At 44.6% G+C, this 96,332-nt stretch carries 82 protein-coding genes, 1 other RNA gene, 1 pseudogene and 2 other annotated features; of the genes and pseudogenes, 69 read left to right on the forward strand and 15 right to left on the reverse strand.

Annotated features, from left to right (window positions below; all coding sequences use genetic code 11):
- Positions 1–74: 74 nt before the first annotated feature.
- Positions 75–1,196, forward strand: a complete 1,122-nt coding sequence (locus tag BM003_RS02300) for an IS4 family transposase (RefSeq protein ID WP_093669713.1) — start codon at positions 75–77, stop codon at positions 1,194–1,196.
- Between the two features lie 196 nt (positions 1,197–1,392).
- Here the strand turns inward: BM003_RS02300 and BM003_RS18050 are convergent, their stop codons facing one another.
- A complete protein-coding gene (locus BM003_RS18050) occupies positions 1,393–1,524 on the reverse strand; it encodes a hypothetical protein (protein ID WP_281242857.1) in 132 nt (43 codons plus the stop codon).
- A gap of 654 nt (positions 1,525–2,178) precedes the next feature.
- Entirely contained in the window at positions 2,179–2,754 is a 576-nt protein-coding gene (locus BM003_RS02310) for an acetylglutamate kinase (protein WP_218143199.1), read from the reverse strand.
- A 257-nt stretch (positions 2,755–3,011) separates the two neighbouring features.
- Between BM003_RS02310 and BM003_RS17485 the strand changes: the two genes are divergently transcribed.
- From BM003_RS17485 to scfB, 3 genes are all read left to right on the forward strand, one after another.
- Positions 3,012–3,164, forward strand: a complete 153-nt coding sequence (locus tag BM003_RS17485; protein WP_177184589.1) for a hypothetical protein — start codon at positions 3,012–3,014, stop codon at positions 3,162–3,164.
- 222 nt (positions 3,165–3,386) lie between these two features.
- Entirely contained in the window at positions 3,387–3,536 is a 150-nt protein-coding gene (gene scfA, locus BM003_RS02315; protein WP_093670163.1) for a six-cysteine ranthipeptide SCIFF, read from the forward strand.
- A gap of 73 nt (positions 3,537–3,609) precedes the next feature.
- Complete coding sequence (gene scfB / locus BM003_RS02320; RefSeq protein WP_093669717.1) at positions 3,610–5,016, forward strand: thioether cross-link-forming SCIFF peptide maturase; 1,407 nt, start codon at positions 3,610–3,612, stop codon at positions 5,014–5,016.
- A 99-nt stretch (positions 5,017–5,115) separates the two neighbouring features.
- On the opposite strand, the gene BM003_RS02325 is transcribed toward scfB, so the two are convergent.
- Entirely contained in the window at positions 5,116–6,114 is a 999-nt protein-coding gene (locus BM003_RS02325) for a zinc-dependent alcohol dehydrogenase family protein (RefSeq protein ID WP_093669719.1), read from the reverse strand.
- Between the two features lie 72 nt (positions 6,115–6,186).
- The gene (locus tag BM003_RS02330; protein ID WP_093669721.1) at positions 6,187–7,104 is read right to left on the reverse strand and encodes a YczE/YyaS/YitT family protein; all 918 of its coding nucleotides are present in this window, start codon (positions 7,102–7,104) and stop codon (positions 6,187–6,189) included.
- Between the two features lie 365 nt (positions 7,105–7,469).
- On the opposite strand from BM003_RS02330, the gene BM003_RS02335 reads away from it, so the two are divergent.
- The 3 genes from BM003_RS02335 to BM003_RS02345 all read left to right on the forward strand — a co-directional run bounded on the left by BM003_RS02335 (position 7,470) and on the right by BM003_RS02345 (position 11,778).
- Positions 7,470–8,411, forward strand: a complete 942-nt coding sequence (locus BM003_RS02335) for a 2-dehydropantoate 2-reductase (protein WP_093669723.1) — start codon at positions 7,470–7,472, stop codon at positions 8,409–8,411.
- Positions 8,412–8,456: 45 nt separating this feature from the next.
- Complete coding sequence (locus BM003_RS02340; RefSeq protein ID WP_093669725.1) at positions 8,457–9,527, forward strand: PTS sugar transporter subunit IIC; 1,071 nt, start codon at positions 8,457–8,459, stop codon at positions 9,525–9,527.
- A gap of 319 nt (positions 9,528–9,846) precedes the next feature.
- On the forward strand, positions 9,847–11,778 hold the full coding sequence (locus BM003_RS02345) for a fructose-1,6-bisphosphatase (protein WP_093669727.1): 1,932 nt from the start codon (positions 9,847–9,849) through the stop codon (positions 11,776–11,778).
- Between the two features lie 45 nt (positions 11,779–11,823).
- Here BM003_RS02345 and BM003_RS02350 read toward each other — a convergent pair whose 3' ends face one another.
- Positions 11,824–12,465 (reverse strand): TIGR01906 family membrane protein, encoded by a 642-nt coding sequence (locus BM003_RS02350; RefSeq protein ID WP_093669729.1) that lies wholly within the window; start codon positions 12,463–12,465, stop codon positions 11,824–11,826.
- Positions 12,466–12,671: 206 nt separating this feature from the next.
- Here BM003_RS02350 and BM003_RS02355 point away from each other — a divergent pair, with 206 nt between their 5' ends.
- The gene (locus tag BM003_RS02355; RefSeq protein ID WP_093669731.1) at positions 12,672–13,835 is read left to right on the forward strand and encodes an iron-containing alcohol dehydrogenase; all 1,164 of its coding nucleotides are present in this window, start codon (positions 12,672–12,674) and stop codon (positions 13,833–13,835) included.
- Positions 13,836–13,975: 140 nt separating this feature from the next.
- On the opposite strand, the gene BM003_RS02360 is transcribed toward BM003_RS02355, so the two are convergent.
- A complete protein-coding gene (locus tag BM003_RS02360; RefSeq protein ID WP_143128421.1) occupies positions 13,976–14,077 on the reverse strand; it encodes a YjcZ family sporulation protein in 102 nt (33 codons plus the stop codon).
- Positions 14,078–14,167: 90 nt separating this feature from the next.
- Entirely contained in the window at positions 14,168–14,839 is a 672-nt protein-coding gene (locus tag BM003_RS02365; RefSeq protein WP_093669735.1) for an SOS response-associated peptidase, read from the reverse strand.
- 131 nt (positions 14,840–14,970) lie between these two features.
- Between BM003_RS02365 and BM003_RS02370 the strand changes: the two genes are divergently transcribed.
- The 13 genes from BM003_RS02370 (at position 14,971) to BM003_RS02430 (ending at position 32,571) form a co-directional block, all read left to right on the forward strand.
- Complete coding sequence (locus BM003_RS02370; protein ID WP_093669737.1) at positions 14,971–15,465, forward strand: hypothetical protein; 495 nt, start codon at positions 14,971–14,973, stop codon at positions 15,463–15,465.
- A gap of 359 nt (positions 15,466–15,824) precedes the next feature.
- The gene (locus BM003_RS02375; protein ID WP_093669739.1) at positions 15,825–17,069 is read left to right on the forward strand and encodes an aminopeptidase; all 1,245 of its coding nucleotides are present in this window, start codon (positions 15,825–15,827) and stop codon (positions 17,067–17,069) included.
- 91 nt (positions 17,070–17,160) lie between these two features.
- A complete protein-coding gene (locus BM003_RS02380; RefSeq protein ID WP_093669741.1) occupies positions 17,161–18,219 on the forward strand; it encodes a tetratricopeptide repeat protein in 1,059 nt (352 codons plus the stop codon).
- A 219-nt stretch (positions 18,220–18,438) separates the two neighbouring features.
- Complete coding sequence (tig, locus tag BM003_RS02385) at positions 18,439–19,743, forward strand: trigger factor (protein WP_093669743.1); 1,305 nt, start codon at positions 18,439–18,441, stop codon at positions 19,741–19,743.
- Between the two features lie 467 nt (positions 19,744–20,210).
- Positions 20,211–21,479, forward strand: coding sequence for an ATP-dependent protease ATP-binding subunit ClpX (clpX, locus tag BM003_RS02390; RefSeq protein ID WP_093669745.1), 1,269 nt, complete (start codon positions 20,211–20,213; stop codon positions 21,477–21,479).
- 1,200 nt (positions 21,480–22,679) lie between these two features.
- Positions 22,680–24,395, forward strand: a complete 1,716-nt coding sequence (gene lonB, locus BM003_RS02395; RefSeq protein WP_093669747.1) for an ATP-dependent protease LonB — start codon at positions 22,680–22,682, stop codon at positions 24,393–24,395.
- Between the two features lie 180 nt (positions 24,396–24,575).
- Positions 24,576–25,160, forward strand: coding sequence for a ribosome biogenesis GTP-binding protein YihA/YsxC (gene yihA, locus BM003_RS02400; RefSeq protein ID WP_093669749.1), 585 nt, complete (start codon positions 24,576–24,578; stop codon positions 25,158–25,160).
- A 140-nt stretch (positions 25,161–25,300) separates the two neighbouring features.
- The gene (hemA, locus tag BM003_RS02405; RefSeq protein ID WP_093669751.1) at positions 25,301–26,635 is read left to right on the forward strand and encodes a glutamyl-tRNA reductase; all 1,335 of its coding nucleotides are present in this window, start codon (positions 25,301–25,303) and stop codon (positions 26,633–26,635) included.
- 78 nt (positions 26,636–26,713) lie between these two features.
- On the forward strand, positions 26,714–28,009 hold the full coding sequence (gene hemL, locus BM003_RS02410) for a glutamate-1-semialdehyde 2,1-aminomutase (RefSeq protein ID WP_093669753.1): 1,296 nt from the start codon (positions 26,714–26,716) through the stop codon (positions 28,007–28,009).
- Between the two features lie 295 nt (positions 28,010–28,304).
- Positions 28,305–28,982, forward strand: coding sequence for a YetF domain-containing protein (locus BM003_RS02415; RefSeq protein WP_093669755.1), 678 nt, complete (start codon positions 28,305–28,307; stop codon positions 28,980–28,982).
- 239 nt (positions 28,983–29,221) lie between these two features.
- Entirely contained in the window at positions 29,222–30,589 is a 1,368-nt protein-coding gene (locus tag BM003_RS02420; RefSeq protein WP_093669757.1) for a LysM peptidoglycan-binding domain-containing protein, read from the forward strand.
- Positions 30,579–31,571, forward strand: a complete 993-nt coding sequence (locus BM003_RS02425) for a hypothetical protein (RefSeq protein WP_093669759.1) — start codon at positions 30,579–30,581, stop codon at positions 31,569–31,571. The genes BM003_RS02420 and BM003_RS02425 overlap by 11 nt, the downstream gene beginning before the upstream one ends.
- A complete protein-coding gene (locus tag BM003_RS02430; protein ID WP_093669761.1) occupies positions 31,522–32,571 on the forward strand; it encodes a protein kinase family protein in 1,050 nt (349 codons plus the stop codon). Before BM003_RS02425 ends, BM003_RS02430 begins: the two co-directional genes overlap by 50 nt.
- An 11-nt stretch (positions 32,572–32,582) precedes the next feature.
- Here the strand turns inward: BM003_RS02430 and BM003_RS02435 are convergent, their stop codons facing one another.
- Positions 32,583–32,765, reverse strand: a complete 183-nt coding sequence (locus BM003_RS02435; RefSeq protein ID WP_093669763.1) for a hypothetical protein — start codon at positions 32,763–32,765, stop codon at positions 32,583–32,585.
- A gap of 160 nt (positions 32,766–32,925) precedes the next feature.
- Positions 32,926–33,185: a binding site (T-box leader), on the forward strand.
- Between the two features lie 72 nt (positions 33,186–33,257).
- Between BM003_RS02435 and BM003_RS02440 the strand changes: the two genes are divergently transcribed.
- The 18 genes from BM003_RS02440 (at position 33,258) to obgE (ending at position 53,082) form a co-directional block, all read left to right on the forward strand.
- Positions 33,258–35,894, forward strand: a complete 2,637-nt coding sequence (locus tag BM003_RS02440) for a valine--tRNA ligase (RefSeq protein ID WP_093669765.1) — start codon at positions 33,258–33,260, stop codon at positions 35,892–35,894.
- A gap of 1,138 nt (positions 35,895–37,032) precedes the next feature.
- Positions 37,033–38,346 (forward strand): bifunctional folylpolyglutamate synthase/dihydrofolate synthase, encoded by a 1,314-nt coding sequence (locus BM003_RS02445; protein ID WP_093669767.1) that lies wholly within the window; start codon positions 37,033–37,035, stop codon positions 38,344–38,346.
- A 169-nt stretch (positions 38,347–38,515) separates the two neighbouring features.
- Positions 38,516–40,219 carry a sensor domain-containing diguanylate cyclase gene (locus BM003_RS02450; protein WP_245734007.1) on the forward strand — a complete coding sequence of 568 codons (1,704 nt, stop codon included), beginning with the start codon at positions 38,516–38,518 and terminating at the stop codon, positions 40,217–40,219.
- A 158-nt stretch (positions 40,220–40,377) separates the two neighbouring features.
- The gene (locus BM003_RS02455) at positions 40,378–41,379 is read left to right on the forward strand and encodes an SPOR domain-containing protein (protein WP_093669771.1); all 1,002 of its coding nucleotides are present in this window, start codon (positions 40,378–40,380) and stop codon (positions 41,377–41,379) included.
- A gap of 188 nt (positions 41,380–41,567) precedes the next feature.
- Positions 41,568–42,254, forward strand: a complete 687-nt coding sequence (gene radC, locus BM003_RS02460) for a RadC family protein (protein ID WP_093669773.1) — start codon at positions 41,568–41,570, stop codon at positions 42,252–42,254.
- A gap of 136 nt (positions 42,255–42,390) precedes the next feature.
- On the forward strand, positions 42,391–43,434 hold the full coding sequence (locus BM003_RS02465; protein WP_093669775.1) for a rod shape-determining protein: 1,044 nt from the start codon (positions 42,391–42,393) through the stop codon (positions 43,432–43,434).
- 327 nt (positions 43,435–43,761) lie between these two features.
- Complete coding sequence (mreC, locus tag BM003_RS02470; protein WP_093669777.1) at positions 43,762–44,640, forward strand: rod shape-determining protein MreC; 879 nt, start codon at positions 43,762–43,764, stop codon at positions 44,638–44,640.
- Positions 44,637–45,152, forward strand: coding sequence for a rod shape-determining protein MreD (gene mreD / locus BM003_RS02475; protein ID WP_093669778.1), 516 nt, complete (start codon positions 44,637–44,639; stop codon positions 45,150–45,152). The genes mreC and mreD overlap by 4 nt, the downstream gene beginning before the upstream one ends.
- 136 nt (positions 45,153–45,288) lie before the next feature.
- Positions 45,289–45,981: a septum site-determining protein MinC gene (locus BM003_RS02480; RefSeq protein WP_093669780.1), complete on the forward strand. Its 693-nt coding sequence runs from the start codon at positions 45,289–45,291 to the stop codon at positions 45,979–45,981.
- A gap of 24 nt (positions 45,982–46,005) precedes the next feature.
- Positions 46,006–46,803 (forward strand): septum site-determining protein MinD, encoded by a 798-nt coding sequence (gene minD / locus BM003_RS02485; RefSeq protein ID WP_093669782.1) that lies wholly within the window; start codon positions 46,006–46,008, stop codon positions 46,801–46,803.
- A gap of 207 nt (positions 46,804–47,010) precedes the next feature.
- Positions 47,011–47,802 (forward strand): M23 family metallopeptidase, encoded by a 792-nt coding sequence (locus BM003_RS02490; RefSeq protein ID WP_093669784.1) that lies wholly within the window; start codon positions 47,011–47,013, stop codon positions 47,800–47,802.
- Positions 47,795–48,634 carry a site-2 protease family protein gene (locus BM003_RS02495; protein ID WP_093669786.1) on the forward strand — a complete coding sequence of 280 codons (840 nt, stop codon included), beginning with the start codon at positions 47,795–47,797 and terminating at the stop codon, positions 48,632–48,634. The genes BM003_RS02490 and BM003_RS02495 overlap by 8 nt, the downstream gene beginning before the upstream one ends.
- Entirely contained in the window at positions 48,582–49,868 is a 1,287-nt protein-coding gene (locus BM003_RS02500; RefSeq protein ID WP_177184591.1) for a ribonuclease E/G, read from the forward strand. The genes BM003_RS02495 and BM003_RS02500 overlap by 53 nt, the downstream gene beginning before the upstream one ends.
- A 61-nt stretch (positions 49,869–49,929) precedes the next feature.
- Positions 49,930–50,005, forward strand: a sequence feature (ribosomal protein L21 leader region).
- A 59-nt stretch (positions 50,006–50,064) separates the two neighbouring features.
- Complete coding sequence (gene rplU, locus BM003_RS02505; protein WP_093669790.1) at positions 50,065–50,373, forward strand: 50S ribosomal protein L21; 309 nt, start codon at positions 50,065–50,067, stop codon at positions 50,371–50,373.
- Between the two features lie 12 nt (positions 50,374–50,385).
- Complete coding sequence (locus tag BM003_RS02510; protein WP_093669792.1) at positions 50,386–50,715, forward strand: ribosomal-processing cysteine protease Prp; 330 nt, start codon at positions 50,386–50,388, stop codon at positions 50,713–50,715.
- A gap of 13 nt (positions 50,716–50,728) precedes the next feature.
- Positions 50,729–51,025 (forward strand): 50S ribosomal protein L27, encoded by a 297-nt coding sequence (gene rpmA / locus BM003_RS02515; RefSeq protein WP_093669794.1) that lies wholly within the window; start codon positions 50,729–50,731, stop codon positions 51,023–51,025.
- 240 nt (positions 51,026–51,265) lie between these two features.
- A complete protein-coding gene (locus tag BM003_RS02520; protein WP_177184592.1) occupies positions 51,266–51,817 on the forward strand; it encodes a Spo0B C-terminal domain-containing protein in 552 nt (183 codons plus the stop codon).
- Positions 51,799–53,082: a GTPase ObgE gene (obgE, locus tag BM003_RS02525; RefSeq protein ID WP_093669798.1), complete on the forward strand. Its 1,284-nt coding sequence runs from the start codon at positions 51,799–51,801 to the stop codon at positions 53,080–53,082. The genes BM003_RS02520 and obgE overlap by 19 nt, the downstream gene beginning before the upstream one ends.
- 10 nt (positions 53,083–53,092) lie before the next feature.
- Here the strand turns inward: obgE and BM003_RS02530 are convergent, their stop codons facing one another.
- Complete coding sequence (locus BM003_RS02530) at positions 53,093–53,629, reverse strand: transcription repressor NadR (protein WP_093669800.1); 537 nt, start codon at positions 53,627–53,629, stop codon at positions 53,093–53,095.
- A 221-nt stretch (positions 53,630–53,850) separates the two neighbouring features.
- Between BM003_RS02530 and BM003_RS02535 the strand changes: the two genes are divergently transcribed.
- The 9 genes from BM003_RS02535 (at position 53,851) to yajC (ending at position 61,919) form a co-directional block, all read left to right on the forward strand.
- Positions 53,851–55,437 (forward strand): LysM peptidoglycan-binding domain-containing protein, encoded by a 1,587-nt coding sequence (locus BM003_RS02535; protein WP_093669802.1) that lies wholly within the window; start codon positions 53,851–53,853, stop codon positions 55,435–55,437.
- Between the two features lie 137 nt (positions 55,438–55,574).
- Positions 55,575–56,153, forward strand: a complete 579-nt coding sequence (locus tag BM003_RS02540; RefSeq protein ID WP_177184593.1) for a YhcN/YlaJ family sporulation lipoprotein — start codon at positions 55,575–55,577, stop codon at positions 56,151–56,153.
- A gap of 256 nt (positions 56,154–56,409) precedes the next feature.
- Positions 56,410–57,138: a YebC/PmpR family DNA-binding transcriptional regulator gene (locus BM003_RS02545; RefSeq protein WP_093669806.1), complete on the forward strand. Its 729-nt coding sequence runs from the start codon at positions 56,410–56,412 to the stop codon at positions 57,136–57,138.
- Positions 57,139–57,472: 334 nt separating this feature from the next.
- Positions 57,473–58,072, forward strand: coding sequence for a Holliday junction branch migration protein RuvA (ruvA, locus tag BM003_RS02550; protein ID WP_093669808.1), 600 nt, complete (start codon positions 57,473–57,475; stop codon positions 58,070–58,072).
- 15 nt (positions 58,073–58,087) lie between these two features.
- Positions 58,088–59,095, forward strand: coding sequence for a Holliday junction branch migration DNA helicase RuvB (gene ruvB / locus BM003_RS02555; protein ID WP_093669810.1), 1,008 nt, complete (start codon positions 58,088–58,090; stop codon positions 59,093–59,095).
- Positions 59,095–59,304: a DUF2905 domain-containing protein gene (locus BM003_RS02560; RefSeq protein WP_093669812.1), complete on the forward strand. Its 210-nt coding sequence runs from the start codon at positions 59,095–59,097 to the stop codon at positions 59,302–59,304. The genes ruvB and BM003_RS02560 overlap by 1 nt, the downstream gene beginning before the upstream one ends.
- 102 nt (positions 59,305–59,406) lie before the next feature.
- Positions 59,407–60,450, forward strand: coding sequence for a tRNA preQ1(34) S-adenosylmethionine ribosyltransferase-isomerase QueA (gene queA, locus BM003_RS02565; protein WP_093669814.1), 1,044 nt, complete (start codon positions 59,407–59,409; stop codon positions 60,448–60,450).
- Positions 60,450–61,595 (forward strand): tRNA guanosine(34) transglycosylase Tgt, encoded by a 1,146-nt coding sequence (gene tgt / locus BM003_RS02570; protein ID WP_093669816.1) that lies wholly within the window; start codon positions 60,450–60,452, stop codon positions 61,593–61,595. The genes queA and tgt overlap by 1 nt, the downstream gene beginning before the upstream one ends.
- Before the next feature lie 30 nt (positions 61,596–61,625).
- On the forward strand, positions 61,626–61,919 hold the full coding sequence (yajC, locus tag BM003_RS02575; protein ID WP_093670165.1) for a preprotein translocase subunit YajC: 294 nt from the start codon (positions 61,626–61,628) through the stop codon (positions 61,917–61,919).
- 53 nt (positions 61,920–61,972) lie between these two features.
- Here yajC and BM003_RS02580 read toward each other — a convergent pair whose 3' ends face one another.
- On the reverse strand, positions 61,973–62,350 hold the full coding sequence (locus tag BM003_RS02580) for a TIGR04086 family membrane protein (RefSeq protein WP_093669817.1): 378 nt from the start codon (positions 62,348–62,350) through the stop codon (positions 61,973–61,975).
- Positions 62,351–62,577: 227 nt separating this feature from the next.
- On the opposite strand from BM003_RS02580, the gene BM003_RS02585 reads away from it, so the two are divergent.
- A complete protein-coding gene (locus tag BM003_RS02585; protein ID WP_093669819.1) occupies positions 62,578–63,096 on the forward strand; it encodes a YetF domain-containing protein in 519 nt (172 codons plus the stop codon).
- Here BM003_RS02585 and spoVB read toward each other — a convergent pair.
- On the reverse strand, positions 63,093–64,646 hold the full coding sequence (gene spoVB, locus BM003_RS02590) for a stage V sporulation protein B (protein WP_093669821.1): 1,554 nt from the start codon (positions 64,644–64,646) through the stop codon (positions 63,093–63,095). The genes BM003_RS02585 and spoVB overlap by 4 nt on opposite strands.
- Before the next feature lie 410 nt (positions 64,647–65,056).
- Between spoVB and BM003_RS02595 the strand changes: the two genes are divergently transcribed.
- From BM003_RS02595 to BM003_RS02670, 15 genes and pseudogenes are all read left to right on the forward strand, one after another.
- On the forward strand, positions 65,057–65,344 hold the full coding sequence (locus BM003_RS02595) for a post-transcriptional regulator (RefSeq protein WP_093669823.1): 288 nt from the start codon (positions 65,057–65,059) through the stop codon (positions 65,342–65,344).
- 74 nt (positions 65,345–65,418) lie between these two features.
- Positions 65,419–67,666, forward strand: a pseudogene (gene secD, locus BM003_RS02600) (protein translocase subunit SecD).
- Between the two features lie 26 nt (positions 67,667–67,692).
- Positions 67,693–68,040 (forward strand): LapA family protein, encoded by a 348-nt coding sequence (locus BM003_RS02605; RefSeq protein ID WP_093669825.1) that lies wholly within the window; start codon positions 67,693–67,695, stop codon positions 68,038–68,040.
- 47 nt (positions 68,041–68,087) lie between these two features.
- Positions 68,088–70,421: a single-stranded-DNA-specific exonuclease RecJ gene (recJ, locus tag BM003_RS02610; protein WP_093669827.1), complete on the forward strand. Its 2,334-nt coding sequence runs from the start codon at positions 68,088–68,090 to the stop codon at positions 70,419–70,421.
- A gap of 66 nt (positions 70,422–70,487) precedes the next feature.
- Positions 70,488–71,000, forward strand: coding sequence for an adenine phosphoribosyltransferase (locus tag BM003_RS02615; RefSeq protein WP_093669829.1), 513 nt, complete (start codon positions 70,488–70,490; stop codon positions 70,998–71,000).
- A gap of 296 nt (positions 71,001–71,296) precedes the next feature.
- On the forward strand, positions 71,297–73,468 hold the full coding sequence (locus tag BM003_RS02620; RefSeq protein ID WP_093669831.1) for a RelA/SpoT family protein: 2,172 nt from the start codon (positions 71,297–71,299) through the stop codon (positions 73,466–73,468).
- 17 nt (positions 73,469–73,485) lie between these two features.
- On the forward strand, positions 73,486–73,932 hold the full coding sequence (dtd, locus tag BM003_RS02625) for a D-aminoacyl-tRNA deacylase (protein ID WP_093669833.1): 447 nt from the start codon (positions 73,486–73,488) through the stop codon (positions 73,930–73,932).
- A 492-nt stretch (positions 73,933–74,424) separates the two neighbouring features.
- The gene (gene hisS, locus BM003_RS02635; protein ID WP_177184594.1) at positions 74,425–75,687 is read left to right on the forward strand and encodes a histidine--tRNA ligase; all 1,263 of its coding nucleotides are present in this window, start codon (positions 74,425–74,427) and stop codon (positions 75,685–75,687) included.
- 23 nt (positions 75,688–75,710) lie between these two features.
- Complete coding sequence (gene aspS / locus BM003_RS02640) at positions 75,711–77,483, forward strand: aspartate--tRNA ligase (protein WP_093669837.1); 1,773 nt, start codon at positions 75,711–75,713, stop codon at positions 77,481–77,483.
- Between the two features lie 77 nt (positions 77,484–77,560).
- Positions 77,561–77,746, forward strand: a non-coding RNA gene (gene ssrS / locus BM003_RS02645) — 6S RNA.
- Between the two features lie 302 nt (positions 77,747–78,048).
- Complete coding sequence (locus BM003_RS02650; protein ID WP_093669839.1) at positions 78,049–80,484, forward strand: glycosyltransferase; 2,436 nt, start codon at positions 78,049–78,051, stop codon at positions 80,482–80,484.
- Positions 80,481–81,590 (forward strand): hypothetical protein, encoded by a 1,110-nt coding sequence (locus BM003_RS02655; protein ID WP_093669841.1) that lies wholly within the window; start codon positions 80,481–80,483, stop codon positions 81,588–81,590. Before BM003_RS02650 ends, BM003_RS02655 begins: the two co-directional genes overlap by 4 nt.
- 65 nt (positions 81,591–81,655) lie before the next feature.
- Complete coding sequence (locus BM003_RS02660; RefSeq protein WP_093669843.1) at positions 81,656–83,077, forward strand: MBOAT family O-acyltransferase; 1,422 nt, start codon at positions 81,656–81,658, stop codon at positions 83,075–83,077.
- An 11-nt stretch (positions 83,078–83,088) separates the two neighbouring features.
- Positions 83,089–84,294: an alginate O-acetyltransferase AlgX-related protein gene (locus BM003_RS02665; protein ID WP_093669845.1), complete on the forward strand. Its 1,206-nt coding sequence runs from the start codon at positions 83,089–83,091 to the stop codon at positions 84,292–84,294.
- Positions 84,295–84,452: 158 nt separating this feature from the next.
- Entirely contained in the window at positions 84,453–85,373 is a 921-nt protein-coding gene (locus tag BM003_RS02670; protein ID WP_177184595.1) for a glycoside hydrolase family 5 protein, read from the forward strand.
- An 11-nt stretch (positions 85,374–85,384) separates the two neighbouring features.
- On the opposite strand, the gene BM003_RS02675 is transcribed toward BM003_RS02670, so the two are convergent.
- The 3 genes from BM003_RS02675 to BM003_RS02685 form a co-directional block, all read right to left on the reverse strand.
- The gene (locus BM003_RS02675) at positions 85,385–86,140 is read right to left on the reverse strand and encodes a prepilin peptidase (protein ID WP_093669849.1); all 756 of its coding nucleotides are present in this window, start codon (positions 86,138–86,140) and stop codon (positions 85,385–85,387) included.
- Positions 86,141–86,483: 343 nt separating this feature from the next.
- Positions 86,484–87,182, reverse strand: coding sequence for an RsfA family transcriptional regulator (locus tag BM003_RS02680; RefSeq protein WP_093669851.1), 699 nt, complete (start codon positions 87,180–87,182; stop codon positions 86,484–86,486).
- 123 nt (positions 87,183–87,305) lie between these two features.
- Entirely contained in the window at positions 87,306–88,643 is a 1,338-nt protein-coding gene (locus tag BM003_RS02685; RefSeq protein ID WP_093669853.1) for a replication-associated recombination protein A, read from the reverse strand.
- A gap of 257 nt (positions 88,644–88,900) precedes the next feature.
- On the opposite strand from BM003_RS02685, the gene cymR reads away from it, so the two are divergent.
- The 5 genes from cymR to recD2 all read left to right on the forward strand — a co-directional run bounded on the left by cymR (position 88,901) and on the right by recD2 (position 94,792).
- A complete protein-coding gene (cymR, locus tag BM003_RS02690; RefSeq protein WP_093669855.1) occupies positions 88,901–89,323 on the forward strand; it encodes a cysteine metabolism transcriptional regulator CymR in 423 nt (140 codons plus the stop codon).
- Between the two features lie 63 nt (positions 89,324–89,386).
- Entirely contained in the window at positions 89,387–90,553 is a 1,167-nt protein-coding gene (locus BM003_RS02695; protein ID WP_093669857.1) for a cysteine desulfurase family protein, read from the forward strand.
- Positions 90,550–91,686, forward strand: coding sequence for a tRNA 2-thiouridine(34) synthase MnmA (gene mnmA, locus BM003_RS02700; RefSeq protein ID WP_143128423.1), 1,137 nt, complete (start codon positions 90,550–90,552; stop codon positions 91,684–91,686). The genes BM003_RS02695 and mnmA overlap by 4 nt, the downstream gene beginning before the upstream one ends.
- Before the next feature lie 35 nt (positions 91,687–91,721).
- Positions 91,722–92,390: a tetratricopeptide repeat protein gene (locus BM003_RS02705; protein WP_177184596.1), complete on the forward strand. Its 669-nt coding sequence runs from the start codon at positions 91,722–91,724 to the stop codon at positions 92,388–92,390.
- Positions 92,391–92,431: 41 nt separating this feature from the next.
- A complete protein-coding gene (gene recD2, locus BM003_RS02710; protein ID WP_093669861.1) occupies positions 92,432–94,792 on the forward strand; it encodes an SF1B family DNA helicase RecD2 in 2,361 nt (786 codons plus the stop codon).
- 360 nt (positions 94,793–95,152) lie between these two features.
- Here recD2 and BM003_RS02715 read toward each other — a convergent pair.
- Positions 95,153–96,332, reverse strand: a 1,180-nt coding sequence (locus tag BM003_RS02715) for a hypothetical protein (protein WP_177184597.1), incomplete at its 5' end; no start/stop codon positions are given.

The following is a 96,332-nucleotide window of genomic DNA, read 5'->3' on the forward strand; positions in this document are numbered from 1 at the left end:
TTTCCAAACAAAATAATCCTTTATAATGGAAGAATAGGTGATTCCTATCCAAATCCAAAAATAAAGGACTACGCATGGATAAGGATACACAATTCTCTTCATTTAAACAATGGTTACATCCAATTAATTTTCAACAACTTGACCAAACGGTCAAGGAAAAACAAAGCGATAAATACGTAAAAAAGCTGACAACTAAAGCCTATATCTTGCTTTTCTTATACGCACATCTTCACCAAGAAGACAGTCTGCATTCACTCTCAACTCGTGTTTTGGATGATAAGCTACAAGAAGCAATCGGCTTTTCGTCCATCAGTGCGGCTCAGTTATCCAGGAAAAATAATGCGGTCGATTCACAGCTTCTAGCGAACATCTTTCTTGAACTTGTTGCTAAAATCAAGAAAAAAAAGAAACCAGATCTCACGAATTCTCTTAAAATAGTGGATTCTACTACAGTCACGCTGAATTCAAATCAATTTCCATGGGCTCATTTTCGAAAAACGAAAAGCGGTGTCAAACTTCATCTTCGGTTGGCATTTATGGGTAAGGGACAAATATTCCCTGAAAAAGCCGTCATTACAACCGCTCAAGTTCATGATCGAACACAGTTAGACGTCCTTGTAGATGAAAAGAATGCCATGTATGTTTTCGACCGCGGCTACATTGATTATCAGGCATTTGATCGTTTCTCAGAAGAGGGAATGTTTTTCGTCTCTCGTTTGAAAAAGAATGCAGTGACTCAAGTGCTTCATTCTTATGATGTTCCAGAAGATAGCGGCATCATCACGGATCAAATGATCCGATTAGGTGACGTATTACACAGGGCAGACAACGCTTTTCGTTTAATTACCGTGCTAGATGATCAAGGAAAAACGATACGTATTGTGACGAATCGTTTTGATCTTGCTTCAACAGAGATTAGCGAAATCTATAAAGCCCGATGGGCTATTGAACTGTTCTTTAAATGGATCAAACAACATGTGCGTATCAAAAAGTTTTATGGAAAAAGCAAAGAAGCGATTCAAAACCAAATCTATCTTGCGCTGATTTATCACTGTTTGATGGTACTCATTCAACAGGAAACAGAGACAAAGCACTCACTGCTTCAACTTAACCGATGGTTAAAGGCATTGCTTTGGCAATCCGGCAAAAAACTGATTCAGCGTATTAAATTTCAAAAGAAACCAAAGGTTACCTAGAAAAAAGGTTCAGTCGCTGTTGTCTCTGAATTAATTGGATAATATTGTAAATATGGATAGGATCACCTCTTGAGTGGTTATTGAGTTTTTTGATTCAGGAAGATCCAATCTAATTCTGAATATTCGTATATTTAAGGAACTAATTTTTATGCAACGCTAGTAATAAGGAGATAAAAAAAGACTGGTCTCCCTGTCATTAATCTTTCTTATCTAATTTGGCAGAAATGTCTTTAAGTATCTCGTTTCGTTCCTGTTCGATAGTTAGGAATCTAGGCAGATACCAAACGAAGAAGACAAGCATAGCAATACAGACCAAAAGAATTATCATGAAAATGCCTCCTTTCTTTCGAATAATTGTACCATATCAGTTCATTCTTTTGCTTTTGACCTAAGCATTCTTAGCTACAACGAAAAAAGGCACCTGTTTTGAGGTGCCTTCATGTGGATGTATAATCACTCAGAAAGAAATTTAGCAGTGTTTAAGCTTTAAATAGCGGGGGGTTCTTACTTGTTTGGTATTTGAAGGATTAGAGATTTTAATGGATTTATCTCTCGAAGGAGATGCTTTACTCTCAGACAATTATAATCCTCGATTACAACGTATTTTTGATTATCAACGCGAATAACGTCACCCTTTTTATAGCTTGGATTAGTTGTTTCGATTTGCATCGTTTGATTTAAGTGCCATGCTGTTGAGTGATCTACATACTTAATAACGTACATGTTGCGAATCACTATTAAATCCCCCTAATGTGATGTGTAGGAAACATCATTTCGGAAATGAATTATAGCAATAAATTACTTAAATAGGTTAGAAGGTAAACTATATGATACATAAAAAAATACCCATGCCCCGGACAGGGGATGGAACGGGTGATTAGGTTTAGCCCACTCTTATTAAATTCCAGCATAGATCATTATAGAAAAAAATCTGTTAACGGTATTTATTTCAACAACGGTGTGGCGTCGTGAAGTCGTTTTGTCATTGATCCTGGCTTAATGCGGTAAAATGTACAAGGAATTGTCTTGCAATGCCGAACGCCATGATATCTGCCATTATCAGTGCCTGTTGTTCGATTTGATCGAAGGTTGTTACACTTTTGGCATAGTTACCGGTTAAAAACGCAACAGCTTCGTTTTTGGTCATGGACAGGTGATCATATAATAGCTTCTGCCAGTCTTTAGCAGACCAATAAGGGTTGATGCTTCCGAGAAATGCAGCAATTTGATCTGCATTGGCATACCACTTTTTCTCGGCTTCTGCTGCTTCTTGTTGGTTACCGGCTTTGGCCGCTTTCACGAGCTGCGCGGCAATAACAAGATGGTCGGTAAATAGCTTTTCAAATGTCAAGGATGCTTGCGGACCATACAAAGGTGCTAATAGTTGTTGGAAGTCTTTCGGATTTCTGAGAAGCCGATTGGTGGTGACATCCGTATCCGGAAGATTAAAGACAATCCCGCTAATGGTTAATCGTGTCCAAAAGACATGCTGCTCCCAAAGTGTCCTTAATTTATTTCTCAATTCGGCCTCGGCCATGCTGATCGTTTGATAAGGCATAGTGATCACAACCTAATAAATGTTTTTCTAATCACTATGAATGTCCACGTGTAATTATACCTTGGGAAAAACGGCTATTCACGATTTGTAATCGAAAAAGAACAAGTCTCTAAGTAGGATGTATGACCTAATAAGGTGAATATAGTGTACATAATAAATTATTTAGTCGGGTGAATGGTACGATCTGATCATGAGATAACAACTTCCTAGTACAGACTGCGGACGGAAAAACTACGTAGTTAAGGAGTGGTTGAATGATGAGCAAGGAGTATCATTCATTTGTTGAATTGCTGAAGGATGCACATGATCGACTGGATCGAGTGGAACGGGACTTAGTTATTATTAATGAAGTCTGTAACCAGCTTGAACATCGACAACATTACAGGGTTCGTCAAATAAGATGCATGTAATAAGAAAAAGTTTCTCTATTTTTCCATATCAATGCCAAACATCACAGTAAAGATTCTTTTCTTTTTGTATACTGAGCAAAGTAGGTTTTCATCATTGTTCTCTTGGTGGAAATCAACGATGTGAAAACCGTGCCATTGTGAATAAGATCGGGTAATGATGCAACCTAAAGACTCATGGATCCGGATTATTTTTTAAAAGACAACGAAAAGGGGTCATGAATGATGAAAAGAATCGTAACATTGAACACGATGAACTTGAGAGAATCAGCGAATCATGGCGGACATGGCGAATGCCAAACTTCTTGCCAATCTGCATGTAAAACTTCTTGTGGTGTTGCAAACCAACAATGTGCTGATCCGGCGAATCGATAAGAAACAGGACTGTACCGCCCAGCTGTCCCGTGCAGCTGGGCGGCAATTTTTTTGGCTAAAGGAGTCTGATTGCATGATTCATCAATATAAATTGAACGGGTACAATATTGTGCTCGATACGTATAGCGGAGCGGTGCATGTTGTCGACGATCTCGCGTACGATGTGATTGCGCTTTATGAGGAGCATGCTCCGGAAAACATTGTCGCTCAGATGCTGAATAAATATAACGCGCATGAGGATGTAACTGAGGAGAGCATTCGTGAAACGATTAAAGACGTCGCCGAGCTGAAGCAGAGTGGACAGCTCTTCTCTGAAGATGAATTTAAGGATCTGTCCTTTAATTTAAAAAAGAGGAAAACGTATGTGAAAGCATTGTGTCTGAATGTCGCACATACATGCAACTTGACCTGTGAGTATTGTTTCGCGAGCCAAGGCAAATATCACGGCGCACGGGCGATTATGAGCTATGAAGTCGGTAAACGGGCGATTGATTTCTTGCTTGAAAATTGCGGCTTTCACCGCAATCTGGACGTGGACTTCTTCGGCGGCGAACCGCTCATGAATTGGAAAGTCGTGAAGCAGATTGTCGCATACGCGCGCAGTAAAGAAGAGGAATACAAGAAGCATTTCCGTTTCACGCTGACGACAAACGGTTTGCTGCTTAAGGATGAGGTCATCGATTTTCTAAATAAGGAAATGCATAACGTTGTGCTCAGCCTTGATGGACGCAAGGAAGTACATGACCGTTTGCGTAAGACGATTACCGGTAAAGGAAGCTATGATTATATCGTTCCGAAATTCCAGAACTTCGTCAAGAAGCGCGGGGACAAGGAATACTATGTGCGCGGCACCTTTACACACAACAATATCGATTTCACCAATGATCTGTTCCATATGGCGGATCTCGGTTTTGATCGCCTTTCGATGGAGCCGGTGATCTGTGATCCGAAGGAACCCTACGCGCTGAAGGAAGAGGATCTTCCGATTATCTATGATCAATATGAGCTGCTCGCAAAAGAAATGCTCAAGCGCGAAGATGAAGGAAGAGGATTCATTTTCTATCATTATATGCTTGATTTGTCTGAGGGACCTTGTATCCATAAACGGATTTCCGGCTGCGGATCAGGTACTGAGTATATGGCTGTGACGCCGTCAGGTGAATTATTTCCTTGCCATCAATTCGTAGGTGATGAATCCTATAGCATGGGGAACATCTGGGATGGGGTAAAAACTCCGGAGATACAAGATGAGTTCAAGGAAACGAATTGCTATTCCAAACCGGAATGCCAGGACTGTTGGGCGAAGCTCTACTGCAGCGGCGGTTGCCCGGCCAACTCATTGCATGCGACCGGCTCACTCACCGGCAACTTCGAGTTCAGCTGCGATATTTTCCGCAAGCGGATTGAATGCGCCATGATGATTAAGGTTGCGCAATCGATGAAAGCAATGGATCAGGACAAAGAAGCCGTAAATAACTAAATAGAGATCAATCAAAAGAAGCCGTGCATCAGTTCAAACTGAAACATGACTTCTTTTTTTGACTTTCAGTTGTCATAGGCAATGATCACTGTCAGCTATTTATCCTATAGTAACGACGGCTTTGGTAATTTTCTCTTTGAAACGTCCTGACAATACATCGGGTACATCTTCAAGCCGCAATTCATGTGTGATTAGCGCTTCAATATCAATCCTGCGATCAGCCATGAGCTGGATGGCGTCTTGCATAGCAAACGGATTGATAAACGCGCCTTTAATCGTCAGCTCTTTAAAGAAGATATCGTAGGAATTGATCTTAATCTGATCCTCCGGTTCTGAAACGCCAAACATAAGCACCTGGCCGCCGCGCCGCGCACTGGAGATGGCACGTTCCTGTGTGATCGGAAGGCCGACACATTCAATGACGAGATCATAGTTCTCATCGTGCTTTTCGATTTCCGGATTGAAGACTTCAGTCGCTCCGATTTTTTTCAATATCGGGATCTTCTTTTCATTCCGCCCACTGACATCCACCTTTTTAACACGGGTTGCCAGAAGAGCGGTGAATAGTTGTCCGATAAAGCCATCACCGACGACAAGTGCGGTATAGTGCGATTTAATGGTCAACTCGTTCAGTCCATGAACCACGCAGCTTACCGGTTCAACCATTGCCGCAGCTTGAAAACTTAAGCTGTCCGGAATAAGGTAGACATTCCCTTCCGGCACATTCACGAATTGTGCCATACCGCCATGGCGAGTCACGCCGATTGCCTCGTTATGTTCACAGAGCTGAGGTCGTCCCTCTTTGCAGTAGCGGCAATAGCCGCATGGAATATTCGGATCAATGGCAACGCGATCGCCCACATGGAGTGCAGAATGAACATCGGGACCAAGTTCGGCAATAAGGCCGGAAATTTCATGACCGAGGACAACCGGCATGTTCGCTTCACCCGAGCCGGGCTGGCCTTGATACAAGTGCTTGTCTGTTCCGCAAATGCCGACACATTTAACGTTCACTCTAATTTCATGACTTTTCAATGGAGCTTCTTGAAGTATTTTGTGGCTTAGACTGTTTTTTTTCGTAAGAACTAGGGCATTCATAAAAAAACTCCTTTCAATAATTCGCCGTCACAATATATGAATCTTCAGCATAGAACCGAAAAGGCGGTTTTCTCAGTCTTCTTTACTCTCTTCGCGTTTCCGACGTCGTTCCTCTTTTTTCACCATCCCGTATTGAATCACCGAATTTTTGAGAACAGCTCTTGCATCCTTTAGATTCCGACGAATCTGTTTTTCGGTTTGTTGCAACTGGGAATCTGAGTAGTGGGAAAGTTTTTCTTGCGTTTCAAGGGTCTGGTTGTAACTGTGTTTCACAAGGTTAACCGTGGATTTTCCAGCTACATCGAAACCGTGACCAATTTTTTTCCCTGATGGCTCTTTACTGAAATCCACTAATGTATCGACGAGCTTCTCGCTTACGTGGTGGTCCCAAAATGAGATGAGCGGACCCGCAAAAAATGAGATAATGATCGTGGCGAGCCCAATCGGACCTCCGGCAATAATGGCTGCAATCATGAACCCGACATCCTGAACAATCCGGCAAAACTTATACTTGATATGTAATCGGTTTGATGCGATCGGTGCAAGTGCGTCATAGGGTGCGACGCCAAGATTCGCGGTCATGTAAATGGATGTGCCCAAGGTGAAGAAAAGCAGACCCAAAAGTCCGTTTACGATGCCGGTAAGAAGTGTTGGCTGATAGTGAAAGAGCGAGGTGTAAGCGGATGAGAACCAGTCGATCATGAATCCTGCGAAGACCATGTTGATCACTGTTCCGATGCCGATTTTTTTCCGATCAAGCAGAATAACGAACACAATGATCACAACGTTAGTAAGTAATTGATAAGTGCCTAAACTCAAATTTAATTTATCGGATACACCGATATTAAGTGCAGTGAACGGGTCAAGGCCAACATTTCCTACTTTGCACAATGTCGCACCAACAGCCAGAATCGCGACACCAACCAATGAAATCATTGATTTAATAAATAGTTCCAGAAATCGATGTGGATTTTTTCCCTCTTCTGTCACAATATGATACCCCCTATTTTCTTCCTTCACGTGATGCCATCGATGTCAATTCATCTAAAAGACAGTTCTGAATCATCGTTTATAAACGATCACATGAATGTGTAAAAACATAGTTGAAAAATTAAATTTCGACGAATAACCCTCTATTTATTGTTTCAATAACTATTTTGTTTGTCAAGGAGTCTTAATTTTCTCACTAACTTATGAAATGAATTTTCGTAGCATTAAACGTGCCTACATCGTTATGATGCTCCTTCTTTGTTTGTGCAATTCAAATGCATTAATTGAGAAATCATTCACAATGTATCCGTTTAATCAATATTATGTAAGCGGATACAAAAAAAAGATTTTTGGGAGGCATGGTCATGAAAATAGTGATAGCCGGCGCGGGGGCGATGGGGAGTCGATTTGGTCTTATGCTTCACCAAGCGGGAAATGATGTTGTGTTGATCGACACTTGGCGCGAACATGTAGAAGCCATTAAAAAGAATGGATTGAGGGCAAATTACAACGGTAAAGAAATTGCTGAACCAATCCCTATTTTTTATCCGAAAGAATTATCGGATAGTCATAAACAAGTGGACTTAATCGTGATGTTCACGAAAGCGATGCAGCTTAAACCAATGCTTCAATCGATAAAACCGCTTATCGGCCCGCGTACAATGGTTCTTTGTCTTCTAAACGGACTAGGGCATGACGATACGCTGCAGAACTATGTGCCCAAGAAAAATATTTTGCTTGGCATTACCATGTGGACGGCAGGGCTTGAAGGACCAGGGAAGGCGAAGCTGTTCGGTGATGGCGAAGTCGAATTGCAAAACATTGATCCGAGTGGCGAAGAAAATGCGCGGCGGATTGTTGATGTTCTAAAAAAAGCAGGGCTCAATGGCACGTATAGCGGCAACGTGATGTATTCGGTTTGGCGCAAGGCTTGTGTTAACGGCACATTGAATGGCACATGCACACTTTTAGATGCGAACATCAGTGAATTTGGAGCCACTACTGTTGCTGTTCCAATTCTTAAATCGATTATCAGTGAATTTGCGGCAGTCGCAGAAAAGGAATCCGTGATCCTTGATCAAGAAGAGATTTTGCAGCATGTTATTGAGACGTTTGATCCGAACGGCATCGGCAAGCATTATCCATCAATGCATCAGGATTTGATCAAGAATAACCGCTTGACAGAAATTGACTACATCAATGGAGCAGTTGCTCGAAAAGGAAAAAAATACGATGTGCCCACACCTTATTGTGCTTTTTTAACAGAATTGGTGCATGCCAAGGAACAGATTCTTAAGGCGCGGTAGGCTTACGACGATAAAATACAATTTTAAAGCAAGGGGGAAATGACAATGTCTGAAACAGAAGAACGACTTACATCTAAAGCGTTTATCAATAAAGTATTGTCAGGAACCGCTTTGGGAATCATTGTCGGCTTGATTCCAAATGCTGTTCTCTGCGCGGTACTTAAATTATTTGGTGATAACAGTATTGCGCTATTTATATCTCATGCGGTCGTTGTCTTTCAAGTAGCGACCCCGCTACTGATCGGTGCCCTGATCGCGCTGCAATTTGGTTTTAAACCGATGGATATGGCAGTAGTCGCCGGCGCAGCGTATGTCGGTTCAGGCGTCACGCAATTTACTCCGACAGTTACAAATGCTGCGACGCATGCTGTAGGCGGTTATTTAAGTGCCGGTACCGGAGATCTTATCAATACGATGATCACTGCTTCCATTGCAGTATTAATGGTTCTCTGGATCGGCAATAAATTTGGATCGATCAGCATCGTCCTCTCCCCAATTGTCATCGGTGGAGGTGCCGGAATCATTGGCCTGCTTCTGCTTCCTTATGTTTCCTATATTACGACATCGCTTGGGAATCTAATCAATGCTTTTACTACCCTGCAGCCTGTCATTATGAGCATACTTATTGCTTGTTCATTCGCCATTCTGATCATCTCACCGATTTCAACGGTTGCAATCGGCATGGCAATCCAGCTAAGCGGTGTGTCCGCAGGCGCGGCGGCAATGGGTGTTGCCGTAACCACAGTCGTGCTCGTCATTCATTCGTGGAAGGTGAACAAATCCGGTGTGACAATTGCTATTGCTTTAGGCGCAATGAAAATGATGATGCCAAACCTGTTCCGTCATCCCATTATCCTTGTTCCGATTTTAACCACAACTATTCTTTCTGCAATTCCTGTAGCTCTGTTCAGTGTTTCCGGAGTACCGACATCCGCTGGGTTCGGACTTGTCGGGTTGGTCGGGCCGCTCGCTTCGATTGACGCGGGGCTTGCGCCATTACTGGCCCTAGTCATCTGGATCATCATTCCCGTAGTGATTGGACTGATTGTTAAGTTCTTTTTTGAGAAAATCGTAAAGCTGTACAAAAATAAAGATGTGTTCACCTACCTTGGCTAAAAAAGTGCTGATATCGCTTGGTTTGTGGAGGATTGTAAATAGTGTATGAGTTAGCCGAAAAGATGATCATTCATTTTTTCGGCTTTTTTGGATTTAATCGGTATTATTGGTTTTCAAGGAGTATAAGTGAAATAAGTATGGCATATATAATTAAAAATGAGTTAAACATGATGCATGAACATTATATGTGATATACTTAAAACGTTGATTTATTATTTCTGCAACTGTGATGAGAGCTTCCTTATAGAATAGAGTATTTAATAGTGCAATCGATTACAAGAACCGTAATGATGAACGATTCGTGGGTTAGGGGATGCCGATGGACACTAAGTATCTGGATTTGCTGGCTGAGAAGTATGACTGTGAGGAGAAAGTTGCGACCGAAATTATCAACTTGGAAGCAATCGTGAATTTGCCTAAGGGCACGGAACACTTTGTCAGCGATTTGCACGGGGAATACTACGCGTTTCAGCATGTCTTGCGAAACGGATCAGGAAATGTTAAAGAGAAAATAAAGGATCTATTTAAAGGCGAGCTTTCTCCACGGGATGTGAATGAATTTGCTACTTTAGTTTATTATCCTGAGGAAAAGCTTCAATTAGTGAAAAAATCGCTCGATCAGAAAGAATTAAGCGGCTGGTATGTGTCAACGATTGGTCGCTTGATTAAGCTGACCGCATTTTCTTCATCGAAATATACGCGCTCAAAGGTCCGTAAGGCACTTCCCGAACAGTTTGTTTACATTATTGAAGAGCTTTTATATAAAACCGATGAGTTTACAAACAAAAAAGAATACTACTCCAAAATTATCAATCGTATTATCGCGCTTGGTCAGGCGAGTAAGCTTATTACAGGTCTCGCCTACACGATTCAACGATTGGTTGTGGATCATCTTCATGTTGTTGGCGATATTTATGATCGCGGGCCGCATCCGGAGCGAATTATGGATACATTGATGAGCTATCATTCTGTCGATATTCAATGGGGCAATCACGATGTGCTTTGGATCGGCGCCTATGCCGGATCCAAGGTATGTCTCGCGAATATTATCCGTATTTGCGCACGCTACAACAACCTCGACATTATTGAAGATGTTTATGGTATCAACTTGATCCCGCTTCTCAATCTTGCAGATAAATATTATGACGATAACCCCGCGTTCCGTCCGAAGATAAGTGCCGAAGAGCATAGTTCCGAAAATGAACGCCTGCAAATTACAAAGATTCATCAGGCGATTTCCATGATTCAATTCAAACTGGAAGTGCCGATTATTAAACGTTGCCCAGATTTTCATATGGAACATAGGCTGCTCCTTGATCAAATTAATTATGAACGTCTCACCCTTTCTGTAGACGGCAAAACCTATAGATTAAGAAATACATGTTTTGCGACAATTAACCCTGATCGTCCGGAAGAGCTATTAGCAGAAGAAGCGCAAGTGATGGAAAAACTGATGTTTTCCATCCAGCACTCTGAAAAGTTAGCCAGACATATGAATTATCTGATTGGAAAAGGGAGCCTTTATCTGAAGTATAATGGGAACTTGTTAATTCACGGGTGTATTCCGCTTAATGAGGACGGAAGCATGAAGCACATGATGATCAAAGGAATTGATTATTCAGGAAAACGTTTGTTGGACGTCTTTGAAAAATATTTGCGCTCATGCTGCGCGCATCCGCAGCAAACAGATGATTTTGCTACCGATATGGTCTGGTATTTATGGACCGGAGAAAATTCATCGCTGTTTGGAAAGAAGGATATGACGACCTTTGAACGCTATTTTATTGCGGAAAAAGAAACGCATGTGGAACGGAAAAATCCTTATTATAAACTGCGTGAACAAGAGTCGACATGCTGTCGACTATTCAAAGAATTTGATCTTGATCCTGCAGATGGCCATATCATTAATGGTCACACACCTGTTGAAGAAGTGAACGGTGAAAATCCGATTAAAGCGAACGGCAAGATGATTGTGATCGATGGCGGATTTTCAAAGGCGTATCAGTCGAAAACCGGTATCGCCGGCTACACATTATTATACAATTCGTATGGGATGCAGCTCGTTGCGCATCAACGGTTTACCTCCAAGGAAGATGTTCTTCTAAATGGTACCGACGTGCTTTCGGTAAGACGGCTGGTTGATCGTAAATTGAGACGAAAAAAAGTACGTGAGACGAATATCGGCGAGAATATATTGGAACAGATTGCGGTGTTGCATGAATTGCTACAGTACAGATATAAGAATAGTTGAACCTATAAATAGCTTCACCTGATCTGCGGAACGGATCAAGTGAAGCTATTTTTTGCAGCATTTTTTTCGATAAACAGCAGTCATTACAATGATCCCTGTGATGATGATTCCGAGAATGAACAAGGCTGCATGCAGGAAGAATGCTTCAGGGAGTATCGTGATGATCGGGTCCGTATGCGGATCGAAAATCCAGTAATTGTTCCGGAAGAACAGTTCATGGAACAAGATGAACGTGCCGTTGAAATCAATGGCAAACATGGTGAGAGGGATGACAGTAAACAACGTGAGGGCAATGGCAGCTGTTCTCAAAAAGTGAAAGTCGCCGAGCTTCACATGTTTCCAGATTCCAACTATGCTGATGACCCCAGTCACAACAAACATGAAGTCAACGGCAATGAAGAGTCTCTTAACATCCTGAAAATGAATGCGTCCGGCAGTTGAATACGCGAGTGAGGGAAGATCAAACGTTTTCGGAAGCGGGTTTAATAAATAGCGAATTGTATAATTGTAATTGTCAACGATGCGTGAGAGGCTAATGCCTGATTGTTCGGCAATAGCCAAGTGCTGTACGTCAAAATAGTAGAGCGGCGTAAAGCTTAACGTGGCGAGTATTGCAAAACAGATCGTGAAAATGGCGACACACAGCGCAAGCCCTAATTGGAAAAGTCGATATGTAGAGAATGGCAATCAAAGACACATCCTTAATCTTATGTTTTGACTAACTCCGTAAATATAAAGTTATTATCCACTATTATGAGATGAAATTCAAAAATCAGAGACGTATCTGTGAAATGTACGAATAGCGAGGATGGTCTGCGTGCGATTTTGTCCTGGATAAGTTTATAATAAGAATTAATCTGTATGCTTATCTAGAGAAGTGAGGCGATTGATTCATGGATAACTTTATTTTTCACAATCCGACGAAACTGATTTTTGGGAAAAAACAGCTTGAAAAACTAAAGACCGAAGTGCCGAAATACGGCAAACGTATTTTGCTCGTCTATGGCGGCGGAAGTATCAAACGCTCAGGCCTATATGATCAAGTGAAGCGCATCTTGAATGAATGTGACACAGAGGTGTACGAGCTGCAAGGTGTGGAACCGAATCCACGACTGTCAACCGTAAAACGAGGCATTGCACTTTGCAAAGATAACGCGATTGATTTCCTGCTTGCTGTTGGCGGCGGAAGTGTTATTGACTGTACCAAAGCGATTGCTGTCGGTGCAAAATTTGATGGAGATCCATGGTTGTTCATTACGCGAAAGAGTCCTGTCTCGGACGCACTTCCGTTCGGTACGGTACTGACGCTTGCGGCTACCGGCTCAGAAATGAACCCGAATTCCGTAATTACTAACTGGGAGACGCATGAAAAATATGGATGGAGCTGCCCTTATTCATACCCCGCCTTTTCCATTCTAGATCCATCCTTCACATTCTCCGTACCTAAAAATCAGACCATTTACGGAATGGTGGACATGATGGCACATGTTTTCGAGCATTATTTTCATCCGACAGAACACACGCCTTTGCAGGATCGTCTCTGCGAGTCAATTTTGCAAACCGTCATCGACGCCGCTCCGAAACTTGTCCGCAATCTTGATAATTATGATCTGCGCGAAACTATTCTGTATTGCGGAACAATGGCGCTTAATGGCATGGTCTCGATGGGATTCAATGGTGACTGGGCATCGCATAATTTGGAACATGCCGTTTCGGCGGTTTATGACATCCCACATGGTGGTGGACTGGCGATACTCTTCCCGAATTGGATGAAATATAATCTAGATGTGAATGTTGGTCGCTTCAAACAAATGGCAGAACGCGTTTTTCATATTGAATCAGAGGGAAAATCCGATCGTGACGTGGCGCTCGAGGGTATTGAGGCCTTGCGTCAATTTTGGACGAGTATTGGCGCTCCAAGCAGGCTTGCAGATTACGGAATTGACGACAGCAAGCTGAATCTGCTCGCTGATCGGGCAATGGCCCGCGGCGAGTTCGGCCAGTTCAGAAAATTGGATCGTGAGGATGCTTTTGCTATTTACCAAGCATCTCTGTGAAAAGCGCAACGATGAAAAATCCGCCTCCTCAAGGGAGTGGCGGATTTTTTTGCTTTGTGGGCGTTCACCGTTCTTAATAAAGATCCGATTGGAAGCCCTTAAAGGCGGCTAACATGTAAGGGTAAGCACGGTGAACACGGTCAATAGCAATATGCAGCACCGATGATGACAAGCAAGATGAACAGAACGATGAGTAGCGCAAAGCCGTTTCCGCTGCACCATCCGCTAGTTTCGCATCCCATGAGCAGACACCTCCTCATCACGAGATACTGTATTATATGAAGTGTTGGGTTGTCGTGTCTGAGCGGATGCCTATTTATAGAGAAAGCGACTTACAGTTTCTCAATCAGGTAAGGTGCGTTGTTGCGCGCGGAATTGACATCTTTGCTTACTTCGTACCTTTGCATCTGATTGGAATCATGAGGGCGAAGCATGAGCTTAAGCGTTTGTGTCTCGGATAAAGGATCTAACCATGCAGCTTCGTCTTCTTTAGCCAAGACCACCGGCATGCGATCATGAATCGGTTTCATCAACTCGTTCGCTTCAGTTGTAATGATGGTACAGCTGTAAATTACACGGTGGTCCTTCGATGTCCATGAGTCCCATAAACCCGCCATCGCAAACAGGTCTCCTGATTTCATCATGAATCGATACGGAACTTTTTCTTTCGGCACGTGGTGGCTCCATTCATAGAAGGAGTCAGCGACGATTACACAACGCCGCCTGCGGAAGGAATCACGAAAGCTGGGTTTCTCCGTGATGCTCTCAGCTCGGGCATTAATCAGTTTATAGCCGATTTTTGCATCCTTCGCCCAAGATGGGATCAAACCCCATCGAAGATACCCCATACGATTTCCATTGGTTCCTCTAATCACGGTGAGAATATTTTGACCGGGCGCAACATTGTAACTTGTCTCATAGTGTTCTTCTCCAGAAGTGTGTTGAACTCGGAACCGGTAAGCAATATAGTCATAAGGCGCAATGACGGTAAATCGACCGCACATAGAATCCCCCCAGTTTTTGCTTCTTAGTATATCAAATCAGTTTTATTGAATCGAAATGACCAACAGAGGAAATAGTAAGGTAGCACTGAAACATGCAAAAAAAATTGAACCAATCTTAAGGAGAAAATACAATGAATTCGATTGTGAAAAATCTAGATTTAACTTCTAAAGGCGTTTGGTTCCCAATCACGCTATCGATTTTACTCCTTTTGTTTACACTTTTTATGAAAAAAAAGCAATTAACGTGGAGAGAAATCTATTTGACTTACGGTGTGTTCGGATTCATCGCGTGGATGTCTGACACCATAACCGGAAACGTGTTCGATTTCTATGATGTCGGCAATCCAAATATCACAGGCCTTGGCGATTTCATGGCTTTTTCGTTTATTCCCTCTTCTTTAGCGGCTATTTATTTGAATTTCAGAACGGAGAGAAACAAATGGTTTATGGTTGCTTTATTCACAGTAATTTCTTTACTCATCCATTGGGGTATCCAATGGACTGGATATTTTAAGAATAAAGGATGGAACAGTATCGTTTCACTCGTTATTTTTATTATTGCTTATTGGCTGATAGCTCCGTTGCATCTGCGAATCATGCGTCACATTGATCGTAACAATCGATGAGCGTGTTCGGAACCCGGTTGGAGAAAACGCCGGGTTCTTTTATTTGCTGAACCGTACCTATCAATGGATACATCAGTCCGCAACGAATCCTGAATCATTCGCCCTATCTCGTAACACTTTTGCTCATCTAAATGTGTTTTGCAGATTTTCATATTTTCACATGCAAAATTCCGAAGTACTTGTACATGCTCGGGAAAACATAGCCTCCCTTTTGATACGTTTTTTTTAATCTAATGAAATTATATACGAATGTACGTTCCTTGAAAATACTAATAACACAATTTGCACTTTTGAACCCCTAATGTTTTCCATGAACGGCAAGTCGGCTATAATAATACAATAGATGTGGAGGTCATGACATGGATCAATTTAAGGAGTCATTACAGAAATTTGCACGATTAGCGATAAAAACAGGAGTTAATTTGCAACCGGGACAGGGCCTTTTTCTCACGTGTCCGATTGAAGCTGCACCATTTGCCCATCTCGTGGCGGAAGAAGCCTACAAAGCAGGCGCAAAAGATGTGACCATGAGATGGGGGGACGATGAAACCGATCGCCTCCGCATGCTCTATGCGCCCGACGAAGCGCTGAAGCAGATTCCAGAGTGGAAATTCGTCGCTCAGAACGAAGCAGTAAAAGATAATTATGCAGTTCTGCATATTTACGGACCGAATCCGGATTTGCTCGATCAAATTGACGGGGCGCGCGTCGGTGCATTTATGAAAGCGACGAGTAACGGATTGAAACCATATATGGCTTGTATTATGAAGGATGAGACGCAATGGTCGATCATTGCTTACCCAACGCAGGCATGGGCGAGCAAGGTGTTTCCCGATCAGCCGGTAAACGAAGCTCGGGAGCTGCTCATGAAAGAAATTCTGCGTATCAGCAGAATTAAGGAAAACGAGGATCCGGTCGCTGCATGGGATGTTCATAATGAGACAATGCATAAAGCAAGCGACTTTATGAACCGCAAGAAATTCAAACAATTGATTTATCGCGCGCCTGGGACGAATCTGACCATTGATCTGCCGGTAGGGCATATTTGGAGCGGCGGATCAGGACCGTCGACAGCGGGGATTCCGTTTAACGCAAATATCCCAACTGAAGAAGTCTTTACCTTGCCCCATAAGCGTGGCGTAAATGGCACGGTTTCCAGTACAATGCCGCTGAACGCCGATGGCCGCATTGTTGATCACTTCTCGTTAACCTTTAAGGATGGAGAAGTCGTGGATTTTAAAGCCGAGAAAGGCGAAGAAACGCTGAAGCATCTTCTGGATTCAGATCCTGGATCCCGGCGCCTTGGTGAAGTGGCACTCGTGCCGCATCACTCTCCTGTAGCCGAATCGGGACTCATTTTTTATAATACTTTATTTGACGAAAATGCTTCTTGTCATCTCGCGCTTGGAAAGGCGTATCCGACTTGCATTGAAGGCGGCAATGATCTGGATGAAACAGGTCTGGACCAAGCAGGTGTCAATGACAGCTTAATTCATGAAGATTTCATGGTTGGTTCAGGTGAACTTGACATTGATGGAATTACAGAAAATGGAGAATGTATTCCCGTATTTCGTAAAGGAGCGTGGGCTTTTTCCTTTGATTAAAATTCTGTGACTGACTGACTGCCCGTTCGTTGCGCAACTGGGAGGAAACTGATATTCTAAAAGTAAAGGTAATGGAAGCGGGACGGGCAAGATGAAAAGTAAAAACAAACGAATCCGCGACAACAATAAGCTGGTCTTGATTCCTAATTTGGAAGGACGTTTGCTTAGTAAAGCGATGTCGCTCGTTGAAGAAAAAAATTATAGGAGTGCTCGTGAGCTATTCGGCAAATTGCTTGAGTTAGACTTGCGGGATATCCGTGCACTATACGGATGGGCGGTTTGTTCCGTTGAACTTGGCGAATATCGTGAGGCTGAAGAAGCGGTCGTCATGTTGCTTGAAGAGGATACTCCCTATTATTATGATGTGTTTCGTCTTTATTTGACCATCCTCATTGAGCGAAAGGATTATACTACCGCGATTCATCAGATCATGACGGTGAGCAAAAAGAAGGGACTCCCGTCCGAACTCAAGGATTTTCTTCGACAAATGAAGAAATTCTGCCAAATTCGTCTTCATGAGCCGTCATGGAGTGACGATGGTTTAGATGATCTGATGGAGGAACCTTTACAGCGGGAACATAAAGAGCAGGATGATCCCAAGATGGTTGATTGGCTCGCACTTGAAAAAGCGGATTCGAAAAACCAGATGATGCTCCTACATAATTTAGCCAATCAACTGAGAGCGTCCCATCTTCCTGAAATTAAACGGTTCCTGCTGGACGAACGTCAGCATTCGGAAATTAAGACCATGCTGCTTTGCGCAATCAAGGAAGGCAAGCTCACGAAGGAAATAGCCGTGCGGAAATTCGGACGAATTTATAACGCTCAGATAGAAAGCGACGAATTTCTGAATAAGAAATTCGCGGATCAGATAGAAGAAGAGATTCGGCTGGAACTTGAATCGGATAATCCGACCTTAGCGGATTTGGCCGTTGAGATGGAACGGATGTTTACGATGAATGTATATCCGAAGCCGATTGCCCCGCATTCCTCTAAAGTATGGGCCGCGCTATTCTGTATACGTGCGATGTCCGGCAGTTTGAAGCATGAAACAAGCAAGGTTCTTGAACGCTTTGGCGTGAACGATGAAGATTATCAGGTGGCCGACAAAATGCTTCGAGAAGTGGAAAAACACGATATATGGTTATAAAGGTATCGAAACGAGTACTAATGTCGATAATTTGATACAAATAAGTTTTTCACAGGAAACTCTTATGTTATAATGATTGGGTTGTCATTGCTTTGCTGTGGGGTGTCACATGTGACGCGCTCAAGTCGGCATAACAAATGGCGGATGTTTGTGCGCAATTCAGGCAGAAAGCCAATATGCTGAAAAAGCATGAAGATAGATGGTGGAGGTAAAGAATAAATGACTGTAGAAGCAAAATGGGAAAAAAAAGAAGGCAATGTCGGCACACTGACTTTTGAAATTGACGCCGCTAGCTTTGATCAGGCACTAGACAAGGCCTTCAAAAAGGTAGTTAAGAAAGTTAACGTTCCGGGATTCCGTAAGGGCAGAGTACCACGTGTTCTTTTTGAACAACGTTTCGGTGTGGAAGCTCTTTATGAAGATGCAATTGATTTTGTTCTTCCAAACGCATATTCCGAAGCGATCGATCAAACGGGTATCGAACCTGTGGACAAGCCTCAGGTTGATGTCGATGAAATCGGCAAGGGAAAGAAATTGGTGCTTAAGGCAGATGTCACTGTAAAGCCTGAAGTAACGCTCGGCGACTACAAAGGTCTTGAAGTTGAAGAAAAAAGCACTGAAGTAACCGATGAAGATGTTGATCATGAAATCAAGCATCTGCAGGAACGTTACGCGGAATTGGTTGTCAAAGAAGACGGTGAAGTGGAGAAAGGCGATACCGCAGTCATCGATTTTGACGGCTATGTTGACGGAAAGCAATTTGAAGGCGGAAAAGCAGAAAACTATTCGCTGGAAATCGGCTCCGCTTCATTTATTCCGGGATTTGAAGATCAGTTGGTTGGTGTTAAAGTAGGCGCAGAAAAAGACGTTGTTGTCACTTTCCCGGAAGATTATCATGCTGAAGAATTGAAAGGCAAGGAAGCGACTTTTAAAGTAACCATCCATGAAATCAAGCAAAAACAACTTCCTGAGCTCGATGATGAATTTGCGAAAGATGTTGACGAAGACGTTGAAACGCTTGCTGAATTGAAGGAAAAACTTAAGAACCATCAGAAAGAACACAAAGAAGCGGATGCGACAAGCAGTAAACGCGACAGTGTCGTACAGCAAGCGGCAGCCAATGCCGAAATTGATGTTCCGGACGTAATGATTTCTAATGAGCAGGACAATATTCTGAAGGAATTCGAACAACGTCTTAAAGCTCAGGGCATGACACTGGACATGTATACATCATTTTCTGGAACTGACAAAGACGCGCTTCGCGAACAGATGAAGGACGACGCTGAAAAACGCGTACGTGCGAATCTGACACTTGAAGCGATTGCCAAAGCGGAATCAATTGAAGCTTCTGACGAAGAGGTTGAAGAAGAACTGAAGAAGATGGCTGAACAGTATAAAGTCAGCGTTGATCAGATCAAATCTGCAATGGGTGACGGAGAACTGCTCAAGGGCGACATTCAATTGCGCAAAGCAGTTGATTTCCTTGTTGAAAACAGCAAGCCAAAAGCAGCAGAAGAAAAATAATTTGACACATAAAAGATAGTTGGCGGACAGACTGTCTGCCAATTATTCGTTTTATATTTTAGGCGAAGAAAATGGAATTTTTTTCTTTGCCATACATAGTTTATACGAAAAGGCATATGGCTTATCGGAAGTATTTTTTTGTGTTACAATGCCTACATAGACAGCTTAGCGCGGTTGAGGAAAGCCAGAGCTGATAGGCGCTTCCATCAACTTGAGAAAAGTTACCATAATCGTGATCATTTTTGCTGTATCAGTCGCTTATCCTTTAATAGATAAAGGATAGCGACCAAAATGGTAATTGTTTCAGCTTATTATGCTTTTCCGGTGCAGCGCGATTTATGAGAAAAAGGGAAAGATATTAAAATGCGGCTTTCGCATCACACGAAGATCGACCGATTCGTAAAAATTGGCCAAGGTTTCGCTCTTGTCTGAAACTCGATAAGGAAAGCATGAATAGGGGTGAAAGAATGTTTAAATTTAATGAAGAAAAAGGGCAATTAAAGTGCTCTTTCTGTGGTAAGACCCAGGATCAGGTGCGTAAGCTAGTTGCCGGACCGGGTGTCTACATTTGTGATGAATGTATCGAATTATGCACAGAAATTGTGGAAGAAGAACTGGGCACGGATGAAGAAGTTGAATTCAAGGATATTCCGAAGCCACAGGAAATTTGCTCCATCTTGGAAGATTATGTGATCGGCCAAAATGACGCGAAAAAGAGCTTGTCTGTGGCTGTATATAATCACTACAAACGTATTAACAGCAAGCAAAAGCCGGATGATGTCGAGCTTTCCAAAAGCAACATCATGATGATCGGACCTACGGGTAGCGGTAAGACGCTGCTCGCACAGACACTTGCGCGGATCTTGAATGTCCCTTTTGCAATTGCCGACGCGACATCTCTGACTGAAGCAGGCTATGTAGGTGAAGATGTTGAAAACATCCTGCTGAAATTAATTCAATCCGCTGACTATGATGTGGAAAAGGCTGAAAAAGGCATTATCTACATTGACGAAATTGATAAAATTGCTCGCAAATCCGAAAACCCGTCAATCACGCGTGATGTTTCCGGTGAAGGCGTACAGCAAGCTTTGTTGAAAATTCTTGAAGGAACAGTTGCCAGTGTGCCGCCTCAAGGTGGCCGCAAGCACCCGCATCAGGAATTTATTCAGATTGATACAACGAATATCTTGTTTATTTGCGGCGGTGCTTTCGATGGCATCGAACAAATTATTAAACGCCGCCTTGGCAAGAAAGTGATCGGCTTTGGTGCGGGATCCAAGGCTCAGGATATGCATCGTGACGATGCATTGAAAAATGTGTTGCCGGAAGATTTATTGAAATTCGGCTTGATTCCGGAATTCATTGGTCGTCTTCCGGTAATCAGTACCCTGAAGCAGCTTGACGAGAGTGCACTCATCGACATTTTGACTAAGCCAAAGAATGCACTTGTAAAGCAATATAAAAAATTGCTTGAACTCGATGACGTTGATTTAGAATTTACCGAGGATGCGCTTGAATCAATCGCCAAATTGGCAATTGAGCGCAAAACAGGTGCACGCGGTTTGCGTTCCATTATTGAAGGCATGATGCTCGATGTAATGTATGAATTGCCTTCTCGTGATGACATAGATAAATGTGTGATCACTAAAGAGACAGTTGACAGCAAAGCACAGCCAACCTTGATTTTAACAGATGGTACTGAGGTCAATGTTGAAACACCGAAAGAAAGCGCCTGATTTAACTAATTAAAATAAAAAGCGTTCCCTTTACTTTTGTTAAAGGGAACGCTTTTTCGTACTGGTAAGAAAGTATATGATTTTGTCCTGTATCAAACCAATAAACCAATGTCTTGGCTGGGAATCAAAGCGGAGGTGCGCGGGCGCCTGTGGGACCAGGTGGAGGCGAGATCCCGCAGATTCCTACTTGTCTGAGGAGGCTCGCGGTGCGCCCGCGGCAAGCGAGTAACCGCAGCGCTGATGCAACCTAATCCTTCGGAAGTAAAGGCTGGGTGCAACCCGGCCGTTTTGCCTTGCCGGTACGACGATATGGTCATAAGATTCGGATGGACGATTAGGTAAGCCGCCCAATCTAAGAAATAAACGGAAAAATTCCGCTTATTTTGAAAATGAACGAAAAAATAGCTTAAATAGACGGAAAAATTCCGCTTATCGCATCGAAAAACGTGAAAATGGCGGACTTTTCTGTGCATAAGCGTAAAAATTACCCTTATGTACCTGTGAAACAAGCGCCATGATGCATATAACCGGAAAATCTCCGCTTATTTTATTCCGGCCGCGTTACTTAATTAAGGATCAAAATGATTTATTAGAAGACTTAGTTGCGACGGCCATGGACGGCCTAGTGTCCGGTGAGTCGCAGGACGCGGCGTTTTTTCGGACCGCTTACATTCGTTTCCTTTAAATGTTTTCTTATACTTTCCTACCAGTGTGAACTAGAAATGTCTGTTCAAGACAAGGTTGATGATTCAAAACGGTATCTGGAGCAAAGGAGCTTTCGTATGCAAGGAACTTTCGTATGTAAGGAGCTTTCGCTAAGTGTAAGGAACTTTCGCTAATTACGCATACGTCCTGTATGCAACGCGAAAGTCATCACATCCTGTGAAAGTACGTCCTGCAAGCAACGCGAAAGTCACCGCATCCTGCGGAAGTAAGGACCGGGCGCTTTTTGCCCGGTTTTGATTATGAAACGAAAGACAGTGGCAGGCAATACTTCTGCGGAGATCTTCACCTAAATCGTAACAAAATCATCTTAAGTCGCAACCATTTTTTGCACCTAAAAGGAACGAATCGCTATATCTTCATTTTTTTCTCACCGCCTTCGGTTTAACTCCCTTCTGCCTTGGAAATAATGCCTTATAAGTATGATGATACGGCAAGCAGGCGTTAAAGCGCAGCTGAAGTGGGAGGCAGAATTTTATGAGTTGGATGGTATTGCTGATTTTTACGCAGATATTGTTTGGGGCGATTATTGGACTCTATTTTTGGAGTTTACTTCGCAACCAGCATGTGCAGAAAATATCTATAGACAAGGAATCTAAGAAAGAAATGGATGCGCTAAACCGGATGCGGCATCGATCGCTCTCTGAACCGCTCTCTGAACGGATTCGCCCTAAGACGCTTGAGGATGTGGTCGGTCAGCATGATGGGATCGTTGCCTTGCGTGCTGCGTTGTGCGGCAAGAATCCACAGCATGTCATCATTTATGGACCACCTGGGATCGGCAAGACGGCGGCCGCTCGACTTGTTCTTGAAGAAGCAAAGAAGAATACAGATTCACCTTTTAAACCATCGGCACCCTTTGTCGAGTTGGATGGAGCAACGGCGCGATTTGATGAGCGAGGAATCGCGGATCCTCTAATTGGTTCTGTTCATGATCCGATTTATCAAGGTGCGGGAGCTATGGGGCAGGCGGGAATTCCCCAACCAAAAGAGGGGGCTGTCACCCATGCGCATGGTGGCATTCTATTCATTGATGAAATCGGCGAACTGCATCCAATTCAGTTGAACAAACTGTTAAAGGTGTTGGAGGATCGCAAAGTATTTCTTGATAGTGCGTACTACAATGAAGAAAATCATCAAATTCCGGCTTATATACATGACATTTTCAAAAACGGATTACCGGCTGATTTTCGATTAATCGGTGCGACGACCCGGCGTCCGGAAGAAATACCGCCTGCTATTCGATCACGATGCCTGGAAATCTTTTTCTCAGAACTGAGCCGCTCGGATATCCGGAAGATCGCAAAGCGAGCGGCAATGAAATTGGATCTTGGCATATCGGAAGAGTGTTTGGAGAAAATTTCCGACTATGCAAAGAGTGGGCGTGAAGCTGTAAATATCATGCAGATTGCAGCAGGTGTGTCCTCCTCTAAAGAGGGCAAATCTGTTATCGGTCTGGATGAAATCGAGTGGGTTGTCCGTTCGAGTCGTTTGAGTCCGAAACCCAATCGAAAAGTACCCACCAGTCCTGAAATAGGTCTTGTCAATGGTCTAGCGGTCTACGGTCCCGGGCTTGGCATATTGCTTGAGGTGGAGGCTTCGGCAGTGAAGAGTCGGCATGAAGGGAGTCTGACCATCACCGGAATCGCGGAAGAAGAATCAATGGGTTCCTCATCGCGGACCATTACGCGTAAAAGTATGGCTCGTGCATCGGTGGAAAATGTGCTGACCGTTCTGAATCGGATGGGTTTCGGAGCATATAGATATCATATTCATGTCAATTTTCCAGGAGGATCGCTTGTCGATGGTCCATCCGCAGGCATTTCCATGGCGGTCGCAATCAGTTCGGCAATTTTACGCCGCAAAGTTCATCCAGACATCGCAATGACGGGCGAACTCGGACTGCATGGGCAGGTCAAACCAATTGGCGGTGTGATGGCGAAAATTGCTGCGGCAGTGGAAGCCGGCGCGAAGCGTGTGATTATTCCGGCGGAGAATATGCAGGAAACGTTGAAGCACTATGACAAAGCGAAAATTATTTCGGTTGAATCATTAAATGAGGTTCTTGAACTCTGTCTGTGCCCAGAAGAAGCGCAGAGTGGAAACGAACCACGCGTCTCCTTTGCTGATTTGCTGGCAAACCATGCGCTGTCTGCGCGCTCGGCTGATGCCGGTATTGAAAAACAAGGATGATTGATCAATCAACGAACTCTCGGTCAGTGACAGCCAAAGTCACTAACCGAGTTTTTTTGTTTTAACAGAAGAACCTATTGTCCCATGAATTGGACAGCAGTGATTAAATTAAGATAGAATGTGTATACACAAGCAGATCACCGCGGACTAATGCACCGCCGCGATCTGAGGAGAGATGATATGAAAATTACACAAGCAGATTACGTGATCAGTGCCGTGGGTCCGGCGCAGTACCCAACGGACGGCATGCCGGAAATAGCACTTGCAGGTCGTTCAAATGTTGGAAAATCATCATTTATTAATAAAATGCTGAACAGAAGAAATCTGGTCCGAACGTCTGAAAAACCCGGAAAGACCCAAAAACTGAACTATTTTATGATCAATGGAGCATTTTATTTTGTCGATGTGCCAGGTTACGGATACGCTAAAGTGTCTAAGAAGGATAAGGAAGCATGGGGAAGGATGCTCGAAGCCTATTTTGCTGAGCGAGATGCGCTTAGTGCCGTGGTCCACTTAGTGGATTTGCGCCATCCGCCGTCCAAGGAAGATATTCAAATGCATGAATTTCTCACTTACTATGGACACCCGGTCATCACTGTAGCGACGAAGGCAGACAAGATTTCGAAAAGCAAATACCAAAAGCATAAACAGATCATTATCCATGATCTTGGTTTGAAAGCGGATGACGCTCTGATTCTTTTCTCATCACTAAACGGAACGGGAAAAGAAGATGCATGGCGTGCACTCGATCCCTTTTTGCACTAAAATAGATGTGACAAAAGGCACAAGTGGAGACATGAACCTTCAACTCGCATGTTTGCTGCCAATGACTTTTGTCAATTTGAACGACATCTGGGTGCACCGCGTTTCCGGTGCGCGTGGTTTTGCAGTACCGGAGGGATTTAATGTATTTACGAGCAATAGGGGTGAACCATCGCAGCGCGCCGGTCGCCATTCGGGAGCGCTTAGCGTTTACACCTCGAGATCTTAATCGAGCGTTGAGTCAATTGAAGCAGAAAAATATTTGCGAAGTGGTGATTCTCTCAACGTGCAATCGGACAGAATTGTATCTGGTGACAGATCACGTGAAGGCCGGAGTTGAGCAAGCTTCTTATTTTCTCGCTCGCTGGTTTACTATGGATGCGAGCGAGTTGTCGGATTATCTGTTTACAATAGAAGACAAGGAAGCTGTCGCCCATTTGTTCCATGTTGCATGTGGGCTGGACTCAATGATTTTGGGTGAGACACAAATTCTTGGACAAGTTCGTGCGGCTTTTCTTACTGCTCAGGACGCTGGGAGTACGGGAAGGATTCTGAATGAATTATTCAGAGACGCGCTTAACGTGGCCAAACGAGCACACACAGAAACACAAATTAATGATCATTCTGTCTCTGTTAGCTATGCAGCAGTAGAATTAATGAAAAATCAGATGCATGACCTTGATCAAAAGTCCATTGTCCTAGTTGGTGCTGGTGAGACGGGTAGTTTAACGCTGAAACATTTGATCAGCAATGGTGCGTCACATATCACAATTGCCAATCGCACCTTAGCGAATGGACAGCGTCTGGCAAATTCCGTTGGATACGGTTCGACCGCTATTCCCTTAGATCGTTTGCCTCAAGCTGCGGCGACAGCGGATATCGTCATTAGCACAGCATCAGCATCGCATTATCTGATTTCCAAAAATGATTTGCTTCGTCAAAAGAAACGCCGGCGCATGTTTGTTGACCTTGCGATGCCGCGCAGCATGGACCCGACTTTGGACGAAGTCGATGGACTGCGTTTGTTTGATCTCGATGACTTGAAAATTGTGCTTGGCGATCATTTGGAAGCACGAAAAGGTGCTGCGGCTCAGATCGAACCGATGATTGATGATGAGCTGCGCAATTTCTTAGAATGGTTGCAGACACTGCCCGTCATTCCCGCAATTTCGGCACTGCGCCGCAAAGTAATCATGATTCATGAACAGACAATGAGGAGCATGGAAAATAAACTCCCGTCAATCTCGGAACAGGAACGCGAAGTCATCAGTACGCACGTGCGCAGTATGTTGAATCAATTCTTGCGCGAGCCAATCAAGCAGGTTCGGCAACTAGCGGCACAGGACCGTGCGGTTGAGGCTGCGCATCTTTTGACAGGACTATTTAATTTAGATCATGTCCAACCAAGCGAAATGCTTGTTGATCGGACATCAGATGTTCCAAAGAAGAAAATGAAAAGCAATTCACGATGCAATTGATCGGCTTATTTTCTGGAGGATCATCTTTAGAGATACATATTTTTTCATGGGAGAAAAGCTTTGAGGGAGAAGATAACGATGAATTTTAGTAAATCGATCGCGGCGTATGAGAAAGCGAAGCCGCTTATGCCTGGCGGTGTCAGCAGCCCTGTCCGCTCTTTTCCGTCCGTTGATTTGAGCCCGATCTTTATGGATCACGGGAAGGGCTCAAAGATTTACGACATAGATGGAAATGAATACATCGACTATGTACTAAGCTGGGGTCCGCTTATTCTCGGTCATGCGGATAAGAAGGTCGTCGATTTTATCAAAGAAACCGTAGAAAAGGGCACGAGTTTTGGTTCGCCGACACAGCTTGAGACGAAATTGGCAGAGCTTGTCGTGGGACGCGTGCCCTCAGTCGAGAAGGTACGTTTTGTTAATTCAGGAACTGAAGCGACAATGAGCGCGATCAGGCTCGCGCGCGGTTACACGGGCAGAGATAAAATTTTGAAATTTGAGGGCAGTTACCATGGAAGCGCGGATTCACTGCTAATCAAGGCGGGGTCCGGAGTCGCAACGCTTGGACTTCCCGACAGTCCAGGTGTCCCCGCACAGCTCGCCAAAGACACCCTGACCGTTCCCTATAATAATGTGGAACGTGTCGTTGACGTATTCAAACAATACGGGCATGACATCGCCTGTGTGATTGTCGAACCTGTTGCCGGCAATATGGGCGTCGTGCCTCCTGTGGACGGATTCTTACAGGCTTTAAGAGAAATCACCCAGGCATATGGTTCCTTGTTAATCTTCGATGAAGTCATGACCGGTTTTCGTGTTGCTTATAACTGCGCGCAAGGCTATTACGGCATCAAACCGGATTTGACGACACTTGGGAAAGTCATTGGCGGTGGTCTGCCGGTCGGCGCGTATGGCGGCCGATTGGACATCATGAGTCAGATCGCGCCGGAAGGACCAATCTATCAGGCGGGAACCTTATCGGGAAATCCGCTTGCGATGGCTGCCGGGTATATGACGCTCAGCGAGCTTACACCGGAGGACTACTCGGAATTTCGCAAGAAAGCGGACCGGCTCGCTAAAGGCTATAAGGCAGCAGCGGAAAAATACGAAATACCGCTTACTGTAAATCAAGCAGGCGCGATGATGGGTATTTTCTTCACTGATCGGGAAGTCATTAACTATCAGTGTTCGAAATCATCGAATTTGGAGCATTTCAAGACTTATTTTGCCCAGATGATTGAACAAGGTGTGTCGCTGCCGCCATCCCAATTTGAAGGGGTCTTTTTGTCAACAAAGCATTCGATGGAAGACATTGAGGCAACAATTCACGCCGCAGAGCACGCGTTTCAGGTGATCGCGGAATCAAAGCGGTAAAGCGAAACATCTGAAGGGTGTAAAACGAAAAAGCCTTCGTTGTCGCACAGGTTAAAAATAGTAATCCAGAATGAGTCATGATTCATGATTTATTCTGGATTATTTGCGTAGCGGCACTAATCACGGATCTCTACCCATTTGTGAGCAAAAGCGATGGATTGGTGGCGACCATTGTAGAAAAGTTGATTGTCAACAAGGATTCCATAATCGTCAGATTTTATGTTTGATCAAATAATTTTCACTGAATGAGAGAGACTAAACCTGTACTAAAGATTTGTCCGAAGGTGGTCAAGACATGCATTTTATACAAATCACAGTTGAACTGATCGTCGGTTTTGCGGCCCTTTTCTTAATGACAAAAATTCTGGGAAAAGCGACACTGGCTCAAGTCACAGCCTTTGATTTTATCTCCGCAATCGTGCTTGGCGAATTAGTGGGTAATGCATTGTATGACAAAAAAATTGGAATCGGATCAATTCTGTTTGCGGTCGCTTTGTGGGGCATGATGATTTATGTTGTGGAATGGTGTACACAGAAATATCGTGCGTCGAGAGGTTTTTTGGAGGGCAAACCGACGATTGTTATTCGCCATGGCCATTTGGATCGAAACGCGATGAAGAAAGAAAAGCTTGATATCGATATGCTTCAGAATTTATTGAGGCAGAAAAGTGTATTCTCCATTCGCGAAGTTGAATTCGCCATTCTTGAAACTGATGGGTCCGTCAGTGCGCTGAAAAAATCGCAATACGAGACACCGACAATGGAAGATTTGCAGCAGAGGAGAAAACCGGTTTGTTTACCGGTAACGATCATTGATGATGGTGAAGTGGATTGGGAAAATTTGAAAGAGGCAGGTCTTAATGAAGAATGGTTGATGAAGAACCTTCACGCACACCATATACAGAGCTACTCGGATGTTTTTTATTGCGAATGGAAGAAGGACGAGGGCATTTTTATTGAGAAAATGCAATGAATAACGATGTTCAAGCCGCCGCAGATCACATGGATCGGCGGTTTTAAAAGCAACATAAAGAAAACGGTTACGTAATTACTCTGGGATTTCGTCCTCAGATTTTTCTTATTCCGCACACTGGTGATTCCCCGTACTGTCTACTAATAATGATGCAAGCATTTACGATTAGGAAACGATTGAGCATAATTCCTTACTTCACGCATAGAACAGTATTAAGAACGGATGAGAGGGTGGAAGGAATGTCTCAAACTTCGAATGATCGCTTGCAGTTTTCAATAAATGAATCGGTGTGGCTCAAAAATGACGCACCCGCCGAAGAAATACTATCCATGGCACTGGAGCCGGACATAACTGTCGAAGAGAATTGGAACGACGTGACAATCAAGGGCTATCTTCGACTCACCGGAGAGTACAAACCGGCGGACGTTCCGGATGCGGCTGTTGACTCGGAGCATAATGCGGCTCCCTTCCGTACAATTGATGAGATTATGGAGACGGGCAATGGCACGGACACTTTGGAACATCATTTTCCGATTGATATCACAATCCCGGCGGACCGTGTGCCTAACTTGGAAGATTTATTTGTTGTGATTGATTCGTTTGATTACGAGCTGTCCGAGCATCGGCATATTCAGCTTCAAGCTGATATCGCTATTACGGGATTGACCAATAACAATCCGGTGGATCGTACGGAAAAGCCCAAGGCTAAGCCGCCTGTCGAACAACCTGCGGCAACACCCGCGAAACCGGAAAAGGCAAAAGAAACTGCGCCTGCTCAGAAGCCCGCAGCGAAAGCGCCCGCGAAAAAAGAGGAAAAACCGATTAAACCGGAAAAGTCGGTTAAGGCACAAAAGGAAGAGAAACCGGTAAAACCGCTTAAAGCGCAAAAAGAAGAAAAACCGGAAAAGCCGGTTAAGGCGCAAAAGGAAGATAAACCGGAAAAACCGGTGGCGAAAAAGTTTGCCGAACCCGCGCCAAAGTCTAAAGCGGCAGAAGATCCTGCCAAAAAAGAAGCTGCGAAGAACGTGCAGAAGCCTGCGTCAAAAGGCAAGCGAATACTTGGCGAGAAGCAGCCGATCTCTGGGGAGTTTGAGGAAATGCCTACGGATCGTTTGAATGATGAAGAAGATGTCGATTTCCACTACGAGGCATTCCGCAAACCAGATGATGAGACCAATGCAGACGGATCGCCATTAGTTGCTTTTAAAGGGATGGCCCAAGACGGTTCACAGAATACCGGTCGTTCGGAAACAACAACGCCGGCGGCTCCACAGGCAGCTCCCTCTCCTGTGGCAGCTCCTCAGGTAGAAGCGACTCCATCTTCTGAGGAAAGTGAGCAGGAACAAGTTCCGGACAGTGGGAAGAAGGACTCTGACATGACTAGCCTTTACTTGACGAAGGTACTTTCCGGTGATGAAAAAGAACAAAAAACACGTGTCAAAATCTGCATTGTCCAGTCTGGAGAATCATTGGAAAGCATTTCAGAGCGCTATCATGTGCCGGTGACATCTCTATTGAGAAAAAACGCTCTGACGTCTGGAGAAATTGAAGCCGGCGAACTTCTTTACATTCCGAAAAGCACAAAGGCGGCAAAGGATGAATCCTGAGCTGGCGAGGCTATTGTCTGCCTTGCAAGCCAATTATTTTTTTGGACAAATGCGTGTCGCTAAAGAAGACCCGCTCATTATAGAAACTGAGAGAGGCTTAAAACGCATTCGGATTTGGGAGAATGAAGCTTTATTAAAGCTTCATTTAAAGTGGCGCGAGCGATTAGTCAACGACCGATTTTTCATTGATCGAATGTATGTCACGCGCTCAGGATTGCCGTCAATACGCATCGGTCATTATTCTGTAACCTGCCACGATGCTCCATCGAACTCTGCGAACTTGGAGGGGAATGAGGTGCTATGGGCAGATTTGCTGGCCTATTTACATCGATACAGCCGTGATGTTCCAGTTGGAGATATAACCGTCTCAGCCTCTACCCGAGTTCATACCATGTATGAACAGGCGAAACAGATGGGATATGAAAAGAGCGGCACGTGGAAGATGGTGTCCGCTTGTTTTTCATCTGCATCTGCGCGAGCAAATGAGGCTGACCGTTTACGCGACTCCTACCAGCATCGAAACTCGGCTTTCCTTCTTCCTGATGATTTTTCCCGGGGGTCATGTACGGCCCTCTTCGACACACTTTTTTTCGAACTTGGTCAATCTCGGCCATCTGACGGGTGCAGATCATTGGCCCGTTTTTGTTTAAACGAGTGCATGGGTCAACGTGAGCAAACGGTTCGCAAGCTGTTTCAAGAGTTGATGGTAAGAGATTTCTTTGATCAGGAAACTTCTGATTTGATGCAAGCTGAGTGGTTGGAGCCGGACGAGTGGCTGAGTTTGGTGGAATCTTGCGATCGTATGGGGCAGGAACAGGACGCTGAGGCGACACTCAATTCATTCAAACAACTATGGGATCGAAAAGTTCAACTGATTAACTTATTCGAATCTGTTTTGTCGCAATCCGGAGAAGCGGGTGGGGGTGCGGAATTTGGAGCAGACGGACAACAATCAAATCAATCGAATACTCTTTCACTATGACCTCGCGCCCACTAACCTTTCCGCTTGGGGAAACATTATTCGAGTAGATACCTACTCCGGCACATTCGCTTTGAAGCAGAAAGCGTTAAATGACCGGCAAATTCACAGCCTTCAGACAGTTTACGCGCTAGCGCGTCGCATGGTCATTGATGCTGCACACCCGCTCCCATCCAAATATGGCGATCTGGTCATCCGCGGATCAGATGTCAGTTACTATTTGATGCCTTGGGTGAACGAAACGGTTGACGCATCGAATCTGACCGAGCGCTATCGCCATCTTTTTGTCAAAGCAGGTCAACTGCACAGGAAAACGCTTGAAAAGGATGAAGACTGCAGTGGGCTCTATCAAGGTATGGTACGCGTACTTAATCAACGGCAAATGGTTTGGGAGCATTTTCTATATAAGGCGGAGCATCATGTTTATCCATCCCCATTTGAACAAGCGGTACTTAAAACAGCATTTATTTATCTCGGCAATATGCAGGTTGCCCGGGATTTTTTTACCAAAGATAAGGATGATGAGGGAAAGAACAAGACAATGCGGCGCGCGCTCTGCCATGGACGACTCAGCCCGCTGCATTTGCTGATTGAAAATGAGAGAAGCTGTCTGACGAATTTTGAGAACAGCGAGGACGGTTTTTTTATTGTGGAGAGTGCCAGCCTTTTTGAACAGGCAAGCGCGACGCTTGGCTCGGAGCATGTGGATTGGCGCAGCTTTTTCCAATCTTATTCATCTGCTTGTCCATTAAACGATGAGGAGAAGGAATTTCTGACTCATTTTCTTTTATTTCCAAGTGCGCATGCAGAATTGCTGAGCCGATATATTCATACGAAAGAGTTAAGTGAACAGTGGTTTGTCAAACGATGGACGAATCTCTGCCAGGTTCACCAGGAAATGTTTACATCTATTAAAAAAGAAATGGAACAGGAACAGAAAAAGAAAGACGAACGGAAAGCGAAAGAGGAATCCGAAGAAAAGAAAACCTCGGATGAAGCCTAATTTCCCATACACTATAGCCATTTCTTCAGATACCCGACATAGATAAAGAAGAGCAGTGCGCAAAGCAGCACGTCCATCGTTGTCGGCAGGAAAATCGTGCGAATAAGCTGAAAGATAGCGAGCGGAAGGACAACGATACTAAATCCTTCACGACACTTTTTGAAAAAGGGCTGAAAGCGATTGTTCTTGAACACAATGGTCACTCCCTTCGATTATATAAACCTAGATTGGTTATGCTATAGACTATGAAAGTTATTTGACCCGTGTGCGTAAAAAATTTTTTGATTGGCATTGACGAGCAGAACAGTAACTATATATAATGATTACAAAACACATTAAGTTCTGTGTCAGAGTAAAAATGCTGAGACAGGGAGTAGTACACATCTTTATGCTAGAAGAGGCGTTCAATCCTTTTGAACATCCTCTGTAAGAGAGAGAAGCCGGTACGCTGAGAAGCTTCTTTAGCAGCAAATGTGGAAGTAGCCCTCGAGCAGTCTTTCTGAACGATCGTTTGTGATCAACTAGGAAAGTCCGGAATTCCGTTATTAAATGAATGAGGCGCGCTTAGTGCGCGTGAATATAGGTGGTACCGCGGAGTTTTCTTCGTCCTTGTGACGGAGAAAGCTCTTATTTGCGTTCAGACAAACTCATTCATCCTAAATAAAATAGCTGCAAGGGAGCGGTAAATGATGGCTAAAGAATTAGCAACGAAATATGATCCAAGCCAAACTGAAGAGAAATGGTATAAGACTTGGCTGGAAAAGGATTACTTCAAAGCGGAAAGCAATCCAGAAAAGAAACCTTATTCGATTGTTATTCCGCCACCTAATGTGACCGGAAAGCTTCATCTTGGGCACGCATGGGACACAACGATGCAGGATTTGCTGATTCGCTTCAAACGGATGCAAGGCTATGACGCACTTTATCTGCCCGGCATGGATCACGCGGGAATTGCAACGCAAGCGAAAGTCGATGCGAAATTGCGCGAAGAAGGCAAATCACGCTACGACCTGGGACGTGAGAAATTTCTTGATGTCGCTTGGGAATGGAAAAAAGAATATTCGACATTCATCAGGAAACAATGGGCGAAACTCGGCTTATCGCTCGACTACTCAAGAGAACGGTTCACACTGGATGACGGCCTTTCGAAAGCGGTGCGCAAGGTATTTGTGCAACTTTATGAAAAAGGACTGATTTACCGAGGCGCTTATATAATCAACTGGGATCCGGCCGCGCGCACGGCATTGTCGGATATTGAAGTTATTTACAAAGAGATACCCGGTTATCTATGGCATGTCAACTATCCGCTTGCCGATGGTTCAGGTTCGATTCAAATCGCGACGACCCGTCCGGAAACGATGCTTGGAGATACAGCGATTGCCGTTCACCCGGATGATGAGCGCTATAAAGACATCATTGGCAAAAAAGCGGTATTGCCGCTTATCGGCCGTGAAATTCCGATCGTTGCCGACAGCTATGTGGATCAATCGTTTGGAACCGGTGCTGTGAAGATCACGCCGGCGCATGATCCGAACGACTTTGAAGTCGGCAATCGCCACGATCTGCCGCGCATTCTTGTTATTGATGAAACGGGAAAAATGAACGAAAATGCAGGCAACTATCAAGGATTGGATCGAGATGAATGCCGTAAGCAAATCGTTAAGGACCTTGAAGCGTCCGGCGCACTTGCTTATGTTGAAGAACATACGCATGCCGTTGGCCATTCGGAACGAACCGGTGTTGTCGTCGAACCTATTTTGTCTACGCAATGGTTTGTAAAAATGCAGCCTTTGGCGGACGCCTCATTGAAGATGCAAGAAACAGACGATAAAGTCAATTTTGTACCCGAACGGTTTGAAGGTACGTATCGACACTGGATGGAGAACATTCGCGACTGGTGTATCTCAAGGCAGCTGTGGTGGGGTCACCGGGTTCCGGCATGGTACCACAAACAAACCGGAGAAGTTTACGTCGGCATGGAAGCGCCGAAGGATATTGAGAATTGGAAACAAGATGAAGATGTTCTGGACACTTGGTTCAGTTCGGCACTATGGCCGTTCTCGACAATGGGCTGGCCGGATGAAGATGCGGCGGATTACAAACACTATTTTCCGACTAATGCATTGGTAACCGGATATGACATCATCTTTTTCTGGGTAGCTCGTATGATGTTCCAATCCACAGAATTTACCGGCCAAAGTCCATTTAAAGACGTGCTGATTCATGGTCTGGTGCGTGACGAGCAGGGCCGCAAGATGAGCAAATCGCTTGGCAACGGGATTGATCCGATGGATGTCATTGCAAAGTATGGCGCAGACGCACTTCGCTATACTTTGGCGACCGGCACGACTCCGGGCCAAGACTTAACCTTCCAATGGTCAAAAGTTGAAGCCAATTGGAATTTTGCGAACAAGATTTGGAATGCATCACGATTCGTGATTATGAACCTTGAAGGATTCTCACTCAAAGATATGGATCTCTCCGGAGAAAAATCCGTTGCCGACCGTTGGATTCTGACTCGCCTAAACGCGACAATCGAAAAAGTAACGGCGCTTTATGAAAGCTATGATTTCGGCGAGGCCGGTCATTATCTGTATCAGTTCATTTGGGATGATTTCTGTGATTGGTATATTGAAATGGCGAAACTGCCGCTCTATGGAGAAGATGACGTTGCCAAACAAACAACAAAATCGGTACTCACCTATGTCCTTGATAAAATTCTTAAACTGCTCCATCCAATCATGCCGTTTGTGACCGAAGAAATCTGGCAGCATATTCCGCATGAAGGTGAAACGATCATGCATAGTGAATGGCCGACGGTTAACTCGGAATGGAATGATGCAGAAGCTGAAAAGGAAATGCTTGCGCTTCAAAATGTTATTCGTTCTGTGCGCAACATTCGCGCGGAAATGAATGTCGCACCGAAAAAGCCGGTCAATATGCTGATAAAGACAGCATCGGAGTACGGAACAAGAATTTTCGAAGCGAACCAAAATTATATTGAGCGCTTCTGCAATCCGGCAAGCTTGCAGATTGGAACGGATCTCCAAACTCCGGAAAAATCAGTTTCCGCCGTTATTTCCGGCGCGGATATTTTCCTGCCTTTGTCCGGACTGATTAACATTGAGGATGAAGTCAGCCGACTGACTAAGGAATTAGGCAAAATGAACGCCGAAGTCGATCGAGTGGAGAAAAAGTTGAGCAATCCGCGATTCGTTGATAAAGCGCCGGAACAAGTTGTTAATCAAGAACGTGAGAAACAGGCGGACTATCTGCAGAAACGTGATAAATTGCAGGCGAGAATTGCTGAATTGCAGGCATGATTGCGGTGAAATAGAGAATACAATCATTGACATGGGACGGTGGCGGGCTCTGGTTGGCCCGCTGCCGTTTTCTTATAAGTTAAGAAAGTATAGCGTTTTGTCTTGCCGGTACGACGGTAAGGTCATAAGATTCGATTGGGGTGATCAGGTTAGCGCCCAATCTGAGAAATAAACGGAAAAATTCCGCTTAATTAGAAAATGAATGAAAAAATTGCTTAAATAGACGGAGAAATTCCGCTTATCGAATCGAAAAACGTGAAAATGGAGGGCTTTTCTGTGCATAAGCGGAAAAATTACCCTTATTTACCTGTGAAACAAGCGCCAGGATGCATATAACCGGAAAATCTCCGCTTATTTTATTCTGGCCGCGTTACTTAATTAAGGATCAAAATGATTTATTAGAAAACTTGGCTTCGCCAAGCCTCTGGCGAAGGCGAAGACTTAGTTGCGCTTACACTCGTTTCCTTGAATCTTTAATTTTTTTATATTTTTTTATCAGTGTTAGAAAACTTGGCTTCGCCAAGCCCCTGGCGAAGGCGAAGACTTAGTTGCGACGGCCATGGACGGCCTAGTGTCCGGTGAGCCGCAGGACGCGGCGTTTTTTCGGACCGCTTACACTCGTTTCCTTTAAATGTTTTCTTATACTTTCCTACCAGTGTGAACTAGAAATGTCTGTTCAAGACAAGCTTGATGATTCAAAATGGTATTTGGCGCAAAGGAACGTTCGTATGTAAGGAACCTTCGCTAACGACGCATATGTCCTGTATGCAACGCGAAAGTTACCGCATCCTGCGGAAGTAAGAAACGGGCACTTTTTGCCCGGTTTTTCTAACACTGATAAGAAAGTTTATTATTTTGCACGTTTTCAAACCAATAGACCAGTGTCTTGGCCGAGAATCAAAGCGGAGGTGCGAGACGCCTGCGGGACCAGGTGCCAGCGAGACCCCGCGGATTCCTACCTGTCTGAGGAGACTCGTGGTGCGCCCGCGGCAAGCGAGTAAACGAAGCGACGATTCAGCACAGAAAAGACACAAAACCATCACACATGGCTGGAGATTAAGAACCGGGCAGTGCCCGGGTTTTCTAAATCAATTTCAATTTTGTTTATGAGGAAAACTGATATTCGGAGGGCATGGCAATGTTTGAAACAATTGATGAAACACTATCATGGATTCACGGGTTAATTCCACATGGCATCAAACCCGGCACCAAGCGAATGGAGTGGATGCTGGACAAGTTAGGAAATCCGGAGCGGACCATTAAGGCTATTCACGTCGGCGGAACAAACGGGAAGGGCTCCACTGTGTGCTATCTCTGGCACATTTATCAAGAATCCGGACTTAAGGTCGGCACCTACATTTCACCATATATCACAACGTTTAATGAACGCATGATGGTGAATGGAACTCCGATTAGCGATGAAGATCTTACAAAAGCAGCAAATATTGTTTATCCGCTAACCTTAGCGGTTAATCAGGAAACCGAATTAGGTATTCCGACTGAATTTGAAGTCGTTACGATGATCAGTTTCGTTTATTTTGGTCTGCTCAATCCATGCGATCTTGTCATTTATGAAGTCGGTCTCGGCGGACGTCTGGACTCTACAAATGTGATCCATCCACTGGTGTCCGTAATTACCAATGTCGCCATGGATCATATGAAACAGCTTGGCAATACAATCAAGAGCATTGCCTTCGAAAAGGCGGGAATCATCAAGGAAGGTACAGGTATTGTCACCACGGCGGAACATCCTGACGCGCTTGCGGTGATTCGTGATAAGACGGCGGAAAAAGAGGCAAAATTATTTGTGCTTGGGAAGGACTTTGAAGTTGATGCGATTGGGCATGATGAAGAGGGTGAACATTTCAACTTCACCGCGGGAACGATTCATTATCAGGACGTCACGATTCATATGAAAGGTGAACATCAGCTGAAGAACGCGTCTGCCGCGTTAATGGCAGTCAGCTATCTGGCGACATACTGCGATCTCGCAGTGGGTGAAGACGCGATTCGGTCAGGGCTTAAGAAAGCAGCATGGCCCGGCCGGTTTGAACGTATGCTCAACCATCCGCTTGTCATCATCGACGGTGCGCATAATGTGCAGGGAACCGAGGCATTGATTCGTACGGTGAAAAGATATTATTCCGGACGAACCATTCACTTATTATACGCCGCACTTCAAGATAAAGAATTTGAAAAAATGGTGCGATTGATTGAACGCGCGGCTCATGATATAACGCTGACTTCCTTTGATTATCCACGGGCTGCAAGCAGTGACTTGCTCTATACGGCCGCGCAGCATGCAAGGAAAACAAAAAATCCGGATTGGAGAAACGCGCTCCATCACTTGATCCATGAAACCGGAGAGAATGAGGTATTGCTTGTTTGCGGTTCGCTCTATTTTATTTCCGTTGTTCGTCATGAATTGCAGACCATGCGCGGTTCATTGTAAATTGAGAATGCAAAGCAAGAACAATTAAAACGAAAAATTTGTGAAAAGTTGAGAAGGTTTTGAAAAACCTTTTCAACTTCTTTTTGTTTTGCTACAATTACAATTAGGAAAATAGTAATAGGATAATAGATAATAGATTTTAAATCGCACAGCTAGCAAAAAGGAGGAAGTGCGATTGACCATAATAAAGCAACGTGCTGTTACGGCCACCTGGATTTTATCAACCTTATTTTTGCTGCCCCTCATCTATTCGTTGGATCCGCCGAGAAATATTTCTTTTTTTTCACTTTTAACCGTAATCATACTCTTTATTCTTACCGCCCTTTTCAGTTTTAAGGTGAAGGGGACGGATATCATTGTTCTTCAAGGTATCGGTCTAGCGGCTTTCTTAATTTTTGGGCTGTTTGTCGAAATTTTGCTGACTCAATTTTGTATCGTCGTTTATCTGATGGCTCAAAAAATCAGCAAGGCCGACGCGTACCGCATACCGATAAATTTAACAATGTTCTTTATCATTTCAATGGCTTCAGGAGCTACATATTACATGTTGGGTGGTCAAGTCGGGGCCATTACGAAGAGCGTCCTAGATTTGAATATAGTGCCGATCGTGGGTTTTTATTTATCAGCCTATTTGACGAACACCTTTGCGCTCGTCATTATTCATAGATGGCTTTATTCCCCCTCGGTTAAAATTAAATTATTCGATAACGATTCCTTTTGGGAAATCATGATCAGCGTATTAATGATGCCGCTTGGTATCGCTTTTTATCTCATGTACGCTTCCATGGGCTGGCAAGGTATGATGATTATTGCGATTCCTATGGTTGCACTTTCGATTATTATAAGGCAGATTAACAACAGCGAAGAGTTAGTTAGTTTTCTGCAAAGCGTCAATCATTTTGGACAGCAGCTCACAGAGGAACTTTCTGTTAATTACGTATTTGATCTTCTCGTTGATAAATTGCCCAAAATGCTTTCGGTAGATTATCTCTATGTTGTTTTATATACGCAGCCGGAACGACCGAAACTCGTTCGTATGTTCAGAAAGGATCAGGGCGAATCCTTTGTTCCTTTTCAGCAGGAAGCAGATATCAGCCTGAGCGTATATCGTCAAGGTAAGGCGGTTATTAGTTCAGGCAATATCGGCAGCATGTATCCTTTTCTCGATGCAGTCTCCAATGGAAGGGCAAAGTCCTATTTATCCGTTCCGATGGTGCACCGTGGTCAGGTCATCGGTGTGCTAACGATTGCTTCACATAGGGTCAAAGCCTATACGAAGAAGAGCAGAATAGGGATCGAGATTGTCGGTGATTTTCTAGCAATCGGTCTCGAAAATGCCAAGAATTTTGAGATTCGAAAGAAAGAGAGCGAGCATTGTCCGCTCACCGATCTGTATAATTATCGATATATGATGAAAGCCATTAATAACATGTACAATAATCCGTCTTTGAATGTTTTTTCGATCATCATGATGGATATTGATAATTTTAAGTCAATTAATGATACGTTTGGACACCAAAATGGGAATGCAGTCTTGATCGGTGTCGCCAATCGCTTGCGAAAAACAATCGGTCACAACGGGATTGCGGCACGATACGGAGGCGAAGAGTTTACCATTCTCTTGCCCGGAAGAGACCGCAATATGTGTTTCGCAATTGCGGAAACCGTACGTCTCGCTGTTGCCTCAGAACCTTTTATGATCTTTAACGAAGCGGATAACCGCTATGACAAGATCTATGTGACGATCAGTTTGGGAACATCGACAGCTCCCTCCGATGCTACGGAACCCTCAGAATTGATCTACAATGCGGATCACGCGATGTATAAAGGCGCAAAGCAACAAGGCAAGAATCGAGTCGCCCGGTATATCTAATCATTACACGGCAAAAACGCTCAATTACCCATATCGCGTAAATCGAGAAAAACAGCGAAAAAAATTGCGGGCGAGACGACAAATGTCTCGTTCTTTTTTATACGCACTATGCTAAGCTATTCGGAAGTAGAGTTTCGTTATGCGTGAGGGGGACTAATGTGTCTGAATTAAAAAAGAAGACGCCCCGGGTGACGATCACATTCAATGGAAAAAAACATAACCTGGAAGAGTGGACAAGACAAGAGACTGCGGCCGACAAAGATAAATCACTAAATTGGAATGCCGCATTTTCAGAAGAACGCACCACTACGGAGCATCATACACAACCAGTTACGGATGATGACGCGTTTGTTAAACAGAAATATTCCTTTTTTAGACATAATAAGAAACGGCGCCCTGTGCTAAGCATACCATCCGGAACATGGCAAACCATTCATCATTTTTGGCTCCCGGCAGTCGCTGCGATAGTCGTCGGTCTTGTCATCGGTTTGTCAATGCTGATGATTTTCAGTGATCAGAATACCAAAGTCAAGGATACTTGGGCGGATAACCCAAAGAAAACTCAAAGTGATGGTGCTTCAGAGGCAGTGAAAGCAGTAAATTTGAACCTTCCGGTATATATGATTCAGGCCGGCCTTTTTGGGTCGAACAGTAAGGCAAAGCAGGTCGCGGAGCAATTGAAAAGTAAAGGTCCTGCTGCTGTGATGCAGGTATCGGGAGGAAGTGCGATCTTCGTTGGCGTTTCACAAACAGAGGTTGGCGCCGATCAATTACTTGCACATTTTAAAAAGAAAGGTATGACGGTTTTTAAAAAACAGATGACGATTCAATCGGACTCAGCAGCGGAAAAAAGTAAATTGAAAGCGAATGAGGCGCTTACCTATAAGAAAATCATTAGTGCGCTTCTTTCTATATCAGAGAAATCAAAGAATGGATCAGCAGCGCCAGATGCAAACTACTTAAAAACGGTGGACAAGCTGTATTCATCCGTTGCCAAACAAGCGCGTAGTGCGGAAACGGATCACGTGTTTTCGCAAGTAAAACAGACGAAAACAATTGCTCAAAATTTAGTATCCAACAGTTCAGAAGAACATTTTTTTGCGTTTCAGCAAGATCTCTTGGAGACAATCTCTGAGTACAACGCTCTGATTCATCCATAATTTAGAAAAAATAAATTTACCCTGTTTTTGTGCTTTTGTGACATAAACCAGTGATTTACAACGAAAATAATGAGCGACTGTTCGAGAAACCTTTGCTTTTTTCACGTTTTCCATTCTGCAGCCAGTTCCTAAACAAGATATGCTGTATCTTAACAGGTACCGACGTACGCAGAATGGAGGAATTGAAAATGGAGAAGAATATTATGATGAAGGATGTACCGCATGAAGATCGTCCGAGAGAGCGTCTCATTCGTGAAGGAGCTTCTTCACTTTCCAACCAGGAATTACTTGCCATTCTCTTGCATTCAGGGACGAGAAACGAATCAGTCATGCAGCTCGCCGAACGCCTCGTCAGTCGTTTTGATGGACTGGACTTGCTGAAGGAAGCGAGTATTGAGGAATTGAAGCAAGTTAAAGGAATCGGAACAGCAAAAGCGGTTCAATTGCTCGCCGGATTTGAAATCGGCCAGCGCATGGCGAGAATGGTCCATGATTCTCGTTATGCGATTCGTTCACCGGAAGACGGTGCCGAGTACGTAATGGAAGAAATGCGCAGTTTAAAACAGGAACATTTTGTCGCTCTATTTCTGAACACGAAGAACCAGGTGCTCTATAAAAGGACGATCTTTGTGGGGAGCCTGAATGCGTCCATAGTCCACCCGCGTGAAGTGTTCAAGGAAGCGGTCAGACAGTCAGCCGCCTCAATTATTTGTTTTCACAATCATCCAAGCGGGGATCCTACACCGAGCAGAGAAGATATTGATGTGACAAAGCGGCTGGCCTCCTGTGGCAAGATGCTTGGCGTAGATGTTTTGGATCACATTGTGATTGGCGATCGGCGGTTTGTCAGTTTGAAGCAAAAAGGGTTAATGTAGTAAATAATGAAGAAAAAGACCGCACTTGGCAAAGTGAAGAGTTTTTCCGGACAATTTACTCAGACCCTATAAATTCAGGATCAATTAAGATATAATTAAGTGCATGAGTTTTGCAACTTGAAGGGAGATTACATAGATGTTTGGCGGATTTTCTAAAGATATGGGCATTGACCTTGGGACGGCCAACACTTTAGTGTACTTGAAAGGCAAAGGTGTTGTCGTCAGAGAACCATCAGTCGTCGCCTTGCACACGGACACCGGCCTGATTGAAGCGGTCGGTACCCCGGCCAAAAAAATGATTGGCCGAACACCGGGAAATATTGTCGCGGTTCGTCCAATGAAGAACGGCGTAATCGCGGATTTTGAAACAACAGCGACAATGATGAAGTATTTTATAAATCAAGCGCAGAAGCAGCGCTCTGTTTTTTCACGCAAGCCGAATGTAATGGTTTGTGTACCTTCAGGAATCACAGCAGTGGAAAAACGCGCTGTAGAAGACGCAACAAAGCAAGCCGGCGCGCGTGAAGCGTATACCATTGAAGAACCTTTTGCAGCTGCGGTCGGTGCCGATCTCCCGGTCTGGGAACCAACCGGAAGCATGGTTGTTGATATTGGCGGAGGAACAACAGAAGTCGCAATTATTTCGTTAGGCGGTATTGTGACGAGCCAATCGATACGCATCGCAGGCGATGATATGGACGAAGCTATTATCCAATATGTAAAGAAAAACTACAATTTGATGATTGGTGAACGCTCATCGGAAGCACTGAAAATTGAAATTGGTTCGGCAGGCGGATCTGAAGAGATGGAAGGCGCTAAAATGGAAGTGCGCGGACGTGATTTGCTGACCGGACTGCCGAAGACGATTGAAGTGTCGGGTAAAGAAATCGCTTCTGCACTGCATGACTCCGTAAATCAAATTATTGAGGCGGTTAAAGTGACCCTTGAGAAAACACCGCCGGAATTGGCAGCGGATATTATGGACCGCGGGATCGTTCTGACCGGTGGAGGCGCACTTTTGAACAACCTTGATCATGTGCTCAGCGATGAGACAAAGATGCCCGTGATTGTTGCGGAAAATCCATTGGATTGTGTTGCGATCGGTACAGGCCGTTCACTGGAAAACTTGCCATTGATTCGTTCAAAGGCAAATTCGATTTCAATGGCTAACAAAAAATAATTCAACTCTAATGAGTGTTAATAGAGGATGTTCAAATAGTCCGGGGAAAAAGGGTAATGAGGATCTTCTGCCAGCAAAAGAGATCTTCGATTAAGGACGCTCATGTCCTGTGAGCAATGTTGGAGTCACCACGTTCTGTGCGTAAAGTCGAATCCGCTGCTTTCTGTAGAAGTACATTTTGGTGCTCAAAACTGCGCTTCCTTGATAGTATCGCGACGCCCAGGATGGGCTAGTGCAGGCGATGCAACAGGACGTTGCGTTTTTGCCTGTAATCCTATCTTTTGTCCTCCTTTTTGAACAGATTCTAATAATTAAGCAGGTGTCCGTATGCCTTCATTTTTTTCAAATAAAAAATTAATTATCCTCTTGACCAGTCTGATTGTACTGATCACGCTAATCAGTTACTCTCTTAAGGAGAGAACAAGCGCGACTTGGACAGAACAATTTGTTCAGGACGTTGTCGGAGGGTTCCAATATGTTGTCAATGTGCCCGCTCGTTATGTAGCGGGTTTCTTTCAGAATGTCAGTGACATTGAAAGCGCCTATAAAGAAAATAAACATTTAAAAGAAAATTTGGCGAACTACGCCAGTGTCGAACAAGAAAATGCGGATCTGACCGCGCAAAACAAAGAGCTGAAAGCGCAGCTGAACATGAAGAATGATCCGGCACTCTCTAACTATAAAAAGTATTCGGCAACGTTGATTGGACGCGCATATGATGATTGGAATCAGTTGCTGACGATAGACAAAGGGAAAGTAAACGGGATTAAGAATGGTATGGCTGTGATTACATCGGGCCGGCGCCTTATCGGCAGCATTACTAAGGTCGGAAACTTTACCAGCAAAGTCTCACTGATCTCAGATGAACAGAATATCAATCAGATATCGGCAGTCATTCAAGAAAAAAACAAAGCACCGATCTATGGGATGATTGAAGGCTATAATCAAAACAAAGGTGTTCTACTTTTCCAAAAAATACCAATTAAAGCAAAAGTAAAAAAAGGCCAGATTGTCACCACATCCGGATTGAGCGGAAAGTATTCAAAGGGCCTTGTGATCGGTACGGTTACTCGAGTGACGACTGATCAGTACGGACTCACAAAGGCGGCGCAGGTTAAGCCTGCGGCTGATTTGAATGATTTGAACTACGTGCTGGTCCTCGAAAGAAAAGCTCAAGTGAGTGTTGGAGGGGGGAACGGTGATTGAAGCAGAGCAAAGTATTTATCCTTCTTTTCCTGCTCTTTCTCGTTCAGGGAACGGTGATGCCACTCGTTCCCATTAGTTATGCTTGGGGAAAGTTGCAAATCGTTCCCGAATTCACCTTTGTCGCGCTGCTCATGATCGCCTTCTTCGGCTCGCTAAACTGGGGTTTGAAATATGCCGTATTGTTCGGATTCCTTGCGGATATCATCTATTCTTCAGTTCTCGGTGTTTATGCGTTCACTGTGACACTCACCGTGTACTTGATTCATGGAATTTCTAAATGGGTGAATATGAACGTGGCAATGACTGTCCTTCTTGTGGCGGTCGGCGTATGCATCATGCAAATTCAAGCCTATGTGATCTACATGATGATTGGAGTGATCAATCAAGAACCCGGCTTATTCTTTCGTTCCCGGATTCTGCCCACCATTCTCTTAAATGGTATATTTACGTTACTTATTTATTATCCGCTCAGGAGATTTTTGGAAAGTATTTCAGATGAAATTGAAAAATAAGGCAGTTTGAGCCGATACATTAGACGTTAAGGTAATTGATCATTTTTTTAGCAATTAGTTTAGTAACAGTTTACTTTTTTTGAAGGATTTTTCCCTTCATGTATTGAATATCAAACATATTGAGGTGAAAATCCCGATGTCAGCCACTCAGCCACTTGTGACGATGAAAGGCAGAAAAGACGGCCTTGTACTCGTTATGGACGAAGCTTGCGCCTATCATGATTTGGTGCGTGAACTTAAAATAAAACTAGCAGCGAACACCAATCTATATAAGGATGGCCCGGTTATCTCGGTCAAAGTAGAGGCGGGAAATCGCTACATTAGCTCGGATCAACGGAATCAGCTCAAGGAGATTATTCATGCGTTCGATCATTTAAAAGTCGAAGAAATTCAGTCGAATGTGATGACGCTTGAGGAGATTGCGAAGAAAAAAGCGCAGGAGAAAATTGTAACGATCGCTCGAATCATCCGTTCAGGACAAGTGCTCGAAGTCGAAGGTAATTTGCTGCTTATTGGTGATGTCAATCCCGGAGGCGTGGTTTCAGCCACGGGAAACATCTATATATTGGGAGCACTGCGCGGAGTTGCATCGGCGGGAACGGCAAACGACGGGAAGGATGCAGTGGTCGTTGCTTCAATCATGATGCCGACGCAACTGAAAATCGGACGAGTGATCAGCCGTAATGAAAATGGTTCTGATGTAGAGATGAAGGAAAAATCTTTGGTTGAATGTGCCTATTTGGATGAACAGATCGGGAAAATCGTAATTGATCAGGTACATACAGCGTTAAAAAAGCGGAATCGGTCATCAGCATTTGAGAAGTTGTAAGATTTGAAGAAAAGGGGTGTAACGATGGGGGAAGCAATCGTTGTGACTTCAGGCAAGGGCGGTGTCGGAAAAACGACGACATCCGCGAATATCGGTACTGTTCTTGCTCTGCAAGGGAAAAAAGTCTGTCTTGTAGACACGGACATCGGGCTGCGCAACTTAGATGTTGTCATGGGACTCGAAAATCGAATTATTTATGACCTAGTTGACGTGGCTCATGGTCGATGCAAATTGAACCAGGCATTAGTGAAAGATAAGCGTTTTGAATGTCTCAGCATGCTTCCGGCGGCACAGACAACCGATAAGACAGCTGTTAAGCCGGATGAGATGAAGCAGATGGTTGATGCGCTTAAAGCTGATTTTGATTACATCATCATTGATTGCCCGGCCGGAATCGAACGCGGGTTTCGGAACGCGGTTGCAGGTGCTGATCATGCGATCGTCGTGACGACCCCTGAAATTTCATCAGTACGTGACGCCGACCGAATTATTGGTTTGCTTGAGCAGGAGAAGCAGATTACACCGCCTCGTTTGATTATTAATCGCATTCGCCAGCATTTATTGAAAAGCGGTGAAATGTTAGAGATTGATGAGATCATGAACATCTTGGCGATTGACCTGCTTGGTATCGTATTGGATGACGACGGCGTAATCTCGTCTTCAAACAAAGGCGAGCCGATTGCGCTGAATCCATCATCAAAAGCGTCTTTAGCTTATCGGAATATTGGCAGGAGAATTCTTGGCGAAACGGTTCCGCTTATGGTTCTTGAAGAAAAGAACGGATTTTTTCGTCGATTTAAATCATTGTTGGGAATGAGATAAAGTGCTCAAATATAGCGACTGTGCGTGAATGTTGACTCGCGTTCAGTCGCTTTTTGTATGCTCATATTTCTCAGCTTGTGCGCATAAAGTGTTGTAGAGGCTTGTTTCAATGGGACAAGGTCAGTGATTCGCTAAATACTTGATTGCTCAATCCGATGCAACAAATGAAACAACATAAAACGGACAAGCGTGGAAAGGAAGCAGGCAATGAAAGATTTTATGGATTATAAAAAAAGACATCAGCAACGGAAGAGAAGAAACATGATGATGCTGCAGGCAGAGCCAAAGGCTTATCCAAATTACAAGAGTGCAAGCTCTCGGCGGGATACTTCGCCGTACTGGGGGGAACTGGATGAGCCAAAACAATCGCCTGCCCATCCGGGGCGCCGCTTCTTGTTTCAATGTGTCATTTCTACCCTGCTTGTCGGCGCCGTTTATTGGGTAAATACAAATGATGATCCACATTTTCATGCGGCAAAAAATTCGATTGAGACAGCCATGACTCAAGAGTTTCAATTTGCCGCCGTGTCGAATTGGTATGAGAAAAATCTAGGCGATCCGATTGGGTTCCTTCCGAGTATCACCAATAAATCAACGCAAACAGCTGATGGGGGAAGTACCAACCAAAAGAAAGAGACACCGTCTTCATCCTTTGCGGAACCCGTTGTCGGTGAGGTGAAGTCACCGTATAGCAGCACAACAAAAGGTGTGACTGTGGAGACTACTTCCCATTCGGAAGTCAAGTCGGTGAAAGATGGTCTTGTCGTCTTTGTGGGCAAGAAAAAAAATATTGGCGAGACCGTTGTTATTCAGCATAAAGACAGCGATGAGTCGTGGTATGGGAAACTCGATCAGGCCAATGTAAAAGTGTATCAGGAGGTGAAAAAAGGTCAGAAAATCGGTACTACCTCCGGAGAAGATAAAAAGGGAACGTTCTACTTCGCTTTGAAAAAGGGTGAAAAATTTATCGACCCTATTCAGGTGATGTCCTTTGACTAGATTATTCCCGAAAATAAGAATTCACCCGGTATTCTGGCTGATCATTGCAGCAGGTACACTGACCGGACATCTGTGGGATACGACTATTGCATTCACCATTGTCCTTATCCACGAATTAGGCCATGCTGTCATGGCACGGTGGTTTGAATGGAAGGTGATTGAGATTGAGCTATTGCCATTTGGCGGTGTTGCGAAACTGGACGAGCAAGAAGAACACCCATTTTACCAAGAATGTCTCGTGCTGATCGCCGGACCACTGCAAAATGTTTGGCTGCCGCTGCTTTCTTATGCGATGATGGCTCTTCCCTTCTGGGGAACTGAACAGCATCAAATTTTTCTGGCGCAAAACAGCGCTTTGCTCCTATTTAATTTACTTCCGATTTGGCCTTTAGATGGCGGGCGGCTTCTCCATATGGTGCTTGAAATCGTTTATCCATTTAAACACGCATACAAAAGAGCGCTCTGCTTCTCGCTTGGTGCTTTATTTCTTTTTGGTATACTTGCGGTATGGCGGTATCCTCTTTCCATAAATCTTTGGGTTATTATTTCATTTATTATGCTTGCGATTTACAAAGAATGGCGTGTACTTCCCCTGCGTTTTATTCGATTTTTGCTTGCATTCTCAGGCAGTAAGCAGAAATTTTTGCGGTTAAAGCGTTTGGCGGTGCCCGAAGAAACACCGCTCGCCGATGTGTTCGCGATGTATTATAAAAATGCCGAGCATCGGATCCGCATCGTGGGTGAAAATCATTCGGATATCGATGGGAAAGTGCTCGCCAATGAGTATTTTAAAGGTCATTGTGAAGGTAAGACGATTAGTGACTGGCGTTGATTCCGACCTCTGCATTGCTTCATACGCGCGCATTTGCGATAATGTTGGGGGAACACAGATGGTGGGTGATGCTATGTCTGAAGAACAAGTAACGTTGGTGCTAGAGAAGGAAGCGGGCGGAATACGTGCCGCCCTCCTTGAGCATGAACAAGTGGTATCTTTTTATTTTCAATCCGATTCAAGTGAGGTTCGGATCGGTGATATCTTTTTTGGACGTGTGTCTGAGAACCGCCTGAGTCAAGTGGGGTGGTTCATCGATCTTGGAAATGGACGAAATGGTTTCTTGCCCAGTCATAAATTCAGCACGAATCGCGCACTGCAGGTCGGTGAGCAAGTCATTGTTCAGGTGGATAAAGAAGAGCGGGACGGCAAGGTGGCGGAGCTTACGGGTCAAATACAAATGAAGGGAAAGGGGCTGATCTACCTGCCTCTCAATTCATTTGTCGCTGCCTCAAGGCGAATCCCTGAAGATAATCGCGGTCATTTAAAAAACAAAATCTCTGAGTGGTGCGCTGCAGGAGAAGGCGCGATTATTCGCACGCGGGCGGAACATTGTGATCTTGACGAACTTCACTTGGAGTTTTGCCAGTTGAGGGAAAAATGGCAGTCTGTGATCAAGAGTGCGGAAGAAGCAGCTTCACCAGCTTTGATTTTCCGCCAACTTTCGTTTGCTTCCGCACTGCTCAGCGAAAATCACTTCCCAACTTCTTGTGTGGTGGAAGCGAATTTCCCAATAAATGAAGAACAGCTGCCTGATGGTGTCGAATTTTTATACCAACCGGGTACACGGCTCTTTCTTAAGAAGAACATTGAACACGATTACACGGCTGCTTTGCAGTCATCTGTGCCGCTTAAATCCGGCGGTTCTCTAAGAATTGACTATACCGAAACGCTGACGACGATTGATGTCAATTCGGGTTCAATGATTTTTCAAGGGGATCGTGAAGCAATTGTTTTCCAAATTAATTCCGTTGCCGCAAAGGAAATTGCCAAACAACTGAGGCTCCGTCAAATCGGTGGCATGATTGTGGTCGATTTTCTGCGGATGGAAGATGAAAAGGATCGGGACCGGCTGCTGCGGCAGCTTGAACGCGCTACGAAAGCCGATCCAAATGCTGTGCACGTGTACGGATTTACACGTCTCGGTCTTGTTGAGTTAACCCGTAAGAGGCAGCGCAGCGGATTGCGCGATCGCGTCGTTCGGACAGCCAAAGAAAATATGGAGTTTCATTGACATAAATATCGCTACTGTGTTACGATACAACTGTTATTGTGTTGTTAGAGGACTTAGGAGCATCTCGCTCCAACCGCTCAGAACAGGCTTTCAATGTCCTATTGGGCAGCCTCTCTCTGGCGAGTCTGAGAATGACAGAGTATGTTCGGACAAACCGTTGTTTTTCCGAACATGATCCTAAAGGAGGTGCATCAGAATGTATGCAATTATCGAAACCGGCGGCAAACAGCTTAAGGTAGAAGAAGGAAAGTCGATCGTTGTTGAAAAGCTTGCTGCAGAAGCAGGTGACACGGTTACTTTTGACAAGGTACTTTTTGTTGGCGGCGAATCCGTTAAGGTCGGCGCGCCGACTGTTGAAGGAGCTACTGTTACTGCTAAGGTAGTTGAACAGGGCCGTGACAAGAAGATCATCGTCTTCAAGTTCAAGAAGAGAAAGAATTATCGTCGTAAACAGGGACACAGACAGCCATTCACGAAAGTTGTGATTGAAAAGATCAATGCATAAGGGTGATCTCCAGTGGTTGTATTAACCGTTCAACGTGACCATTATGGAAAGATTTGCGCGTTTAAATTAACCGGCCATGCGGACAGTGCTCCGCATGGGCAGGACTTGGTGTGTGCGGCAGTATCTGCTGTCGCATTTGGTGCAGTCAATGCTGTCGAATCGCTTGCCAAACTGAAAATGGATGTGCGGCAAAAGGATAACGGCGGTTATCTTGAATGCGGAATTTCCGATTGCCCCGTTGGCGCCAATCTGGAAAAAGCTCAATTGATCTTGGAAGCAATGTTTATCTCAATGCGAACGATTGAAAAGTCCTACGGGCAATATATTCGAGTTAGCGATTAAGGAGGTGCTGAGCATGCTGAAATTAGATCTTCAGTTTTTCTCATCGAAAAAAGGTGTAGGTAGTACAAAAAACGGCCGTGATTCGATCTCAAAACGTTTAGGCGCAAAGAGAGCGGACGGACAAACGGTGTCAGGCGGCTCGATTTTGTACCGTCAACGCGGAACAAAGATCTATCCGGGAACGAACGTTGGCCGCGGCGGTGACGATACACTGTTCGCAAAAGTTGACGGCGTTGTTAAGTTCGAAAAGTTCGGACACAACCGCAAAAGAGTAAGTGTCTATCCGGTAGAAGCAGTGAAAGAAGCTTAATGCTTCTTTAATTGAACTGAGGCGGCAGATGATTTTTTGCGCAAGCAAAGAATACCATCTGCCGTTTCTTTTTATTTTAATAATCTGTGAAAAACGGCTCGTTCGTTCTAGAAAACATCGCTGCATGATCCCAGTCAGAAGATCTAACGTTCCGGATATAATTCCGTGAGCCAATGTACAGAATCAGCCTGTCCATATCTGCTATACTTTATCTAAGAAGATTGTGAAAGGATGGCAGTCATGATCAAAACGGAAAAAGAGATCGAGTTACTGAGCTCTGCGCGGCACGAATATTTGAATGATTTGCAACTGATCAAGGGTTACCTTTTTTTGAAAAAACCGGAAAAAGCTGAAAAAATCATTGGACGTGTGACAGAGAAGCTCCATCATCAAGCCCGGCTTGCCCGGCTGCATATACCGGAATGCGCGGTCTATCTGATGGACTACGGATGGTCGTCCCATGAATTCAGTCTCAGTTATGAAGTGGTTGGCCCTGATCGGGATCTTTCTTTTTATGATGAAGAATTGACAACGGTTTATCAGGAGCTGTTTGGAATTATTGAGCAGTACGCCTCACCAATTGCTGATAACACTGTGCGGGTGGTCTTTAATACGGAGTCGCCATTGCGAATTCAGATCTATTTTGATGGCGTGGTGACAGATGTGAAAGCTGCAGAAAAACAATTAAATAAACAAGAGATGAATCATTCTTTTCAATGGGTTGAACACTATTTGATAAATAACGAAAGCAATGAAAATGTGAGGTGGATTATGTGTTTGTCGATCAAGTGAAGGTGTTCGTCAAAGGCGGCGATGGCGGTAACGGGATGGTTGCCTTTAGGCGAGAAAAGTATGTGCCCGACGGCGGTCCGGCGGGCGGCGACGGCGGAAAAGGATCAGATGTGATCTTTGTCGTGGATGAAGGCTTGCGAACGTTAATGGATTTCCGCTATAAACGTCATTTTAAGGGTAAGAAAGGTGAAAACGGCCGAACAAAGAACCAACATGGAAAAAGTGCGGGTCCGCTCGTTGTTCAGGTTCCGCCGGGTACAGTAGTAAGAGATGTTGGCAGTGAACAAATCATCGCCGATTTAACAGAAAATGGTCAGAGAGCTGTGATCGCGGCCGGTGGTCGAGGAGGTCGCGGAAACACTCGCTTTTCAACACCTGCGAATCCCGCCCCTTATGTTTCTGAAAATGGCGAGCCGGGCGTTGAACGCGAAGTGCAGCTTGAATTAAAGCTGCTTGCGGATGTGGGCTTAGTGGGATTTCCGAGCGTAGGAAAATCGACGCTCCTTTCAGTTGTAACGTCAGCCAAGCCCAAAATTGCTGCTTATCATTTTACGACACTCGCTCCGAATTTGGGCGTTGTTGCGGTGGATGAGGGACGAAGCTTTGTGGTGGCCGATCTTCCAGGGCTGATTGAGGGCGCGAGCAGCGGCGCTGGGTTAGGTTACCAGTTCCTGCGCCATATCGAGCGTACGCGCGTGATCATTCATGTCGTGGATATGTCCGGCAGTGAGGGAAGAGACCCGTATGATGATTACACAAAAATTAATGAGGAATTGAAAAGTTATCAGCTGCGCCTTCTTGAACGTCCGCAAGTGATCGCCGCGTCCAAGATGGATATGCCGGACGCAGAAAAGAATCTTGAAGAATTCAGGAAGAAAATTGATCCAAAGATTCCTGTCTTTCCGATTTCATCGCTGACTCAGTCCGGAATTAAGGAAATGGTCGGGGCTGTATACGAACTCATTCTGACCACTCCCGAATTTCCGATGGAAGAGCCGGTACAAGATGATGGAAAAGCCATCTACACATTTGAAAAAGAAGAAGCTCCATTTGTTATCTCGCGCGATCCGGATGGAACCTTTAACGTATCGGGCCCGAAAGTTGAACTTTTGTTTAAAATGACGAATTTCCAACATGATGAAGCGATTCGGCGATTTGCACTGCAGCTTCGCAGTATGGGTGTCGATGACGCATTGCGTGAAAAAGGCGTGACCGAGGGTGATACTGTTCGGATCATGGATTTTGAATTTGAATACTCGGATTGAAACAGGCAGGTTACAGCAGATAACCTGCCTGTTTTAGCGCTTGCACAGCAAGTTCGAGATTCTCCGCTGTATCTGCCTCTAGCTCATGCAGATGCACGCCATCTGTCAACGAAGATAATAAAGATGCACCTGTTTTTTCGAGGTTCTTGACAAATTTTCGTACATCGGACTGGTTTCGGATCATCAATGATCGCGTGATTTCTCCGTATAATGGATGTTCAACAGTCACATTGAGAACGGTGACACCACAGTTGACAATTCGAGTTAATTCATCTGCTGTTTGACTGACTGTGTGATTGCATGCAACGATTCTGGTGATTGTATGAGATTGAGCCTTCTTGAGCAGTAAATAGCCTTGAGATGTGGCGATAATGGGCTGCCCCTCAGCCTTAAGTAATGAAATGTCTTGAACAATGATTTGTCTGCTAACCTGCATCTCTTCAGCAAGATCGTTTCCTTTGATTGGGTCTGCCGCTTCTTTCAGCTGACTCAGAATAGATTTTCTGCGACCATCCGCAGGCTGTCGTTTCTCTCTCATTTGCTTCATAGGTGAACACTCCATTATTTAATTTTCATTTTCAAAATGAATCAGGGTCTTCTTGAGCTTCTTTTTTTTAGTATAAAACAAAATTAAGCTCCTGTGCATCATTGGCTTTTTTACTCGATTAGGATCGAAACGCCGTTTCGTAAATTTCGGGAGGAAAGAGTGGCAAAAAGCCCATAACAGCCATATATATAAAATGACTTTCACAGGAGGGATGGAATACCGTGAAACTATATGTTGTCCAAAAAGGCGATACTTTGGAAGAAATTGCAAGCAAACATGGTATGACAATTGACGAATTTAGGAAGATGAATACAAATTTGACTGAAGAGACATTAAGTCAGGGGATGAAAGTGAAGGTGGCAATCGGTAAACAACCGCTGAAACGAGCGATTCCGGTAAGCGATCGTTCGGAGGGGCATCACCCGGCACCGGCACAACCTGCGCCAATTCATCAGGCACCAACGCAACAAGCACCAGTTCAACAGGCACCGATTCAACAAGCGCCGGTTCAACAGGCGCCTGTGCCTGTGCAGCAACCGACTCCATCTGCTCCGGCACCTGTAACAGAGAAGCAGCCGAATACATCGGCGGGAACGCAACTTGCCGGTGAATCGACTGCTGAGTTTCCAAAGATTCTGTACCCGAAACAACCGGAAACAACAGGCTGGAATCCTAATGAAATGGGAATGGGAATGGGAATGGACCCAAGTTCTTCGTTCCCGCAATCTCAGGGAAATGTGGGAACCCAGGTGAGTCCGGCAACGCAAGGAGGCGGCACAATGCCGTATTATCCACCCATGGGTAACATGGGTAACATGGGTAACATGGTAAGCCCGGCATGGCAGGGACCGAACATGGGCAACGTGGTAAGCCCGGCATGGCAGGGACCGAACATGGGCAATGTGATGAGCCCGGCGACCCAGGGACCGAACATGGGCAATGTGATGAGCCCGGCGACCCAGGGACCGAATATAGGCAATGTGGTGAGCCCGGCGACGCAGGGACCGAACATGGGCAATGTGATAAGCCCGGCGACGCAGGGACCGAACATGGGCAACATGGTAAGCCCGGCGACGCAGGGACCGAACATGGGCAACATGGTAAGCCCGGCGACGCAGGGACCGAAAATGGGCAATGTGATGAGCCCGGCGACGCAGGGACCGAACATGGGCAACATGGTAAGCCCGGCAACACAGGGACCGAATATGGGCAACATGGTAAGCCCGGCAACACAAGGGCAAGGAATAAAACCGTTTTATCCAAATCCAAAATTTGGCGGTGCATCATCACAAAAGAAGCCAATGTACCCATTTCATCCGTCAGAACAAATGGGACAGATGAGCCCTTATTATCCGCAACTCCAGCCTTGGAATGGAAAGCAGCCTCAATACCCGATAAGTCATGGAACCGTTCAACTCGATCAGCCGTTTAAAGGCAAATCAGCAGGAGGTAAAAGCCCGCTTCCTTGGTCAAATCCACAGGTAGCAGGAGCATCAACCAAACCCAAAGCCATTCAAAGTGCTCCATCGAAAGCGAATATCGGCAAGCTATCACCTGCAGGTTCGGAATCAACTGGCGCCTATCCTTACCCATATATGCCGACGAAGGTGCAAACCGGGAAGCCATGTAATTGCGGGGGACCGGCTCCATTTCCATCGTATGGTCAAACGCCGGTTGCCGGATACTACGGAGGGAATCAACCACCGCGGCCGCAACCGATGCCCTATTGGGCGATGCCAAATGTCTCAGCTCCAATATATCAGCCACATGAAAACGCAGGACAGCAAAACAATAAAAAGAGTAAATAACGAAGCAAAGTTGCAAGCGAAGAGAGCCTAACTGCCTTTCCACCTTGTTTTCTATTTTTTGCTAATTTAACGGAAATAATTCTTAAGCGTAAAAATCGCCTCCTTCACACATGATAAGTGCGAAAGGGGGAGTAAAGTTGAAAAATGCAATTGTGAAATTTGGGACTGTGCTGACATTTAGTGCCCTCTTGGCAGGCTGTCAAGCGGACAATGCGGCATATAATCGTCCTAACGTGCCACGTGATGTGAACTATCGTACGGGATACAACAATCCTAATTCAAACGCGATTCCACCGACTGCACCGGATTACACGAATTTAAATAATGGTGCCGGAAACAATCAGGTGAACCAGATGAGTTACGGTGATCAGAAACGATTGGCAAAACGAATCGCTGATCGAGCAAGTTCTGTTCAAGGTGTGGATGAAGCGCATGTTCTAGTAAGCGGAAATACCGTTGCAATTGGTGCGGTTCCGGAAAAAGGTGAAACAAATCGAGCAAATTTACGAAAAAGAATTCGTCTCGAAGTTTTACCTATCGCCGGTGATCGTGAAGTATTAGTTTCTACAGATAATCGCTATGTGAAACGGATTACCGCGACAGAAACAAACTTTAATGCAGGCAAAGCAACACGAGAAGTTCGCTCGGACATTGTCGGGATCGTCAAAGATCTTTCTAATGCAGTTCAACGTCCGTTCGAAAACAACAGCCGATAAAAGATTAATTTTTGTATCAAAAGAGCAGGGGCAAAAGCCTTTGCTCTTTTTTTCGGTATTAAAAATAGGTATAATAAGTACGGAATGAAATCTGCGGAGTACGTTAGAGTGAGTATTAAGAACATATACGATAAAGAAATGTCAGGCAAGTAGGCAGTGTATCTATGTTTGCCGGCTCTTTTTTGGCGCTTATGTTTATTAGAACAGATGCTTTAACTATTGATTGGGCCGCAATTCTCTTGGGAGGAGAAAAAATATGTCTGGACATTCAAAATGGAATAACATACAGCATAAAAAGAATGCGCTTGATGCCGTACGTGGGAAAATCTTTATGAGGTTATCAAAGGATATCTTCCTTGAAGCGCGACATGGGGGCGGCGACCCAAGCATGAATGCCGGGTTAAGGCATGCCATTGAGAAAGCGAAAGCGGCTAATATGCCAAATGACAATATTTCCCGGGCAATCAAAAAGGCGACCGGCAATTTAGACGGTGTCACTTATGAAGAAATAACCTATGAAGGATATGGTCCCGGCGGTGTTGCGGTTATGGTCGATGTGCTGACGGATAATCGTAACCGTTCAGCATCCGAAATTCGTCATGCATTCTCGAAAAGCGGCGGCAATTTAGGTGAATCCGGGAGTGTCGGCTTCCTATTCGATAAGCAAGGGATCATTGAAATTGAGGCAAAAGACGGATTGGATGAGGACACGGTCATGATGGACGCTGTTGACGCGGGTGCTGAGGATATGAGGACGGAAGAAGATCGCTTTATCATTGTGACGACTCCGGAATCCTTTGAAAATGTCCGAAAAGCGTTGGGTGAAGACAAGGGCTATGAAATTGACCGTGCGGAAGTCGCAATGATCCCGACAACCAAAACAGCGCTGACCGGAACAGATTTGGAAAAAATGGAGACTCTGATCGAAGTTTTGGAAGATAATGACGACGTTCAGGACATATACAGCAACCTTGACGAGGGATAACTTTAATTGAATCGATTTGATAAAAGATTGAAGAGACATTCGATGCGGATGTCCTTTTCTTTTTTGCGTTCTTTGAGCTTTGACCAATGGTTGGAGCAAATGATCGTGAAACTTAAAACGCTCGATAAACGTATCGAAACGCTCGATAAAAATATTAAAACGCTCGATAAACTTTTGAAATCGCTCGATAAAGCTTAATTGCGAGTGAATTGGCTGTGAAAATCGTGCAGATGGTGCGCTGCTCCTTTACTTGGGACAAATACCCACCATGTGATATGATAGACAAAGATAACAATTTTGTGACGTAGAGACGAACGTGTGAGGAGTTAATCTTGTGTTTGATTATATTAAAGGGATTCTGACCTATCTCTCTGGAAGCGGTATTGTGATTGAGCGTGGAGGTCTAGGCTATCGGATTATTTGCCCAAACCCATTCAGCTATCAGCCGCTTCTGAATAAAGAAGCAAAGGTTTATCTCTACCAATATGTGCGCGAGGACGCGAACATTTTATATGGTTTTCAAACAAGAGAGGAGCGGGAATTGTTTGTCCGGCTGCTCTCTGTTTCAGGAATCGGACCAAAGAACGCGCTCGCCATTCTTGCCTCAGGCGATCCGGATGAAGTCATCCAAGCAATTGAAGCTGAGGATGAGAAGTTCCTGACCCGTTTTCCTGGAATCGGACGTAAAACAGCAGGTCAAATTGTTTTGGATCTGAAAGGAAAACTTCAGGAATTCGCTGTAAGACCTGCTGCAAATCAAGCGAGTGAAGCGGAAAGCCTGCTAGATAATGCGCTTGCTGAAGCAACCGATGTCTTGCTCATGCTTGGTTACTCTGAGCGGGAAGTGCGTAAGGTTGTTCCACTCTTGAGAAAACAAGATCTCAGCGCAGAAGATTATGTTAAAGAAGCTTTGAAACGATTATCCAAGCTATAAAGGAGGGCGCCTGAATTGGAAGATGATCATTTGCTTTCAAGCGATCCGACACTCGAGGATCAAGGGCTGGACCAGTCCATTCGCCCTTCTGATTTAGACCATTATATCGGTCAAACAGAAATTAAACAGAATTTAAAAGTCTTTATTCGTGCGGCGAAAGCGCGACACGAACCGCTCGATCATGTCCTGCTCTACGGACCACCTGGACTGGGAAAAACGACCTTGTCTATGATTATCGCTACGGAAATGGGAGCCGGTATCCGTACGACGTCCGGTCCGGCACTTGAACGTCCGGGCGATCTGGCGGCAGTGCTCTCATCTCTAGAGCCGGGCGATGTGTTGTTTATTGACGAAATTCACCGGCTGCCTCGGCACGTCGAGGAAATTCTATATCCGGCGATGGAAGACTTTTGCATGGATATTGTCATTGGTAAGGACGAGACCGCTCATTCGGTGCGTATCAATCTACCGCCATTCACACTTGTAGGTGCGACAACGCGCGCGGGTTATCTATCGCCGCCGCTTCGCGATCGTTTCGGCGTCATCAGCCGTCTGCAGTTCTACAGTCCGGAAGAATTGTCTATGATTATAAAGCGGACAGCTTCTGTGCTGCAAACGCAGATTGAAGAAGACGCGTGCTTTGAAATCGCTCGTCGCTCTCGTGGAACGCCGCGTATCGCCAACCGTTTGCTGAAACGTATTCGTGATTTCGCTCAGGTGGAAAGCGACGGAGTCATTGATCGGGAAACAGCACGGAATGGGCTGAGTCGTCTCCATGTTGATGAGGCGGGTCTGGATCGCGTCGATCACCAATTATTAATGGGGATCATCAACCAGTTTCACGGCGGTCCGGTCGGATTGGACACCCTCGCCGCAGCGATTGGCGAGGAACGTCATACGATTGAAGATGTGCATGAACCTTACCTGTTGCAGATCGGCTATATTCAGCGCACGCCGCGTGGACGTATGGTCACCGATAGTGCATACAGCCATTTTCATCTTGAGCGAAAGGATCGGAACTGATGGGCGATTTTGGCAAGCTGCTTATGATCGTTGGCGTAGTGCTCTTTCTTATCGGACTCTGTTGGCCGTTGATTGGGCGACTTCCCGGTGATTTTATTTTTAAAAAGGGAAACGTGACCTTCGTTTTTCCTATTGTCACATGCATTCTTATCAGCTTGGTCTTATCACTAATTATGTATTTAATAAATCATTACTTTCACAGGATGTGATGACTTCAACGTTGCCCACAGGACATATTTCCGCAGGATCCTTAGCAATCGAGGATCCCTTGCAATTAGTTGAAGTTCCATAAAACGAAAGAGAGTGCTCAAATGGACGTATCAGATTTTGATTATGAATTACCCGAAGAACTCATTGCGCAGACACCGCTGAAAGACCGTGCTGCTTCACGACTCATGGTGCTCAATCCAAACAAAGACCGGATTGTCCATCATACGTTTAGTGAAATTATTGACTATCTAAACCCTGGTGACTGCCTCGTATTGAATGACACGAAGGTGCTTCCGGCCCGCCTGATCGGCCATAAGGAAGAGACAGGTGCGAAAATCGAATTGCTGCTCTTAAAACAAACGGAAGGTGATTCTTGGGAATGCCTTGCGAAGCCGGCGAAACGTGTGCATCAAGGCGCGCGCATTTCCTTCGGCGATGGGATGCTGGAAGCCGAGTGCATCAAAGAGCTTGATGAAGGCAGACGAATCGTGACATTCCATTATCAAGGCATCTTTTATGAAGTTCTGGACGCGCTTGGGAAAATGCCGCTGCCGCCATATATTAAAGAGCAGTTAGATGACCCGGATTTGTATCAGACCGTTTACGCAAAGCATCGCGGTTCAGCCGCGGCGCCGACGGCCGGACTGCATTTCACCAAAGCGTTGCTCGCTGAAATCGAGAAAAAGGGTGTACATCTCGTTTTTATCACCTTGCATGTCGGTCTGGGAACATTCAGACCGGTTAAAGTGGACAAGATTGAGGAGCACACCATGCACTCGGAGTTTTATCAGATGTCAGCCCAGGCTGCTGAGCAGCTGACTAAGACTCGCGCTGAAGGCAAACGTATCATTGCATGCGGCACAACAGTCATCCGTACCTTGGAAACCATTACAGCAAAATTTAACGGCACATTTGAAGAAACATCAGGTTGGACGGACATTTTTATCTATCCGGGATTTCGTTACCGCGCTATTGATGCGATGATTACTAATTTTCATTTGCCAAAATCGACATTGATCATGCTGGTGAGCGCATTTGCAGGTCAAGATTTTATCTTGAAAGCGTACCGTGAGGCGGTGAAGGAACGATATCGTTTCTTCAGTTTTGGCGACGCTATGTTTATTGAGGAAGGAATTAACCATTAATGAGTCATGCTGCAGTTACCTATGAATTAATTAAGACGGATAAACAAACAGGTGCGCGTCTTGGAAAACTCCATACGCCGCACGGGACGTTTGACACACCGATGTTTATGCCGGTCGGCACGCAAGCGACCGTAAAGACGATGAGCCCGGAAGAATTGAAGGAGATGGGTGCCGGTGTGATCTTGAGCAATACCTACCATCTTTGGCTTAGACCGGGGGAAGACATTGTCCAAGAAGCCGGCGGACTCCATCACTTCATGAACTGGGATCAGGGAATCCTCACTGATTCGGGAGGCTATCAGGTCTTCAGTCTGAGTAAATTGCGCGACATCTCAGAAGAGGGCGTTCATTTTCGCAACCATTTGAACGGTGAGAAGTTGTTCTTGTCCCCGGAAAAATCGATTGCGATTCAGAACGCGCTTGGCTCTGATATTATCATGGCCTTTGATGAGTGTCCTCCGTTTGATTCAACCTTTGATTACATGAAAGCGTCTGTAGAACGGACAAGCCGTTGGGCAGAGCGCTGCCTTGCGGCGAATGTCAATCCTGATCGCCAGGCGTTGTTCGGTATCGTTCAAGGCGGCGGTTATAAGGAGCTGCGCGAGCTTTCGGCACGCACGCTCACATCGCTCGATTTCCCCGGGTACGCAATCGGTGGCTTGTCGGTTGGCGAGCCAAAGGACAAAATGAACGAGATGCTCACCTATACGACGCCTCTGCTCCCATCCGATAAACCACGTTATTTGATGGGTGTAGGCTCTCCAGATTCGCTGATCGACGGGGCGATTCGCGGGATCGATATGTTTGACTGCGTGCTGCCGACCCGAATCGCACGCAATGGCACATGCATGACGGAGCATGGCCGGCTCGTGATTCGCAACGCAAAATATGCACATGACTTTGGTCCAATTGATGAATCATGTGACTGCAAAGTGTGTCGAAACTACTCGCGCGCGTACATCCGTCATCTTGTTAAAGCAAATGAAACATTTGGATTTCGATTAACTACTTACCATAACCTTTATTTTCTGATAAAATTAATGGAGCGTGTCCGATCTGCGATTAAAGAAGACCGGCTGCTTGAATTCAGAGAGGCATTCTTTGAGGCGTATGGTTTTAACAAACCGGGTGCAAAAAACTTTTGAGTATAGAAGGGAAGAGTTTCATTGAGTCTGATGCAGTTTTTACCATTGTTAGTGTTCGTGGCGATTTTCTATTTCCTGTTGATTCGCCCGCAACAAAAAAGAACAAAAGAAACAAGAGCAATGCAGTCCTCACTTTCTAGAGGCGACAAGGTGGTTACGGTCGGCGGTCTTCAAGGCACGATTGATTCGATTGACGATCAAACGGCGGTGCTTCGTTGCGGCGGAAACAAACTGACCTTTGAACGCAACGCGATTCGCGGCGTCCTAAAAAAGGCGAATGCGCCTGAACCTGAAGCAATTGAAGAAAAAAGCACTGAGAAATAAATAGTTAAGAAAAAGCGGCCATCGATTTGGCCGCTTTTTCTATCCATAAAGATCTAATGCTTCAAAGAGAAAAGATTGACACCGATGGCACCTCCCAGGGATGCCGAAGCGATGTTGGCGATGAAAAAGAGGTACTGGTTCAAACCTGGCGTTTGATCAAGACCGAGATACTGGAAAAAGAGACTGAACAGGCAGTAGGCGAGTCCGGTGATTGCTCCAATCAACAATCCTTTTTCTTTCTTTTTTGATCCGGCGATCATACCGCCAACAAAGAGCGCGACAATTGAGATCACAATAGGAAGAACCGATCCATTACTTTCAGCAAAGGATGTGAAACGCAGCAATGATGCAAGAAGGAAAGCTGAAGCAAGAACAATAATGATCGCGGCAATCATGCCGTATGTTATGGCGCTCAACCAGTTTCGATACATTTTTATCACCTCCAAAATAAATAAATTTACAGGATAAAAAGGGCACGTTTACCAAGCGATGATGTGAGCGTCCCGAGCAGGCGCTTGTTTTTATAGTCACCACAAGGTTCCTGATAGTCCATTTTATTCGGACAAGTCCGGTTTCATGACACATGTCCCATTCATGAAATCGCCCGCTTTGCTCATAATAAACGTACATGATCAAGAATTCAGGGAGGCAGATCGGAATGGGAACATCGGTGATACGTGTGCTTTGTCTGACGGCGCTCGTGATTTTCGGCTTTAGGAATATGCTGTCAATGAAGCTCTCGGAGCAGTCCGGCATTGATCTATTGCTTGTTATTTCTGCTGCGGAATTGACCGCCGCCTCTGTGATCTACCCGGAAAAACCGCTGCTGCCCATACTCGCGCCGCTCTTAATTCTTATTTTAGTCTATCAGTCACGATTGTGGTTCTATCGCTTCACCGCAAATTGGTCCATTCATGAACATCTCATTCAATATCTAAAAAAGAAATCGGATAATCCAATTTATACCAATTATGAACCGCCCCGTGTCGGTCTCTCGCTTATCGAAAATGGCAAGGTGCGCTGTGATAATTTAAAACAGATTGGGAAAACGCAGCTCTGGCTCAGGCAGGAATTGAGAAAATTCGGCTATCGGAACATTCGCCAAGTGAACTATTTGACGATGGATACTCTGGGCAATTTTTATATGGATTTGAATGAGTACATGCGCAAGGATTAACTGAACCATTTTCCAATAATAGGAAGCTGGCTGAGCTGTTCCTTTTGAAGCAAGCCAAGGAAAGACGCAAGTATTAAATAGAGCACGGTAACAATGGACAGCAGGATAAGTGTTCTGGGCAGGAGTGTCCAGCCTATAAATGCGCGCTGGATCAGCATACGTGCGACGAACGCAGAAAAAGCGATGAGCAGGAAAGTCCGAATGTAATCGCGTATAACAAGCGAAAATCCGATTGCTTTGAACATTACTGCCGCGTGCAGTGCTGTGACGAGAACAACATTTGTACAGATTGCCAGCGCTGTTCCTTTGATGCCGAATTCCGGCCTGCAAGTGAGAACAAAAAGCATAATTGTTTTTACAACTGCTCCGATCAGTGTGTTGTACATCGCTGCTTTTGCCAAATCAAGCGCCTGAAGTACGGCGTGCATCGGCGCCTGAAAATAAAAGATCATGAAAAACGGTGTCATGATATAAAGAAATTGTGCGGATTCCGGTGAGTCGTAGATGATGTCCATCAACGGTCTGGCAAAGGAATAGGTGACGACAACTGAAAGGCCGCCGGTCAGCATGGCAATGCGCATCGCCTGATTCAAGCGATAATGAATCAGATTGAACGATTTGCGTGCGTAAGCTTCGCTGACGGCAGGGACTAGTGAGACATGCAGCGCGTGCGTTATGAAGCTTGGAAGCAGCAATAGCGTCATAGCGTAACCGGTTAGCTGCCCATAGAGCTGAGTTGAGGTGGAAATTGAATAGCCGGCGATTACGAGCGCGTGTGAGACAATCATCGGTTCAAAAAAATTGCCGAGCGAAGCGATCAGGCGGCTGCCCATGGTCGGCAACCCGATTCGCAGCAGATCGCGCAGCGTTTCGCGCGTACCTTTCAATGCTTTTCTCTTAGGGAGCTTGATCTTAATGCCTTCTCCGTGTTTGAATACGTAGAGCATATAGAGAAGTGACGCGCATTCTCCGGCAGATCCGGCGATCATCGCACCGGCTGCGGCAAAGGCGACACCGTACGGCATTAACAGGTTAGCAAGCGTGGCGACAAGCGAAATACGCACGACCTGTTCCACGATTCCCGAATAGGCGTAAGGCTTCATGTTGCGGATTCCTTGAAAATAGCCGCGCAAAACGGAGCTGACAGCGACAATTGGAATAACCGGTGTTATTGCGAGGAGCGGATAGATCACGCGCGTATCCGCAAACAAGTATTTTGCGAAGATTGGAAGAATAAGCAGCATGACCGTGGTGAGAATCACACTGATCACACCGACAATCGCTAGTGACCAAACAAGCACCAATTTGATTTTACGGTAGTTTCCAAAAGCTTGAGCCTCGGCGACAAGCTTTGAAATGGCAACCGGCAGACCAAGTTCGGTAAGCGTTACGACCAGAAGCATCGCCGGAAAGGCCATCATGAATAAGCCGACACCTTCATCGCCGATGACCCGTGCCAGAACCATTCCGTTGATCATACCGAGAATACGGGTAATCAAGCCGGCTGTCATTAAAATAAATGATCCTTTCAAAAAAGATTGTCGTGTCATGATCTGGCCCGCCTTTGTTTAATTTCAAAATGAGTAAATCGTGAGTGTGCGCGCGATGGTAAGGTGCCGCGCCATGATGTTAGTAGAGTATATGCAAGGGAAGGGGCCAAGCATGACAAGCTGTCTTTTTTTGCAAGAAAAGAAAAAAGAAGTTTTGACAGGATTCACAATTCGTGACTGCCAATTCTATCCTCTAAAAAAATAAAACGGTACGCCTCGAATCAACGAAAGAACTTCACTATAACTAAGACAAGAATCAGTGCTTCCTGCGGATAAACTTAAGAATCGCTACTCATTGCATCTCTTCCCTCTCAATGCGTCCGGCAAAAGATGAGACCGAAGGAGAATTGATTTTGTGTTTCGTATTCACTCGCAAATATGCTATTATAGGCACTATGGGAGGAATCAAAATGCCGGATGAATTAAATGATATGGAAAAGTGGCGGACGATCATTGAGCCGTTTCTGCAAAGTAAATTGAATGAGTTTCAATTGCTCGGTCTTAATCACTTGAAAATGGATGAATTCTGGCAATTTGTAAAAGAATCTCTGGAAAAAAAGAAAGAGGACAAGCCCGAACGAATCCATGAAGTGGTAGCGGCGGTTATGGCGCTGACGGTGAATGATTACATGAATAAGTTACGTGTGGATCTATTCAAAGACAGCTCAAATGAAATAGACACGTCACTATTCAGATAAATGTGATTCGCGGGCGGGAGATGCGTTCGCATGCAGCGAGGGCTCGTTTAAAGAGAAGGGAGCAGGCTTAGACAATGGTAAAAAAAGGACCGATTTTTTCCTTTTTTGCGCTTTTAATTGTGCTGGGAGTCATCATTGGTTTCGCAGTAAATCCCATCATACATAAGGTGAACTTGGGACTTGACCTTAAGGGCGGATTTGAAGTTCTGTATCAGGTGGAACCGCTGAAGGCAGGCCAAAAAATTGATAAGGACGCGATGAGCAACGCTGTCGCGGCGATCAACAAACGTATTAACGTACTTGGTGTCAGCGAACCGAACATCTCGATTGAGAACGGACATCGTATTCGTGTTCAGCTGCCGGGAGTGAAAAACGAAAAACGCGCGCGCCAGCTGCTGTCAACAACAGCGAAACTGGAATTCCGCGATTACAAGGATAGACTGATGCTCGACGGTTCGGATTTGAAGCCGGGAAAAGCAAAGGTTGCTTTCGACCAAATGAACAAGCCGATGGTTACTTTGCAGCTTAAAGATCCGAAGAAATTCGCAAATGTAACGAAGAAAATTGCGAGCTATGCTCCAGCAGGCAACAATCAATTGGTAATCTGGATGGATTATAAGAAAGGTGACTCCTATCAGAAGGAAGTCGGGAAAAAGAATCATAAATTTATCTCCAATCCTGGTGTGGATCAAGAGCTAAACACATCTGATGTGCAGATTTCCGGCAGTTTCACGATGCAGGAAGCAACCACGCTGAAGGATCTTCTCAACTCAGGATCTCTGCCGGTTCGGATGGTTGAAAAGTATTCGACTTCGGTCGGCGCTCAATTCGGACAAGACTCGATGCATGAAACCATTTACGCGGGAGCGATTGCGGTAGCGGTTATTATGCTGTTTATGCTGGCGTTCTATCGTTTAGGCGGCTTGATTGCCAATCTGACATTGGTCATTTACATGGTTATTGTTATGGCTGTCTTTGTTGGGCTGCAAGCAGTGCTCACGTTGCCGGGTATCGCCGCGATGATCCTTGGTATTGGGATGGCGGTCGATGCCAATATTATCACGCTTGAGCGTATTAAAGATGAATTAAGAGGCGGAAAGTCTGTTCTTTCAGCCTTTAAGGCAGGCAATCAGCGTGCCCTGCCGACTGTTGTCGACGCCAACTTGACAACGATCATTGCCGCAGCTGTTTTGTTTGTGCTTGGTGTCAGTGCCATCAAGGGTTTCGCTGTCATGTTGCTGATCAGTAACGTTGTGACATTCTTAACTTCTGTATATGGCGCTCGTCTGCTTCTCGGACTTTTGATCCACAGCCGCATTTTAAATGATCATCCTTGGCTGTTCGGCGTGAAGAGGAGTGATATTCGTGGAACTAAATGAGAAGATGAATTACAAACATTACAATAAATTTTACGACCGCTTTGATTTTATGAAGCACAGAAACGTCTTCTTTGTCATCTCGTCCGTATTAATTATTCTCGGTATCGTTTCGCTCTTTGTTTTTAAACTCAATTTAGGTATTGATTTTTCGAGTGGGACGCGTGTCGATGTCCAAAGTACTGAGGCGATTTCGATTGAAAAGGTTGATAAAGCGTTTCGCGCAATGAACTATGATCCTGAACGCCCGGTCGTTTCAGGAACCCATAAAAATATCGCGACCGTTCGTATTAATGAAGAACTGAATCAACATCAGATCGCGACGATTAAGAGTAAAATTAAAGCGCAGTTCGGTGTTGAACCGAATGTCAGCACGGTATCTCCGCAAGTCGGCCGTGATCTCGCAAAAAACGGATTGTATGCGCTGATTCTCGCGTCGATCTTTATCATTATTTACGTGTGGATTCGATTTGAATTCCTGCAGGGTCTGACGGCGGTACTCGCGCTGATTCACGATGCGTTCTTTATCGTGACCGTCTTTAGCCTGTTTCATATCGAGGTAGACATTCTATTCATCTCAGCGGTATTGACGATCATTGGTTATTCAATTAACGATACAATTGTTACCTTTGACCGTGTGCGTGAGAACATCAAGTTAAGCAGAAAGAGACTTTCATCAATTGAAGAGTTTGGTGCAATTGTTAACTTGAGTATCCGTGAAACACTGACGCGATCATTGAACACAGTTCTTACGGTGTTAATTCCGGTAGTTCTGCTGCTCATCTTCGGAAGCGAATCAATCCGCACTTTCACAATCGCACTTCTTGTCGGGTTGATTTGTGGTGTGTATTCGTCCATTTGCATCGCGTGTCCTCTATGGGCCGTAATGAAGGTTCGCTATCTCGGTAAACGAAAGAAGAAGAGAACGGTTCAAACTCAGGCCTAAAAAGTATTGAAATGAGAGGTGCCGATATGAAAAAACAGTGGAGAATTCTGCTCGTACTCATTTTCACATTAATCATTGTTCTGTTTTCAATCGCTAATGTGGCGACTGTTGGGTTCAGCTATCTGTTTGGTACGGTTCGGCTGCCGCTTATTCTCGTGATCATCGGTTCAGTGCTGATTGGCGCGATGCTGATTGGCTCATTTTCCTATTCCGCAATCTATAAGCAGCGGCACAGAATCAACAAGTTGGAGCGTGAACTTCGCCGGATGGTTGAACTGCATCCGGAGGATTCCGATCGGTTGAAAGTAGAAGGTTCAGGTGAAGCAGCGGCGTCACGTGAAACGCGAACTGCCGGCCGTCGTTCGAGAAAATAACAAAATCCGGCCTATGCGAGGAACCGGTTTGGGAGGCGCAAAGGCGGATGCTGGAATCGAAAAATCATTGGGTAATAAAAAAAGTTGATGAAGAAAATGTGCAGCGGCTCTCAGAGTCGCTGCATATTTCTGTGATTACCGCGCGGCTGCTCATTGCCCGAGGGTTCGATGACGCAGCAAGCGCGCAGCAATTCCTCAATTGTGAGGACGCGCAATTCTATGATTCTATGAAAATGAAGGGCATGAAAGAAGCGGCTGCACGTATTCGAAACGCTGTGGCCAATGGCGAGCATATTCGCGTATTCGGTGACTATGACGCGGATGGGGTTACGTCGACGGCGATCATTGCTCGAGCATTGAGAGCAATCGGAGCACATGTGTCCACCTACATTCCTAATCGTTTTAAAGATGGTTATGGGCCCAATGTGAAGGCAGTAGAGCAGGCAAAGGGCGACGGAGTCAGATTAATTATTACAGTGGACTCCGGTATTGCCGCAAATGACGCGGCGGAATGTGCGAGACGAATGGGTGTTGACTATATTATTACGGATCACCATGAACCGCCGGAATTATTGCCGGATGCGGATACGATACTCAACCCGAAACAGAGTGACTGTCCCTATCCGTTTAAAGGCTTGTCCGGCGCGGGGGTTGCACTTAAACTCGCTCAGGAAATTTGTTCCCCCGAAGATTTTGATGACAATTGGGTAGCACTGGCAGCGATTGGAACGATTGCCGACCTTGTTCCTCTCGTTGATGAGAACCGGTTGATCGCAATGCGCGGCCTGAAGAAAATGAATGAGGGGTCATTGCCTGGTATTGCCGCACTGAAAACGAAAGCTTCGGGGGCCGGCAGTGTCGATAGTGATGTGATTGGGTTTCAGATGGCGCCAAGGCTTAACGCCGCGGGCAGAATGGATGACGCAGGGATTGCGTTGGAACTGCTCCTCACCGAAGATTCGGACGAGGCGGCGATGCTTGCAGAGCAACTCGATTCACTGAATCAGGAACGACGAGCGATCGTCGAACGGATCGCGAAAGAAGCGGATGAGCAGGCGGCAGCCTATGTGAGTCGTGGCGACAAAGCACTTGTTCTTGCCGGGACAAACTGGCATCAAGGCGTGATCGGAATTGCCGCTTCTAAAATTGTTGCGAACTATTATCGTCCGGTGATTATTCTCAGTGTGGATGAAGAGACGGGTATCGCCAAAGGATCCGGCCGCAGTATTGAGGGATTTAACCTCTACCAAGGATTAAAGGAAAGTTCCGACCACCTGATCCAATTCGGCGGGCATAAGATGGCAGCCGGATTAACGGTTGCGGCTACCGAAATCGACGCGTTCCGTTCAACCTTTAGTCATGCTGCTGAGCATATGCTCCAGCCGGAGGATCTCGTTCCGCAATTGACCGTCGATAGCAGGTCAACAGTCGACGAGATTTCAGTAGAGCTTATTGAAGAGTTGGCCAAACTCGCGCCATTTGGTACGGATAACCCGCGCCCGCTGTTCCAAATTGAACAGGCGCCGCTGACCAAAATCAGTGCGGTAGGAAGAAATAATAGTCATCTTAAAGTGACATTCAAAGGCGCGGATAAGGCGCTTGAAGCTATTGGGTTCGGCTTCGGTGAGTGGACAGAGCGCATTGCCCCGAACGATTGTCTCGCGGCAGTCGGTGAGCTTAGTGTCAATGAATGGAATGGATTCAGAAAGGCGCAGCTTCTGATTCGGGATCTTCGTGTTGAAGGAATCCAGGTATATGATTGGCGATCGGCACGTGACATCCATGAAAAGTTGAATCGCCTTGCTGAGGATTCAGTTACACTGCTTGCGTTTCAGCCGGAAACAGCAGCATATTTTCGGCTTAACAACGCCGTTCGTCGCTATGAGACAGATATGATGCTGTCGAATCACGCGGTTGCTCTTCTCGATCTTCCGGACGAAGAAAACCAGTTGGCACAGCTGATTGCTGAGAACCCGCAGCTTAATCGCTTTTATTGCGTCTTTTATCATACAAGCGATCACTACTTTTCCGTGTTTCCCGAGCGTGACCATTTTGTATGGTATTACGCGTTGATCCGTCAGAAACATTCTTTTGAATTGCACGCCATGACTCGGCAAATTGCCGGCTATAAGGGTTGGAGTGAACATTCGATTTCTCTGATGACACAGGTGTTTTTTGAACTTGGGTTTGTTAAAATAGAGAAGGGCGTCTTGACTGAGGCTCCTTCGCCGATTAAGGCGCCGCTGACTTCTTCTGAGACTTATCACAGGGAGAAGACGCAGCGCGAGCTGGAAGCGCGCCTATGTTATTCGCCGATCGGCGAGCTGAAACAATGGCTCATCAAGCAAATGAAGCAAGGGAAAAAACACGTCACCGAATGAGTCACACACATAGCAAGATACACATAGAGAATGGAATCATTTATGGAAACGGAGAGGGTACAAAGCATGGATTATAAAAAATACATTAAGTCAATCATGGATTTTCCAACGAAAGGCATTAATTTCAGAGACATTACATCACTCCTTGAGGAAGGTCCGGTCTATCATTCCGCCATTGATGAATTAGCAGAATTTGCTAAAAGCAAACAGGCAGAAATTATTGTTGGACCTGAGGCACGTGGATTCGTTATCGGCGGACCGCTTGCTTATTCGTTATCTATTGGTTTTGTTCCGGTTCGCAAACCGGGGAAACTTCCGCGCGAGATCGCCACTGTTTCCTACGAAAAGGAATATGGTGTGGATACTTTATGCATGCATAAAGATTCAATCAAACCTGGCCAGCGGGTACTTGTTACCGATGATTTGCTGGCGACAGGCGGCACGATTGAAGCTACAATTAATTTGGTGAAACAACTGGGCGGTGTTATCGCCGGCGTCGCCTTTCTGATTGAATTGACCGATCTCGACGGTGCAAGGCTGCTCAAAGAATATGACGTCTTATCTTTAATTAAATATTGATTGGATGATCCGGAGTGCCTGGAATCAGGCACTCTCTTTTTCACATCACAGAACCCGCGCGCCGACGGAGGTTTTGTCAAAACGCCCTATGGGTACAATGGACAGTAATTACTTTACTTTATCACGCACTTCTTCGATAATATTCTTTAAAGGTGATCAATGTCAGGGACGATGGTCACCCGCCTTCTGTCACTGTACTTACTTATTGACTTATTCGTCTGAAATTACTTACTATAATGTTTCAACGTTTTCGTTCACAGAATCGGGAAATGAGGCCACACACAGGTGATGATACTATGACGATGGAAGAACTTATTCAGCAGGCATCAACCTACTTAGATGAAACAGATATCGAACTAATTCGCAAAGCGTACCGTTTCGCGGACAAGGCGCACAAGGGGCAAGTCCGTAAATCCGGCGAGCCTTATATAATGCACCCGATTGAAGTTGCTGGAATTCTTGTGCAATTGAATATGGATGTCATTACAATCGTGAGCGGATTTCTCCATGATGTTGTGGAAGACACGCCGATCACACTTGAAGATATTCGCAAGGAATTCGGAGACAGTGTCACTGAACTTGTCGACGGTGTGACGAAGCTCAGACATTTTGAGTACACATCGAAGGAAGACCAGCAGGCAGAAAATCACCGCAAAATGTTTGTGGCAATGGCGCGAGATTTAAGATGCGTCATTGTGAAGCTTGCGGACCGATTGCATAACATGCGCACATTGAAATACATGAGCCACGAGAAACAAATTCAAAAAGCGAATGAAACATTGGAAATCTTCGCACCTTTAGCCAACCGCTTAGGTATTTCTGCGATCAAATGGGAACTCGAAGATATTTCACTCCGCTATCTCAAGCCGCAACAATACTACAAGATTGTCAATTTGATGAAGCAGAAGCGCGACGAACGCGAGGCTTACATCGCGCAAGTCGTCGAAGATCTGAGAGAATATGTTAAATCCGTACATATCGAAGCCGAGGTGTCCGGGCGGCCGAAGCATATTTATAGCATCTATCGCAAGATGGTCAATCAACATAAGCAATTTAATGAAATCTATGATTTGTTTGCGGTCCGGATTATCGTCCAGAGTATTAAGGACTGTTACGCGATTCTTGGAATTATTCATACGCATTGGAAGCCGATGCCTGGGCGATTTAAAGACTACATCGCGATGCCGAAGCCCAATATGTATCAATCGCTCCATACTACGGTCATTGGACCTAAAGGCGACCCGCTCGAAGTTCAGATTCGCACCGAGGAAATGCATGACGTCGCTGAATACGGGATTGCGGCGCATTGGGCGTACAAAGAGGGCAAAGTCAAGAACATCAACAACAAGTTTGAGGACAAACTCACTTGGTTCCGTGAAATCCTTGAGTATCAGAATGAAACGGACGACGCCAAGCAATTCATGGAGTCGCTCAAGATGGACTTTTTCTCGGATACTGTGTTTGTGTTTACACCAAAAGGTGATGTGATTGAACTCCCTGTCGGATCTGTTCCGATTGATTTCGCCTATCGTATTCATACGGAAATTGGCAATAAAACAGTCGGCGCAAAGGTGAACGGAAAAATGGTGCCGCTCGATTATAAGCTCAAAACCGGCGATATTGTCGATGTGAAAACATCGAATCACTCGTACGGACCAAGCCGTGACTGGCTGAAAATCGCGCAAAGTTCTGCGGTAAAGAATAAAATCAAGCAGTGGTTCAAACGCCAACAACGCCAGGAAAATGTGGCGAAAGGTCGTGAAATGCTTGAGAAGGAATGCCGCAGTCAGAATTTAAGTCTGAAGGACAATCTAAGTGAGGAAAAGATCAATGAAGTAGCAAGGAAGTTCAACTTCTCTCATGAAAATGAACTGTTTGCTGCGATTGGCTATAGCGGGATAACCGCAAAACAGGTGGTTACGCGCCTTGTCGAGGATGACCGCAAAGCCCCTGAGACGACTGAGGCAGAGGAACGGATGAAACAGCTTTCCGAGCCGAAACCAAATCAGCATCGGAAGACTTCGCTTGGCGTAAGCGTGAAGGGTGTCGACAACCTGCTTGTTCGCCTCGCGCGATGTTGCAACCCGGTACCCGGTGACGCCATTGTCGGATACATTACACGTGGGAGAGGTGTCACCATTCATCGCGTGGATTGCCCGAATATCAAAAATGAAGAGGATCAGCGGTTGATGGATGTCGCATGGGAAAATAACGAATTCAAAGCCAAAGAATACAATGTGGATATTGAGATCACGGCGTATGACCGGAACGGCCTGCTCAACGAAGTGCTTCAATGTGTCTCTGACTCGCATACAGCCATTAACGGTATCTCAGGCCGAGCAGATAAGAACAAAGTGGCAACGATTCATATGACCATTTTGATCACCAATATTGATCATCTCTATCGTGTTGTTGAGAAAATCAAACGGATTCCAGACATCTATTCGGTTCGCCGAGTGATGGCGTAGTAAAGGATGGATTTAGAATGAGAGTAGTCTTGCAGCGCGTGAAGCACGCAAAGGTTGAGATTGATGGGAAAACGGTTGGACAAGTTGGTCATGGACTTCTTTTGCTGGTCGGCATCAAAACCGGCGACACGGAAGAAGACCTTCAGTATGTCGCTGATAAATTATCCGGCTTGCGTATTTTTGAAGACGATGGCGGCAAAATGAATCGGTCGGTTCGTGACGTCGAAGGGGCGATTCTATCTGTTTCCCAGTTCACACTGTATGGAGACGCGACCAAAGGCAGGCGCCCGAGCTTTATTGAAGCGGCGCGACCGGAAATCGCAGAACCGTATTATGAGGCGTTCAATGATAAGCTGAGAGCAAATGGCCTTCACGTTGAAACCGGTGTTTTCGGGGCTGATATGGCTGTCTCTCTTGTTAATGACGGACCGGTGACATTAATTATCGAGAGCAAAAATCATTAATTAATGGGCTGAACGATTAACGCCGGCATCGAAGGTATAAATTTTCGCCAAACCTTGACAATTTAACTGAAGATACGTAGTATAGAAGAACGAACAAAGCCTGTGATGGAGAGGTTTTCAGATGATCTGCCGAAAGAGAAGGTGCGCCTTAGGCTGAAAGCGCGCCGGCATGGATTACTGAAAAGCGACACTCCGGAGGCGCTTTTCTAAACGGCCTAACTATTGTGGTCAGTAGGAAAAGACGTACCGGGCGTTAACCGGTTTTCACGAGGAAGCATCTGCATCGATGCTTTAAATGAGGGTGGCACCACGAAGTTTATTCGTCCCTTGTCTGTCGGCTCGCCGATGGACAAGGGCTTTTATTTTTTTAAATCCAAACTCATTAATTTAATGATGAGCAGTGAGAAACTAAGGATGAAACGGATGTTGCGGCTGCCAAGCGCCATTTGAGCAGCCGTAAGCATCTTGATATTGATGAAGGAGGAACGTACTGTGACAATTCAGATCCCCCGCGGGACTTACGATGTTTTGCCGGAAGATGCTTTTAAATGGCAGAAAATCGAAGAAACAGCACGAGAAGTGTGCGCGCTGTTCAATTACAAAGAAATACGAACCCCAATCTTTGAATCGACCGATTTATTCCAGCGCGGCGTTGGCGACACAACCGACATTGTGCAGAAGGAAATGTACACATTCAAGGATCGCGGCGATCGTGATTTAACGCTGAGGCCGGAAGGAACCGCATCGGTTGTTCGCGCTTATGTGGGACACAAGCTGTTCGGTTTGCCGAGCCAGCCGCAGAAGCTGTATTATATCGGGCCGATGTTCCGTTATGAACGCCCTCAAGCAGGACGAAACCGCCAATTTACTCAGTTTGGCGCGGAGGCGCTTGGTTCGGCAGATCCGTCCATAGATGCTGAAGTAATCGCGCTTGCAATGACGTTCTATCGCAAGATTGGCCTGAAAAAACTGAAACTCGTCTTGAACAGCCTAGGTGATCCGGAGAGTCGCGCCGCACACCGTGAAGCGTTGATCGCTCACTTCAAGCCGTCAATCGGTGAATTCTGCGCGGATTGCCAGAAACGGTTGGAAAAGAACCCATTGCGGATCCTTGACTGCAAGGCCGACCACAATCATCCACTGATGGCGACAGCACCGTCAATCATTGACTATCTGAATGATGCCTCACGCGACTACTTCGCTAAAGTTAAGGTCATTTTGGATGAGATGGGCATTGAGTATGAGCTCGATCCGACGCTTGTGCGCGGGCTCGATTATTACAACCACACAACCTTTGAAATCATGGGTGCAAGCCAAGGGGCAATCACAACGCTGATGGGCGGCGGACGTTACAACGGACTCGTGAGCGAGCTCGGCGGTCCGGAAACACCGGGGATCGGCTTCGCCTTGAGCATCGAGCGCCTGCTTCTGGCTCTCGAAGTCGAAGCTGTGTCGCTGGATACTGATCGCTCGCTTGATTGCTTCGTTGTCGCAATTGGAGAAAAAGCGGAGCAGAAAGCACCGGTATTGCTGAATCAATTACGCCTCGCCGGACTGCATGCAGATAAAGATTACATGGAGCGGAAGGTCAAGGGGCAGTTCAAGCAAGCGGATCGCGACAAAGCCAAATTTGTTGTTGTGATCGGCGATGAAGAACTGGACGCGCAGAAAGCTGTTGTCAAGAACATGGCGGACGGCGTGCAGGAAGAAGTCGCCTTTACACTGCTGACTAACTACATTAAGGAAAAAATCTGATTCATATTGATGGGGTGAATGAAATGTATCGCAACGCAAATTGCGGTGAATTAACCGAAGCATCTGCCGGAAAGAAAGTCACATTAGCCGGTTGGGTGCAAAAAAGAAGGGACCTCGGCGGCGTTATTTTTATTGACCTGCGCGACAGGTCCGGCTTTGTCCAGATTGTGTTCAATCCTCAGGTAGACCAAGAAGCCTGGAAAAAGGGAGATAAGCTGCGCAGCGAATATTGCGTCACCGTTACAGGTGAAGTCGTTAAGCGCGATCCTGAAGCGGTTAATGAAAAAATTAAAACCGGAACGATCGAAGTCATGATCAGCGAAATCACATTGCTGAACAAATCAAAGACGCCGCCGTTTCCTATTGAAGATGGCATTGAAGCTTCCGAAGACATTCGTCTGAAATATCGCTACTTAGATCTCAGACGTCCGGAAATGCTCGAAACATTTAAACTGCGTAATAAAATTACACATACGTTGCGCGATTTTCTTGACGAAAAGGACTTTATGGATATTGAAACACCAATCCTTACCAAGAGCACGCCTGAAGGCGCACGTGACTATCTTGTGCCAAGCCGTGTTCATCCTGGTGAATTCTATGCGCTGCCTCAGTCGCCTCAGCTGTTCAAGCAACTGCTGATGGCTTCCGGCATTGAAAAATATTATCAGATCGCGCGCTGCTTCCGCGATGAAGATTTGCGCGCTGACCGCCAGCCGGAATTCACACAGGTCGACATGGAAATGTCTTTCTTTGAAGTCGACAAATTCCAAGCGATGGTTGAAGAGATGATTGTTCGCGTCATGAAGGATGTTAAAGGTATTGATATTCCGCGTCCGTTCAAGCGTCTTACATATGCAGAAGCCATTGATTTTTATGGCAGCGACAAACCGGACACACGTTTCGATATGAACTTGATCGACCTGACTGACATCGCAGCCGACAGCACTCTAAAGGTATTTAAAGAAGTTCAAGAAAAAGGCGGGCTAGTTAAAGCAATCAACGCAAAAGGTGTTGCGTCCCAATTTTCACGCAAGCAGGTTGACGAAGACTTACGCGCGGTCGTCTCTCCTTATGGAGCGAAGGGCCTAGCATGGCTGAAAGTGGAAGAAGGCGGCATGAAGGGACCGATCGCCAAGTTCTTTGACGATGCGCTCAATGCGCGAATCATTGAACGCACAAACGCCGAACCCGGGGACTTGCTGCTCTTTGTCGCGGACAAGAAGAAGATCGTTGCCGACAGCCTCGGCGCACTGCGACTGCATCTCGGCAAGCTGCTTGGTCTGATTGATAAATCAGCATTCAATTTCCTGTGGGTGACACACTTCCCATTACTGTCCTATAGCGAAGAAGAGCATCGTTTTGTCGCGGAACACCATCCATTCACGATGCCTGTGCTTGAGGATCTTGAACGGATTGAAAGCGATCCGGGCAGCGTACGCGCTCAGTCGTTTGATATGGTACTTAATGGATTTGAACTTGGCAGTGGTTCCGAACGTATCTCGAATCACGATCTGCAGGAAAAGATGTTCAAGGTACTCGGTTTCACAAAGGAACGCGCTGAAAAACAGTTCGGCTTCCTGCTCGACGCATTCGATTACGGCGTTCCGCCGCATGGCGGCATGGCGCTTGGTATCGACCGTATTGTCATGTTGCTTGCCGGTCGTTCCAGCCTGCGTGACACGATCGCTTTCCCTAAGACGGCGAGCGCTTCCGACCTGCTCACCAAGGCGCCGAGCGAAGTCGGCCTTGCTCAACTGAGTGAACTGCATCTTGATGTAGCAACTATACTCAAGTAAGCTTCCAGCACTATCCAGGCAATCTGACCTTGATAAGCGCTTTCAGATATGTTAAGATAAACACATAAGTTAAAGAAGAAATCCTGAAGTGTTAGTCGAATGTCGTTATGTTTTGACCGAACATATTTTGATCGGGAGTCCGATGTTTTCACTCGGAGCGCATGCCCTGTTTAGGGACTCGCAAACTGTGGAACGGGGCACCCACCTGCCTATAAGAGCGGGTTTCAAAACTGCGGCTTTGCAACGGCACGTTTGGGATTTTTTTTTATGAATTAATAGTAATCAGCAGTGAGATAAGGTTATCTCACTGCTTTTCAATTTGGAATGATTGAATATTAGTTTTGAAAAGGAAATCCTTCTCAAGCGATACTTTCCGGTAGAGATTCTTTCTAGTTGTTCGATCTTTTTAACTATAGTATCATTTACTTATTCTTTTGTTCCTAGTATTTGGTGAATGTCTTTTCAAATATTTTTATCTATTTTCTTAATGTTTCTACTTTATATTTTCTAATAAGATGACAAAATTAGTTTTTTATCCCTTTTAATAAAAAGGTAGGGAGTTCTAATGCCCCAACTTAATACAGATTTAGAAAAAATACAAGTAACGAATAGATCAACTAGTGGGGAAACGATCATTAGGACGGGATTAAACTCACTAAGAAATAAAGTGCTCTTTCTTGGAACGTTTATCAGTACCATTGTCTATATGGTATGGAGAATCTTTTTTACAGTACCACTTGAATACGGGTATACCGCTTTATGTATCGGCATTATCTTACTAATTGTAGAGATGGCAGGAATGCTAGAAGCTGCCGAGCATTTTTATAGCATGTCAAATATTGTTCATCCAAAAAAACCAACACCACCTAAAAAATGGTACCCGGACGTAGATGTTTTTATACCGACATATAATGAGCCTATTGAATTGCTTCGCAAAACGGTAAATGGTTGCTGCCGCATGGATTATCCAGATAAATCAAAAGTGCATATTTACATATGTGATGATGGCAATCGCCAAGCAATGAAAATTCTTGCTGACAAAATGGGTGTTGGTTATTTAACGAGAGAAGAACACGAAGGAGCAAAAGCTGGAAACTTAAACAATGCTTTGGAAAAAACTTTTTCACCACTGATAGCTACTTTCGATGCGGATATGATTCCAATGCACGATTTTTTAATGTCATCTGTCCCATTTTTCTATTATCGTGATGACAAAAAGTGTAACGATCATGAGAATAATGATTGGAGAAGAATTGGATTCATTCAGACTCCACAAGCTTTTTATAATCCCGATCTTTTTCAACATAATTTATTTTCGGAAGATCGTATTCCAGATGAACAAGATTATTTTTATCGTGACGTGCAGATTTCTAGAAACAAGACAAACTCTGTAATTTTTGGTGGTACAAATGCAGTGATTTCACGTGAGGCATTGTTCAGTGTTGGTGGATTTTGCACTGAAGTCATTACTGAGGACTTTGCAACTGGTATGCTAATTCAAAATGAAGGATTTATTTGCTATGCTATTGATGATCCACATGCAATTGGACAAGCACCATATGATCTAAAAAGCTTGATTAAACAACGCATCCGTTGGGCGCGCGGCTGTATACAGACTGGTAGAAAGCTTAACTTTTTATTTCTTGATGGTTTGAGTTTAAAGCAAAGATTTAGCTATTTATCTTCAATACTTTATTGGTTTAATCCAATTAAGAGATTTGTTTATATTATGTCACCAATTTTATTTACAGTATTCGGTATTATTGTTGTACGATGTACCTTAATAGAAGTTTTGCTATTTTGGCTCCCTATGTATTTGTTTCAAAATGCTACTCTTCGCTTTTTATCAAAAGGTATTCGCAATACACGGTGGACAAGTGTTTATGACACTATTCTTTTTCCAAGCTTATTTTTACATGTTATTTTTGAAGCTATAGGAGTTAATAAAAAAAGTTTTGCAGTTACGAGAAAAGATGGAACACAAAATGGTCGACTTTATGGATTTTTACATGCAATTTCCCATGTTGTTCTGGCGATTTTGAGTATTGTAGGCATCATTTTCAGTATCGAAAAGTCACTTTCTTCAGGATCATTTACTTTTATAGTTCTATTATTTTGGCTAGTAACGAATCTCTATGCCTTGCTAATGGCGATCTTTTTTATGATGGGTCGTCCAATGGTGAGAAAAGCTGAACGGTTTAGGGCAAACATTGATTGCTCACTGTCTTGGGATGGAAAGATTGTGAATTATAAAACATTTGATATATCGGAAAATGGTCTTTCTTTACTATTAGACTATCCAGATTATATTCCAGATCGCCCAGGGATTCATATCCATTTATGTTCTGAATTGTACCAGTGTACTTGTGTTGGTGAACTTGTTAATGTTATGCAATTTGGTGATAATTGGAAATATGCGTTTACTATTACGAGAATTGATGATTCTGAAAAAGACAATCTTTACAGTCTTGTTTATGATCGTCAACCATCGTTACCGATTAAGCTTGGAAACAGCATAAGTTTTTTTGATGATCTAACCATCAACCTTTTTAGACGTATGAAGCAGCCGATGGGTTATAATCGTAAGTTAGCCCGTGTGCCTCTTGATAAAACATTGAATTCCGAACAGTCAGGTCCGGTTGTAATTAATGATTTTAACTATGAATACATGCTTGTATCATCTAGGCATCAGCTCAATAATCATCAGACGCTTACATTACATGTATCCGACAATTGTAAAATAAAAGCTGTATTAAAAAGACAATATATTATTAAACGTACGAAAGATAAGAGCAAATCAAGACGAAGAAATCCATTTGTTTATCTATTCCTAGTCACTAATGTTGAAGATATTGTTGGTAGCAAGGAATTTAAAGAAGAAATGATGGCTTGGATTCAAGAAGCGAGAGCTAAAAAAATGGAACAAATTCGTGAAGAAGAACGCCGATCAAAAGATACGCAACATGCCGATGAGTTCTATGAAAGGAATTATTTATCATGAACAGTTCTCATTCGTTTTTGAAAGTTGTCATTTCACTAGTTGCAGTTACCATGGTTTCTTTTGCGATTGTGAATGCAACTTACGCTCTATCAATAAAATCAACTGTTTTTTCTCCAACAATATTAAAGGTCTACACAAATGGAGTGGATGTTAATCAAAAAGAGTGGGGGCCAACGCACTATGTTGCTAATCTAGGTACTACTGAACAAAAAAATAAAAAAAAGTATTATACGGCATCGTTTTATGAGAATCGTACAAGAAATATGACTTCATTCGGAGGGATGATTTTAAACTTTTCGAACCCAAATAAAAGTACAATCCGATTTAATTTTTCATTAAATGACGGGAGTAAAAAAATTTGGAAAGTGGGAAATCAACAATTTGTAGCTTTTAAAGAAAAAAAAGATAAATATTGGGAATCTTCTCAGGCTGAGTATGGTGCAATTTCAATACCAAAGGGATTTGATGGACAAATCTATATTCCATTTTCGAGTTTGAATAAAGAACAAAACAAGTTAAATTTATCAAATATTAAATCTTGGGGAGTCAGCTTTACTCTTAATGCTAATCAACAACGACGCGTTATTTTTGGGGATTTTTCTTTAGTGAATAAAAGATTTTCTTTTAAAGCAAATAAGATTCTTGATCAATTAATTATTGGTGATGATTTTGTTCAGATCCCGGTTGCCCAAAGTTCAATAGCAGAGTATACAATTCGTTCTGCGTATAAAGGACAACCAAAGCCAGTATTTAAAATGGCTAGCGATTTAAGTGGTGTTAGTATAAGTAAACGGGGCACGCTAAGCATCAGTAAACCAATAAAACCACAAACAATACGAATTCTGGCTTTGTCACCTGATGGATCGCGATCATCAAAGGCTATTCATTTATATGAGTCATGGACTGCCCATAGGAAAGCAAGCGATGGAGTTCCATATAAGATTCCCAATGTAAATCAGGTTAAATCACCAATGCATGTGGACAGCTTCCTTGTTAATAATCGATTCATGCATTGGATGCGAGTTGCTATTGTTTCAACCATGATCATACTTACACTCATTTATTTTTGGTGCAGAAGAATGACAATAAAGAGATATCATAATTAACAAAGCAAGCTATAAAGGTGCAGAAAAGTCATTCAAAAGTACAGTGAGGTTTATGGAGGATTGTTATGCTTTTTTCAAGTATTATTTTCATTTTCTATTTTCTTCCAGCCGTTTTAGTTTTATATTTTGTTAGTAGTTTTTCAAAGACATTACAAAATATTGTGCTCTTGTTTGCTAGTTTGTTTTTCTATGCATGGGGAGAACCACGTTTTGTCATTGTAATGATTGCATCAATTTTATTTAATTATCTTTTTGGCGTTTTCATTAATCTTTCAAAAAAAAGCAGATCTTGGTCTCGAACATTATTAATAGTAACTATTGCAGGAAATCTTAGCACACTCTTTGTCTTTAAATATTTGGATTTTGTACTTCGCAATATTAATTTGGGAGCACATTTAAACATTCCTATTCCTGAAATTGTATTACCGCTTGGAATATCTTTTTATACATTCCATGCTTTGTCATACATAATTGATGTATACAGAGGGACAGTCAACGTTCAAAAGAATATAATTTACCTTGCCCTTTATATTGTTATTTTTCCAGCATTAATTGCTGGACCGATCGTTCGCTACAATACTATTGCGGACCAGTTTGTTAATAGAACAGAAACTTGGAGAAAATTTTCTGTTGGTTGTTGTAGATTCTTGACGGGGCTGGCAAAAAAAGTCCTTATTGCAAATAACATGGCAATAGTTGCAGATCACATATTTACATTGAGTGCGCATTCGTCAATACCTGTCACCCTTGCATGGCTTGGAGCCATTGCGTATACTTTTCAAATTTTCTTTGACTTCTCTGCTTATTCCGATATGGCTATTGGTTTAGGGCTAATGTTTGGATTTGAGTTCGAGGAAAACTTTAATTATCCATATCTTTCTAGATCTATTTCTGAATTCTGGAGAAGATGGCATATCTCACTCGGCACGTGGTTTAGAGATTACGTTTATTTTCCACTTGGCGGTTCACGTGTAGACAGTACGGATAAACTAGTGAGAAATTTATTCATAGTATGGACCTTAACAGGGATTTGGCATGGCGCAGAATGGACATTTGTTTTTTGGGGGCTTCTTAACTTTATATGTATCGCTTTTGAGAAACTATTCCGCTTTGATGAATTAGTAAAAAATAATTTTGTGAAACATATATATGCGCTTTTCATCATTATTATCGGTTGGGTCATCTTCCGCGCTGAGAATTTGAAAGCAGCAGGCAATTATCTGGGTTCAATGTTTGGACATGGAGGTTTTTGGAGCGATATGGCCTTTATGTTTGTTAAGGAATATTTTGTGTTTTTTATTATCGCTTTGATTCTGTGTGCACCAATAGCTAAACGTGTAAATCGAATAATTGTGGATCAAAAATATCCTGTAATTAGCACGACTGTTGGGATAATGTATCCACTTGTCGTTCTTGGATTATTTGTCGTGTCCGTCACCTATCTAGTAAAAGGAAATTATAATCCCTTTATTTATTTTCAATTTTAAGGAGCAGCGTTATGAAAAGATATTTTATTGTACGGTTAATAACATCAATACTCTTTCTAATTATTTTATTTTCATACGCTGTCATTAATTTTTCATTTGCTCTTAAACCACTAAAAAATACCATTGTTAACATGAAGCTTACATCTTTAAAATCGAATATTAATGCTATAAATTCAATAATAGATGATAATATAGTGGGAAAATATAAGATGATTGATGGTTTTGGCTATTTGCAAAAACTAATGGATAAAAATGAAGAGTCAAATTTCGAAGTAGTGAAAGATACGGAAGGTAGTTTACATTATACTTATTTCGCTACAGGAGCTAATAAAGTGAACGATCTAGCAGATCGTCTTGCACGATTAAAGAACGAAATTGATAATAAAAAAACTCAAGTAATCGCGCTTATGCCACCTGATAAATATATAAGGGGTTACACTAAGTTTCCAAAAGGGATACCTTACTCATATGCGAATGAAACCGCGGACAATTACCTTAAGTCTGTAAGAAAACATGAAATAAAAACTTTTGACTTTAGAAAAAATTTGTTGAAAAGCGGTATTCCGGCTGATCAATTATTTTACAAAACAGATCATCACTGGAAAATTCAAACGGCATTTTGGGCTTATCAACAACTAGTAGGTTATTTGAATCACGAAAATAATGCAAAATTGGATCAACATAAATATTATACTAATTTAAAAAATTATAATCAGATAACATATAAACATTCTTATTTAGGATCAATGGGGACAAAAGCAGGCCCTCTCTATGCAGGAATTGATGATTTTACGCTTATTTACCCGAAATTTAAAACTGATTTTGATTTCCGTATCAATGATAAGGATTATAAGATTCATACACAAGGGCGTTTTGAAGAAGCTTTAATTAATGCAAGACCTTTTTATCAAAAGGGTAGCGATCAGTTATTCGCTCTTGAATCTAATCAGTATTTTTCTTACCTCTATGGAAACCACGGACTGGTGCACATAACTAATAAACAAAATCCAAATGGTCCAAAGGTGTTATTCATTAAGGATTCTCTATCAGTTCCTTTAGCTGCATTTTTGGCAAATGTATGTTCAAATGTCTATTTAGTAGATCCAAGATACTATCATGACAGTATTCCAAATTTAATTAACAAAGAAAATAAATTGGATTACGTATTTATGTCTGTCTACCCGCAAAACTTAACAAATGAATTTTTTCCTTTTTAGTAGCCTTTGATCATATTTGTTGGAATGGGGGGTGTCCATGACTAATGAAGGTTAATAAAGTCCGATTGATGATTATCATGTTTCTCATATGCGTACTTCTTTTAACAACTGTTTCTCTAACTTGGTTCATACGGAATAAAACGGGGGAAAAACGTCCATTGGAATTACGTTCAATGAATATTGGTAACGCATTAGATGCTCCGCGTAATCAGCCATGGGATGTCAAGATGAATTCGGATTACTTTAAAATTATTAAAAAGGCAGGTTTCAATTCTGTTCGATTGCCTGTGCGTTTTTCAGATTATGCCAAGGATAACCCTAATAATGTTTTAGATGAAGTGTTTATGAAGCAAGTTGATGGATATATCAAAGAAGCCCTCTCTCAGAAGTTAACGATTATTTTGGACTTACACCACTTCCAAGAAATAATGAAAAATCCTGATAAGTATCATAGATGTTTCTTGCGTATTTGGCAACAGCTTTCTGAGAGGTACAAGAATTATCCTTCCGGTCTAATATTTGAAGTTTTGAATGAACCTCAAGAGAATCTTGAAGGAAATTTATGGAATAAGTACATGGCGGAGGCGATTAAGATTATTAGAAAATCAAATCCGACCAGAACAATCATCGTAGGTCCTGATAATTACTATTCTCTTTATCGACTTAATGCCTTGAAAATTCCAAAGGATGATCATTTAGTTGTCTCGTTCCATTATTACGAGCCTACTACTTTTACTTTTCAAAAAAGTCCATACTTAGGCTTCCAAAAATATCATGATGTGCAATGGAATGGGTCCTCAGATGAAGTAGATACAATAAAGAACAAATTTTCAAAGGTGAGAAAATGGGCCGATGAACACGATGTCTCAATATATTTGGGTGAATTTGGTGCTAACAAAGAAGCGCCTTATGAGTCTAGAGTGCGTTGGACTAGAGAGGTTCGTGAACAAGCAGAAAAGTATGGGTTTAGTTGGGGTTACTGGGAATTCGCTTCTTTATTTGGTGTTTACGATGCTCAAAATAACAGCTGGGATAAACAAATGCTCAGAACACTCATTCCTAATAGTACAGACAAGTAAAAAAAGAAAGATTATAATATATATTTCTGATATAAGCCAAACAGATAGTCTCCCCAAAAAAGTGATGCAATCATGCCGATAGCAATGAATGGTGCGAAAGGAATTGGTTGTTTCCGTTGTATAAGTTTGAGCATACTGGCAATGGTGCAAATTACTGTACCTGAAAATAGGGCTAAAATTAGTCCGATGAAAACAAGCTTAGTACCAATAAGAATTCCTGCAACAGCGAAAAGTTTAACATCTCCTCCGCCAATTCCTCCATTGCTTAAGAATGCAATGAGAGCTAATAACAGAAAAATTAGACTGCAACCAAGAATAGGATCCCACCACGGATTCATTGGAAATATAATTCGATACCCAGAATAAATGATGAAAAAAGAAACAATAATCTTGTTGGGTATCAGCATTGTTGAAAGATCAGTTACGATCGTAATTGTGACAAATGATATGAGTAGTAAACTCGTAGATAATTCATGAAAGTTAGTGAATTTCAAAAAGGCACAAAGAAACATAAGACCTGTGAGTCCTTCAATAATTGGGGAAAGTGGTGAAATCTTACAATGACAATTACGGCATCGACCTTTAAGAAATAGATAAGAAAAGATGGGGATTAAATCAAGAGTACGAATGTTTTGTCCACAATAAGGGCAATGAGATCGTGGAAATATAATAGACTCATTATTGACGATGCGATATCCAACAACATTAAAAAAAGAGCCAAAAATAGTTCCGATTACGGTTACATAAATACTGGTAATAGTGGTCATAATTTGCCTTCTCTCACTGATGTAGAAAATGATGAAGATAATGCTGATTATTCTTAGAGGGTGGGATGAAGATTAACATATTAATTAAAGTTTAATATAATCACGACTGTTTGAAAATGAAATAGTTCAGAAATGTTTGTCTAAATTTTGAAAAAATCCATTTAACAACTAAATTCAAATCCAATCTCATTCAGTTGTTTTCAGACTTCAACGACTATATTCTTTATCATACCATGGTGCTTCTGATGAATTATCAACATGATAATTGTCGTGTAAACATAATACACCCCCGGGCCATCTTTCACTCGGGGGTATATGTATCTTCTTTTCAATTATTTGAAGTTTACTTCGCAATTTTCTCCAGGTTGCCGTTTTGATCCATCTTGAAGGCGGGTGCTGAGGTTGCTTCTTGATCCTTGAAGGCGACCATGCGGCGTGCTCGGTCCATAATGCCGACGAGCGCTTGATAATCGTCTTCTACGGTTTGCTGGCGAACGGTTAATGCCTTTAGTTCTTGCTCCAGCTCTTTGACGCGCTTTTGCAGGCGGTTGTTTTCTTCCTTGAGATGCGTATTTTCTTTGTCGATTCGATCGCTCGTCGCGCTGCCGCTTTGCAGGTTCTGCAGATACTGAATGACATCGGCTAGATCGTTCGGGCGCTTCTCAGCAGGAGCGGAACTAGGCTGTGCTGTGGCTGCCGGCTGGAAGCTTTGCGTCTCGGCAGTGATTTCGTGGGGATCCAGAATCGTAGAAGTCTCCATAACGGGAAACGCGGCCGTCATCGGATGAACGGCCCGCCCGCGTTGCTCGGCGCGTTTTTTTTGCTTGCGTTGTTTTTTTGCTATTTCAATCGCTTGTTCATATTTTCTGCGTACGATTGCGTTCCAACGAAATCCACACGCTGCCCCGGTTCGATTCAGACGATCGCCCACTTCTTCAAAGGCGTCGAGCTGTGTGCTTCCTTCTCTTATATGGCGCAGGACGGTTTCTGCAAGCATAAGATCGTCTTCATGCGACCATGCATCTTGTCTCACTTTTGTCATGGTATAGGCTCCTTCTTGCATTCTTGTTGATTGGTAAAAAGGATTGACATTTTGCGAGACTTTTATACACGATCGATTTTCAAGAAAAATCCGGATTGGTTGAAGCTAAATTAAAATTGTTTTCTATCTTTTCTCCTGATCTCGCTTGGCGAAGTAGTCGAGCCGTTTCTGGACGGTTCGTTCATAGCCGCGCGGTGCCGGATGATAGAAGGTCTTGTTGCGTAAATGCTCAGGCAGGTAATCTTGAGTCACATAGCCCCCTTCGAAATCGTGAGGATAAAGATAGTCTTTACCGTGACCGAGCTTGGCTGCACCTTTATAATGGGCGTCACGCAAATGGATCGGAACTTCGCCGGTTTTTTCATTTTTCACCATGGCAAGCGCTTGGTCGATGCCAATAACTGCGGCGTTGCTCTTTGGCGCGGTAGCGACGTAGAGCGCAGCTTCGGCGAGCGGGATGCGCGCTTCGGGCAAGCCGATAAAGGTTACCGCGGTGACGGCGGCGTTGGCGACGAGAATGGCGTTCGGATCGGCCAAACCGACATCCTCAGCTGCATGGATGAAAATGCGCCGGGCAATGAATTTCGGATCCTCGCCTGCGGCAATCATTTTCGCCAGCCAATAGAGGGTAGCGTCCGGATCGGAACCGCGCATGCTTTTAATGAAGGCAGAAACTGTGTCGTAATGGTTGTCCCCGTTTTTGTCGTATTGCAGTACTTTTTCCTGTATGGATTCCTCAGCGACACTCCGGTCAATGTGAATGACACCGTCCTTGTCAGGGTCGGTCGTCAGCGCAGCGAGTTCGAGCGCATGCAGTGCGGTGCGGCTGTCGCCGTTCGCAACACGAACCAAATGATCAAAAGCCTCATCATCGACTTTTATGGCTACGTCACCATAGCCTCTCTTTTTATCCGTCAGCGCGTGCGCGAGAATTTCGCGAATCGCGTCATCGGACAAGGGCTCGAAGCGAAACAGACGGGAACGTGACAGCAGCGCGGCGTTGATTTCAAACATTGGGCTCTCGGTCGTCGCGCCGATCAGAATGATGGTCCCTTTTTCAACAGAAGGGAGGAGCGCGTCCTGCTGTCCTTTATTAAATCGATGGATTTCATCAATGAACAGAATTGTATTTTGATGGTCAAATTTAAGCCGTTCTTCAGCTGCGGCAATAATTTTGCGCAGATCGCCGACACCTGAAGTTACGGCGTTCAGTTGTTCATAGTAGGCAGATGTCGTGCGGGCAATGATATGAGCGAGTGTCGTCTTGCCGGTTCCCGGAGGACCGAAGAAGATCATCGGTGTGAGTTTGTCCGCCTGAATGGCGCGGCGCAGCAGCCGTCCTTTTCCGACAATCTGTTCTTGCCCGACAAATTCGTCCAGAGTCTGCGGGCGCATTCGGTCTGCCAAGGGGCGTCCGTTTAAATTGGATTGGTCATCGGTTGGAAGATCGAAGAGATCCATTCCGATCATCCTCTCATCTATCAGTATTTGTGCGAATCCTTATTGATTACGTGCAACTCCAAGCATTTTCGTCTATAATGATTTAAGGTCTGAACATAGTTTACCATAGTTTGGATACTATGTTCGCATTTTGCAGCTGTTTATGGGATCATGGACAGTCATAATAGGCAAGTGCGTGAACAAGGATACAATGAATGAATATAAAACGATTAACAACTAGTTAGATGCTATAGGATAACTGAAAAGGTGTGAATGATATGAAAATCTCAACAAAAGGTCGCTACGGTCTAACAATCATGATGGCGCTGGCAAAAAATAAAGGTCGCGGTCCGCTTTCGCTGAAGGCGATCGCAAATGAACATGACCTTTCGGAACACTATCTCGAACAGCTGATTGCGCCGCTTCGAAATGCGGGCCTTGTAAGCAGTATCCGCGGGGCATACGGCGGCTATGTGCTGTCGAAAATGCCAAGCGAAATTACGGCGGCGGATGTAATCCGCGTTCTGGAAGGTCCGATCCAACCGGTTGAAGTCATGGAAGACGATGATCCGGCCAAACGCGAGCTGTGGGTGAAAATCAGAGACGCGGTACGTGACGTTCTTCAAGGAACGACGCTGGACGATCTGATTCATTACGATTCCGATCCGCAAGTTCAGGATCCGGATATGTTCTATATTTAATTGACACGTGAATAGGGTTAAATGAACCCTGTTTTTTTAGGAATATTAAAGGAGTGATAGGGCGTGGATCCGATTTATCTTGATCATGCCGCGACAACACCGATTGATCCGGAAGTTTTGCAAATTATGGTGGAAACATATCAGAATGTAGTAGGTAATCCGTCGAGTATCCACTCGTTCGGGAGACAAGCGCGCAAGATTGTTGACGACTCGCGTCACACGATTGCCAAGTACATCGGCGCGCGCAGCCGTGAAATTGTATTTACGAGCGGCGGCACGGAAGGCGACAACATCGCGATTCTCGGCACGGCGTTTGCGAACAGTCATAGAGGAAAGCATATTATTACATCGAAAGTCGAGCATCATGGTGTACTCAAGACGTGCGCTTATTTGGAAAGCCAGGGTTTTGACATTGACTATCTCGACGTCGACCGTACAGGCAGAATATCCATTGATGAATTAAAAGCTAAGTTGAGAGACGATACGATCCTTGTGACGATCATGTTCGGCAATAATGAAGTGGGCACCATTCAGCCGATCCGTGAAATCGCTCATCTATTGGCGAATCATCAAGCCTATTTCCACACCGATGTGGTGCAGGCATTCGGTACTGCAGATATGGATGTAAAAGACACACCGATTGATCTGCTGTCGATGGCCGGACACAAGATCGGCGGGCCGAAGGGAATTGGCTTCATCTTTGTTCGTGACGGACTTTCGCTTCAGGCATACACACACGGCGGCGATCAGGAACGTAAGCGGCGTGCAGGGACTGAGAACGTGCCGGCAATCGCGGGTCTTGCCCGCGCGGTTGAGAAGGTTGGCGAACATCTTCATGAACGGATTCAGGAAAGTCTGCGCTCTCGTCAGATTATCCTTGAGACACTCGACGGTCAGAACGTAACTTATCAGGTCAATGGGAATCCGGAACACTTTTTACCGCAAGTACTGAATCTTTATTTTCCGGGCACGCGTGTGGAAACATTGCTGACCAGACTTGATTTGGAAGGCGTGGCGGTTTCAAGCGGCTCGGCTTGCACGGCGGGCTCTGTTGAACCGTCCCATGTGTTAACGGCGATGTTTGGAAAAAACGCGCCGGAGACGGGCAGCTCGATCCGCGTTAGTTTCGGTGAAGGCATGAAAGAAGATCGATTACGAGAAGCAGGTAAGATTATCGCGGAATCGGTTCGCGCGCTTACGTCTGCGGGAAAGGCTGGTGAATCGCTGTGACAACGAAATCCCCCAGTCAGACCAGGGTTGTTGTGGGTATGTCCGGAGGCGTGGATTCGACAGTCGCTGCTTTGCTTTTAAAGCAGCAAGGCTATGATGTTGTCGGCATCTTCATGAAAAATTGGGACGATACTGATGAAAATGGGATCTGCACGGCGACAGAGGATTATGAAGATGTCGTCCGTGTCTCTAATCAAATCGGTATTCCTTACTACGCAGTGAATTTTGAGAAGCAGTACTGGGATCGCGTTTTTACGTATTTCCTGGATGAATATAAATTAGGCCGCACACCAAACCCTGATGTGATGTGCAACAAAGAAATCAAATTCAAGGCTTTTCTTGATCATGCCATGGCGCTCGGCGCTGATTATGTGGCAACAGGGCATTACGCGCGCGTGGAGAGGCGTGACGGGAAAGCGGTGATGATACGCGCCGTTGATCAAAATAAGGATCAGACGTATTTTCTGAATCAGTTGTCTCAAGAGCAGATCTCTAAGGTGATGTTCCCGCTCGGCGATCTGGAAAAGCCGGAGGTGCGCGAGATCGCGCGCGAGCATCACCTGGCGACGGCGGAAAAGAAAGACAGCACCGGCATTTGTTTCATCGGCGAACGGAACTTCAAGCAGTTTCTGAGCACCTATCTTCCCGCAAATCGCGGTGAGATTCGGACAATTGACGGTGAACGGAAAGGCTATCATGACGGGCTCATGTATTATACCAATGGGCAGCGTCAAGGCCTTGGCATCGGCGGTCCGGGCGGGCCATGGTTTGTCTGCGGCAAGGACTTGAAGCGCAACATCCTGTATGTGGCACCTGGCGCCGACCATCCCGCGCTGTACTCACAAGGATTGATTGCAGACCATGTCAATTGGATTTCCGGGGAACCCTCGCAGCGTGTTTTCCACTGCACGGCGAAGTTCCGCTACCGTCAGAAGGATCGTCCGGTTACGGTTCATGTGCTTGATGATGGCCGGCTTGAGATTGTTTTTGATGAACTGGAGTGGGCAGTAACGCCGGGACAATCGGTTGTTCTCTATGATTATGATGCATGTCTTGGCGGCGGAACCATCGCGACCATTTTGAATCAAGGTACGGATACGGCACTCGATTTTACAGACTCGGCTTCGCTCTGAAGCCCGAGTCTTTTTCCACTTAGAAAGATTTGGTGATGATAACCGTGGCACACACAATGGAAGAAATCCAACATTTGATCGCAGAAAAAAAATATGAGCAGGCGGCGGCAGCTTTGGACCAATCGATTTCAGAGCATCCGAAAGATCCGAAGGGCTACACCAATTTCGGCAATCTGCTCATTGCGATGGGCGAGAGTTCTCGAGCGCTCGCTTTTTTCGAAAAGGCGCTCTCTCTCAATCATGCATATGGATCTGCGGCATTTGGCTATGGCAACGCGTTGTTTGAACTCGGACGATATAAAGAGGCGATGGATCGCTTTGCGGATGCCCAAAACAACGGTGTAAACAATGGAGATTTATTCTATATGATCGGCCGATCCGCACTTGAACTCGGTCATAGCGGCCAGGCGCTCGCAGCTTTTCAGCGTGCGGTTGAATTGAACGGCAATGATTTGGAGGCGCATTTTCAATATGCGCTCGCATTAGCGAAGCTTGGCGATCTGAATACGGCTGAAACGCAATTTTTAACCGTTATAAAGGCTCAACCGTCCCACGCGGATGCTTATTATAACCTTGGCGTCATCGCTGCTTTCAGAGATAATAAGGATAAAGCGCGCGAGTCGTTCAAAAAGGCGCTTGAGCTGAATCCGGGTCACATGCTTGCGGCTAACGGACTGCGCGCAATAGATGCGCAATCGAACTAATTGCTGAATGTGCAAAAAAGAGAGAAAGGACGGCGGAAAAGATGGAACAGGCGACCATGGATCTTTTTCCAGATCACACGACTTCGATTAAAGGCGAGCCGATCCGGATTGTTTTTCAGAACAGTGAGAACGGTTATACGGTGATGATCGTAAAAATTGATGAAACCAATGAACCAATCAGTGAAAAAGAGATTACAATGGTCGGCTACTTTCCCGCTGTCCATCTCTATGAAACCTATCAATTTGCGGGCAAACTGAAAACACATCCGAAATATGGACAACAGTATGTGGTGGAGAATTATCGCAAACAGCTGCCTAAGTCACGATCAGGTGTCGTGAACTATCTGTCTGGCGATCTGTTCCCGGGCATCGGCAAGAAGACAGCGGAAGCGATTGTTGGCGAGCTCGGGGAAAACGCGATTTCCGAGATATTAAATGATCCGTCCTGCCTAAACCGAGTGCCTAAATTGGATGAGGAGAAAAGTTCGATGATCTCAGACATCCTGCTGAAAAACGAGGGCCTTGAGAAGATTTTGATCGGACTCTCAGACTTTGGTTTCGGGTCGCAGATTGCGATGAAAATCTATCAAGCCTATGGTAATGAGAGTTTAGATGTGATTCAGGAAAATCCCTATCAATTGATTCAAGATATTGAAGGAATTGGTTTTCAGCGAGCCGATGAACTTGCGGCGAGTCTGGGGATTTCCGGGAATCATCCGGACCGCATTCAAGCCGCTTTTTTGTATTGGCTGAACGAGCGGGCGATGAATGACGGTGATGTGTTCATGCCCGAGCAGGAAACCGTTGCCGAGGTGCAAAAACTATTATCTGCCAAGGATGAAATTGACGAAGACGATTTGGCGCGCGAATTGGACGTTCTTGAGGAAGATGGAAAAATGGTACGTGATGGGGATCATCTCTATCTTCCACAACTTTATTATGCGGAAAAAGGAATCGTGACCGGGATCCAGAAATTAGTGGAGCAGGAGTCTGAGGAAGAATTCTCCGAGAGTGAATTTCTTAAAGCTTTGGGAAAAGTGGAGGACAAGCTGTCGATGCAATATGCGGACAGTCAGCAGCGCGCGATTCGTGAGGCGATTCAATCACCGGTTATGATTTTAACGGGCGGCCCCGGAACCGGGAAAACAACGGTTATCCGCGGCATTGTCGAAGTCTATGCGGAATTGAACAGCTACTCGCTCGAGCCTAAGGATTATGACGATGATCATCCCTATCCGGTTCTGCTTGTGGCACCGACCGGTCGCGCTGCGAAGCGGATGAAGGAGTCGACAGGTTTGCCGGCTGTAACGATCCATCGTCTGCTGGGATGGAACGGCGGCGCAGGCTACGCGCATGATGAGGATAATCAGATTGAGGGCAAGCTGCTGATTGTTGACGAAATGTCGATGGTGGATATCTGGCTTGCAAACCAGCTGCTCAAGTCACTTCCTGAAGAGATGAAGGTTGTCATTGTTGGGGATGAGGATCAGCTGCCATCGGTTGGTCCGGGACAGGTGCTCAGTGACATGATCCAGTCTGACGCGATTCCTGTGATTCGTTTGACGGATATTTTCCGGCAAGCAAAAGGATCCTCGATCATTGAGCTTGCTCACGAAATTAAAGAAGGCGCGTTATCCGACGTTACCGAACCGAAGAGTGACCGCCGTTTCTTTAAATGTCACCAGAATCAGGTGGTCGATCTCATCTGTCAAGTGGCAGCTGCCGCCGAAAAAAAAGGCTATCACCCGAAGGACATTCAGGTACTCGCGCCGATTTATCGCGGCAATGCCGGAATTGAGCGGATTAATGAGGCACTTCAAGAGCTGTTCAACCCTGCCGACGAGCAGAAACGAGAATTGACCTATGGTGATCACATCTTCCGTGTACACGATAAAGTATTGCAACTGGTCAATAACCCGGATGAACATGTATTTAATGGTGACATCGGCGAAATTTCCGCCATTTTCAAAGCGAAAGAGACAACGGATAAGGAAGAAACGGTCATTGTTACATTCGACTCGATCGAAGTCAAATATTTGAAGCATGATTTGAATCAACTGACACTTGCGTACTGCTGTTCCATTCATAAAGCGCAGGGAAGCGAATTTCCAATCGTGGTTTTGCCGATAGTCAAAGGTTATCACCGGATGTTGAAGCGTAATCTGATTTACACAGCGGTGACGAGAAGCAAGGATTCGCTTGTTCTATGCGGGGACGAGCAGGCTTTTAATCAGGCGATCAGCCGCAACGATGTCGATCAGCGTAATTCCAGTCTTGCCAGCAAGATTCGCGAGCGGCTGATTCTGATGAACGGCATGCCGGAGGAGGAAGAAGCCGTTCCTACAAATGATACGGAGGAAGTACAAGAGGAAACGATTGTAGATGAAAAAGTGGAAAAGTAAGAAATGAAACCCGAAGTTGACACTTCGGGCGTTATTCTTATTTGCAAACGTCCGAAATCACATACCGATTCTCATGCTCATTAAACGAATTTAACGTGAAAACATAGCCGATTGAATTTTATCGGCTATGTTTTGTTGTACATAAAATTTTGGGCTTTATCTGTTAATCAATTGACGTGAGATGTGCAACAACCTGTACGAAAAAACTACAGATGGGCGGTCACCTGCTAAATCAGGACAGCAGCCGAGTTTGAGGTTAGACCGAACCCGTGGAAAGTTAGACCGAAGAGAGGAAAAGTTCAACCGAAGAACAAAAGTTCAACCTAACGAGTGGAAAGTTGAACCGAACCCGTGGGAAGTTTAACCTAAGAGAACAAAAGTGCATGAGCGCTGATTCTTTTGCTTGAACGCTGATTCTTTTCTCTGAGCGCTGATAATTTCGCTTGAACGCTGATTCTTTTCTCTGAACGCTGATAATTTCGCCTGAACGCTGATTCTTTTGCCTGAACGCTGATAATTTCGCTTGAACGCTGATACTTTTCTCTGAGCGCTGATAATTTCGCTTGAACGCTGATTCTTTTCTCTGAACGCTGATTCTTTTGCTTGAGCGCTGATTCTTTTCTCTGAACGCTGATAATTCCGCCTAAACGCTGATACTTTTGCCTGAACGCTGATTCTTTTGCCTGAGCGCTGATAATTTCGCCTGAGCGCTGATACTTTCGCCTGAGCGCTGATACTTTCGCCTGAACGCTGATTTTTTTGCCTGAGCGCTGATAATTTCGCTTGAACGCTGATACTTTTGCCTGAACGCTGATTCTTTTCTCTGAGCGCTGATAATTTCGCCTGAACGCTGATTCTTTTGCTTGAACGCTGATTCTTTTGCTTGAGCGCTGATAATTTCGCTTGAACGCTGATAATTCCGCCTAAACGCTGATTCTTTTGCCTGAGCGCTGATTTTTTTGCCTGAGCGCTGATTCTTTTGCCTGAGCGCTGATAATTTTGCTTGAGCGCTGATTCTTTTCTCTGAGCGCTGATAATTTCGCTTGAGCGCTGATACTTTGCTCTGAACGCTGATAAATTTGTCTGAGCGCTGATTTTTTTGCCTGAGCGCTGATAATTTTGCCTGAGCGCTGATTCTTTTGCTTGAACGCTGATTCTTTTGCTTGAGCGCTGATACTTTTGCTTGAGCGCTGATAATTTCACTTGAACGCTGATTCTTTTCTCTGAACGCTGATAATTCCGCCTAAACGCTGATTCTTTTGCCTGAGCGCTGATTCTTTTGCCTGAGCGCTGATTCTTTTCTCTGAGCGCTGATAAATTCGCCTGAACGCTGATTAATTTGCTTGAGCGCTGATAAATTTGTCTGAACGCTGATAATTTCGCCTGAACGCTGATTCTTTTGCCTGAACGCTGATAATTCCGCCTAAACGCTGATACTTTTGCCTGAGCGCTGATTCTTTTGCCTGAGCGCTGATACTTTTCTCTGAGCGCTGATAATTTCGCCTGAACGCTGATTCTTTTGCCTGAGCGCTGATAATTT

The organism is Sporolactobacillus nakayamae (assembly GCF_900113325.1).
Lineage (GTDB): Bacteria > Bacillota > Bacilli > Bacillales > Sporolactobacillaceae > Sporolactobacillus > Sporolactobacillus nakayamae.

What these genes read in the sequence shown, in the direction of transcription:
- BM003_RS02300 (WP_093669713.1), top strand. Translation starts at nt 75, where the DNA reads ATGGATAAGGATACACAATTCTCTTCATTTAAACAATGGTTACATCCA.
- BM003_RS18050 (WP_281242857.1), bottom strand. Translation starts at nt 1,524, where the DNA reads ATGATAATTCTTTTGGTCTGTATTGCTATGCTTGTCTTCTTCGTTTGG.
- BM003_RS02310 (WP_218143199.1), bottom strand. Translation starts at nt 2,754, where the DNA reads ATGCCTTATCAAACGATCAGCATGGCCGAGGCCGAATTGAGAAATAAA.
- BM003_RS17485 (WP_177184589.1), top strand. Translation starts at nt 3,012, where the DNA reads ATGAGCAAGGAGTATCATTCATTTGTTGAATTGCTGAAGGATGCACAT.
- scfA (WP_093670163.1), top strand. Translation starts at nt 3,387, where the DNA reads ATGAAAAGAATCGTAACATTGAACACGATGAACTTGAGAGAATCAGCG.
- scfB (WP_093669717.1), top strand. Translation starts at nt 3,610, where the DNA reads ATGATTCATCAATATAAATTGAACGGGTACAATATTGTGCTCGATACG.
- BM003_RS02325 (WP_093669719.1), bottom strand. Translation starts at nt 6,114, where the DNA reads ATGAATGCCCTAGTTCTTACGAAAAAAAACAGTCTAAGCCACAAAATA.
- BM003_RS02335 (WP_093669723.1), top strand. Translation starts at nt 7,470, where the DNA reads ATGAAAATAGTGATAGCCGGCGCGGGGGCGATGGGGAGTCGATTTGGT.
- BM003_RS02340 (WP_093669725.1), top strand. Translation starts at nt 8,457, where the DNA reads ATGTCTGAAACAGAAGAACGACTTACATCTAAAGCGTTTATCAATAAA.
- BM003_RS02345 (WP_093669727.1), top strand. Translation starts at nt 9,847, where the DNA reads ATGGACACTAAGTATCTGGATTTGCTGGCTGAGAAGTATGACTGTGAG.
- BM003_RS02355 (WP_093669731.1), top strand. Translation starts at nt 12,672, where the DNA reads ATGGATAACTTTATTTTTCACAATCCGACGAAACTGATTTTTGGGAAA.
- BM003_RS02360 (WP_143128421.1), bottom strand. Translation starts at nt 14,077, where the DNA reads ATGGGATGCGAAACTAGCGGATGGTGCAGCGGAAACGGCTTTGCGCTA.
- BM003_RS02365 (WP_093669735.1), bottom strand. Translation starts at nt 14,839, where the DNA reads ATGTGCGGTCGATTTACCGTCATTGCGCCTTATGACTATATTGCTTAC.
- BM003_RS02370 (WP_093669737.1), top strand. Translation starts at nt 14,971, where the DNA reads ATGAATTCGATTGTGAAAAATCTAGATTTAACTTCTAAAGGCGTTTGG.
- BM003_RS02375 (WP_093669739.1), top strand. Translation starts at nt 15,825, where the DNA reads ATGGATCAATTTAAGGAGTCATTACAGAAATTTGCACGATTAGCGATA.
- BM003_RS02380 (WP_093669741.1), top strand. Translation starts at nt 17,161, where the DNA reads ATGAAAAGTAAAAACAAACGAATCCGCGACAACAATAAGCTGGTCTTG.
- tig (WP_093669743.1), top strand. Translation starts at nt 18,439, where the DNA reads ATGACTGTAGAAGCAAAATGGGAAAAAAAAGAAGGCAATGTCGGCACA.
- clpX (WP_093669745.1), top strand. Translation starts at nt 20,211, where the DNA reads ATGTTTAAATTTAATGAAGAAAAAGGGCAATTAAAGTGCTCTTTCTGT.
- lonB (WP_093669747.1), top strand. Translation starts at nt 22,680, where the DNA reads ATGAGTTGGATGGTATTGCTGATTTTTACGCAGATATTGTTTGGGGCG.
- yihA (WP_093669749.1), top strand. Translation starts at nt 24,576, where the DNA reads ATGAAAATTACACAAGCAGATTACGTGATCAGTGCCGTGGGTCCGGCG.
- hemA (WP_093669751.1), top strand. Translation starts at nt 25,301, where the DNA reads ATGTATTTACGAGCAATAGGGGTGAACCATCGCAGCGCGCCGGTCGCC.
- hemL (WP_093669753.1), top strand. Translation starts at nt 26,714, where the DNA reads ATGAATTTTAGTAAATCGATCGCGGCGTATGAGAAAGCGAAGCCGCTT.
- BM003_RS02415 (WP_093669755.1), top strand. Translation starts at nt 28,305, where the DNA reads ATGCATTTTATACAAATCACAGTTGAACTGATCGTCGGTTTTGCGGCC.
- BM003_RS02420 (WP_093669757.1), top strand. Translation starts at nt 29,222, where the DNA reads ATGTCTCAAACTTCGAATGATCGCTTGCAGTTTTCAATAAATGAATCG.
- BM003_RS02425 (WP_093669759.1), top strand. Translation starts at nt 30,579, where the DNA reads ATGAATCCTGAGCTGGCGAGGCTATTGTCTGCCTTGCAAGCCAATTAT.
- BM003_RS02440 (WP_093669765.1), top strand. Translation starts at nt 33,258, where the DNA reads ATGATGGCTAAAGAATTAGCAACGAAATATGATCCAAGCCAAACTGAA.
- BM003_RS02445 (WP_093669767.1), top strand. Translation starts at nt 37,033, where the DNA reads ATGTTTGAAACAATTGATGAAACACTATCATGGATTCACGGGTTAATT.
- radC (WP_093669773.1), top strand. Translation starts at nt 41,568, where the DNA reads ATGGAGAAGAATATTATGATGAAGGATGTACCGCATGAAGATCGTCCG.
- BM003_RS02465 (WP_093669775.1), top strand. Translation starts at nt 42,391, where the DNA reads ATGTTTGGCGGATTTTCTAAAGATATGGGCATTGACCTTGGGACGGCC.
- mreC (WP_093669777.1), top strand. Translation starts at nt 43,762, where the DNA reads ATGCCTTCATTTTTTTCAAATAAAAAATTAATTATCCTCTTGACCAGT.
- BM003_RS02480 (WP_093669780.1), top strand. Translation starts at nt 45,289, where the DNA reads ATGTCAGCCACTCAGCCACTTGTGACGATGAAAGGCAGAAAAGACGGC.
- minD (WP_093669782.1), top strand. Translation starts at nt 46,006, where the DNA reads ATGGGGGAAGCAATCGTTGTGACTTCAGGCAAGGGCGGTGTCGGAAAA.
- BM003_RS02490 (WP_093669784.1), top strand. Translation starts at nt 47,011, where the DNA reads ATGAAAGATTTTATGGATTATAAAAAAAGACATCAGCAACGGAAGAGA.
- BM003_RS02500 (WP_177184591.1), top strand. Translation starts at nt 48,582, where the DNA reads ATGAGTATTTTAAAGGTCATTGTGAAGGTAAGACGATTAGTGACTGGC.
- rplU (WP_093669790.1), top strand. Translation starts at nt 50,065, where the DNA reads ATGTATGCAATTATCGAAACCGGCGGCAAACAGCTTAAGGTAGAAGAA.
- rpmA (WP_093669794.1), top strand. Translation starts at nt 50,729, where the DNA reads ATGCTGAAATTAGATCTTCAGTTTTTCTCATCGAAAAAAGGTGTAGGT.
- BM003_RS02520 (WP_177184592.1), top strand. Translation starts at nt 51,266, where the DNA reads ATGATCAAAACGGAAAAAGAGATCGAGTTACTGAGCTCTGCGCGGCAC.
- BM003_RS02530 (WP_093669800.1), bottom strand. Translation starts at nt 53,629, where the DNA reads ATGAAGCAAATGAGAGAGAAACGACAGCCTGCGGATGGTCGCAGAAAA.
- BM003_RS02545 (WP_093669806.1), top strand. Translation starts at nt 56,410, where the DNA reads ATGTCTGGACATTCAAAATGGAATAACATACAGCATAAAAAGAATGCG.
- BM003_RS02560 (WP_093669812.1), top strand. Translation starts at nt 59,095, where the DNA reads ATGGGCGATTTTGGCAAGCTGCTTATGATCGTTGGCGTAGTGCTCTTT.
- queA (WP_093669814.1), top strand. Translation starts at nt 59,407, where the DNA reads ATGGACGTATCAGATTTTGATTATGAATTACCCGAAGAACTCATTGCG.
- tgt (WP_093669816.1), top strand. Translation starts at nt 60,450, where the DNA reads ATGAGTCATGCTGCAGTTACCTATGAATTAATTAAGACGGATAAACAA.
- yajC (WP_093670165.1), top strand. Translation starts at nt 61,626, where the DNA reads ATGCAGTTTTTACCATTGTTAGTGTTCGTGGCGATTTTCTATTTCCTG.
- BM003_RS02580 (WP_093669817.1), bottom strand. Translation starts at nt 62,350, where the DNA reads ATGTATCGAAACTGGTTGAGCGCCATAACATACGGCATGATTGCCGCG.
- BM003_RS02585 (WP_093669819.1), top strand. Translation starts at nt 62,578, where the DNA reads ATGGGAACATCGGTGATACGTGTGCTTTGTCTGACGGCGCTCGTGATT.
- spoVB (WP_093669821.1), bottom strand. Translation starts at nt 64,646, where the DNA reads ATGACACGACAATCTTTTTTGAAAGGATCATTTATTTTAATGACAGCC.
- BM003_RS02595 (WP_093669823.1), top strand. Translation starts at nt 65,057, where the DNA reads ATGCCGGATGAATTAAATGATATGGAAAAGTGGCGGACGATCATTGAG.
- BM003_RS02605 (WP_093669825.1), top strand. Translation starts at nt 67,693, where the DNA reads ATGAAAAAACAGTGGAGAATTCTGCTCGTACTCATTTTCACATTAATC.
- recJ (WP_093669827.1), top strand. Translation starts at nt 68,088, where the DNA reads ATGCTGGAATCGAAAAATCATTGGGTAATAAAAAAAGTTGATGAAGAA.
- BM003_RS02615 (WP_093669829.1), top strand. Translation starts at nt 70,488, where the DNA reads ATGGATTATAAAAAATACATTAAGTCAATCATGGATTTTCCAACGAAA.
- BM003_RS02620 (WP_093669831.1), top strand. Translation starts at nt 71,297, where the DNA reads ATGACGATGGAAGAACTTATTCAGCAGGCATCAACCTACTTAGATGAA.
- dtd (WP_093669833.1), top strand. Translation starts at nt 73,486, where the DNA reads ATGAGAGTAGTCTTGCAGCGCGTGAAGCACGCAAAGGTTGAGATTGAT.
- aspS (WP_093669837.1), top strand. Translation starts at nt 75,711, where the DNA reads ATGTATCGCAACGCAAATTGCGGTGAATTAACCGAAGCATCTGCCGGA.
- BM003_RS02650 (WP_093669839.1), top strand. Translation starts at nt 78,049, where the DNA reads ATGCCCCAACTTAATACAGATTTAGAAAAAATACAAGTAACGAATAGA.
- BM003_RS02655 (WP_093669841.1), top strand. Translation starts at nt 80,481, where the DNA reads ATGAACAGTTCTCATTCGTTTTTGAAAGTTGTCATTTCACTAGTTGCA.
- BM003_RS02660 (WP_093669843.1), top strand. Translation starts at nt 81,656, where the DNA reads ATGCTTTTTTCAAGTATTATTTTCATTTTCTATTTTCTTCCAGCCGTT.
- BM003_RS02665 (WP_093669845.1), top strand. Translation starts at nt 83,089, where the DNA reads ATGAAAAGATATTTTATTGTACGGTTAATAACATCAATACTCTTTCTA.
- BM003_RS02675 (WP_093669849.1), bottom strand. Translation starts at nt 86,140, where the DNA reads ATGACCACTATTACCAGTATTTATGTAACCGTAATCGGAACTATTTTT.
- BM003_RS02680 (WP_093669851.1), bottom strand. Translation starts at nt 87,182, where the DNA reads ATGACAAAAGTGAGACAAGATGCATGGTCGCATGAAGACGATCTTATG.
- BM003_RS02685 (WP_093669853.1), bottom strand. Translation starts at nt 88,643, where the DNA reads ATGGATCTCTTCGATCTTCCAACCGATGACCAATCCAATTTAAACGGA.
- cymR (WP_093669855.1), top strand. Translation starts at nt 88,901, where the DNA reads ATGAAAATCTCAACAAAAGGTCGCTACGGTCTAACAATCATGATGGCG.
- BM003_RS02705 (WP_177184596.1), top strand. Translation starts at nt 91,722, where the DNA reads ATGATAACCGTGGCACACACAATGGAAGAAATCCAACATTTGATCGCA.
- recD2 (WP_093669861.1), top strand. Translation starts at nt 92,432, where the DNA reads ATGGAACAGGCGACCATGGATCTTTTTCCAGATCACACGACTTCGATT.